This is a genomic window from Listeria cossartiae subsp. cayugensis (genome assembly GCF_014229095.1).
Lineage (GTDB): Bacteria > Bacillota > Bacilli > Lactobacillales > Listeriaceae > Listeria > Listeria cayugensis.
Genome location: NZ_JAARZC010000001.1, coordinates 1,038,089 through 1,153,431 on the forward strand (window position 1 = coordinate 1,038,089; position 115,343 = coordinate 1,153,431).

109 protein-coding genes, 2 pseudogenes and 1 riboswitch (2 of these 112 running past the window's edge) are annotated in these 115,343 nt (G+C 38.3%); of the genes and pseudogenes, 65 read left to right on the forward strand and 46 right to left on the reverse strand.

What is annotated here, in order from left to right:
• The 3 genes in view from gcvT to gcvPB are tightly spaced (at most 15 nt apart) and all read left to right on the forward strand, a layout consistent with a single transcriptional unit that may run on beyond the window.
• A protein-coding gene (gene gcvT, locus HCB49_RS05290; RefSeq protein ID WP_185604513.1) for a glycine cleavage system aminomethyltransferase GcvT crosses the window boundary here: on the forward strand, window positions 1-234 show its 3' end. 855 nt of this gene lie to the left of the window's left edge; 234 of the gene's 1,089 nt are visible here — the last part of the coding sequence; its start codon lies beyond the left edge, outside the window; the stop codon is at window positions 232-234.
• A 15-nt stretch (window positions 235-249) separates the two neighbouring features.
• On the forward strand, window positions 250-1,596 hold the full coding sequence (gcvPA, locus tag HCB49_RS05295) for an aminomethyl-transferring glycine dehydrogenase subunit GcvPA (RefSeq protein WP_185479958.1): 1,347 nt from the start codon (window positions 250-252) through the stop codon (window positions 1,594-1,596).
• Window positions 1,593-3,059: an aminomethyl-transferring glycine dehydrogenase subunit GcvPB gene (gene gcvPB, locus HCB49_RS05300; RefSeq protein WP_185502183.1), complete on the forward strand. Its 1,467-nt coding sequence runs from the start codon at window positions 1,593-1,595 to the stop codon at window positions 3,057-3,059. Before gcvPA ends, gcvPB begins: the two co-directional genes overlap by 4 nt.
• A gap of 40 nt (window positions 3,060-3,099) precedes the next feature.
• Here gcvPB and HCB49_RS05305 read toward each other — a convergent pair whose 3' ends face one another.
• From HCB49_RS05305 to HCB49_RS05315, 3 genes are all read right to left on the reverse strand, one after another.
• Window positions 3,100-3,480: a rhodanese-like domain-containing protein gene (locus tag HCB49_RS05305; protein WP_008947730.1), complete on the reverse strand. Its 381-nt coding sequence runs from the start codon at window positions 3,478-3,480 to the stop codon at window positions 3,100-3,102.
• A gap of 61 nt (window positions 3,481-3,541) precedes the next feature.
• A complete protein-coding gene (locus HCB49_RS05310; protein WP_185479956.1) occupies window positions 3,542-3,814 on the reverse strand; it encodes an AC76 family protein in 273 nt (90 codons plus the stop codon).
• A gap of 12 nt (window positions 3,815-3,826) precedes the next feature.
• A complete protein-coding gene (locus tag HCB49_RS05315) occupies window positions 3,827-4,792 on the reverse strand; it encodes a DUF1385 domain-containing protein (RefSeq protein ID WP_185604305.1) in 966 nt (321 codons plus the stop codon).
• A 179-nt stretch (window positions 4,793-4,971) separates the two neighbouring features.
• Here HCB49_RS05315 and HCB49_RS05320 point away from each other — a divergent pair, with 179 nt between their 5' ends.
• From HCB49_RS05320 to HCB49_RS05420, 21 genes are all read left to right on the forward strand, one after another.
• A complete protein-coding gene (locus HCB49_RS05320) occupies window positions 4,972-6,033 on the forward strand; it encodes a M24 family metallopeptidase (protein ID WP_185479954.1) in 1,062 nt (353 codons plus the stop codon).
• Window positions 6,034-6,136: 103 nt separating this feature from the next.
• Entirely contained in the window at window positions 6,137-6,694 is a 558-nt protein-coding gene (efp, locus tag HCB49_RS05325; RefSeq protein ID WP_185391300.1) for an elongation factor P, read from the forward strand.
• Between the two features lie 159 nt (window positions 6,695-6,853).
• Window positions 6,854-7,324, forward strand: coding sequence for an acetyl-CoA carboxylase biotin carboxyl carrier protein (accB, locus tag HCB49_RS05330; protein WP_185506806.1), 471 nt, complete (start codon window positions 6,854-6,856; stop codon window positions 7,322-7,324).
• Between the two features lie 13 nt (window positions 7,325-7,337).
• The gene (gene accC / locus HCB49_RS05335) at window positions 7,338-8,702 is read left to right on the forward strand and encodes an acetyl-CoA carboxylase biotin carboxylase subunit (protein WP_185391302.1); all 1,365 of its coding nucleotides are present in this window, start codon (window positions 7,338-7,340) and stop codon (window positions 8,700-8,702) included.
• Window positions 8,703-8,705: 3 nt separating this feature from the next.
• On the forward strand, window positions 8,706-9,113 hold the full coding sequence (locus tag HCB49_RS05340; protein WP_003722485.1) for an Asp23/Gls24 family envelope stress response protein: 408 nt from the start codon (window positions 8,706-8,708) through the stop codon (window positions 9,111-9,113).
• A gap of 30 nt (window positions 9,114-9,143) precedes the next feature.
• Window positions 9,144-9,530 (forward strand): transcription antitermination factor NusB, encoded by a 387-nt coding sequence (gene nusB, locus HCB49_RS05345; RefSeq protein ID WP_008947737.1) that lies wholly within the window; start codon window positions 9,144-9,146, stop codon window positions 9,528-9,530.
• 95 nt (window positions 9,531-9,625) lie between these two features.
• Window positions 9,626-10,480, forward strand: coding sequence for a bifunctional methylenetetrahydrofolate dehydrogenase/methenyltetrahydrofolate cyclohydrolase FolD (folD, locus tag HCB49_RS05350; RefSeq protein WP_185604306.1), 855 nt, complete (start codon window positions 9,626-9,628; stop codon window positions 10,478-10,480).
• 18 nt (window positions 10,481-10,498) lie between these two features.
• Window positions 10,499-11,851, forward strand: a complete 1,353-nt coding sequence (xseA, locus tag HCB49_RS05355; protein ID WP_185604514.1) for an exodeoxyribonuclease VII large subunit — start codon at window positions 10,499-10,501, stop codon at window positions 11,849-11,851.
• A complete protein-coding gene (locus HCB49_RS05360; protein ID WP_008947740.1) occupies window positions 11,841-12,068 on the forward strand; it encodes an exodeoxyribonuclease VII small subunit in 228 nt (75 codons plus the stop codon). Before xseA ends, HCB49_RS05360 begins: the two co-directional genes overlap by 11 nt.
• Before the next feature lie 2 nt (window positions 12,069-12,070).
• Window positions 12,071-12,952: a polyprenyl synthetase family protein gene (locus HCB49_RS05365; RefSeq protein WP_185604307.1), complete on the forward strand. Its 882-nt coding sequence runs from the start codon at window positions 12,071-12,073 to the stop codon at window positions 12,950-12,952.
• A 198-nt stretch (window positions 12,953-13,150) separates the two neighbouring features.
• Window positions 13,151-13,351 carry a cold-shock protein gene (locus HCB49_RS05370; RefSeq protein WP_003719639.1) on the forward strand — a complete coding sequence of 67 codons (201 nt, stop codon included), beginning with the start codon at window positions 13,151-13,153 and terminating at the stop codon, window positions 13,349-13,351.
• 166 nt (window positions 13,352-13,517) lie between these two features.
• The gene (gene dxs, locus HCB49_RS05375) at window positions 13,518-15,347 is read left to right on the forward strand and encodes a 1-deoxy-D-xylulose-5-phosphate synthase (RefSeq protein ID WP_185604515.1); all 1,830 of its coding nucleotides are present in this window, start codon (window positions 13,518-13,520) and stop codon (window positions 15,345-15,347) included.
• Window positions 15,344-16,168: a TlyA family RNA methyltransferase gene (locus HCB49_RS05380; protein WP_185604308.1), complete on the forward strand. Its 825-nt coding sequence runs from the start codon at window positions 15,344-15,346 to the stop codon at window positions 16,166-16,168. Before dxs ends, HCB49_RS05380 begins: the two co-directional genes overlap by 4 nt.
• Window positions 16,169-16,358: 190 nt before the next feature.
• The gene (gene ahrC / locus HCB49_RS05385; protein ID WP_003722493.1) at window positions 16,359-16,808 is read left to right on the forward strand and encodes a transcriptional regulator AhrC/ArgR; all 450 of its coding nucleotides are present in this window, start codon (window positions 16,359-16,361) and stop codon (window positions 16,806-16,808) included.
• A 22-nt stretch (window positions 16,809-16,830) separates the two neighbouring features.
• On the forward strand, window positions 16,831-18,522 hold the full coding sequence (recN, locus tag HCB49_RS05390) for a DNA repair protein RecN (protein WP_185479949.1): 1,692 nt from the start codon (window positions 16,831-16,833) through the stop codon (window positions 18,520-18,522).
• Window positions 18,523-18,649: 127 nt separating this feature from the next.
• On the forward strand, window positions 18,650-19,516 hold the full coding sequence (locus HCB49_RS05395; RefSeq protein ID WP_185604309.1) for a phosphate acyltransferase: 867 nt from the start codon (window positions 18,650-18,652) through the stop codon (window positions 19,514-19,516).
• Between the two features lie 136 nt (window positions 19,517-19,652).
• Window positions 19,653-20,720 carry a butyrate kinase gene (gene buk / locus HCB49_RS05400; protein ID WP_185604310.1) on the forward strand — a complete coding sequence of 356 codons (1,068 nt, stop codon included), beginning with the start codon at window positions 19,653-19,655 and terminating at the stop codon, window positions 20,718-20,720.
• Window positions 20,721-20,734: 14 nt separating this feature from the next.
• Window positions 20,735-22,162, forward strand: coding sequence for a dihydrolipoyl dehydrogenase (lpdA, locus tag HCB49_RS05405; RefSeq protein ID WP_185604311.1), 1,428 nt, complete (start codon window positions 20,735-20,737; stop codon window positions 22,160-22,162).
• A 24-nt stretch (window positions 22,163-22,186) separates the two neighbouring features.
• On the forward strand, window positions 22,187-23,182 hold the full coding sequence (locus HCB49_RS05410) for a thiamine pyrophosphate-dependent dehydrogenase E1 component subunit alpha (RefSeq protein WP_003722498.1): 996 nt from the start codon (window positions 22,187-22,189) through the stop codon (window positions 23,180-23,182).
• 16 nt (window positions 23,183-23,198) lie between these two features.
• Window positions 23,199-24,182 carry an alpha-ketoacid dehydrogenase subunit beta gene (locus HCB49_RS05415; RefSeq protein WP_003729885.1) on the forward strand — a complete coding sequence of 328 codons (984 nt, stop codon included), beginning with the start codon at window positions 23,199-23,201 and terminating at the stop codon, window positions 24,180-24,182.
• Window positions 24,183-24,212: 30 nt separating this feature from the next.
• Entirely contained in the window at window positions 24,213-25,460 is a 1,248-nt protein-coding gene (locus HCB49_RS05420) for a dihydrolipoamide acetyltransferase family protein (RefSeq protein WP_185604312.1), read from the forward strand.
• 156 nt (window positions 25,461-25,616) lie between these two features.
• On the opposite strand, the gene prli42 is transcribed toward HCB49_RS05420, so the two are convergent.
• The gene (prli42, locus tag HCB49_RS05425; RefSeq protein WP_003722501.1) at window positions 25,617-25,712 is read right to left on the reverse strand and encodes a stressosome-associated protein Prli42; all 96 of its coding nucleotides are present in this window, start codon (window positions 25,710-25,712) and stop codon (window positions 25,617-25,619) included.
• Between the two features lie 122 nt (window positions 25,713-25,834).
• Between prli42 and HCB49_RS05430 the strand changes: the two genes are divergently transcribed.
• The 4 genes from HCB49_RS05430 (at window position 25,835) to HCB49_RS05445 (ending at window position 30,812) form a co-directional block, all read left to right on the forward strand.
• Window positions 25,835-26,929: a M20/M25/M40 family metallo-hydrolase gene (locus HCB49_RS05430; protein ID WP_185604313.1), complete on the forward strand. Its 1,095-nt coding sequence runs from the start codon at window positions 25,835-25,837 to the stop codon at window positions 26,927-26,929.
• Window positions 26,930-27,073: 144 nt separating this feature from the next.
• Window positions 27,074-28,492 carry an NADP-dependent phosphogluconate dehydrogenase gene (gene gnd, locus HCB49_RS05435; protein ID WP_185391316.1) on the forward strand — a complete coding sequence of 473 codons (1,419 nt, stop codon included), beginning with the start codon at window positions 27,074-27,076 and terminating at the stop codon, window positions 28,490-28,492.
• A 191-nt stretch (window positions 28,493-28,683) separates the two neighbouring features.
• Entirely contained in the window at window positions 28,684-29,364 is a 681-nt protein-coding gene (locus HCB49_RS05440) for a response regulator transcription factor (RefSeq protein WP_003719652.1), read from the forward strand.
• Complete coding sequence (locus HCB49_RS05445) at window positions 29,361-30,812, forward strand: HAMP domain-containing sensor histidine kinase (RefSeq protein ID WP_185572388.1); 1,452 nt, start codon at window positions 29,361-29,363, stop codon at window positions 30,810-30,812. Before HCB49_RS05440 ends, HCB49_RS05445 begins: the two co-directional genes overlap by 4 nt.
• Window positions 30,813-30,848: 36 nt before the next feature.
• Here the strand turns inward: HCB49_RS05445 and HCB49_RS05450 are convergent, their stop codons facing one another.
• The 3 genes from HCB49_RS05450 to HCB49_RS05460 form a co-directional block, all read right to left on the reverse strand.
• Window positions 30,849-31,676 (reverse strand): membrane protein insertase YidC, encoded by an 828-nt coding sequence (locus HCB49_RS05450; RefSeq protein WP_185506813.1) that lies wholly within the window; start codon window positions 31,674-31,676, stop codon window positions 30,849-30,851.
• Window positions 31,677-31,712: 36 nt separating this feature from the next.
• Window positions 31,713-31,994, reverse strand: a complete 282-nt coding sequence (locus tag HCB49_RS05455; RefSeq protein WP_185391319.1) for a hypothetical protein — start codon at window positions 31,992-31,994, stop codon at window positions 31,713-31,715.
• Window positions 31,995-32,079: 85 nt separating this feature from the next.
• Window positions 32,080-32,361, reverse strand: coding sequence for an acylphosphatase (locus tag HCB49_RS05460; RefSeq protein ID WP_003722507.1), 282 nt, complete (start codon window positions 32,359-32,361; stop codon window positions 32,080-32,082).
• 139 nt (window positions 32,362-32,500) lie between these two features.
• Here HCB49_RS05460 and HCB49_RS05465 point away from each other — a divergent pair, with 139 nt between their 5' ends.
• Together HCB49_RS05465 and fni are read left to right on the forward strand one after the other, a co-directional pair.
• Window positions 32,501-32,848, forward strand: coding sequence for a DUF1033 family protein (locus HCB49_RS05465; RefSeq protein WP_185604314.1), 348 nt, complete (start codon window positions 32,501-32,503; stop codon window positions 32,846-32,848).
• 28 nt (window positions 32,849-32,876) lie between these two features.
• Window positions 32,877-33,953, forward strand: coding sequence for a type 2 isopentenyl-diphosphate Delta-isomerase (gene fni, locus HCB49_RS05470; RefSeq protein WP_185604315.1), 1,077 nt, complete (start codon window positions 32,877-32,879; stop codon window positions 33,951-33,953).
• Window positions 33,954-33,992: 39 nt separating this feature from the next.
• On the opposite strand, the gene trhO is transcribed toward fni, so the two are convergent.
• The gene (trhO, locus tag HCB49_RS05475; protein ID WP_185604316.1) at window positions 33,993-34,952 is read right to left on the reverse strand and encodes an oxygen-dependent tRNA uridine(34) hydroxylase TrhO; all 960 of its coding nucleotides are present in this window, start codon (window positions 34,950-34,952) and stop codon (window positions 33,993-33,995) included.
• Between the two features lie 251 nt (window positions 34,953-35,203).
• Here trhO and HCB49_RS05480 point away from each other — a divergent pair, with 251 nt between their 5' ends.
• Both HCB49_RS05480 and HCB49_RS05485 read left to right on the forward strand, forming a co-directional pair.
• Window positions 35,204-36,130, forward strand: a complete 927-nt coding sequence (locus HCB49_RS05480; protein ID WP_003727465.1) for a YitT family protein — start codon at window positions 35,204-35,206, stop codon at window positions 36,128-36,130.
• Between the two features lie 151 nt (window positions 36,131-36,281).
• Window positions 36,282-38,555 (forward strand): FtsK/SpoIIIE family DNA translocase, encoded by a 2,274-nt coding sequence (locus HCB49_RS05485; protein ID WP_185604317.1) that lies wholly within the window; start codon window positions 36,282-36,284, stop codon window positions 38,553-38,555.
• Window positions 38,556-38,586: 31 nt separating this feature from the next.
• On the opposite strand, the gene proG is transcribed toward HCB49_RS05485, so the two are convergent.
• Window positions 38,587-39,426: a pyrroline-5-carboxylate reductase ProG gene (gene proG, locus HCB49_RS05490; protein WP_185604318.1), complete on the reverse strand. Its 840-nt coding sequence runs from the start codon at window positions 39,424-39,426 to the stop codon at window positions 38,587-38,589.
• Window positions 39,427-39,779: 353 nt separating this feature from the next.
• Here proG and HCB49_RS05495 point away from each other — a divergent pair, with 353 nt between their 5' ends.
• The 20 genes from HCB49_RS05495 to pflA all read left to right on the forward strand — a co-directional run bounded on the left by HCB49_RS05495 (window position 39,780) and on the right by pflA (window position 64,823).
• A complete protein-coding gene (locus HCB49_RS05495) occupies window positions 39,780-40,853 on the forward strand; it encodes a BMP family lipoprotein (RefSeq protein WP_185391325.1) in 1,074 nt (357 codons plus the stop codon).
• A gap of 432 nt (window positions 40,854-41,285) precedes the next feature.
• Window positions 41,286-42,827 carry an ABC transporter ATP-binding protein gene (locus tag HCB49_RS05500; protein ID WP_008947766.1) on the forward strand — a complete coding sequence of 514 codons (1,542 nt, stop codon included), beginning with the start codon at window positions 41,286-41,288 and terminating at the stop codon, window positions 42,825-42,827.
• Window positions 42,820-43,872 carry an ABC transporter permease gene (locus HCB49_RS05505; protein ID WP_185479937.1) on the forward strand — a complete coding sequence of 351 codons (1,053 nt, stop codon included), beginning with the start codon at window positions 42,820-42,822 and terminating at the stop codon, window positions 43,870-43,872. Before HCB49_RS05500 ends, HCB49_RS05505 begins: the two co-directional genes overlap by 8 nt.
• Window positions 43,869-44,819 (forward strand): ABC transporter permease, encoded by a 951-nt coding sequence (locus tag HCB49_RS05510; protein WP_185479936.1) that lies wholly within the window; start codon window positions 43,869-43,871, stop codon window positions 44,817-44,819. The genes HCB49_RS05505 and HCB49_RS05510 overlap by 4 nt, the downstream gene beginning before the upstream one ends.
• 117 nt (window positions 44,820-44,936) lie before the next feature.
• Complete coding sequence (gene yfmF, locus HCB49_RS05515) at window positions 44,937-46,229, forward strand: EF-P 5-aminopentanol modification-associated protein YfmF (protein WP_185604319.1); 1,293 nt, start codon at window positions 44,937-44,939, stop codon at window positions 46,227-46,229.
• Entirely contained in the window at window positions 46,210-47,496 is a 1,287-nt protein-coding gene (yfmH, locus tag HCB49_RS05520) for an EF-P 5-aminopentanol modification-associated protein YfmH (protein WP_185604320.1), read from the forward strand. Before yfmF ends, yfmH begins: the two co-directional genes overlap by 20 nt.
• A gap of 92 nt (window positions 47,497-47,588) precedes the next feature.
• Complete coding sequence (gene ymfI / locus HCB49_RS05525; RefSeq protein WP_185604321.1) at window positions 47,589-48,320, forward strand: elongation factor P 5-aminopentanone reductase; 732 nt, start codon at window positions 47,589-47,591, stop codon at window positions 48,318-48,320.
• A 51-nt stretch (window positions 48,321-48,371) separates the two neighbouring features.
• A complete protein-coding gene (locus HCB49_RS05530) occupies window positions 48,372-49,292 on the forward strand; it encodes a helix-turn-helix domain-containing protein (protein ID WP_185604322.1) in 921 nt (306 codons plus the stop codon).
• Between the two features lie 90 nt (window positions 49,293-49,382).
• Window positions 49,383-49,961 carry a CDP-diacylglycerol--glycerol-3-phosphate 3-phosphatidyltransferase gene (gene pgsA / locus HCB49_RS05535; protein WP_008947772.1) on the forward strand — a complete coding sequence of 193 codons (579 nt, stop codon included), beginning with the start codon at window positions 49,383-49,385 and terminating at the stop codon, window positions 49,959-49,961.
• 67 nt (window positions 49,962-50,028) lie between these two features.
• On the forward strand, window positions 50,029-51,276 hold the full coding sequence (locus HCB49_RS05540; RefSeq protein WP_185604323.1) for a competence/damage-inducible protein A: 1,248 nt from the start codon (window positions 50,029-50,031) through the stop codon (window positions 51,274-51,276).
• A 269-nt stretch (window positions 51,277-51,545) separates the two neighbouring features.
• On the forward strand, window positions 51,546-52,589 hold the full coding sequence (recA, locus tag HCB49_RS05545; RefSeq protein WP_008947774.1) for a recombinase RecA: 1,044 nt from the start codon (window positions 51,546-51,548) through the stop codon (window positions 52,587-52,589).
• 300 nt (window positions 52,590-52,889) lie between these two features.
• Entirely contained in the window at window positions 52,890-54,452 is a 1,563-nt protein-coding gene (gene rny, locus HCB49_RS05550; protein ID WP_003721904.1) for a ribonuclease Y, read from the forward strand.
• Window positions 54,453-54,566: 114 nt separating this feature from the next.
• Complete coding sequence (locus tag HCB49_RS05555) at window positions 54,567-55,064, forward strand: GNAT family N-acetyltransferase (RefSeq protein WP_185506821.1); 498 nt, start codon at window positions 54,567-54,569, stop codon at window positions 55,062-55,064.
• Between the two features lie 4 nt (window positions 55,065-55,068).
• Window positions 55,069-55,872: a TIGR00282 family metallophosphoesterase gene (locus HCB49_RS05560; RefSeq protein WP_185398637.1), complete on the forward strand. Its 804-nt coding sequence runs from the start codon at window positions 55,069-55,071 to the stop codon at window positions 55,870-55,872.
• 16 nt (window positions 55,873-55,888) lie between these two features.
• Window positions 55,889-56,251, forward strand: coding sequence for a YlbF/YmcA family competence regulator (locus HCB49_RS05565; RefSeq protein ID WP_008947779.1), 363 nt, complete (start codon window positions 55,889-55,891; stop codon window positions 56,249-56,251).
• A gap of 109 nt (window positions 56,252-56,360) precedes the next feature.
• A complete protein-coding gene (mutS, locus tag HCB49_RS05570; protein ID WP_185604324.1) occupies window positions 56,361-58,943 on the forward strand; it encodes a DNA mismatch repair protein MutS in 2,583 nt (860 codons plus the stop codon).
• Window positions 58,944-58,964: 21 nt separating this feature from the next.
• Window positions 58,965-60,776, forward strand: coding sequence for a DNA mismatch repair endonuclease MutL (mutL, locus tag HCB49_RS05575; protein WP_185604325.1), 1,812 nt, complete (start codon window positions 58,965-58,967; stop codon window positions 60,774-60,776).
• 16 nt (window positions 60,777-60,792) lie between these two features.
• Window positions 60,793-61,341, forward strand: coding sequence for a glycerol-3-phosphate responsive antiterminator (locus HCB49_RS05580; RefSeq protein WP_185391336.1), 549 nt, complete (start codon window positions 60,793-60,795; stop codon window positions 61,339-61,341).
• A 427-nt stretch (window positions 61,342-61,768) separates the two neighbouring features.
• The gene (pflB, locus tag HCB49_RS05585) at window positions 61,769-64,000 is read left to right on the forward strand and encodes a formate C-acetyltransferase (RefSeq protein ID WP_185604516.1); all 2,232 of its coding nucleotides are present in this window, start codon (window positions 61,769-61,771) and stop codon (window positions 63,998-64,000) included.
• A 76-nt stretch (window positions 64,001-64,076) separates the two neighbouring features.
• Window positions 64,077-64,823 (forward strand): pyruvate formate-lyase-activating protein, encoded by a 747-nt coding sequence (gene pflA / locus HCB49_RS05590; protein WP_185604326.1) that lies wholly within the window; start codon window positions 64,077-64,079, stop codon window positions 64,821-64,823.
• 35 nt (window positions 64,824-64,858) lie between these two features.
• Here the strand turns inward: pflA and HCB49_RS05595 are convergent, their stop codons facing one another.
• Window positions 64,859-65,389: a PadR family transcriptional regulator gene (locus HCB49_RS05595; protein WP_185604327.1), complete on the reverse strand. Its 531-nt coding sequence runs from the start codon at window positions 65,387-65,389 to the stop codon at window positions 64,859-64,861.
• 166 nt (window positions 65,390-65,555) lie between these two features.
• Between HCB49_RS05595 and mdrL the strand changes: the two genes are divergently transcribed.
• From mdrL to HCB49_RS05615, 4 genes and pseudogenes are all read left to right on the forward strand, one after another.
• Complete coding sequence (mdrL, locus tag HCB49_RS05600) at window positions 65,556-66,749, forward strand: multidrug efflux MFS transporter MdrL (protein ID WP_185604328.1); 1,194 nt, start codon at window positions 65,556-65,558, stop codon at window positions 66,747-66,749.
• A 133-nt stretch (window positions 66,750-66,882) separates the two neighbouring features.
• Entirely contained in the window at window positions 66,883-67,431 is a 549-nt protein-coding gene (locus HCB49_RS05605) for a DUF2975 domain-containing protein (RefSeq protein WP_185569905.1), read from the forward strand.
• Window positions 67,432-67,446: 15 nt separating this feature from the next.
• A complete protein-coding gene (locus HCB49_RS05610) occupies window positions 67,447-67,677 on the forward strand; it encodes a helix-turn-helix domain-containing protein (protein ID WP_185604329.1) in 231 nt (76 codons plus the stop codon).
• A gap of 39 nt (window positions 67,678-67,716) precedes the next feature.
• Window positions 67,717-68,211 (forward strand): annotated as a pseudogene (locus HCB49_RS05615) (P-loop NTPase family protein).
• A gap of 211 nt (window positions 68,212-68,422) precedes the next feature.
• Here HCB49_RS05615 and HCB49_RS14330 read toward each other — a convergent pair.
• Window positions 68,423-68,533: pseudogene (locus HCB49_RS14330) on the reverse strand (hypothetical protein); the annotation flags it as partial.
• 186 nt (window positions 68,534-68,719) lie between these two features.
• Window positions 68,720-69,889 (reverse strand): thiolase family protein, encoded by a 1,170-nt coding sequence (locus HCB49_RS05620; protein ID WP_185604330.1) that lies wholly within the window; start codon window positions 69,887-69,889, stop codon window positions 68,720-68,722.
• Between the two features lie 149 nt (window positions 69,890-70,038).
• Between HCB49_RS05620 and HCB49_RS05625 the strand changes: the two genes are divergently transcribed.
• On the forward strand, window positions 70,039-71,205 hold the full coding sequence (locus HCB49_RS05625; RefSeq protein WP_185604331.1) for a hydroxymethylglutaryl-CoA synthase: 1,167 nt from the start codon (window positions 70,039-70,041) through the stop codon (window positions 71,203-71,205).
• Between the two features lie 22 nt (window positions 71,206-71,227).
• Here the strand turns inward: HCB49_RS05625 and HCB49_RS05630 are convergent, their stop codons facing one another.
• From HCB49_RS05630 to murB, 5 genes are all read right to left on the reverse strand, one after another.
• Window positions 71,228-71,827, reverse strand: coding sequence for a VanZ family protein (locus tag HCB49_RS05630; RefSeq protein ID WP_185403070.1), 600 nt, complete (start codon window positions 71,825-71,827; stop codon window positions 71,228-71,230).
• A 69-nt stretch (window positions 71,828-71,896) separates the two neighbouring features.
• Window positions 71,897-73,141 carry an MFS transporter gene (locus tag HCB49_RS05635; RefSeq protein ID WP_185604332.1) on the reverse strand — a complete coding sequence of 415 codons (1,245 nt, stop codon included), beginning with the start codon at window positions 73,139-73,141 and terminating at the stop codon, window positions 71,897-71,899.
• Between the two features lie 18 nt (window positions 73,142-73,159).
• Window positions 73,160-74,428 (reverse strand): alkaline phosphatase family protein, encoded by a 1,269-nt coding sequence (locus HCB49_RS05640; protein WP_185604333.1) that lies wholly within the window; start codon window positions 74,426-74,428, stop codon window positions 73,160-73,162.
• 63 nt (window positions 74,429-74,491) lie between these two features.
• Window positions 74,492-75,529 (reverse strand): AI-2E family transporter, encoded by a 1,038-nt coding sequence (locus tag HCB49_RS05645; protein ID WP_185398626.1) that lies wholly within the window; start codon window positions 75,527-75,529, stop codon window positions 74,492-74,494.
• A 29-nt stretch (window positions 75,530-75,558) separates the two neighbouring features.
• A complete protein-coding gene (gene murB, locus HCB49_RS05650; protein ID WP_185479916.1) occupies window positions 75,559-76,455 on the reverse strand; it encodes a UDP-N-acetylmuramate dehydrogenase in 897 nt (298 codons plus the stop codon).
• A gap of 216 nt (window positions 76,456-76,671) precedes the next feature.
• On the opposite strand from murB, the gene HCB49_RS05655 reads away from it, so the two are divergent.
• Complete coding sequence (locus tag HCB49_RS05655) at window positions 76,672-77,655, forward strand: ABC transporter ATP-binding protein (RefSeq protein WP_185479915.1); 984 nt, start codon at window positions 76,672-76,674, stop codon at window positions 77,653-77,655.
• Entirely contained in the window at window positions 77,652-79,166 is a 1,515-nt protein-coding gene (locus HCB49_RS05660) for an ABC transporter permease/substrate-binding protein (RefSeq protein ID WP_185604334.1), read from the forward strand. The genes HCB49_RS05655 and HCB49_RS05660 overlap by 4 nt, the downstream gene beginning before the upstream one ends.
• A 40-nt stretch (window positions 79,167-79,206) precedes the next feature.
• Here HCB49_RS05660 and HCB49_RS05665 read toward each other — a convergent pair whose 3' ends face one another.
• The 8 genes from HCB49_RS05665 to HCB49_RS05700 form a co-directional block, all read right to left on the reverse strand.
• Window positions 79,207-80,037 carry a hypothetical protein gene (locus HCB49_RS05665; protein WP_185479913.1) on the reverse strand — a complete coding sequence of 277 codons (831 nt, stop codon included), beginning with the start codon at window positions 80,035-80,037 and terminating at the stop codon, window positions 79,207-79,209.
• Window positions 80,038-80,174: 137 nt separating this feature from the next.
• Complete coding sequence (locus HCB49_RS05670) at window positions 80,175-81,521, reverse strand: Nramp family divalent metal transporter (RefSeq protein ID WP_149045776.1); 1,347 nt, start codon at window positions 81,519-81,521, stop codon at window positions 80,175-80,177.
• Between the two features lie 112 nt (window positions 81,522-81,633).
• Window positions 81,634-82,305: an ABC transporter permease gene (locus tag HCB49_RS05675; RefSeq protein ID WP_185479911.1), complete on the reverse strand. Its 672-nt coding sequence runs from the start codon at window positions 82,303-82,305 to the stop codon at window positions 81,634-81,636.
• Between the two features lie 14 nt (window positions 82,306-82,319).
• On the reverse strand, window positions 82,320-83,246 hold the full coding sequence (locus HCB49_RS05680) for an osmoprotectant ABC transporter substrate-binding protein (RefSeq protein ID WP_185479910.1): 927 nt from the start codon (window positions 83,244-83,246) through the stop codon (window positions 82,320-82,322).
• A gap of 1 nt (window position 83,247) precedes the next feature.
• Window positions 83,248-83,904 (reverse strand): ABC transporter permease, encoded by a 657-nt coding sequence (locus HCB49_RS05685; protein ID WP_185479909.1) that lies wholly within the window; start codon window positions 83,902-83,904, stop codon window positions 83,248-83,250.
• A 3-nt stretch (window positions 83,905-83,907) separates the two neighbouring features.
• On the reverse strand, window positions 83,908-85,092 hold the full coding sequence (locus HCB49_RS05690; protein WP_185604335.1) for a betaine/proline/choline family ABC transporter ATP-binding protein: 1,185 nt from the start codon (window positions 85,090-85,092) through the stop codon (window positions 83,908-83,910).
• A 289-nt stretch (window positions 85,093-85,381) separates the two neighbouring features.
• Window positions 85,382-85,942: an energy-coupled thiamine transporter ThiT gene (gene thiT / locus HCB49_RS05695; RefSeq protein ID WP_185604336.1), complete on the reverse strand. Its 561-nt coding sequence runs from the start codon at window positions 85,940-85,942 to the stop codon at window positions 85,382-85,384.
• A 67-nt stretch (window positions 85,943-86,009) separates the two neighbouring features.
• Window positions 86,010-86,120, reverse strand: a riboswitch (TPP riboswitch).
• 69 nt (window positions 86,121-86,189) lie between these two features.
• Window positions 86,190-86,573: an MmcQ/YjbR family DNA-binding protein gene (locus HCB49_RS05700; protein ID WP_185604337.1), complete on the reverse strand. Its 384-nt coding sequence runs from the start codon at window positions 86,571-86,573 to the stop codon at window positions 86,190-86,192.
• 139 nt (window positions 86,574-86,712) lie between these two features.
• Here HCB49_RS05700 and HCB49_RS05705 point away from each other — a divergent pair, with 139 nt between their 5' ends.
• Window positions 86,713-88,314: an ABC-F family ATP-binding cassette domain-containing protein gene (locus HCB49_RS05705; protein ID WP_185391363.1), complete on the forward strand. Its 1,602-nt coding sequence runs from the start codon at window positions 86,713-86,715 to the stop codon at window positions 88,312-88,314.
• A gap of 39 nt (window positions 88,315-88,353) precedes the next feature.
• Here HCB49_RS05705 and HCB49_RS05710 read toward each other — a convergent pair whose 3' ends face one another.
• From HCB49_RS05710 to HCB49_RS05745, 8 genes are all read right to left on the reverse strand, one after another.
• Window positions 88,354-89,004, reverse strand: a complete 651-nt coding sequence (locus tag HCB49_RS05710) for a DUF4352 domain-containing protein (RefSeq protein ID WP_185479905.1) — start codon at window positions 89,002-89,004, stop codon at window positions 88,354-88,356.
• Between the two features lie 53 nt (window positions 89,005-89,057).
• A complete protein-coding gene (locus tag HCB49_RS05715) occupies window positions 89,058-90,398 on the reverse strand; it encodes a dihydrolipoyl dehydrogenase family protein (RefSeq protein WP_185604338.1) in 1,341 nt (446 codons plus the stop codon).
• 88 nt (window positions 90,399-90,486) lie between these two features.
• On the reverse strand, window positions 90,487-92,154 hold the full coding sequence (locus tag HCB49_RS05720; RefSeq protein ID WP_185391366.1) for a ribonuclease J: 1,668 nt from the start codon (window positions 92,152-92,154) through the stop codon (window positions 90,487-90,489).
• A gap of 19 nt (window positions 92,155-92,173) precedes the next feature.
• Complete coding sequence (gene dapA, locus HCB49_RS05725) at window positions 92,174-93,055, reverse strand: 4-hydroxy-tetrahydrodipicolinate synthase (protein WP_185479903.1); 882 nt, start codon at window positions 93,053-93,055, stop codon at window positions 92,174-92,176.
• A 14-nt stretch (window positions 93,056-93,069) separates the two neighbouring features.
• Window positions 93,070-94,281, reverse strand: a complete 1,212-nt coding sequence (gene dapG, locus HCB49_RS05730) for an aspartate kinase (RefSeq protein WP_185604339.1) — start codon at window positions 94,279-94,281, stop codon at window positions 93,070-93,072.
• A gap of 11 nt (window positions 94,282-94,292) precedes the next feature.
• Complete coding sequence (locus tag HCB49_RS05735; protein WP_185391369.1) at window positions 94,293-95,336, reverse strand: aspartate-semialdehyde dehydrogenase; 1,044 nt, start codon at window positions 95,334-95,336, stop codon at window positions 94,293-94,295.
• A 197-nt stretch (window positions 95,337-95,533) separates the two neighbouring features.
• Window positions 95,534-97,699: a peptidoglycan D,D-transpeptidase FtsI family protein gene (locus HCB49_RS05740; protein ID WP_185479901.1), complete on the reverse strand. Its 2,166-nt coding sequence runs from the start codon at window positions 97,697-97,699 to the stop codon at window positions 95,534-95,536.
• A 129-nt stretch (window positions 97,700-97,828) separates the two neighbouring features.
• A complete protein-coding gene (locus tag HCB49_RS05745; RefSeq protein WP_185391371.1) occupies window positions 97,829-98,437 on the reverse strand; it encodes a superoxide dismutase in 609 nt (202 codons plus the stop codon).
• Window positions 98,438-98,739: 302 nt separating this feature from the next.
• On the opposite strand from HCB49_RS05745, the gene HCB49_RS05750 reads away from it, so the two are divergent.
• The 4 genes from HCB49_RS05750 (at window position 98,740) to HCB49_RS05765 (ending at window position 101,819) form a co-directional block, all read left to right on the forward strand.
• A complete protein-coding gene (locus HCB49_RS05750) occupies window positions 98,740-99,540 on the forward strand; it encodes a DUF1189 domain-containing protein (protein ID WP_185604340.1) in 801 nt (266 codons plus the stop codon).
• Window positions 99,541-99,652: 112 nt separating this feature from the next.
• Window positions 99,653-100,759: a flavodoxin-dependent (E)-4-hydroxy-3-methylbut-2-enyl-diphosphate synthase gene (ispG, locus tag HCB49_RS05755; protein WP_185604341.1), complete on the forward strand. Its 1,107-nt coding sequence runs from the start codon at window positions 99,653-99,655 to the stop codon at window positions 100,757-100,759.
• A gap of 35 nt (window positions 100,760-100,794) precedes the next feature.
• On the forward strand, window positions 100,795-101,502 hold the full coding sequence (locus HCB49_RS05760; protein ID WP_185479898.1) for an AzlC family ABC transporter permease: 708 nt from the start codon (window positions 100,795-100,797) through the stop codon (window positions 101,500-101,502).
• A complete protein-coding gene (locus HCB49_RS05765; protein WP_185604342.1) occupies window positions 101,493-101,819 on the forward strand; it encodes a branched-chain amino acid transport AzlD family protein in 327 nt (108 codons plus the stop codon). The genes HCB49_RS05760 and HCB49_RS05765 overlap by 10 nt, the downstream gene beginning before the upstream one ends.
• Before the next feature lie 82 nt (window positions 101,820-101,901).
• Here the strand turns inward: HCB49_RS05765 and prsA1 are convergent, their stop codons facing one another.
• The 7 genes from prsA1 to cshB form a co-directional block, all read right to left on the reverse strand.
• On the reverse strand, window positions 101,902-102,783 hold the full coding sequence (gene prsA1, locus HCB49_RS05770) for a post-translocation chaperone PrsA1 (protein ID WP_185479896.1): 882 nt from the start codon (window positions 102,781-102,783) through the stop codon (window positions 101,902-101,904).
• A gap of 138 nt (window positions 102,784-102,921) precedes the next feature.
• Window positions 102,922-103,347 (reverse strand): transcriptional regulator ZurR, encoded by a 426-nt coding sequence (gene zurR, locus HCB49_RS05775; RefSeq protein WP_003721950.1) that lies wholly within the window; start codon window positions 103,345-103,347, stop codon window positions 102,922-102,924.
• Entirely contained in the window at window positions 103,328-104,206 is an 879-nt protein-coding gene (zurM, locus tag HCB49_RS05780) for a zinc ABC transporter permease ZurM (protein WP_008947824.1), read from the reverse strand. The genes zurR and zurM overlap by 20 nt, the downstream gene beginning before the upstream one ends.
• The gene (gene zurA, locus HCB49_RS05785) at window positions 104,181-104,954 is read right to left on the reverse strand and encodes a zinc ABC transporter ATP-binding protein ZurA (RefSeq protein WP_185604343.1); all 774 of its coding nucleotides are present in this window, start codon (window positions 104,952-104,954) and stop codon (window positions 104,181-104,183) included. The genes zurM and zurA overlap by 26 nt, the downstream gene beginning before the upstream one ends.
• A gap of 145 nt (window positions 104,955-105,099) precedes the next feature.
• Window positions 105,100-106,026, reverse strand: a complete 927-nt coding sequence (locus HCB49_RS05790) for a manganese-dependent inorganic pyrophosphatase (RefSeq protein WP_185604344.1) — start codon at window positions 106,024-106,026, stop codon at window positions 105,100-105,102.
• Window positions 106,027-106,041: 15 nt separating this feature from the next.
• Window positions 106,042-106,935 (reverse strand): deoxyribonuclease IV, encoded by an 894-nt coding sequence (locus HCB49_RS05795; protein ID WP_185398616.1) that lies wholly within the window; start codon window positions 106,933-106,935, stop codon window positions 106,042-106,044.
• A 14-nt stretch (window positions 106,936-106,949) separates the two neighbouring features.
• Window positions 106,950-108,257, reverse strand: coding sequence for a DEAD-box ATP-dependent RNA helicase CshB (gene cshB / locus HCB49_RS05800; protein ID WP_003721956.1), 1,308 nt, complete (start codon window positions 108,255-108,257; stop codon window positions 106,950-106,952).
• A gap of 145 nt (window positions 108,258-108,402) precedes the next feature.
• Here cshB and HCB49_RS05805 point away from each other — a divergent pair, with 145 nt between their 5' ends.
• Window positions 108,403-109,398, forward strand: coding sequence for a 4-hydroxy-3-methylbut-2-enyl diphosphate reductase (locus HCB49_RS05805; protein WP_185604345.1), 996 nt, complete (start codon window positions 108,403-108,405; stop codon window positions 109,396-109,398).
• A 46-nt stretch (window positions 109,399-109,444) separates the two neighbouring features.
• Here the strand turns inward: HCB49_RS05805 and HCB49_RS05810 are convergent, their stop codons facing one another.
• From HCB49_RS05810 to HCB49_RS05835, 6 genes are all read right to left on the reverse strand, one after another.
• On the reverse strand, window positions 109,445-110,566 hold the full coding sequence (locus tag HCB49_RS05810; protein WP_185604346.1) for a Nif3-like dinuclear metal center hexameric protein: 1,122 nt from the start codon (window positions 110,564-110,566) through the stop codon (window positions 109,445-109,447).
• Entirely contained in the window at window positions 110,563-111,267 is a 705-nt protein-coding gene (locus HCB49_RS05815) for a tRNA (adenine(22)-N(1))-methyltransferase (RefSeq protein WP_185604347.1), read from the reverse strand. The genes HCB49_RS05810 and HCB49_RS05815 overlap by 4 nt, the downstream gene beginning before the upstream one ends.
• Window positions 111,268-111,334: 67 nt before the next feature.
• Window positions 111,335-112,459: an RNA polymerase sigma factor RpoD gene (rpoD, locus tag HCB49_RS05820; RefSeq protein ID WP_003721960.1), complete on the reverse strand. Its 1,125-nt coding sequence runs from the start codon at window positions 112,457-112,459 to the stop codon at window positions 111,335-111,337.
• Between the two features lie 94 nt (window positions 112,460-112,553).
• Entirely contained in the window at window positions 112,554-114,437 is a 1,884-nt protein-coding gene (gene dnaG / locus HCB49_RS05825) for a DNA primase (protein ID WP_185604348.1), read from the reverse strand.
• A 19-nt stretch (window positions 114,438-114,456) separates the two neighbouring features.
• The gene (locus HCB49_RS05830; protein WP_185479889.1) at window positions 114,457-114,897 is read right to left on the reverse strand and encodes a YaiI/YqxD family protein; all 441 of its coding nucleotides are present in this window, start codon (window positions 114,895-114,897) and stop codon (window positions 114,457-114,459) included.
• Window positions 114,898-115,086: 189 nt separating this feature from the next.
• Window positions 115,087-115,343, reverse strand: the end of a protein-coding gene (locus HCB49_RS05835) for a pyruvate, water dikinase regulatory protein (protein ID WP_003730433.1). Its footprint extends 568 nt past the window's final position; the window shows 257 of its 825 coding nt (coding positions 569-825); its start codon lies off the right edge, out of view; the stop codon is at window positions 115,087-115,089.

Genomic DNA, 115,343 nt, shown 5'->3' on the forward strand with positions numbered 1-115,343 from the left:
ATTGAATTAATCGAACGCGGCATACCACGTCACGATTATCCAGTATTTTTAAATGAGCAAGAAATCGGTGTCGTAACTTCGGGAACGCAATCACCGACACTTGGAACGAATATTGGTTTAGCTTTAATTGATACTGCTTATGCAGAAATAGGTCAAGAATTAGAAGTAGGGATACGAAACAAGAAAATAAAAGCAAAAGTTGTACCAACACCATTTTATAAACGCGCAAAGTAAAAAGGAGGAAATAATATGGCAAAACATCGTTATTTACCAATGACGGAACAAGATGAAAAGGAAATGCTTGATGTGATAGGGGTTAAGTCGATTGATGACTTATTTCAAGATATTCCAGAAAAAATTAGATTTAAACGGGATTATGATTTAAAACCAGCAAAATCAGAACCAGCTCTTTTACGCGAATTGTCTAAACTTGCTTCTAAAAATGCCAATACAACAGAATATGCATCCTTTTTAGGGGCGGGTGTATACAGTCACTACATTCCTACGGTGGTAGATCATGTTATTTCGCGCTCGGAGTTTTATACAGCTTACACGCCCTATCAACCAGAAATTTCGCAAGGGGAACTGCAAGCGATTTTTGAATTCCAAACGATGATTGCTGAATTAACGGGGATGGACTTAGCGAATTCTTCTATGTATGATGGTGGGACAGCACTTGCGGAAGCGGCAATGCTTGCAAGTGGACATACTAAACGTAAAAAAATTCTTATTTCTGGGGCCGTTCATCCAGAAAGCACGAATGTATTAAAAACCTATGCAACTGGCCAGCATATTGAAGTAGAAGTTATCCCAGAAGTGGATGGCAAAACCGATATAGAAGCCCTGAAAAAAGCTCTTTCAGATGATATCGCAGGTTTTGTAGTGCAATATCCGAATTTTTACGGTCAAGTAGAACCGTTAGCAGAACTAGAAAAGTTAGTTCATGAAAATAATTCTTTACTACTTGTTTCTAGTAATCCGCTATCCCTTGGTTTACTCACACCACCGGGAGAATTTGGCGCGGATATAGTTGTTGGCGATTCACAAGTATTTGGTATTCCAGAATCATTTGGCGGACCGCACTGTGGTTTCTTTGCCGTAACGACTAAATTAATGCGTAAAGTTCCGGGACGTTTAGTTGGGGAAACGGTAGATGAAAATGGGAAGCGTGGCTACGTTCTAACATTACAAGCACGTGAACAACATATTCGCCGCGATAAAGCGACTTCCAATATCTGTTCCAACCAAGCCTTAAATGCACTAGCTTCTTCTGTTGCCATGGCGACACTCGGTAAAACGGGTCTAGTAGAAATGGCGAAACAAAATCTAGATAAATCTCACTACGCAAAACAAAAATTCCGTGAGCGTGGTTTTGAAGTGTTATTTTCTGACGGCTTTTTCAATGAGTTTGTCGTGAAACTTTCGAAATCTATCAAAGAAGTGAATGAATCCCTTTTAGATGAGGGGATTATTGGTGGGTATGATTTAGGATTTTATGATGCCAAATATGAAAAACATATGCTTGTGGCAGTAACAGAAATGCGTACAAAAGAGGAAATTGATGCCTTTGTGGCGAGCTTGGAGGGTGTAAAATGAATTTAGAAGAAACAATGCCGTTAGTATTTGAACGCTCGATTCCAGGAAGAATTGGTTTTAGTTTGCCAGAAAGTGATGTTCCCGAAACAAATGCCTCTGATTACTTTGATCAAGCCTATATTCGTTCTACACCAGCAGATTTGCCTGAATTGAGCGAACTGGAAATTATGCGCCATTATACGAATTTATCCAACCATAATTTTGGCGTAGACTCTGGTTTTTATCCGCTTGGTTCTTGTACGATGAAGTATAATCCGAAAATCAATGAAAAAGTAGCGCGATTCCCCGGATTTGCCAATATTCATCCAAACCAACCAGAAAGCTCTGTTCAAGGAGCGCTGGAGTTGTTATATGATTTGCAAACAAGTTTAGTTGAAATTACAGGCATGGACGAGGTAACCTTGCAACCGGCCGCTGGAGCACACGGTGAATGGACTGGATTAATGCTCATTCGTGCTTTCCATGAAAAAAATGGTGATACAAAACGGACAAAAGTAATTATTCCAGACTCCGCGCACGGAACAAATCCAGCGTCCGCAGCAGTTGCCGGATTTGATGTTGTCACGGTTAAATCCAATGAAAAAGGACTTGTTGATGTGGCTGATTTGAAAAAAGTAGTAGGTGAGGATACTGCCGCACTAATGCTTACAAATCCAAATACACTAGGTCTTTTCGAAAAAGATATTGTTGAAATGGCGGAAATCGTCCATGCCGCAGGTGGTAAATTGTATTACGATGGTGCTAACTTAAACGCAATCATGGCCAAAGTTAGACCGGGCGATATGGGCTTTGATGTCGTACATTTAAATTTACACAAAACATTCACTGGCCCTCATGGCGGTGGTGGACCGGGTTCTGGCCCAATCGGCGTGAAAAAAGAATTAATTCCATTTTTACCAACACCAGTCCTTACAAAAAAAGAAGAAGTGTACACATTTGATTACAATTATCCGGATTCTATTGGTCGAGTGAAGCCATATTACGGGAACTTTGGTATTAATGTTCGCGCATATACGTACATCCGCACAATGGGGCCAGATGGCTTGAAATTAGTAACAGAGTATGCCGTTTTAAATGCCAACTATATGATGCGCAAACTGCAAGAAGCGTATGACTTACCATTTGACCAAGTTTGCAAACATGAATTTGTTTTAAGCGGTAATAGACAGAAGAAACTTGGCGTTCGCACCGTTGATATCGCGAAACGTTTGTTAGATCATAATTTCCACCCACCAACTGTTTACTTCCCATTAATTGTTGGCGAAGCAATCATGATTGAACCAACCGAAACGGAATCAAAAGAAACGCTTGATTCGTTTATTGATACGATGCTAAAAATTGCTAAAGAAGCAGAAGAAAACCCAGAAATCGTTCAAGAGGCACCTCATAGCACTTATGTGAAACGTCTAGACGAAACAAGAGCTGCAAGAAAACCAATTTTACGTTATCAAAAAGAAGTATAAAAAGAAGCCTTGCTGTGAAATATCACGGCAAGGCTTTTTCTTATTTAGATTTAGTTTTTCCTGTCCATCTGCGGTAACCGCCTTTAAGCTGATACACTTGTTTGTAGCCACGTTTATAAAGCATAATTGCTGCGCGGTTACTACGTTGTGCAGTTTGGCAGTACAAGTAAACTGGCAAATCTTGACGAATTTCTGTTGTACGGTTTTTCATTTGTGTAACTGGAATATTTCTAGCTCCAAGAATATGTCCAGCATCGAATTCATTTGGCTCGCGAACATCAATTAACTGAGCTTTACGATAACCTTTTTTAAATTCTTCTTCTGTTAAAACTTTTAGTGCTTTGCGTCGCATTACAAACTGGTAAATTTCGTATCCTAAAAGAATAACCAGAATGATAATTGCTATAATCCAACTAATCAATTGTGTAAACCCCTTTCATCCTGAAAACTGCTTTTTCTAAAGCATCCTTTTCTATTATAACTTATTTTTTGCCACCATCAATCACTTTGAAAGAAGATTTTCGTTTTTTCTTTGTTTTTTTCTTCGGATCGTGTAGATTTTTGGATTGTTTCACTGCTTTTTGATAATTGCTATCTGTTTTTCTATTAGCGAAAAGACGTAGCAGTAGGGTGAAAATCAGTGTTCCGATTAAAACGGAAATAATTAATACGAAAAATGATTTAAAACCACCCATCAAAAGCCCGATACCAACGAGCGCAAGTAAAACGATAACAATAAGAGGATATTTCTTCAATTCAATTCACTCCTATTCTAAAAGTTCCAGATTCTCCGGTTCAGTTGCGTCCACTGGTGCGCCTTCTTTTTCAACACGTAAAAGTTCATTAAATGATGCGATGGCAACTTCTACTTGATCATCAGATGGCTCTTTGGTTGTAAGAAGTTGTAGCCATAACCCTGGAACACCTAAATATTTAAGCACAGGAATATTACGACATTTATTCGTTAATTGTAACACTTCGAACGCAACGCCAAGCACGACAGGGATAAGCAAAATCCGGTCAACAACGCGAAGCCAAAGCGGATCAGTTGGTACAAGCAAGTAAATAAACATACCAACAATAACTGTAAATAAAATAAAACTACTACCACAACGATAATGCAGTCGTGATTGTTTCTGGACATTTTCAACCGTTAAAGGTAAATTTTCTTCATAACAATTGATTACTTTATGCTCAGAACCGTGATATTGGAAGACTCGTTTAATAATCGGAGTCTGAGAAACAGCAAAAATATACGTTAATAGAAGAATTAACTTGAATAAGCTTTCTAAAAATACTTGCGCCGTATCTCCTGGAACGATTGGGCGGAACAACTCCGCTAAGAACACAGGGATGAGCGTCATTACAAATTTAGCAAAAACGAAAGATAAAATACCAATGACCGCAACGCCTAACCACATCGCGACTTTTGATTCTTTCTTTTCAATTTTTTCTTCTTCTACGGGATTGTTTGGATCTTCGTCATATCGATCTGTCGCAAAAGCGAGGTGTTTGGAACCGATAGCACTAGATTCAATTAAGGCAACAATACCTCTTAAAAAAGGAATTTTCTTCATTCGCATAACCCAAACGGGACTATGTTTTTCTAAATAAAAATATTCTAATGAACCATCTATACGTCCAACTGCTGTTACTGTCTGTTTTCTGCCGCCAAACATGACGCCTTCCACTACAGCTTGCCCACCATAAGATGGTACGTTTTGTTTGCTCAAAGTTTTCACCAGCCTATTCATGTTTACTAATATGTTATTTTACGCTAAAAACAGTTTTTCGTATAGCGCAAAACGCCTAAAAAAAGTTATTTTTTCTAAATTGTGATAAAATAGTTTCGAACGCGTTTAATAATGCGATTTTTGCGCGCCGAAAATTTACTAAAAGTGGGGGAATAAAAATGTCTAATTTAACTAAAATCCAAGAAGCGCTAGGTAAGGAAAAGATAGAAGCGGCTCTTGTAACAAGTGAATTTAATAGAAGGTATGTATCAGGTTTCACTGGAACAAGCGGTGTAGCACTTATTTTGCCGGAAAAAGCGTATTTTGTAACTGATTTCAGATATACAGAACAAGCGGCGAAACAAGCAGAAGGATACGAAATCATTCAACATACTGGTCCGATTTTTGATGCAGTAGAAGATTTGCTAATAAAACATGATACAAAAACATTACACTTTGAAGCGGATTATGTAACCGTATCTGAATTTAAACAAATGGAGCGAGTATTTAACCGTCAACTGATTCCGCTAACTGGTTTCTTTGAAGAAATGCGTAAAGTGAAAACTGCAAGCGAACTAAAAGCTATTCGTACAGCTTGTGATATCGCTGACGCTGCTTTTGCGCACATCATCAAATTCATTAAACCAGGCATGGCAGAAATCGAAGTATCGAATGAGTTAGAATTCTTCATGAGACGTGCCGGAGCTACTTCCTCTTCTTTTGATACAATCGTTGCCTCAGGTGTTCGTTCTGCATTACCTCATGGCGTTGCATCAGATAAAAAAATTGAAGTTGGCGATTTTGTCACAATGGATTACGGTTGTTACTATGATGGGTACTGCTCAGATATGACTAGAACCATTGCAATTGGCGAACCTGCTGAAAAATTAAAAGAAATCTATCAAATTACATTAGATGCACAATTAAAAGTAATCGATAGCTTAAAACCGGGCATGACTGGAATTGAAGCGGATGCGATTGCGCGTGATTATATTGCTTCTTTCGGATACGGTGATGCATTTGGTCACTCCTTAGGTCATGGTATTGGACTAGAAATTCACGAAGGACCAAACTTGTCATTCAAAAGCCCGCAAAAATTAGAAGTTGGTCACGTCGTTACGGATGAACCAGGAATTTATTTACCGGGAATTGGCGGTGTTAGAATTGAAGATGATTTACTAATTACAGAAACAGGTAATGAGATTCTTACCCATTCATCAAAAGAATTAATTATTTTATAAAATTCCTTTGTAACTTTGCTTATTTTATGGTTAAATAAGGAAGAATGAGCGTATTTTTAAGCTCCCAAATAAAAGATATTTTTCAAATTACAGGAGGATAAACATGATTTCAGTAAATGATTTTCGGACAGGTTTAACGATAGAAGTAGACAACGGTATTTGGCGCGTGCTAGATTTCCAACATGTAAAACCAGGTAAAGGTGCAGCATTCGTGCGTTCCAAATTACGTAATCTTCGTACTGGGGCAATTCAAGAAAAAACATTCCGTGGCGGCGAAAAAGTTGCAAAAGCGCAAATCGATAACCGCAAAATGGCTTACTTATATGCTGATGGAACGAATCATGTTTTCATGGATAACGAATCTTATGAACAAATTGAACTTCCAGAAACACAAATTGCACACGAGCTTAAATTCTTAAAAGAAAACATGGAAATTAATATCGTAATGTACCAAGGCGAAACAATCGGAATCGACTTACCTAACACAGTAGAATTAGTTGTTGCGGCAACTGATCCTGGAATTAAAGGTGATACATCTTCAGGTGGTTCTAAACCAGCTACACTAGAAACAGGGCTTGTTGTACAAGTGCCATTTTTCGTTAATGAAGGTGACAAATTAGTTATCAATACAACCGAAGCAGCGTATGTTTCTCGGGCGTAAGAAAGAATCGCTTACTACAGCTGGAGTTAATTCTTCAGCTGTTTTTCTATTTATGAGCGCTTCCAGTACACCTTTTGAATAAAAAGTATGGTACAATAAGGACAATGCGTGATTAATGCAATTTTATATTTTTAGTATTATTAAGGAGTGTAATTGAAGATGTTATCAATAGATGAAATTAAACAGCTTATCGAGCTGATTGACGAATCAACCCTAGATGAATTTGAGTTAGAAACGAAAGATAGTAAGATTTTGCTTAAAAAGAATAAAACAGTTGTTACTCAAGCGGTACAAGAAGCGGCAGTTGTTGCGCCAGTTCAAGCAGCTCCAGTGGCTCCTGTTCAAGCGGCAGCACCTCAAGTAGAAGCAAGTGCAGCAGAAGATACGAACTTGGAAGTAATTACATCCCCAATGGTTGGGACTTTTTATGCGTCTGCTTCACCAGAAGATGCTAATTTTGTTAGCGTTGGATCTAAAGTATCCGCACAATCTGTTGTATGTATTGTAGAAGCAATGAAATTATTCAATGAAATTACTGCTGATATCGACGGAGAAATCGCAGAAGTGCTTGTTTCAAGTGGCGAATTAGTCGAATTTGGACAACCACTTTTCAAAGTTAGAAAAAAATAAGGGGTCGAAAAACATGATTAAAAAAGTACTGGTAGCGAACCGTGGAGAAATCGCTGTCCGTATCATTCGCGCTGCAAAAGAACTTGGAGTGGAGACAGTGGCGATTTATTCGGAAGCAGATAGAGAAGCGCTACATATTCAGCTAGCGGATGAAGCTTATTGTGTAGGTCCCGCGGCAACAAAAGATAGTTATTTAAATATGTCAAACATTATTAGCCTTGCTGTTTTAACGAACTGTGACGCTATTCATCCTGGCTATGGTTTCTTAGCCGAAAATGCAGATTTCGCAGAACTATGCGAAGACTGTAATATTACTTTTATCGGACCAAGTGCTGCCGCTATTTCGCAAATGGGAACAAAAGACGTTGCCCGCGAAACAATGCGTAAAGCAGGCGTTCCAATCGTTCCCGGTTCACAAGGAATCGTTGCGGACGTGGAAGACGGTAAAAAAATCGCCAAGAAAATCGGATATCCGGTTATCATCAAAGCAACAGCTGGCGGTGGCGGTAAAGGTATTCGTGTAGCAGAAAATGAAGAGAAATTAATCTCTGGTATTCATACGACGCAACAAGAAGCTGAAGCAGCGTTTGGTGATCCAGGTGTTTATCTGGAAAAATATATTCAAGATTTTCGCCATGTAGAAATTCAAGTGCTTGCCGATAACCATGGTAATGTCATTCATCTAGGGGAACGTGATTGTAGTATTCAACGTCGCTTACAAAAGCTAATTGAAGAATCACCATCACCAGCTATCGATGAAAAAACACGCCAAAAAATGGGTAAAGCAGCCGTTAAAGCTGCTAAAGCCGTGAATTATTCTGGCGCAGGAACAATCGAATTTATTTACGATCATCACGAAAACAATTTCTACTTTATGGAAATGAATACTCGTATCCAAGTAGAACATCCTGTAACAGAGCTTGTAACGGGCATTGATTTAGTGAAACAACAATTTTTAGTTGCTTCAGGTGAAGAACTGGAAATTAAGCAAGCTGATGTGAAATTAACAGGTTGGGCAATGGAATGTCGGATTAACGCTGAGAATCCGGAGAAAAACTTTATGCCAGCTCCAGGAGAAATTAAATTTTATCTTCCTCCAGGCGGCTTAGGTGTCCGAATTGATTCCGCAGCATATCCAAACTACAAAATCCCGCCATTTTATGATTCGATGATTGCCAAAGTAATTTGTTATGCGGAAACACGTGAAGAAGTTATTCAAAAAATGAAACGCGCGTTGTCGGAATTTGCAATTGATGGCATTCCTTCGACAATCCCATTCCATTTACGTGTGTTAGATAATGATGTATTTTTATCAGGCGATTTCAATACAAAATTCTTGGAGCAAAACGATGTAATGAACCTTTCTAAGGAGGGCTAAATAATGGCTTATACAAAAGATTTGCGAAAACAAAATGATGCGCCGCTTGGCAAAATTGAGATTGCACCAGAAGTAATCGGCGTAATTGCTGGTCTCGCTGCAAGTGAAATCGAAAATGTTGCTTATATGCAAGGTGGATTCGCGACAGAAATGCGCGAAAAATTCAGTGGTGCTGTAAACTACCGTAAAGGCGTAAAAGTAGAACTAACCGAAGAAGGAATTCTAATCGAACTTTATTGTTCAGTCTTATTTGGCGCAACAATTCCACTTGTTGCTCAAAATATTCAAGATGCTGTCAGAGATACCATTTTCAATATGACTGGTTTAAATGTACTCGAAATCAACGTTCATATCGTTGGCGTACAATTTGAAAAAACAGAAACACTTTCCTTCGATGATTTTGAACTATAAAATTCAAGGAACAAAAGGAGCAGCTTTAACATGAAAAGAAGAGAGGCGCGCGAGAAAGCACTTCAAGCACTATTCCAAATAGAGCTAAACGAAATGTCGCTAGATCAAGCAATTAAAAACATCATGGAAGACGAGCAAGACGACTATATGGAAAAATTAGTCGAAGGTGTTATGGCCAATAAAGCAGAAATTGATGCTATCATTGAGCCTAACTTAGACAATTGGCGTATGGATCGTTTGAGTAAAGTCGATTTATCTTTACTTCGCGTGAGTGTTTATGAAATTAAGTACTTGGATGATGTGCCAAATAGAGTTAGTTTGAATGAGTCCATCGAAATTGCAAAAATTTACAGTGATGAAAAATCAAGTAAATTTATTAATGGCGTACTTGCTAATATTGCACCTGAAGATAAATAAGCTTGACTGAGTGCAAGGGAATTCTCTTGCACTCCCTTATTTCGTGATTTTTTAAGGATAATTACGTGGAAAGTATTTTTAAGGGGGCAATATTCATGGGAGAAATTATTGACGGTAAAAAGTTAGCGAAAGAAATTCAAGAAAAAGTTACGAATGAAGTAGCTGAATTAGCAAAAACAGGTAAAAAGCCAGGTCTTGCAGTCGTGCTCGTAGGCGACAATCAAGCATCGCGTACATATGTAAGAAATAAACAAAAACGCACAGAAGAAGCAGGAATGAAATCCGTTTTAATTGAACTTCCAGAAAATGTAACCGAAGAGAAGTTACTATCTGTCGTAGAAGAATTAAATGAAGATACAACAATCCACGGCATTCTTGTGCAGTTACCATTACCAAAACATATCTCAGAAGAAAAAGTAATTGATACAATTAGCTATGACAAAGATGTTGACGGTTTCCATCCAGTGAATGTAGGAAATTTATTCATTGGCAAAGAGTCGTTTGTTCCTTGTACACCAGCGGGAATTATTGAACTCATAAAATCGACCGGCACTCAAATAGAAGGCAAACGCGCGGTAGTTATTGGTAGAAGTAACATTGTAGGCAAACCAGTAGCACAATTACTGTTAAATGAAAATGCAACAGTAACGATTGCGCACAGCCGTACAAAAGATTTACCACAAGTAGCGAAAGAAGCAGATATCCTTGTTGTAGCAACAGGTTTAGCTAAGTTCGTGAAAAAAGATTATATCAAACCAGGTGCAATTGTTATTGACGTTGGCATGGACCGCGATGAAAACAATAAGTTATGCGGTGATGTTGACTTTGATGATGTGGTAGAAAAAGCAGGATTTATTACGCCAGTACCAGGTGGCGTGGGTCCGATGACAATTACAATGTTACTTGCTAACACATTAAAAGCAGCGAAACGCATTTGGAAAACGAATTGATTAATTGGATGTGAAATGATGGAGCAAGATAAATATTTGACGGTAGCAGCCATAACCAAATATATTGAAAAAAAGTTTGAAGTAGATCCATACATGAAACAAGTTTTTGTGCGCGGAGAAATTTCTAACTTAAAACAACCAGCGAGTGGACATCTATATTTTACGGTAAAAGATGAATTTGCGATGCTTCGTTCTGTCATGTTTCACAAAGCAGTTCAAAAAATTGGTTTTGTCCCAGAAGATGGTATGAACGTACTAATTGCAGGGCGAATTGGTGTATTTAACAAAGCTGGACGTTATCAGTTTTACGCAGAACATATGGAACCAGATGGCGTTGGAGCGCTTTATATTCAATTAGAGCAATTAAAAGCACAATTAGAAAAGGAAGGGCTTTTTGCGGAAACGCATAAAAAAGTGCTTCCTTCTTTCCCGTCCAAAGTCGCTGTAGTTACATCAAAAACCGGTGCAGCTGTTCGCGATATATTGACGACGATTCACCGCAGAATGCCATCTGTAGAAGTGATTGTTTACCCAACGATTGTTCAAGGTGAGAAAGCAGCACAGAAAATCGTTGAAAATATTGGCAAAATTAATCAACGGAATGATATTGACGTCATGATTATCGGCCGTGGTGGGGGTTCGCTGGAGGAATTATGGGCTTTTAATGAAGAACCCGTTGTTCGAGCAGTATATGATTCTGATGTACCGGTTATCTCTGCGGTCGGGCATGAAACGGATTTTGCTTTAAGTGATTTTTCGGCAGATGTACGGGCTGCAACTCCAACTGCTGCAGCTGAACTCGCTGTCCCGGACTATCGTGATTTAGCAGAACGATTAGCAGAACGCCAATACCGATTACGAGCAGTAACAAGGCAATTATTAGAAAGAAAAGAACGTTCACTAGAGCAATTGAAACAACATTTATTACTAAATGGTCCGAAACATCAATTAGAACAACAAATGGAACGGACAGATTATTTTGCAGAACGTTTAAATAATGCCTTTTCTAAACAAGTATTTGTTAAACAAACTGCATTTCAGCGATTAAATGACCGATTACATTACTATCACCCGAAAAAAGAAATTGAACTTCAAAAAGAGCAGATCGCGTTACGACAACAAGCTTTAGATAAGGCGATGAAACAACTTTTGAAAGATAAACAACAATCTTTCTTTAGACAAGTAGACGCGCTAGAACATCTGAGTCCTCTTTCTTTATTGAAGCGAGGATTTGGTGTAACGTATAAAGAGAATACGTTGGTCAAATCAGTGCAGGAGCTTGAAGTCGGCGATAATATCCAAGTGAAAATGCAAGGCGGACACATAGATGCACTCATTACCGCGAAGGAGGAAGATACAAGTGGCAACTAAAAAGAAAACTTTTGAAGAAGCAATTGCAGAATTAGAAACAATCGTAGAAGCGCTCGAAAATGGTAGTGCCTCACTAGAAGATTCCCTCGACATGTATCAAAAAGGAATCGAATTAACGAAATTGTGCCAAGATAAATTACAAGCAGCAGAAAAACGAATGGCAAAAGTAGTCACAGATGCAGGAGAAGAAATTCCTTTTGAAGCGGATGGTGAATAAATTTGCAAGATTTAAGCCTTTTTCTAGAACAGTACAAAAAAGTAATCGATGAGTCGCTTTTTAAAGAAATAAACACACGAAATATTGAGCCTAAATTAAAAGAGTCGATGTTGTATTCTGTTCAAGCAGGTGGAAAACGAATACGGCCAATGCTTGTTTTTGCAACGTTACAAGCTTTGAAAGTAAATCCGCTTTTAGGCGTAAAAACAGCAACTGCTTTAGAAATGATTCATACGTATAGTTTAATTCATGATGATTTACCGGCAATGGATAATGATGATTATCGCCGCGGGAAATGGACAAATCACAAAATTTATGGCGATGCGACAGCTATTTTAGCAGGAGACGCTTTACTTACGCTGGCATTTTCAATTTTAGCGGAGGATGACAATTTATCATTTGAGACGCGTTTAGCTCTGATTAAGGAAATTAGTTTCAGTAGTGGCGCAGAAGGCATGGTCGGCGGACAACAAGCAGATATGGAAGCTGAAAACAAACAAGTCTCACTAGAAGAGTTATCATCTATTCATGCACGGAAAACAGGGGAATTATTAATTTTCGCAGTAACTTCTGCCGCGAAAATTGCCGAAGCTGCCCCGGAGCAAACAAAACGATTACGAATTTTTGCGGAAAATATTGGTATCGGTTTTCAAATTAGCGACGATATTTTAGATGTAATTGGCGATGAAACAAAAATGGGTAAAAAGACAGGGGTGGATGCTTTTCTGAATAAAAGTACCTATCCCGGATTACTCACGCTAGATGGTGCCAAAAGGGCTTTAAACGAGCATGTTTCAATTGCAAAGTCAGCGCTTTCAGGACATGATTTTGATGATGAAATTTTGTTGCAACTTGCTGATTTAATCGCACTTAGAGAAAATTAATCATAATTATCTAGTAATTTCAAAAAATTTTCACATATATAATTCAATTTGATTTGCTTTTCCTAAAATACCGTGTTATACTAATGTAAGATTATTTTTGTGGGTGAAAGATACGATTGTGAACAACTTTCCATCTCGTGCCGTTAAGCAAGAATAGTAAATAATTAGTGTGCATAACACACGAGGAGGAACATGAACATGGAACAAGGTACAGTAAAATGGTTTAACGCAGAAAAAGGATTTGGTTTTATCGAACGCGAAAACGGTGACGATGTATTCGTACATTTCAGCGCTATCCAAGGCGACGGATTCAAATCTTTAGACGAAGGTCAAGCAGTAACTTTCGACGTTGAAGAAGGCCAACGCGGACCTCAAGCAGCTAACGTTCAAAAAGCGTAATTCTATTTTTTGAATAAGAAAAAGCAAATCATTTCGGTGATTTGCTTTTTTATTTGCCTAAAACTACTTTACCTTGTTTGGTTTAACGGCAATTGTTTGCTATAATAAGAACAATTAATCGAGAAAAAAGACCTTGCACGCATTCATGCGAGCGACTCTTTGGAAAGTGAGTTGTTTTTATTTGGATCTTTTAAAGATAAAGGATCCCTCCTTTATTAAGCAGTTGGATATACAAGAATTAGAAGCGCTTGCGGCAGATATACGCACTTTTTTAATTACTTCTACTTCCAAATCAGGTGGGCACATTGGCCCGAATCTTGGTGTGGTAGAACTAACGATCGCGCTGCATTATACTTTTAATAGTCCGATAGATAAATTTATTTGGGATGTTGGTCACCAGTCTTATGTGCACAAAATCCTAACTGGAAGAGCGAATCAGTTTGATACATTGCGCCAGCACGGTGGTTTAGACGGATTTCCGAAGCGAAAAGAATCTGTACATGATGTATTTGAAACAGGCCACAGCTCGACTTCTTTGTCGGCAGCTGCTGGGATGGTTATTGCGAGAGATATAAAAAAAGAAGCCTTTTATGTAGTTCCTGTAATTGGTGATGGTGCGCTGACTGGCGGAATGGCCTTAGAAGCCTTGAATCATATAGGTGATATGGGCAAAGATATGATTGTGATTTTAAATGATAATGATATGTCGATTGCACCGAATGTGGGGGCGCTCCACAATGTGCTTGGCAAATTAAGAACGTCCGATAAACCCCAACGAACAGAAACGTATGTAGGTAGTACTTTTTTTGAAGAATTAGGATTTATGTACCTTGGACCAATTGATGGACATAATTTAGACGCTATCATTACTAACTTGGAACTTGCTAAACGCACGAAAGGGCCTGTACTCATCCATATCGTCACAAAAAAAGGAAAAGGGTACCAACCTGCCGAATTGGACTCTCGTGGCACCTGGCACGGTACAGGGCCGTATAAAGTTGAAACGGGTAGCTTTATTAAACCAGTTAAGCGCGCGCCGTCATGGAGTTCAATTATTAGTAATGAATTAATGCGTTTAGCCGAAATCGATGACCGCATTGTAGCGATAACTCCCGCAATGCCGGTTGGATCTAAACTAGAAAAATTTGCGCAAGCTTTCCCTGAACGATTTTTTGATGTTGGAATTGCTGAACAACATGCGACAACGATGGCGGCCGGTTTAGCAACACAAGGAATGAAACCGTTCCTCGCAATTTATTCGACCTTTTTACAGAGAGCTTATGACCAATTAGTTCATGATGTTAGCCGGCAAAAGTTGAATGTCGTTATTGGGATTGATCGAGCTGGACTAGTTGGTGCGGACGGCGAAACACATCAAGGTATTTTTGATATTTCGTTTTTGAATAGTATTCCGAATATGACGATTGCGATGCCGAAAGATGAAGCCGAAGCGAGGCAGTTAATGGATACAGCGTTTGCTTACAATGATGGTCCATTTGCCATTCGTTATCCGCGTGGAAATGGACCTGGCGCCGCATTTGCTGAATCAACCGAACTTATTCCAGTCGGGCAGTGGGAAACGCTCCTTCAGCCGGTTGATGCCGTTATTTTAACTTTTGGACCAACTATCCAATTAGCACTTAAAGCGGCGAAACAATTAGAGACAGAAGGGCGCCATGTTGGTGTGATTAATGCGCGCTATATCAAACCGCTAGACGAAGCACTTTTACACCAAATTTTAAAGGAAAAGATTCCCATTTTAACCGTTGAGGAATCATTATTAAAAGGCGGATTTGGCGCGAGTGTGTTAGAATTTATTGAAGCGAATAATTATACGGATGTTGCGATACACCGAATTGGATTGCCAGACGAATTTATTAGCCATGGTTCAGTACAGCTAATACTGGAATCGTTTGGTATATCAACAACTGGAATGGTATTAAAAATAAAAGAAATGCTCGCACAAAGCGAGAAGTTAAGGGCGAAGAGACTATGACAATAAAAAAAGAACGCGCAGACATTCTGCTAGTAGAACAAGGTTTATTTGAAACAAGAGAAAAAGCCAAACGCGCTATTATGGCGGGGATTGTTTATCGAAAAGAAGAGCGTGTAGATAAACCGGGAGAAAAAATCCCTGTTGATAGCGAACTTCAAGTAAAAGGAAAGCAAATGCCATATGTCAGTCGTGGCGGCTTAAAGTTAGAAAAAGCATTACAAGTATTTGATTTCGATGTGAAAGACAAACTGATGCTGGATATTGGCGCTTCGACAGGTGGTTTTACAGACTGTGCTTTGCAAAATGGAGCAAGACACTCGTATGCCTTAGATGTCGGCTACAATCAATTGGCGTGGAAACTGCGTAATGATGACCGAGTTACCGTGATGGAAAGAACTAATTTCCGCCATGTGACACCAGCTGACTTTACAGAGGGTTTAGCTGATTTTGCGACGATTGACGTTTCCTTTATTTCGCTTAAACTGATTTTACCAGTGCTTAGAACGGTGCTTGTGACAGGTGGCGATGTGATGACGCTTATCAAACCACAATTTGAAGCCGGACGAGAGCAAGTTGGCAAAAAAGGCATTATTCGCGATCCAGCAGTACATGCGTCTGTCGTGGAAAACATTGTTCAATTTGCGCTCGATAATGGTTATGACTTGATGGGCCTTGATTTCTCACCTATTACAGGTGGCGAAGGAAACATCGAATTTATCGCGCACCTTAAATGGACTGGCGAAGAAACGGGAACAAGCCATATAGAACCAGACGCGATTACAAAACTTATCGAAAAAGCACATACTAAATTAGATAAATAATGTATACCGGAAAGCAGCGATGTTTTCCGGTTTTTGCTTTTACCATGCTATTTTGGCTCATTTTACGATGTATTTTCTATGTATAATGTATTAAAGAAACTTTTCTTGCATAAATTTGCACTAAATCCGTGACTTTATGCGTTTTTTCGGATAAGATGTAAGTAGAAAATTATCGTGAGGTGAAGAAGGAATGAATAAAGGTCATCGTCATATTATTATTCGAGAATTGATTACATCTAATGAGATTGACACGCAAGAAGATTTAGTAGAACTTCTATTAGAACGCGATGTTAAAGTTACCCAAGCAACCGTTTCCCGTGATATTAAAGAACTTCATCTTGTCAAAGTTCCAACACAAACAGGCGGCTACAAATATAGTCTTCCTGCCGATAATAGCTTTAACCCACACCAAAAATTAAAACGCGCTTTGATTGATTGCTTTATTGGCATTGATAATGTGCAATTTATGATTATTTTAAAAGTAATGCCAGGTAACGGAAATTCCGTTGGTGCATTAATAGATAACTTGGACTGGCCAGAAAAAGCTGGAACTATTTGCGGAGATGACACTTGCTTGATTATTTGTCGCTCGGAAGAAAATGCCAAAACATTAACAGATCGTTTTATCGATATGCTTTAAAATTTGTTGGAGGTGAAAGATTTTGCTTCAAGAAATGACAATTAAAAACTTTGCTATCATCGAATCGCTTTCTTTAACTTTTCAAGAAGGGATGACGGTATTAACAGGGGAGACCGGCGCTGGTAAATCAATTATTATTGATGCGCTTGGTCTTCTTGTTGGCGGACGCGGATCAGCTGACTTTATCCGTCACGGCGAGGAACGCTTGGAACTTCAAGGGTTATTCGGATTAGCAGAGGATAATCACGCTTGCCGCAATGCACTTTTAGAAAATGGGATAGATGCTTCGGATGATATGGTCGTTTTGGAACGTAGCTTATTTCGGTCAGGGAAAAATAGTTGCCGAATTAACGGAAAACTCGTAACGACCGTTCTCTTGCGCCAAATTGGCTCGAAATTAATAGATATCCATAGTCAGCATGAACATCAAGAATTGATGAATGACGAGTTTCATTTATCGTTACTAGATCGTTTTGCTTCTGACAAAATCAAGCCGGCACTAACGAAATATCAAACTAATTTTAAAGAATACCAAGCGATTGAAAAAGAATGGAAAAATTGGACGAAAAATGAGCGGGAATTAGCACAGCGACTGGATATGCTTCGTTTTCAACAACAAGAAATCGAAAATGCCAATTTACAAGCTGGTGAAGAAGATCGCTTATTAGAGCAAAAAAATATTTTAGCTAATTTTGAAAAACTAAATGAAAATTTGCAAGGTGCATACGCGGCGATTCAAGGAGAGCCTGGTGGGCTAGAGTTTGTCGGGGAAGCGATGCGCCAAATGGAAACAGCGGCCAGCATTCATACCGACTATAAAGCAGTCAGTGAGGCGATTTCGTCTAGTTACTATATGTTAGAAGATAGCATGAGCCAAATTAGACAATCGCTCGACCAGTTAGAATTTCAACCAGAAGAACTGAATCAAATTGAATCTCGTTTGAATGACTTAAATCAATTGAAACGCAAATATGGTAAAACAATTGAAGATATCATTCAATACGAACAAGAAATCAGCAGCGAAATGGAAAAACTAACGGACAGTGAATCGCATGTCGGCCACTTAGAGACAAAATTAGCAACACTCAAAACGGAACTAACCAAACAGGCGAACACGCTAACAGATATCCGTAAAAAAGCGGCAGTTATCTTAGAAAAACAAATTAAACAAGAATTAAATCAACTCTATATGGAAAAAGCTATTTTTAGTGTGCGTTTTGAAGCAAATAAAATGGAACTGACAGAATCCGGCCAAGATAGCGTCGTTTTCTACATGTCAACTAACCCAGGAGAACCGCTAAAACCGTTAGCAAAAATTGCGTCTGGCGGTGAATTATCGCGAATGATGTTAGCTTTAAAAACTATTTTCTCCAGACACCAAGGTATTACTTCTATCATTTTCGATGAAGTAGATACGGGTGTAAGTGGCCGAGTTGGTCAAGCCATCGCAGAAAAAATTTATGCGGTATCTGTGGGGTCGCAAGTCTTATGTATTAGCCATCTACCACAAGTTGCTGCCATGGCGAACCACCATTACTACATCACGAAAAAAGTACAAAATAAGCGGACAACAACTTCTGTCACCGTACTTCAAGGTGAAGATAAAGTAGAGGAAATCAGTCGAATGATTGCTGGAATAGAAGTCACAGAATTAACAAAACAACATGCAAAAGAAATGATTGAACAAGCGGAAAAAGTAAAACAAACCTATTAAAAAACGAAATTGCTTGCATATCGAATAGTTTTTGCTTAAAATGAATAAGGTAGAAATTATTACCTGGTCATAAAAACAACTACTAATTCGAAATGCGGCTTTTTTGTGCGATAAAGGAGTAATTTTTATGACAAAAAGCAGATTTTTTACAGAAGTAGCAGACACAAGCTCATTTGTTTTTGCGGTAGCAGGCGCGGATGATGAAGTAGTACTTGAAACGATTCGCCTCGCATTAAACCAAAAACTAGGTAAATTTCTTTTATTCGGAAAAAAAGAAGACAAAACATTAACAGCAAACGAAAGTGTTACATGGATTCAAGCAGATACAGCAGAAGCGGCAGCACAAGGCGCAATTTCAGCTGTGAAAAATAAAGAAGCAGACATTTTAGTCAAAGGTTTTATCCCAACGGCTACATTGATGAGCCACGTATTAAAAAAAGAAAACGGACTTAGAACGAACCAATTACTAAGCCAAATTGCTATTTTTGATATTCCGACTTATCATAAACCACTGCTCCTAACAGACTGTGCCATGAACGTTGCACCAACAACTAAAGAAAAAATCGCGATTACAGAAAATGCAGTCGCGGCTGCGCATAAAATCGGCATAGCAAATCCCAAAATTGCTTTGCTAAGTGCCGTGGAAGAAGTGACAGAAAAAATGCCATCCACTGTGGAAGCGCGGGACGTTGTAGCTCATTTTGGCGATAGCATAAACATCGCAGGTCCATTAGCACTAGATGTAGCCATTTCAAAAGAAGCAGCCCTTCATAAAGGCATTACCGATAGTTCGGCTGGTGAAGCAGATATCTTAGTAGCACCGAATATCGAAACAGGAAATGCGCTGTATAAATCACTCGTATACTTTGCAGGCGCTAAGGTCGGCAGTGCAATCGTCGGCGCGAAAGTACCAATTGTTATTTCCTCGAGAAATGATACACCAGAGAATAAATTAGCTTCATTTATCTTAACCGTAAGAATGGTTGAGAAATGATGAAATAATGTGAATAGACGGACTTTAACAAACTGAATGCAAAGGCTTTTATTTGATTACGCCCTACGTGTTACAATAGTCCATGGGAAAATGATGACCTACTGCATTTTTCACAATTAAATTTGGAGGAAAGCAAATGTCTTTTGATGTTTTGACCATAAATCCTGGTTCCACGTCTACAAAACTCGCTGTTTACCAAGGCGATAAAGTACTTTTTGAAGAAACAGTCAGACACACAATGCAAGAACTAGCCGATTTTAATAATGTACAGGAACAATTTGATTTTAGATGGCAAGTTTTACGTCGAGTGATGGATGCATTTGGTTATGATGGAAAGAATTTACAAGCAGTAGTTGGAAGAGGTGGCTTACTTCGACCAGTTGCTGGCGGTACATATATGGTTACAGAAAAAATGATAGCGGATTTAAAAGAGAACAAATACGGAGAGCATGCCTCAAATTTAGGCGCAATGCTTGCGAAAAAACTAGCCGATGAGCTCGAAATCCCAAGTTTTATTGTCGACCCAGTGGTAGTGGATGAAATGCAAGCCATCGCACGAGTTTCTGGAAACGCCTTGGTTGCAAGAAAAAGTATTTTCCACGCGTTAAACCATAAAGCTGCGGGGCGGAAAATAGCCAAACAACTAGGATCCGATTATGAAAAAATGAATTTCGTTATTGCTCATCTTGGTGGAGGGATTTCGGTTGCAGCCCACAGACAAGGCGAAGCGGTTGACGTGAATAACGCCTTAGATGGAGACGGTCCTTTTAGTCCAGAAAGATCAGGTTCACTTCCGATGAATGATTTTTTAGAAGCGTGTTTTAGTGGGAAGTGGACGAAACGCGAACTGCATGATTTGATTGTTGGTCGTGGTGGGATGATTTCTTATCTAGGAACCAACAGCATGCTAGATGTAGAAGCGAAAGTTCAAGCAGGTGACGAAAAAGCAATTGAAGCTTTCGATGCAATGGCGTATCAAGTAAGTAAAGAAATTGGCGCTTGTTCTGTAGTCTTGCAAGGCAACATTGACGCGATTATTTTAACCGGCGGACTTGCTAGAAGTGAGCTTTTTACAAAGAAAATTACCGAGCAAATAAACTGGATAGCCAGTGTGATTATAGAGCCAGGCGAAGACGAATTAGAAGCATTAAATAGTGGCGTACAACGCGTGCTCGCTGGCCTTGAAAAAGAAAAAGTGTATTAAAAGGAGGAGATAATGTGGCAACAGAATATGATGTAGTTATTCTTGGCGGAGGAACTGGCGGTTACGTCGCAGCAATCCAAGCAGCAAAGAACGGACAAAAAGTAGCTGTCGTTGAAAAAGGAAAAGTTGGTGGGACGTGTCTTCATCGCGGCTGTATTCCAACAAAAGCCTTATTACGTTCAGCAGAAGTTCTACAAACAGTAAAAAAAGCAAGTGAATTTGGTATTTCGGTTGAAGGAACTGCCGGAATCAACTTTTTACAAGCACAAGAAAGAAAACAACAAATTGTAGACCAACTAGAAAAAGGTATCCACCAATTATTTAAACAAGGTAAAATAGACTTGTTTGTTGGAACGGGGACGATTTTAGGACCATCGATTTTTTCACCGACAGCTGGGACGGTTTCAGTTGAATTTGAAGATGGCTCTGAAAATGAAATGCTCATTCCTAAAAACTTGATTATCGCGACAGGCTCCAAACCGCGCACATTAAATGGTTTAACAATCGATGAAGAACATGTTTTATCATCTGATGGCGCGCTAAATCTTGAAACTTTACCAAAATCAATTATTATTGTTGGCGGCGGGGTTATCGGGATGGAATGGGCTTCAATGATGCATGATTTCGGCGTAGAAGTGACGGTGCTAGAATATGCGGACCGGATTTTGCCAACCGAAGATAAAGAAGTAGCGAAAGAATTAGCAAGACTGTATAAAAAGAAAAAATTAAACATGCATACATCTGCTGAAGTTCAAGCAGCGAGTTATAAAAAAACAGATGCTGGTGTAGAAATTAGCGCAATCATCAAAGGTGAAGAGCAAACTTTCACAGCGGACAAAATTCTTGTTTCTGTTGGTCGTTCGGCTAACACAGAAAATATCGGTTTACAAAACACGGATATCGCGACCGAAAATGGCTTTATCCAAGTAAATGATTTTTACCAAACAAAAGAAAGCCATATCTATGCGATTGGTGACTGCATTCCAACAATTCAACTTGCGCACGTTGCCATGGAAGAAGGAACAATTGCAGCTAACCATATTGCTGGAAAAGCGACGGAAAAACTTGACTATGACTTAGTTCCCCGTTGTATTTATACTTCTACAGAAATCGCAAGTGTCGGTATCACAGAAGAGCAAGCGAAAGAACGCGGTCATGAAGTTAAAAAAGGCAAATTTTTCTTCCGTGGTATCGGGAAAGCACTCGTTTACGGAGAATCAGATGGCTTCATTAAAATTATTGCAGATAAAAAGACAGACGATATCTTAGGCGTGAGCATGATTGGACCGCACGTTACGGACATGATTAGCGAAGCCGCTTTAGCGCAAGTTTTAAATGCAACGCCGTGGGAAGTGGGCAACACGATTCACCCACACCCAACTTTATCAGAAAGTTTTAGAGAAGCTGCCCTTGCTGTGGATGGCAATGCAATTCACGGTTAATACAGCTTTAAAGGAGGAACAAAAATGACTTTAAAAGAAGCAGGTTTAACAGAAGATAAATTAATTAAAATGTATGAAACAATGTTAATGGCAAGAAGACTAGATGAACGTATGTGGCTACTTAACCGTTCTGGGAAAATTCCTTTCACCATTTCTGGACAAGGGCAAGAAACGGCACAAATTGGCGCTGCGTTTGCCTTTGATTTAGATAAAGATTACGCATTACCATATTACCGCGATTTGGCGGTTGTGTTAGCATTCGGAATGACAGCGAAAGATATTATGTTATCCGCGTTTGCTAAAGCCGAAGACCCGAACTCTGGCGGACGTCAAATGCCAGCTCACTTTGGTCAAAAATCGAACCGCATCGTGACACAAAGCTCACCTGTAACAACCCAGTTCCCGCACGCAGCAGGTATTGGTCTTGCAGCAAAAATGGCCGGTGATGAGATTGCAATTTATGCTTCAACTGGTGAAGGCTCTTCTAACCAAGGCGATTTCCACGAAGGAATCAACTTCGCATCTGTACATAAGTTGCCAGTTGTTTTCGTCATTCACAATAACCAATATGCCATTTCTGTGCCAGCATCGAAACAGTATGCCGCAGAAAAACTATCTGACCGAGCAATTGGTTACGGCATCCCTGGTGAACGCGTTGATGGAACGAATATGGGAGAAGTTTATGCCGCATTTAAACGCGCAGCAGATCGCGCAAGAAACGGCGAAGGACCAACTTTAATCGAAACAGTTTCCTACCGCTTCACGCCACACTCCTCCGATGATGACGACAGCAGTTATCGTTCCAGAGAAGAAGTGAACGAAGCAAAAGGAAAAGATCCACTGACAATTTTCCAAACAGAATTACTTGAAGAAGGTTACTTAACAGAAGAAAAAATCGCTGAAATCGAAAAAAATATTGCAAAAGAAGTTAACGAAGCAACCGATTACGCGGAAAGTGCAGCCTACGCTGAACCAGAATCATCTTTACTTTACGTATATGATGAAGAAGCGAATAGCTGATTAGGAGGGAATTTGAATGCCAGTCATTTCATATATTGATGCAATAACAATGGCGCTTAAAGAAGAAATGGAGCGCGACGACAAAGTATTTATTTTAGGAGAAGACGTAGGGAAAAAAGGCGGCGTATTTAAAGCAACTGCCGGCCTATACGATGAATTTGGAGAAGACAGAGTGCTTGATACACCACTTGCTGAGTCCGCGATTGCCGGAGTTGGAATTGGTGCAGCGATGTACGGCTATCGTCCAGTTGCAGAAATGCAATTTGCAGACTTTATTATGCCTGCTGTTAACCAAATCATTTCAGAAGCATCTCGCATTCGCTACCGTTCGAATAATGATTGGTCTTGCCCGATGGTTATTCGCGCACCTTTTGGAGGCGGGGTACACGGAGCGCTTTACCATTCACAATCAGTTGAAAAAGTGTTTTTCGGGCAACCAGGTTTAAAAATTGTTGTTCCATCTTCTCCATATGATGCAAAAGGACTTTTAAAAGCAGCGATTCGCGATAACGATCCAGTGCTTTTCTTTGAACATAAACGTGCCTATCGCTTACTAAAAGGCGAAGTACCGGAAACAGATTATATCGTTCCAATCGGCGAAGCAAATGTTGTCCGTGAAGGCGATGATATTACTGTTATTACTTATGGCTTAGCAGTTCAATTTGCCCAACAAGCCGCAGAGCGTTTAGCAGCAGAAGGTGTAGAAGCACATATTCTTGATTTACGTACAATTTATCCGTTAGACCAAGAAGCGATTATCGAAGCAACGAAAAAAACAGGTAAAGTACTTCTTGTAACAGAGGATAACAAGCAAGGAAGTATCATTAGTGAAGTTGCAGCAATTATTTCGGAACATTGTCTATTCGATTTAGATGCGCCAATTGCTAGACTGGCAGGGCCAGATACCCCAGCAATGCCTTTTGCTCCAACAATGGAAAAACATTTTATGATTAATCCGGATAAAGTGGCGGATGCAATGAAAGAATTAGCGGAATTTTAGACCCGTTTTAAATTAAAGGAGTGAAGACCCGTGGCAGTTGAAAAAATCACCATGCCCAAATTAGGGGAAAGTGTAACAGAAGGAACGATTAGTTCATGGTTAGTGAAACCAGGCGATACAGTCGAAAAATATGATGCTATCGCAGAAGTATTAACCGACAAAGTAACAGCTGAAATCCCATCTTCTTTTAGCGGGACAATCAAAGAAATTTTAGCCGAAGAAGATGAAACATTAGAAGTAGGCGAAGTTATTTGCACAATCGAAACAGCTGATGCGGGCGATTCAGAGCCAGTTGCCGAAGTAGAGAAAGTGGAAGCCAAAGCCACTGAAAAACAAGAAACGAAACAAGTTAAACTAGCAGAAGCACCAGCTAGCGGAAGATTTTCCCCGGCCGTACTTCGAATTGCTGGCGAAAACAATATTGATTTATCCACTATAGCAGGTACTGGTAAAGGTGGCAGAATTACAAGAAAAGATTTGCTACAAGTTATTGAAAACGGGCCAGTAGCTACTAAACCAGAAGTACAAAGTGCGCCACAAGAAAAAGCCGCTGCACCAACACCTGTACGCTCAGCAGCGGGTGATAAAGAAATCCCAATCAATGGCGTAAGAAAAGCAATTGCGAAACATATGAGCGTCAGCAAACAAGAAATCCCACATGCTTGGATGATGGTGGAAGTTGATGCAACAGGACTAGTTCGCTATCGTAATGCAGTGAAAGATAGCTTCAAAAAAGAGGAAGGTTACTCGTTAACTTATTTCGCCTTTTTCATCAAAGCAGTTGCACAGGCATTGAAAGAATTCCCACAACTTAACAGTACATGGGCAGGCGATAAAATCATCGAGCATGGTAATATCAATATTTCGATTGCCATTGCAGCTGGCGATTTATTGTATGTTCCAGTAATTAAAAATGCAGATGAAAAATCCATTAAAGGTATTGCTCGCGAAATAAGCGAACTTGCTGGAAAAGCGCGTAATGGCAAACTTAGCCAAGCGGACATGGAAGGTGGTACATTCACAGTAAACAGCACCGGTTCATTTGGCTCTGTTCAATCAATGGGAATTATTAACCATCCGCAAGCAGCTATTCTTCAAGTGGAATCGATTGTAAAACGTCCAGTTATTATTGACGATATGATTGCCGTGCGCGATATGGTGAACCTATGTCTGTCCATCGATCACCGTATTTTAGACGGGTTATTAGCTGGGAAATTCTTACAAACAATTAAAGCGAATGTCGAAAAAATTTCCAAAGAAAATACAGCGTTATATTAAAGATGTTTTAATCTAGGTTTAGCGGGTATTGTTTAGTACATCTAGATCCATACCCCTAAACTCCCTAGATGTCTTGGGTAGTACTTTCGGGTGCTGCTCTTTTTTTGAGGAGAAAAATAAAAAAGTCTGAACCAGTTTGGCTCAGACGATGGATATTTATAAAAACATTAATACCCCGGTTAAAACACTTGATAATACAATCGCGATTAACATTAAAATAACAACAACGCGAACTACTTTTTTATTAGTCATTGCGGAAGAAAACTCCTCTCATAAAGCATTTCAGATATATCCATCTTACTGATAATTAAAGCAAATTTCAAGTTATTTCTTGATTTTTTTAGGCAAATAGGAAGAATGTAGGTGAAAATAAGATGATAGCCAATGTGAAAAAATATTTTACCGAATTAATCCAAATTTCGTCCGTTTCTGGAAAAGAAAAAGCCATTTTAACTTACATAAAAAAACATTTAACGACATTGAATGTTACTTATAGCTTAGACGAAAATTATGGCTTGATTGCCCGGATTTCAGCGACTAGGGAGAAATTTCCAACGATATTTTTCTGTAGTCATGTCGATACGCATCCAAGTGCAGCCACGCCTGTTTTTCAAATCGAACAAGATGTGTTTACCGCTACAAAAGGTACTTCTTTAGGTGCAGATGACAAAGCGGCCGTTGCAGCCATGTTAGCGGCGATTGATTATTTTTGTACCGAAAAAACGCCGCACGGGAACATTGAATTTATTTTTACGACAAAAGAAGAGCTCGGTATGATTGGAATGCGTCTTTTTCCGGAAGAAGAAATTACAGCAGCTTACGGCTATTGTTTGGATGCACCCGGGGAAGTAGGGAATTATCAGCTGCAAGCAAGTACGCTCGTTGCGATGGGATTTACAATTGCTAGTTCTGATGATGCGCAAATGTCACCAATTTCCATTGCTAGAATGGCGCTTCATGCAACACGTCCAGGCCGAATTGATCGAGAAAATAAATGGGAAATCCAGTCGTTTTCTGGTGGGATAAACGATGAAAATCGACAAGATGCCCAATTAGAAATTCTTTTTACGTCAGCAGCAAGTTTTCGTAAGGCACTCCTGCATATTCAAACGATTAGAGAGCGTTTTGCCCAAACGTGTGAGAAATACGGTGCAATGCTAACACACGATACGAAGCTAATTTACGAAGGCTACCATATCCGCGCTAAACATCCACTAATGAATATTTTTCAAAAAGCGGCAAAAAAACAAGCTTTAGAAATGCACGAAATCTTGTTAGAGGGCGGAACCGATGCCAATGTGTTAAACGAAAAAGGTATTCCAACCATGCTCTTGTCAGCAGGATATGAAAATGCGCACACAGACAAAGAAACGATTTCCATAAGTCAGTTGGAAAAACTCACACAACTCGTGATTGACCTTGCAGAATCCGCTAAAAACGAGAAAATTTTACTCAGAAAGCTAAATTAATGAAAAAAAGTCAAATAATTCGGATTGATTCATTGTCCAAGAAGCAATTCTTTGATATAGTAAATAATGTTGATACTTTTATGTGTCATGTTGAAGTAAGACAGATTTTTCTGCCTTAATAAACCGGAAAGGAAGAAGTGCAAAATGGCAAAACAAGAAATTGGCGTTATAGGAATGGGCGTTATGGGCCGTAACTTGGCTCTAAACATTGAAAGCCGCGGTCATACAGTATCTATCTTTAACCGTTCTACTGAAAAAACGAAAGCGGTTATGGAAGAAAATGCGGACAAAAAATTAGTACCAACTTATAGTTTAGAGGAATTTGTCGAATCTCTTGAAGTGCCTCGCCGTATCCTTATTATGGTAAAAGCTGGCGATGCTACAGATATGATGATTGAAGCAGTTAAACCTTTCTTAAACGAAGGCGATATTTTAATTGATGGCGGTAATGCTTTCTTCAAAGATACGATTCGTCGTAATAAAGAACTAAGTGAAGAAGGATTTAACTTCATCGGAACTGGTGTATCAGGCGGAGAAGAAGGCGCACTTAAAGGCCCTTCCATCATGCCAGGTGGTCAACGCAAGGCATATGACCTTGTAGCCCCTATTTTACGTGAAATTGCTGCAGTTGCAGACGGAGAGCCATGTGTGACTTATATTGGTCCAGACGGTGCCGGACATTACGTTAAAATGGTGCATAACGGTATCGAATACGGCGATATGCAATTAATCGCAGAAGCTTACACTATTTTGAAAGAAATTGGTGGATTAAGCCACGATGAACTTGCGGACGTATTTGAAGAATGGAATAACGGCGAACTTGATAGCTATTTAATCGAGATCACTAAAAATATCCTAAAAGTAAAAGACGAAGAAACCGGCAAACCAATTGTCGATGTTATCCTTGATAAAGCTGGTCAAAAAGGAACTGGTAAATGGACTAGCCAAAGTGCTCTTGACTTAGGTGTTCCACTTTCCTTAATTACAGAGTCTGTATTCGCTCGTTATATTTCTGCTCTTAAAGAAGAACGTGTGTATGCAAGCACTGTATTAAATGGTCCATCGAACTATCATTTTGAAGGCGACAAAAAAGCATTTGTTGAATCTGTTCGTCGCGCACTTTATTTCAGTAAAATCGCATCTTATGCACAAGGTTTTGCTCAAATGAGAGCTGCTAGCGAAGAGTACAACTGGGATTTACAATACGGCGAAATTGCGAAAATTTTCCGCGCTGGTTGTATTATCCGTGCTCGTTTCTTACAAAAAATTACAGATGCATATAACCAAGATAAAAATCTTAAAAACTTGCTATTAGATCCATATTTCAAAGATATCGCACATAACTACCAAGGCGACCTTCGTACAGTTGTTGCAGAAGCAGTAAAAGCTGGAATTCCAGTGCCAACATTCACTGCAGCAATCAGCTACTACGACAGCTATCGTTCGGAAGTATTATCTGCAAATCTGATCCAAGCACAACGCGACTACTTTGGCGCTCATACGTATGAAAGAGTCGACAAACCAGGCGTATTCCATACAGAATGGCCACAAGTAGAAGATTGATTAAAAAACAAGGCATCCACTTTCACGAGTGGATGCTTTTTTTATGAGATTTGAATTAGTAAATCATGGTAAACCGCTAAAAAATACAGGAAATATCTATTTATGCGCTGTTATTAGTTGTTTTTGAGCTAAAGTTCGTTACAATAGTAATAGGAATATAGTGTAATGACCGAAAGAGAGGGTTAGGCCAAATGAATAGAATATTAATCGTAGAAGATGAAAAAAACTTAGCACGCTTTATTGAACTAGAACTTCAGCATGAAAATTATGAAACAGCGGTTGCTAATGATGGACGCGCTGGACTTGAACTCGCATTGAATGAAGAATGGGATGCAATCTTACTTGATTTAATGTTGCCACATTTAAATGGTGTAGAAGTTTGTCGTCGTGTGCGCCAAGTGAAACAAACACCTATTATTATGATAACTGCACGTGACTCTGTTATTGACCGTGTATCAGGACTTGACCACGGAGCAGATGATTATATCGTCAAACCTTTTGCTATTGAAGAATTACTGGCTCGTCTGCGTTCGTTACTACGCCGGGTGGAAAATGCAGAACAATCGGCGAAACAAACGACGCTTCAATACCGTAACTTAATCGTTGAAAAAGAAAATCGGATTGTTAAACGCGACGAAGAAATTATTGACTTAACTAAACGAGAGTACGAGCTTTTGCTTACGTTAATGGAAAATGTCAATATCGTTCTAACGCGAGAAGTGTTGCTCAACAAAGTTTGGGGCTACGAAACAGAAGTAGAAACGAATGTAGTCGATGTGTACGTTCGTTACTTACGAAATAAAATTGATCATCCTGACGAAGAAAGTTACATCCAAACAGTTCGCGGGACAGGGTATGTGATGCGTACATGACAACTAGCCCATTCTCCTTAAAAAGTCGTTCGTTGAAATTTAAATGGACTTTTGGAGCTAGTGCAGCGATTTTTCTAACATTTTTCTTATTTTCCTATGCGATTTATCAAGGGATTGGGCAAATGTTGCTAAATGAAGAAGAACCGGAAGTAAAAGAACTGCTTCTAGCGACAACAAGTACATTAACAAATCAAGATTTAACCGACAATGAGGAAATCAAATATTTATTTAACAACGATAAAACCGTGAACCGCAAACTGCAAGACCAAGTGATTAATCTCTATGATAAAGATGGCCATTTTATTAATAAGTATTATTTTTCTAGAAATCAAGATATCACAAGTATTGATTTTTCGCAGTATTTTGTTAGCGGCACGGATAAATTTATTATGAACAAACCGACGATTGATGGGCAGAAGATGATGACGGCGCAAATGCCAATTGTGGCAGATGATAATACGACGGTGATTGGTTATGCGCAAGTCGTAAACCCGCTCACTTCTTACAATCGGATGATGGATCGCTTGCTTGTTACGATGATTTTACTCGGGGCAGTGGCACTCTTTATTAGTGGTATGCTTGGCTATTTGCTAGCTCAAAACTTCTTAAACCCGCTCACTCGACTAGCACGATCTATGAACGATATTCGTAAAAATGGTTTCCAAAAACGTATCGAAACACAAACAAATTCCCGAGATGAAATCGGTGAATTGACCGTCGTCTTTAATGATATGATGACGCGCATTGAAACTAGTTTTGAACAGCAAAAACAATTTGTCGAGGATGCTTCCCATGAATTACGGACGCCTGTTCAAATTATGGAAGGTCATTTAAAACTTCTGACACGTTGGGGGAAAGATGATCCAGCCGTATTAGACGAATCATTAAATGCTTCTTTAACAGAACTAGAACGGATGAAAAAATTAGTGCAAGAAATGCTTGATTTATCCAGAGCAGAACAAATTTCGCAAACAAAAGAATTACAAATTACAGATGTAAATGCGACTGTGGAACAAGTTAGACGTAATTTTGAAGTGATGTATGAGAATTTCACTTTTACCTTAAAAGAAGACGACAAGGATTTACGTGCGCTTATTCAGCATAATCATTTAGAACAGATTTTAATTATTATTATGGATAACGCGGTGAAGTATTCAGGCGATGGTACAGAAGTGGATATGCATGTTTACAAAGAACAAAAGCAAATCCATATTGATGTGCGCGATTACGGGGAAGGCATCTCACAAGAAGAAATTGATAAGATCTTTAATCGTTTCTATCGTGTAGATAAAGCTAGAAGCCGTGAAAAAGGCGGTAATGGCCTCGGACTTGCGATTGCTAAACAATTAGTCGAAGGATATTTAGGAACGATTAACGCGGTTAGTGAGCCAGATAAAGGCACGACCATCAAAATTACACTTCCTTATATTGAACCAAAATCTAAATAGAAAAACCGCAACCTTATGACGAGGTTGCGGTTTCTTTTATTTTTCTTTCTTTTGTTCTTCTACGATTTGTTCAAATTCTTTTTCTTCTTGTTCCATTACTTTAATTTCTGGATGTTTATTCATGTAGAGTTTTTTCGTTAGTAATGTTTGACCTGCTAAGAATAGTCCGCCGACAGCCCAGTATAATGCTAGAGCAGAAGGAGCTGTAAAGGAAACGAATAAAATCATAATAGGTGACATTAAGCCGATAATTTTCATTTGTTTCTTTTGTTCTGGTGAGTAACCAATCATTGAAACAAAGTATTGTGCTAAGTAGACAAGGCCGGCGATAATCGCAAGCACCATATCCGGTGAACCTAGGTTAAACCATAAGAATGTGTGACTAGCAATTTCAGATGAACCACGAATCGCATAATAGAACGCCATCAAAATCGGCATTTGAATAAGAAGTGGTAAACAACCCATTTGCATCGGATTGATATTATACTTGGAATAAACAGTCATCATTTCTTTTTGGATAGTTGCTTGTTCTTCTTTTGATGTAGCACGTTTTAAACGGGCTTGAATTTCGTCAATTTCTGGTTTAGCAATCGCCATTTTGGATTGCATACCCATTTGAGCTTTAGCAGTACGTAAGTTTAGCGGCATAATTAGCGCGCGGATAAGGAGCGTTGTAATAATAATCGCTACCCCGTAGTTACCCCCAACAAATTTTGCAACAAACATAATAAAGCTAGTGAATGGTTGAATCAGATAAGTACTGAAAAAACCATCTGTATTTTGTGACGGGTCCATACTACACCCTGTAAGTAATAGTAGAGCACCAAGTAAAACGCTAATTAAAATAATATTTTTCTTTTTCAATGTTTCATTTTCCTCCTAAATAGTAAAATAATCAATTCATACGTTGGAAAATGAAAAACTGTCTTCATCATCAGTAATGGCGCTACATTTCCTAGTTATCGCCAACCAATTAATGATAAAATTAGGCGAGGTTCTATAAAAATGTGCTCGAAGTGCAATCTTTACTGGCTTTAAGCAGATAGCGTCAGCGGGTAGCACCATTTTCGGTTTTAATAATGTAATGGCCGACCAATAACTAAAGATCGTTAACATTAATAAAAACGTCACTGTGAGTGAAATGAATTCTGGTTCAAGTAAGATTTGCAAAATGGAAATCATGCCACGCAGTCGCTCCTTTCAAGGTTTTAGTACTCATTAACTATAATGCAAAAAGAGCTATAGCACAACTACTATTTTTGGAATTTTAATAAACGATATCAAACGTTTTTCGTTCTTCTACAGGCGCCCCTTTGTAAATGTAAACATGCTCGATGCGGCAACCAGGGGAAGGGCCTTTTTTGATTGCATCAATAAATTTATTTAAGTTTTCCTCTTCTGCAATTGCATGAATTTCAACGGAACCATCGTCTAAATTTTTTACTGTTCCACTAATATCATATTTGTAAGCGACGTGTTTTGTGGTGTAACGAAATCCAACGCCTTGCACAAATCCAGTTACTCTCAAAATCGCTGTATCTCTAGCCATGGCGAAACCAACTCCTTTTATTTTTCCTTACTACTAGTGTATCTTTTTTTGCCATTACTTTCAAAAATTTGCATTCCGGTATTTCAAGAAAGCTTGTGCTATAATAAGTGTATTATATTTACTGTTGGGAGTTTTTGATATGACAAAATGGCATGTCTATCTGACTAAAGGAGAATATGAGCCTTGGTGGTTTTTCGAGGAGTGGGAAACATCCATTCAAGCAGAATATTCTTTTTCGGATAAAGAAGCAGCTTTTCTGAAGTACCAAGAATTAGCAGAGGACTTACTGCGGAATTATCCTAACCATCAAACGAAAAAAGATTGTTTGCTTGCTGCTTGGAACGAAGAAGAAGTGGAATATTGTGAGGACTGTGAAGATGATATCCAAACATTTCACGGACTTATTTTATTTTTAGATGGAGATGTATATCAACCAACTCCCGAAGAGAAAGAGACGATTTTTAAACCAGTTTTAACCTTTGCTTGAGGCGAAAAGAAATTTGGAGGATTAACACATGCAGAAGAACGATGACTTATTAAGAGAACGTCGAAAAGACGAACACGTTGCTCTTGGTGTAAAGCAAAATGAGCAATTAGCGCCGTCGAGTTTAGAAGATATTCAGCTGATCGGAACATCTATCCCGCGCTATAATGTGAAAGATATTGATTTAACTACGACTATTTTTGGGACGAATGTGCCGTTCCCGTTTTATATTAACGCAATGACAGGCGGGAGTCGCCATACGAAAAAAATCAATGCCGAACTTGCTGAAATAGCTCGTGAAGTAGCTATTCCGATGGCAGTTGGTTCGCAATCTGCAGCTCTAAAAAACAGTTCACTAATCGATACCTATAAAATTGTGCGCGAAGTGAATCCAGCAGGTGTGATTTTAGCGAATGTCAGTCCAGAAGTGGCAATTCAAGATGGTCTGCGCGCGGTGGAAATGTTAGAAGCAGATGCACTGCAAATTCATATTAACCCTGCGCAAGAATTAGTCATGGAAGAAGGCGACCGAGCTTTCAGTCACTGGCTGACAAGAATAGAAGAGTATGTCAAACTTTCCCCAGTACCAGTAGTCGTGAAAGAAGTTGGCTTTGGGATGACACGGGAAACTGTTAAGACATTAGCCGAAGTAGGCGTTAAAACAGTAGACTTGGCTGGAAAAGGCGGAACAAATTTTGTGCAAATCGAAAATGACCGCCGCCGCGACCATGCCTACGACTTTTTACTTGATTGGGGTATCTCAACTGGCCAAGCATTAATCGATATGCAACACGCCGATGCACCAAAGATTGCTTATTTGGCATCAGGTGGCATTAGAAACCCATTAGATATCGTGAAAGCTTTAGCGCTCGGAGCAGATAGCGTTGGCATGGCCGGACAAATCATCTATTCACTAAAAAAAGATGGCGTCACCAAAACCATCGAAAAATTAGAGTTATGGAAAGAACAGCTACGTGGCTTATTTGTGCTAGCGGATGCGAAAAATATCACGGAACTAAAGACAACCCCTTTAATCGTAAGTGGCGAACTTGCTAAATGGGGAACCTTACGAGAAATTGATTTAATCAAACTTGCTAATAGAAAATAAAAACCAGCTGCTATTTATTTAGCAAAGCTGGTTTTTTGTTTATTGAACCATTTCTGGCAAAGTTTCATCAATTGCTTGAAGACGTTCTGTAAATTCTTCTTTAGATAAATTTTTCGTATAAAGATTTGCTGGATGAACGCGGCAATCATGCGAACAACTACGCAAATATTTTTCTTCGTTGGAAACAGAAGCGAGAATTTGCTTGTTACAATACGGATTAGCACAATTAATGTAACGTTCGCAAGGCGTACCGTCAAAGTAATCTTTCCCAACAATGGTAGGATTTACTTGGTTAATCGGAACCGCAATTCTTTCATCGAAAACATACATTTGACCATCCCAAAGCTCACCTTTTGTTTCTTCATTTTTACCGTAAGTAGCAATCCCGCCGTGTAGTTGACTAACATCGTCAAAGCCAGCTGTTTTTAACCAACCAGAAAATTTCTCACAACGAATGCCACCAGTACAGTAAGTGACGATTTTTTTATCAGCCAGCTGCTCACGATTATCTTCAATCCAGCCTGGTAACTCACGGAAATTTTGAATATCTGGGCGAACAGCTCCGCGGAAATGACCGATATCAAATTCATAATCATTTCGAGCATCTAAAATCACTGTATCTTCATCCAAAAGCGCTTCACGAAACTCAGCAGGCTCTAGGTAAGTACCAGTAATTTCTAACGGATTTACATCTTCTTCTAAACTTAAACTAACGATTTCAGTACGAGGTCGAACATGCATTTTCTTAAACGCATGAGAATCAGCCGCGTCAATTTTAAATACCATATCAGCGAAGCGAGCATCATTTGCCATATAATTGATATACTTGTTTGTTGCCTCTACTGTTCCCGAAACGGTGCCATTAATCCCCTCAGACGCCACCAAAATTCGGCCTTTCAATTCCATTTCTTTGCAAGCTGCAAGATGCTCTTTTGCAAAAGTTTCTGGATCATCAATCGTTGTGTATTTGTAATATAACAACACTTGATAGTCACTCATAATCTTATCACCCTTCAAAATGTATTTCATGTGCAAGAATAATTCTCCACAAGTTTGCGCATTAATACTATACTATAGCAAATTCAGACTGGCAAGTAAGCGAACTGGGAAATAAATGCTTCTTATTATTAACTATATGTACAAGTACAAAACAGCTATGGTATACTTATTAAATATGAAGCGAAAATTTTGTTGATGGAAACAAATCTTGTTTTCATTGCCTAAAATAAAGAATGAAGTAAGGATTGGGCGTGAGCTATGTGCAAATAAATGAATCGTTTATGGAAGAACTAGCTTTAAAAAAAGTAAAACAAGAACGCAGAAAAAGGTTAAAGTGGTTTGTGTATAAGTTTTTAATGATTACCTTTGGTGCTATTTTAATGGGGGTTGGGCTGGAACTTTTCCTTGTAAACAACCGGATCTTAGATGGCGGGGTCGTTGGTATTTCGATTATTATTTCGCAATTAACACCACTGCCACTCGGAGTTTTAACTTTTGTACTTAATATTCCGTTTTTTATTATCGGTTACCGGAAAATCGGAAAGGTATTTGCCTTATTTACGTTATACGGGATTGCGGTCATGTCGATTGTAACGCTCGTTTTACATGATATGGATCCAGTGACGGATGACTTGTTGCTGGCGACTGTTTTTGGCGGTATGACGCTTGGTCTTGGCGTTGGACTTGTTATTCGTAATGGTGGGGCGCTTGATGGGACAGAAATTATTTCTATCATCATTAACGGCCGTACGCCATTTTCAACGGGACAAATTATTATGTTTATTAATATCGTCATTTTCATTGTTGCGGGGCTGGTGTTTAACTGGGACCGGGCGATGTATTCTCTCATTACCTATTTTCTAGCGTATAAAGTGATTGATATTGTTATTCAAGGTGTAGATGAATCAAAAAGTGCTTTTATTATTAGTCGCTATTACGAGGAAATTGGTGCAGAAATTATGGAACAACTTGGAAAAGGCGTGACATACTTAGATGCAACTGGTGGCTATTCCGGCGATGTAAGAAAAGTAGTTTTCGTTATCGTCTCAAGATTTGAAGAAGTAAAAGTAAAAGCAATTTTGGACGAAATTGACCCAGATGCCTTTTTAGCTGTCGGAGGAAGCATGTCAGAAGTCCGCGGCGGAAAATTGATGAACACGAAAACACCACATTTGTAACTATACTAAAACCATGTATCTTTTTGTTGAGATAGGTGGTTTTTTGACGAACGGAAACATTTGTTTGTATAATAGGGCTATAGTATGAGCGACAGAACGAATAGATGTGCTATAATAAAACAAGCAAAAAAAGGAATGGGTGGGACTTGGAATGGCGACACAAAAGAAAAAAACGAGCGGACGTAAAAAATCGTCAACACGTTCAAAGAAAAAACAATCAGCCTCTTTTCGTTTAGAAATAACAGGGGTTGTTTTGATAGCAATAGGAATAATCGGGCTTTTACAATTAGGCTTTATCGGCCGCGGTTTTTTTGCGTTGGCTGAAATGTTTGTTGGTCTTCTAAGTTATGTATTACTAGCTGGAAGTGTGATACTTGGCGGCTACATGGTCATTAGAAGAAAAATGCCACATCTCTTTAGCAAACGTTTAGTAGGGATTTACCTAATTGTTTTAGGCTTTTTAACTTATATACATATGTATTTTATTATTCACAATTTAGGGGCGAATGCGTCCGTTATTTCTAGCACATGGAAATTAGTACTAGAAAATTTATTTAGACCAAATCAAGTTGGTTTTGTTGGCGGAGGTATGATTGGAGCTGTGATTACTTCCATTACGTATTTCTTATTAGATCGTCTTGGCACAAATTTAATCGCGGCACTACTTATCATTTATGGATTTTCACTTATATCTGGCATTTCCATCCGCCAATTTTTCGCGAAAGTAGCAGAATTTGTCCGCTACTTGTTCACAAAAGGAAAAGCAGCAACGGAAAAAGGCAAAGAAGTAAAAGCAAAACGTGATAAAAAGAAAGCAGAAAAAGTTGTTGATGTGGAGCCGGAAGAGGAAATTGACCTAATAGAACCAATCCCAGAAGAAAAAATTCCACCAATAATTTCCAACTTTAGTTCAAAAGTGGAGCAAGAAAAAGCACCAGTGGAAGAAAAAACGGAACAAAAAGAACCAGATTTAGAAATGTTCCAACAAGAATCTTTCGAAAATGAGATTTATCAATTACCACCAGTGGATATTTTAGCACCAGCCAAAGTAACGGATCAAAGCAAAGAGTACGATCAAATCAAAATAAATGCTCAGAAACTTGAAGATACTTTTGAAAGCTTTGGCGTAAAAGCGAAAATCACCCAAGTGCATTTAGGACCAGCTGTTACCAAATATGAAGTACAGCCGTCTGTTGGTGTCAAAGTAAGTAAAATTGTTTCGTTGAGCGATGATATAGCACTTGCGCTAGCGGCAAAAGATATTCGGATTGAAGCACCAATTCCAGGGAAGTCTGCTATTGGGATTGAAGTAGCGAATCAGAATGTTGCCATGGTATCGTTGCGTGAAGTGTTAGAAAATAACCCTAAAAATAATCCGGAAGAGAAACTGCAAATCGCGCTCGGTCGTGATATTTCTGGTGAAGCGATGATGGCGAGTCTCGATAAAATGCCCCATTTACTTGTCGCAGGAGCAACAGGGAGCGGGAAATCCGTTTGTATTAACGGAATTATTACGAGCATTTTACTCCGCGCCAAACCGCATGAAGTGAAAATGATGATGATTGATCCAAAAATGGTCGAGTTAAATGTCTATAATGGGATTCCGCATTTACTTGCGCCAGTTGTAACGAATCCTAAAAAAGCAGCTCAAGCCTTACAAAAAGTCGTTGCTGAGATGGAACGCCGTTACGATTTATTCTCACATACCGGTACACGTAATATGCAAGGTTACAATGATTATGTGAAAAAACAAAATGAACTAAACAATGAAAAACAACCAGAGTTACCATTTATCGTTGTTATTGTAGATGAGTTGGCTGACTTAATGATGGTTGCTTCGAACGATGTAGAGGACGCTATTACGAGATTAGCACAAATGGCACGAGCGGCGGGCATACATTTAATTATTGCCACGCAGCGACCATCTGTAGACGTAATTACAGGTGTTATTAAAGCGAACATCCCATCACGAATTGCTTTTGCTGTATCAAGCTCAATTGATTCAAGAACAATTTTAGATATGGGTGGAGCAGAGAAATTGCTTGGCCGAGGAGATATGCTATTACTACCAGTTGGCTCAAGTAAACCAACGCGTATTCAAGGGGCCTTTTTATCTGATGCAGAAGTAGAGGATGTCGTGAATTACGTTATTTCGCAACAAAAAGCACAATATAGCGAAGAAATGATTCCTGATGATATCCCGGAAGTAGAAGGAGAAGTAACAGACGAGCTTTATCACGAAGCAGTAGAACTTGTTGTAGAGATGCAAACAGCTTCCGTCTCAATGTTACAACGGAAATTCCGAATCGGCTATAACCGTGCAGCGAGATTAATTGATGAAATGGAACAAAGAGGCGTCGTTGGCCCGCATGAAGGTAGCAAGCCAAGACGAGTAAATGTTGAAATTAGTCCTGAACATGAATAAAAAAGGTTGCGACGAAAAGTCGCAACCTTTTTTAGGAAAGTAAATCCTTTTTTTGAGCTTGAATTTGTTTTTCGCTAGCAGCATATTTTGATTGTGTTCGGTCAAGCAGTTCATCAAAAAAATTTGGCAACTCAGTTTGGCTCAGCTCCACGCCTTCCGCTGTGCTACCACCTTTTGTTGCAACGCGTTCAATCAAGCCGCTAAACGTGTAATCTTCCTCAACTAACAACTTGGAAGTTCCCGCCAAAGCAAAATTAATCATTTGGAAAACCTCAGCATCTGATAAAGAAGACCTTCTAAGAGCGGCTTCCACAAATTGTTCAAAAATCGCTGCGATAATACCAGGCGAGGAGCTAGTTAAATCACTTGCAACATCCATATTTTCTTCGCGAATCGTCATCACATGTCCAAAATGCTCAAAGGCCGTTTCCAACCAAGTACTATTCTTGGCATCAACCGTATCAGCATGCGCAATCAACGTTGTCCCGACGCCAACAGTCGACGTGATAGAAGGAATCAGTTTACTAATTTGTAATGTGGGCGAAAGTGCTAAAATATCAGAAGTACTGACGCCAGCCGCAATAGAAATGACATGACGTTGCGCTGTAAGTACCGCCGAACAATCTTTTATAAGTGGTAAAACAGCAAGTGGCAATGTACAAATAAAACTATGCGCCGCTTTTGTAAAAACTTCCGCTTCGTTACTAGCTAATTCCGCCGTCGGATATGTATCATAAAATTGTTTAAAATGCTCATTTTGGGAATTGGAATAAAGGATGATTTCTTCAGGAGTTGCAATCTCAGTTTCTATTACTTTAGTCGCAATTAACGATGCCATACTTCCAAAACCGATAAATCCTATTTTTGTCATTTTCATCCCGCCTTTCATTATTGATTTTTATTATGAAGGGAATAAAAGGGGATTGCAACTAAATTTGATTGTTTGCTTTTTCACGTTAACGCGCTTGTGTCTAGGGATTGGCGAAAAAGCGAATGATTCCGATAGAATTAAATTTTCTGAATTCATTTGCATTAAAAATTTATGAAGTTGGTTATTTATTTATTTTATTTTCCATGTTATATTAAGAACAGTTGGAGAAGACGTTAAATGTTTTTGTGCGTTTTCCGAAAAAGGGACCATACATAATTTTCTAATACGCGCCTGAATGTTTGTTTTGACAGATAGCTCTAACTAACATTATATCTCTCGGGAGGGGTTTTAAGGTGAAAAAGCGTACATTTGCTTTAGCACTATCAATGATTATTGCTTCTGGCGTTATCCTAGGTGCTTGTGGTTCGAGCAGCGACGATAAAAAAAGTAGCAGTGATAAGAGCAGTAAAGATTTTACAGTAGCAATGGTTACAGATACTGGTGGTGTTGATGACCGTTCGTTTAACCAATCTGCATGGGAAGGCTTACAAAAATTTGGTAAAGCTAACGACATGGAAAAAGGTACTGATGGTTACAACTACTTGCAATCAGCTTCTGAAGCAGACTACAAAACAAACTTAAACACTGCTGTTCGTAGCGACTATGATTTAATTTATGGAATTGGTTACAAACTGAAAGATGCAATTGAAGAAGTTTCTAAACAAAAACCTAAAAATCAATTCGCTATTGTTGATGACACAATTGATGACCGTGATAATGTAGTAAGTATTGGATTTAAAGATAACGATGGTTCTTACCTTGTTGGAGTTGTAGCCGGCTTAACAACAAAAACAAATAAAGTTGGATTTGTTGGTGGGGTAAAAGGAACTGTTATCGACCGTTTTGAAGCTGGTTTCACTGCTGGTGTAAAAGCTGTTAATCCGAACGCACAAATTGATGTGCAATATGCAAACGATTTCGCTAAAGCAGACAAAGGACAACAAATCGCTTCTTCCATGTATTCAAGTGGAGTTGACGTAATTTTCCATGCTGCTGGTGGTACTGGTAACGGTGTCTTTGCAGAAGCTAAAAACTTGAAGAAAAAAGATCCTAGCCGTGCTGTTTGGGTAATCGGTGTTGACCGTGACCAATGGGACGAAGGAAAAGTTACAGCAAACGATGGCAAAGATTACAATGTAACACTTACATCTGAAATCAAACGCGTTGATATCGCTGTTGATGACCTTGCAACTCGTGCTAAAGCTGGAGATTTCCCAGGCGGAACTAAAATTGAATATGGTCTTGATAAAGATGCTGTAGGGCTTTCTGAACATCAAGATAATATTTCAAAAGACGTTTTAGCTAAAGTAGAAGAATACAAACAAAAAATCGTTGATGGGGACATTAAAGTTCCAGAAAAACCTTGATTTTATAGTTATAAAAACTGAGTAATACGAACGAAGTAAAACCTTTTATGAAAGTCGGCATGCAACGTGTCGACTTTCATAAAAAATTAATTTGTAAGCGTTTTAATTTGATAGGTAAACCCTTTTACTAAAAGAAAATAATCGGTATATTGGAATTTATGATTGCAATGAATGCCATTTAGAAATAAAATAAGGAGATGGCTTTTTTAATCGCTTAAAAATGCAAGGCAAGCTTTCGTACATAGATGGTATAATAAAACGTGTTTTTACAACATACCAAAGCATTGAAGCGAGGAAGTCATTGAACAACAAACGGATAAAAAACTCGGAACCTTCTTCGGGAGGAAGTACGGGGAGAGGCGGCGTCCTTCGAGAGAATCGCGCGTGTGGCTGTTTTTCCAGTTTGAACCAGACGACAAGGGGAGTGAAGAAGTGGACTTTGTTATTGAAATGTTAGGAATCAGGAAGGAATTCTCTGGATTTGTAGCAAATGATAACATTACCTTACAGTTAAAGCAGGGAGAAATTCATGCTTTGTTAGGTGAGAATGGCGCAGGGAAATCTACGCTAATGAATGTCTTGTTTGGTCTATATGAACCAGATGGTGGAGAAATTCGTGTTCGTGGTACGAAAGAAAATATTAACAGCCCGAACAAAGCAAATGAGCTTGGAATCGGTATGGTCCATCAGCATTTCATGTTAGTGGATAAATTCACGGTTGCAGAAAACATCATCCTTGGTAAAGAGCCAAGCAAACTAGGTGTTATCGAAAAGAAAAAAGCGATTGAAGAAATTAAAGAAATTTCTGATCGTTACGGCTTGCGAGTGGATCCAAATGCGGTTGTGCGTGATATTTCTATCGGTATGCAACAACGTGTAGAAATTCTAAAAACACTTTATCGTGGCGCGGACATCCTCATTTTTGATGAGCCGACAGCTGTTTTAACACCCCAAGAAATCAAAGAACTAATCCAAATTATGCGTTCTCTAATCAAGGAAGGCAAATCGATTATTTTAATCACACATAAACTAAAAGAAATCATGGACGTTTGTGACCGCGTAACTGTTATCCGTCGTGGTAAAGGCATGGGTACAGTAAACGTTCCAGAAACTACACCACAAGATTTGGCTAATTTAATGGTTGGCCGTGAAGTTGTCTTTACAACCGAGAAAATAGATGCAACTCCTGGTAAAGACGTTTTAGAAGTAAAAGATTTAGTTGTGAAAGAAAGTCGCGGCGTTGAAAGTGTTCGTGGACTTAATTTGACTGTCAGAGCTGGCGAAATCGTCGGAATAGCTGGGGTCGATGGTAATGGTCAAAGTGAACTTATTTCTGCGATTGCTGGTCTTTCTAAAGTAACTAGTGGTAGCATTCTTCTAAATGGCGAACATATCGAAAACAAAAAACCACGTAAAATTACGGAAGCTGGTTTAGGACATATTCCAGAAGATCGTCACAAACATGGTTTAGTACTCGAAATGTCGCTTGGAGAGAACATTGCTCTGCAAACATACTATAAAAAACCTATTTCTAGTAAAGGGTTCTTAAATCATAAAGCAATGTACGACTTTGCGCGTGAACTAATTGAAGAATACGATGTTCGTGCAAGTAGCGAATATGTAGCAGCAAAATCACTTTCTGGTGGTAACCAACAAAAAGCGATTATTGCAAGGGAGATAAATCGTAATCCAGATTTCTTAATTGCGGCTCAACCGACACGGGGACTAGATGTTGGTGCAATTGAATTCATTCATAGACGCTTGATTGAACAACGAGATAAAGGGAAAGCAGTATTACTTATGTCGTTTGAATTAGATGAAATTATGAATGTAAGTGACCGTATTGCGGTTATTTACGAAGGGAAAATCGTTGCTATTGTTGATCCGAAAGAAACAACGGAGCAAGAACTTGGCCTAATGATGGCTGGTTCATCCAAACAGGAAGCGGAAATGGGGGAGAAAGAGCATGTCTAAACGACTACAAGCATTAGTTATCCCAGTTACAGCCGTTATCCTTGGACTTATCTGCGGTGCGATTATCATGCTTATTTTTGGATATGACCCAATTGCAGGTTATTCAGCACTTGTAGAAGGCGTTATCGGAGAACCTTTCTACATCGGTGAAACAATTCGCCAAGCTACACCATACATTTTAGTTGGTCTATCTGTCGCGGTTGCATTTAAAGCCGGTCTTTTCAATATCGGTGCAGAAGGTCAAATGCTTATGGGCTGGTTAGGTTCAATCATCATCGCAGTAAACTTTGATGGTTTAGCAAAATGGATTCATTTACCACTTGCGATTATCACTGGTATGGTTTTCGGTGCGATTTGGGCATTCATTCCAGGTATTTTAAAAGCAACTTTACGCGTAAATGAAGTTATCGTAACAATCATGCTTAACTATACAGCACTTTATATTTTCAACTATGTCGTACAAAATTTACTTACAGATGGTTTGGATAAAACGCAAGAAATTCATGCGTCTGCGTCTTTACAATCTGAATTATTACAATCACTTACAGATTATTCATCGCTACATTGGGGAATATTGATAGCCCTAGGTTTTGCACTTATTATTTGGTTAATGTTAAACAAAACTACTTTTGGTTACGAAATCGAAGCAGTTGGGTTTAACGAAAATGCATCGCAATATGCCGGAATGAGTGTTAAGAAAACAATTATCTTTTCCATGGTTATTGCCGGAGCGCTTGCTGGTCTTGGTGGCGTAATGGAAGGTCTTGGAACATACGGAACAGCTTATGTATTAACTTCTTCTCCAGGAATTGGTTTTGACGGTATTGCCGTTGCATTACTCGGAGGAAGTTCTCCAATTGGGATTGTTTTCTCTGCCATCTTGTTCGGCGCTCTAAAAGTCGGAGCACTAAACATGCCAGCAGTTGCGGGCGTTCCAAACGAATTAGTCAATGTAATTATCGCTCTGATTATCTTCTTTGTGGCATCCAGCTACATTATCCGCTGGGCGATGGCAAAATTTAAGAAGGGGGCGAAAGCAGAATGACAGCCATTTTAGCGACAATTGTTTCTAGTACACTGCTTATGGCAGGCCCACTAATTTTTACTGCTCTCGGGGGCGTTTATTCAGAACGAGGCGGTGTGGTTAATATTGGACTAGAGGGTATGATGGTAATGGGAGCATTCTCGGCTATCGTCTTCAACCTTACTTTCCAAGATACTTTTGGCAATTTAACTCCTTGGATATCACTTATCGCAGCGATGGTCGTTGGGGGATTATTCTCTCTTGTACACGCTGTTGCAACTATTAATTTCCGCGCTGACCACGTAATCAGTGGTGTAGCGATTAACTTTTTAGCAACTGGTCTATCTTTATTCCTTGTAAAAGTAATTTATGATAAAGGCCAAACAGATCAAATTAAGTACTATTTTGGTAAACCGGATATTCCTGTTTTGAGTGATATTCCAGTCATTGGTGATATTTTCTTCAAAAACATTCCGGTAATGAGTTATGTGGCGATTATTTTCGCTATCGCATCTTGGTTTATTATTTACAAAACACGCTTTGGCCTTCGTCTTCGTTCTGTAGGGGAACATCCTCTTGCAGCCGACACAATGGGAATCAAAGTTCGTTGGATGAGATACCAAGGTGTTATCATTTCTGGTATTCTTGGTGGCCTAGGTGGCGCGGTTTACGCCCAATCCTTTACACTTGATTTCGGACATGCAACTATTTCCGGTCAAGGTTATATGGCCCTTGCAGCGATGATTTTTGGTAAATGGAACCCGCTTGGAGCTATGGGAGCAGCAATCTTCTTCGGTTTTGCGCAATGTTTGGCAATTACCGGTGGATCACTACCATTCTTCAAAGACATTCCAGACGTTTACTTACAAATTGCGCCTTATGTATTAACAATCCTTGCGCTTGTTGGCTTTATCGGTAAATCCGAAGCGCCAAAAGCAGACGGTGTGAACTACATTAAAGGTAAATAATACGAGTGAACAGCCTAGATTAAATTCTAGGCTGTTTTTTTATGCTAGAAAATTGTGTGTCACAACAACTTACGATACAATAGGAAAGTGAGATCATTGCTTGAAAGGAGCATTATAATGACAGACAAAATATTTCAAGAAAAAGTTGGCCCAGTTGCCCTGACAATTGTTCCAACCCAAAAATATAAATCCAATAAAATTGTTTTTAAATTTCGCGCTCCATTAGAAAGAGAAACAGTAACTAAACGGGCTTTACTTTCGATATTATTAGAAACAAATAGTGAAAAATATCCAACTCAAACGGATTTTAGAAAACAGTTAGCGAATCTTTATGGTGCTAATTTTTATACGACTACTGCCAAAAAAGGCAATGAACATGTATTAACTGTAATTTTTGATATGATTGATGGACAATATGTATCCGATGGAAATCATATTTTAAAAGATGCGTTTTCATTTATAGAACAAGCATTATTCCACCCAAACGTTGCAAATGGTGCTTTCAATGAAGAAACACTTGCTCGTGAAAAAGAGAATTTAAAAAGTAGTTTAGAAGGCATTTACGATGATAAAATTCGTTTCGCTTCCAAACGATTAATAGAAGAAATGTTCCAAGACGATGCGTTTCGCTTTGGTTCAGCTGGTATCTTAGAAGATATTGACGCTATCACAGCGAAAGATTTGTACGATTACTATCTGCAATTTATCGCAGAAGATACAGTCGAAATATTTATTTGCGGAGATGTAACAACAGAAGAAGTCATGCCGCTTATCGGAAAAATGGCTTTTGCGCCGCGTGCGGAACGAAAAGGTGTTTTTTATACAAAAGAAGCGCCGAAAGAAGTGCGCGTGATTCACGAGCAACAAGCAATTAACCAAGGGAAACTTGTACTTGGTTATCAAACTGAAACATTATTTGGAGACGATGATTTCGTGGCACTTCAACTTGCGAACGGTTTGCTTGGCGGATTTGCGAACTCCAAAATCTTCATCAATGTGCGTGAAAAAGCAAGTCTAGCTTATTACGCTTCTAGCCGAATTGATTCTTTCAAAGGCTACATGATTATTTCAGCTGGAATCGATGAAGTGAACTATGAGCAAGCATTGTCAATTATTGAAGAACAAGTCGTTGCAATGAAACAAGGCGATTTTACAGAAGATGAATTAAACCAAACAAAAGAAATGCTTATTAACCAATTGCTTGAAACAAATGACCAAGCACAAGGCCTAATTGAACTCGTGTATAACAATGTTTTACGCGAAGCTAATTTAGACCTAGAAAATTGGATTGCAAAAATCAAACAAGCAACGAAAGAAGAAGTAGTTGCTGCCATCAATAAAATTAAACCAGATACTATTTATTTCTTGAGCAAGGGAGGAGAAGAACTTCATGGAAAAAATCACATTTGAGCAAGTAAAAGAAGCAGTCTTTCATAAAAAAATGGCAAATGGCTTACAAGTGTATCTTCTTCCAAAACAAGGATTTAGTAAGACTTATGCTGTATTCACAACAAACTACGGGGCAATCGATAATAATTTCGTCCCAATTGGCGAAACCGAATTTACGAAAGTTCCAGACGGCATTGCCCATTTCTTAGAGCATAAAATGTTTGAAAAAGAAGACGGCGATGTATTCTTCAAATTTGGCGAAAAAGGTGCATTCACGAATGCGTTCACCTCTTTTACCAAAACAGCGTATCTTTTCTCAAGTACTTCTCGCGTAGAAGAAAACTTAGAGACGCTAATTGATTTCGTACAAGATCCGTATTTCACTGAAGAAACAGTCGAAAAAGAAAAAGGCATTATCGGCCAAGAAATCAGAATGTATGATGATGATCCAGATTTTCGCGCATATTTTGGCGTAATTGAAAACATGTATCATAATCACCCAGTAAAAATCGACATCGCTGGAACAGTTGAATCCATCGCGGAAATTAACAAAGATTTACTTTACCTTTGTTATAACACGTTCTATCACCCGAGCAACATGGTACTTTTCGTTGTAGGTAACTTAGAACCTGAACAAATGATGGACCAAATTCGTTCTAACCAAGCGAAAAAAGAATTTGCTGAAGCTGCACCAATCAAACGTCATTTCCCGGAAGAACCGAAAACAGTTGCTGTAAAAGAACGCAAAATCCATTTCCCGGTTCAAATCGCTAAAAATTTAGTGGGGATTAAAGAAGATATCGGTTCCATGGAAGGACAAGCGGCATTAAAACAAGAAATTATCGGTGATGTTGCCTTGGAAATGCTATTTGGCACAACTTCTGACACCTACTTGAAGTTATATAACGAAGGAATCATTGATGACACATTTGGCTATGATTACACACTTCAAGATAGCTTTTCATTCGTGCTAGTTGGCGGCGACGCAAAAGACCCGGACAAACAAACAGCCAAAATTAAAGAAGCTATTCAAGCAGCAGCTAAAAATGGTTTAAGTGAAACTGATTTAGCGCTCGTTAAACGCAAACGTATCGGTCAATTTTTACGTTCATTGAATTCACCTGAGTTTATTGCGAACCAATTTAGCCAATACGTTATGAAATCAGCTTCGTTATTTGATATTTTACCTTTAATGGAAAAAGTGACTTTAGAAGAAGTAAATCATTTCGTTAAAAACTTGGACCAAGAAGAGCGGACAACGAGTTTCCAATTACTTCCAGAGCAATAAACAAATTTATGTCTTTTTTTAGTATAAAAAATGGCATAAATTCCTGAGTCATGCTATCATAAAAGAAATAGACTGGAAAGGGTTGCCTTTTTTTGGATAAAGAGATAAAATATGCTTTTGTAACTGGTGCTAGCGGAGAGATTGGACAAGCAATTTGTTTATCCCTTGCGAAAGCTGGCTGGAACTTGTATCTTCACTATTATCAAAATAAACAAGCAGTAGAAACATTATTGCCACAATTAGAAGCAGAAGAAGTAGATGTTATGCTTATTCAAGCTGATTTTGATGATTTAGCAAGTTTAGCAGAACTGGAAAAGCAAGTTTTTCAAGTAGATGCTTTTATTCATACAGCGGGGCAGGCTCACTATAGTTTATTCCAGGATACTACAGATACAATTATAGCTGAACTATGGAATGTTCATATGTTCATGCCGATGAGATTAATCCGTACTTTTATGCCAAAGCTAATGAAAAGTAGCCAAGGAAGAATTATTTTCATTAGTTCAATATGGGGAGAAGTTGGTGCGTCGATGGAAGTAGCGTACTCCACTGTAAAAGGTGCACAAATAGCCTTTTGCCGTGCGCTAAGCCAAGAAGTAGGACTGTCTGGAATAACCGTTAATGCGGTGACACCAGGAGTTGTAGAAACAAAAATGATGGATCAATTTGCAGACGATGAGAAGGAAATGTTGCGGCAAGAAATCCCTTTAAAACGTTTTGCAAAACCCGAAGAAATTGCAGAAACAGTAGAATTTTTAACAAGTAAAAAAGCAAGCTATATCACTGGAGAAGTTTTGCGCTTAAATGGCGGTTGGCTTATGTAATTTTTAGCAAAAAAATGGAAATTTGAAATTAGTAATGGTAGGTGTTTAATTTTGACAGAACTCGGTGATAAACTGAAACAAGCTAGACGTGAAAAAGGACTCAGTTTAGATGACTTGCAACAAATAACGAAAATTCAAAAACGTTATTTAGTAGCGATTGAAGAAGGAAATTATGCGGTAATGCCTGGAAAATTTTATGCGAGGGCATTTATTAAACAATATGCAGAGGCAGTTGGGCTAGATAGCACAACGCTTTTTGACGAGTTTGAAAGCGAAGTTCCTGAAACACCGCAACAAGAAGTAGTAAATAACGAGCCAACACGCGTTCAAAGTAAAAGAAATCCAATTCCTGCACAAGCTGTGGGTAATCAGAGTAACGCTCGTAATCGTTTCTTTGATATTTTACCAAAAATCCTCATCGCTTTATTTATCGTTTTTATTCTTTTCATCGTTTGGTTCTTCTTGCTTAATAAACAAGATAATTCCACAGAAAAAGTAAAAACAGACACAAGCAATCCTACAGTAAAAGTAGAAGATTCTACAAAAAATGAGGACACAAGTAAAGATACAGAGAAAAAAGATACGACATCTGACGAAGATAAATCAACTGAAAAAACAGAAGATACATCCAAAGAAGTGGAAGTGACTAAAGGAGAAACATCGGGTAATGCCACTACGTACACAGTGAAAAATACCGATAAAATGAATTTATCACTTAGCGCTACAGGTGATTCATGGATTGGCGTTTCCGATGCGAATGGCAGCACAATCCAAAATATAACATTATCCACACAAAATCCATCTACTGAAATTGATTTAGGCGACAACAAGACAGTTTCTATCGTTATCGGAAACTCTCCTGTTACTACCGTTAAAATCAATGACAAACAGCTGGAACTAGCACCGGATCTTGTTAAACAAGTCTTAACAATTAACTTAGAAGCGAGCGATACTAGCTCAGATGCTGAATAATTTGTTTTATATGGCGAAATCTGCTCATTAGATTTCGCCAACATTTTTTATAATTACATACTTTTTAAATGTAAAAAAGGAGAGAAAAAGATGAATTTACCAAATAAATTGACGGTTATTCGCATTTTTATGATACCCATTTTTGTCATTCTTTGTGTAGTACCATTTGACTGGGGAAGTGTTACTTGGCTTGATTCGACTATTCCAGTTACAAGTTTAGTGGCAACGATTATTTTCGTCGTAGCAGCCCTTACAGACTGGTTTGATGGACATTTAGCACGTAAGTATAACTTAATTACCAACTTCGGGAAGTTTGCGGATCCAATGGCAGATAAATTACTCGTAGCGGCAGCATTTATTATTCTTGTAGAAATGCATATCGCGCCGTCTTGGGTAGTTATTTTAATCATTAGCCGTGAGCTAGCTGTTACCGGTCTTCGTTTACTACTAGTTGAAGGCGGCGAAGTGCTTGCAGCTGGTCAACTTGGGAAAATTAAAACATTCACACAGATGATTGCTATCCCGCTAATGTTACTAAACAATTTCCCATTTGCTTGGACAGGTATTCGTGTAGATTTAGTTTTCTTATATGTATGTGCATTCTTTGCCGTATGGTCAGGAATCGACTATTTCTACAAAAACCGTGGCGTATTCAAAGGTTCTATGTAATAAATAAAAAAAGCATACCATTGTGTGCTTTTTTTCTATACAAAAAATGAAATGGGGATGAAACATAATGGCAAGTGCAGAGATTATTGCAGTAGGAACAGAGTTATTACTCGGACAAATTGTGAATTCTAATGCGGCATTTATTTCACAAGAATTAGCGGCTGACGGGATATATGTATACCATCACACGGTCGTTGGAGATAATCCAGCCCGTTTAAAAGAAGTAATTGAGATTGCTGAAAAACGCAGTGATATTTTAATTTTCACAGGTGGACTTGGACCAACAGAAGACGATATTACGAAACAAATTTTAGCAGCCCATTTACAAAAACAATTAGTAGAAGACGAATACCACATGCAGAAAATTACCGAGTACTTCGCTTCCAGAAACAAACCGATGACGGAAAATAATAAGTTGCAAGCTGTTATTATTGAAGATTCCATTGTTTTAAATAATGACTATGGTTTTGCGGCTGGGATGTACTTGAAAGACAACAAGCATACATATGTACTACTTCCAGGACCTCCATCTGAAATGAAGCCAATGTTTACGAGCTATGCGAATCCACTTCTTTTAAGCGAAAGTGGTGATCAAAATATTTTAGAATCCAAAATTTTGCGCTTTTTTGGTATTGGAGAATCACAATTAGCGGCTGATTTAAATGATTTAATTATTACACAAGTCAATCCAACGATCGCGACTTATGCTGGCGACAATGAAGTGGTTGTGCGAATTACGGCAACCGCTAAAACGCAAGAAGAAGCTAGCGCACTCGTTCGGGATACCGAACAAGAAATACTTCGTCGTGATGGCACTTTTTTATATGGTTACGGAGAAGTTTCTTTATCTGAATTAGTGACGGCGATGCTACTAGAGAAAGAACTCACAATTTCTGCAGCAGAAAGTTTTACTGCTGGCTTATTCCAAGCCGAAATTGCCCGTTTCCCCGGCATTTCTAAAATTTTCAAAGGTGGAATGGTAACTTACAGCGAGGAAGCGAAACAATCTATTTTAGAAGTTTCACACCAAGTAATAAAAGAAAAAGGCGTTGTAAGCGAGGAATGCGCAAAAGAAATGGCTGAAAATGTAAGTCGACTTTGTAATACGGATATCGGTGTTAGTTTCACAGGAGTTGCGGGGCCGGATAGTTTAGAAGGACATCCAGCAGGGACTATATGGATTGGATTAAGTGTGAAAGGTCGCGAAACAGAAGCTTATCAATTTGTGTATGGAAGAGATAGAAACCATAATCGTCGCCGTGCAGTGATGCAAGGATTTCAGCTGATTAAGCAATTTTTAGATGCAAAGAAGTAATTTTCTCTAGTAGAAAATGAAAAAACAGCCTAAAAAAATCAAAAATAAGCAATAAAAAAGTATTAGACGAACGCTGAAAATCCCGTTATAATGGGAAAGAAAGCAGCCGGTGCTTACACAAAATAAAAAATACGAATAAATGTTCGCTTTTTGCTTGCTTCTCACTCTAAAATGCGTTATAGTAATTCTAGGAAAAACATTCTGACTGTTTTTTGAGAGAGAAGAAGTAGAAAAACAGCTATTAGGATATTTATGAAGGAGGCAACATTGTGAATGATCGTCAAGCGGCATTAGACCAAGCTTTAAAACAAATTGAAAAACAATTCGGTAAAGGTTCCATTATGAAATTAGGGGAACATTCAGATCAAAATATATCTACTATTTCTAGTGGTTCATTAGCATTAGATATTGCATTAGGAGTTGGCGGATACCCTCGTGGACGTATTATTGAAGTATACGGACCAGAGAGTTCTGGTAAAACAACGGTTGCACTTCACGCTATTGCAGAAGTACAAGCGCAAGGCGGAACAGCAGCATTTATCGATGCAGAACACGCGTTAGATCCTGCTTATGCTAAAAACCTAGGCGTAAATATTGATGAATTACTATTATCTCAACCAGATACAGGGGAACAAGCTTTAGAGATTGCAGAAGCTTTAGTTAGAAGTGGCGCAGTTGATATGCTAGTAATTGACTCTGTTGCAGCACTTGTACCACGTGCTGAAATCGAAGGTGAGATGGGCGATGCGCACGTTGGTTTGCAAGCTCGTTTAATGTCTCAAGCATTACGTAAACTTTCTGGTGTTATTAATAAATCAAAAACCATTGCTATATTCATTAACCAAATTCGTGAAAAAGTTGGTGTTATGTTCGGTAACCCTGAAATCACACCAGGTGGACGTGCGCTTAAATTCTATTCGACTGTTCGTTTAGAAGTAAGACGTGCTGAACAACTGAAACAAGGTACAGATGTAATGGGTAACAAAACAAAAATCAAAGTCGTAAAAAATAAAGTAGCACCACCATTCCGTATTGCTGAAGTAGATATTATGTATGGTGAAGGTATTTCGCGTGAAGGTGAGCTTGTTGATATGGCCGCTGAAGTGGATGTAATCAATAAGAGTGGTTCATGGTATTCTTATAAAGAAGAACGCATCGGTCAAGGCCGTGAGAATGCAAAACAATATCTGAAAGAACACACTGATATTCGTGACGAGATTTCTAAACGCGTTCGTGAAGAGTATGAAATTGACGGCAACAAAGAACCTCTTGACGAAAATGAAGAAACTTTAAGCTTACTAGATGATGAATAAATAATTGCTAAATACGTGATGGGAATTTACTTCCTGTCGCGTATTTTTTGTTATTTTAAAAAAACTAAGGAAAATAGTGTGACATTTCATTCCTTTCCTTGACATTGTATGCTTTGACCTATAAAATTAAGTTGTATATTTTATATTGCTGGGAGACAAGGGGGAAGTTTTTCCTTTGAAAATCGGCTTCAACTGAATGGGGAGATTAGCACTCGGTTGTTGATGAAAAATACGCATGTGCCAGAATTCTGGCCACCGACATAACAATAACGAAAATTGAATAGCAAAGGAGGTGTAAGGATGACAATCGCAATCACGATCATCTCCAGTTTGCTTTTCTTAATCGTCGGTCTAGTTGTTGGTTCTCTAATTTTTAAATCTAGTACAGAGAAAAAACTGGCTGCTGCAAGGGGGACTGCTGAATTAATTGTAGAAGATGCAAAGAAAGAAGCAGAAACTACAAAAAAAGAAGCATTGCTTGAAGCGAAGGAAGAGAATCATAGGTTACGTACTGAAATCGAAAATGAACTTCGTGGGCGAAGAACAGAGACACAGAAAGCAGAAAATCGCTTATTGCAAAGGGAGGAAAACCTCGACCGTAAAGATACTTCTTTAAGTAAACGAGAAGCTACACTTGAAAGAAAAGAGGAGAGTATCAGTAAACGTCAACAACAAATTGAAGAGAAAGAAAGCAAACTAGCTGAGATGATTCAAGCGGAGCAGACAGAACTCGAAAGAATTTCTGCGCTCAGCAAAGAAGAAGCGAAATCTATCATCCTTAACCAGGTAGAAGAGGAATTAACACATGATACAGCTATCATGGTCAAAGAATCAGAAAACCGGGCCAAGGAAGAGTCGGATAAAAAAGCAAAGAATATTCTCTCACTAGCTATCCAGCGTTGTGCAGCTGATCATGTGGCAGAAACAACGGTATCTGTTGTTACCTTACCAAATGATGAGATGAAAGGACGGATTATCGGACGTGAAGGACGTAATATCCGTACGCTTGAGACACTAACAGGGATTGATTTGATAATTGATGATACGCCGGAAGCAGTTATACTTTCCGGATTTGATCCAATTCGACGTGAAATCGCTAGAATCGCCTTAGAAAAACTTGTTCAAGATGGAAGAATCCATCCAGCTCGAATTGAAGAAATGGTGGACAAAGCCCGTAAAGAGGTGGACGAACACATTCGCGAAGTCGGGGAACAAGCAACATTTGAAGTTGGAATTCATTCCATCCATCCTGATTTGATAAAAATTCTTGGCCGCTTGCGTTACCGTACTAGTTATGGACAAAACGTTCTTAACCACTCACTCGAAGTTTCGAAACTTGCAGGAATTCTTGCAGGAGAGCTTGGCGAAGACGTTACGCTTGCTAAACGGGCCGGACTACTTCATGATATTGGGAAAGCAATTGACCATGAAATTGAAGGAAGTCACGTTGAAATTGGCGTGGAACTTGCTACCAAATACAAAGAAAATGATGTGGTAATCAATAGTATTGCTTCCCATCACGGAGATACAGAAGCGACTTCTGTTATCGCAGTATTGGTTGCAGCGGCGGATGCACTTTCTGCTGCAAGACCAGGAGCTCGTAGTGAAACGCTTGAAAATTACATTCGTCGTTTAGAAAAATTAGAAGAAATTTCTGAGTCTTACGATGGTGTAGAAAAATCTTATGCAATCCAAGCAGGACGTGAAGTACGTATCATCGTTGAACCAGATACAATTGATGATCTTTCGTCTTACCGCCTAGCTCGTGACATAAGAAAACGAATTGAAGAGGAATTAGATTACCCGGGTCACATCAAAGTGACTGTAATTCGTGAAACAAGAGCAGTTGAATACGCTAAATAATAATTAAAAGATACATCGCAAATTTATTTTGCGGTGTATCTTTTTTTAATCGGTTGCCTAGCTTGAGTAAGAACGGTATAATCAAAAGATAAACGAAAAAGGGAGGCGGAGTTTTTGAGTGAGTGGAAAATTTTGCCGATGCTAGAAGAACACTATCCTGGAGTTGCTGCGGTTCATCAAGAAGGCATTGATACAGGGAACGCTACTTTTCAAGAAAAAACACTTACGTTAGAAGCATGGGATGAAAAGTACTTAAAAAGTTGTCGATTAGTTGTACTGATGAACGACCAAGTGATTGGCTGGGCAGCATTACTACCATTTTCAAGTATGTATGCTTATCGCGGAGTAGCCGAGTTAAGCATTTATATAGCAAAAAGCGCTCGTGGAAAAGGCGTTGGAAAAGCACTGATGCATGAAATTATCCAGACAAGTGAGCAAAATGGCTTCTGGACATTGCAATCCTTAATTTTTCCAGAGAATAAAGCTAGTATTGCGCTTCACCATACATATGGCTTCCGAACATTATGCATTCATGAAAAATTAGGTGAAATGAATGGCGTTTTTCGGGATGTCGCATTATTAGAACGTAGAAGTAATAGAAACGGAGAATAACAAAATGAAAATACTATTTATCGGTGATGTTGTCGGCTCCATCGGCCGCGATGCCATTACAGAATATTTACCACAATTAAAGAAAAAATATAAACCAACAATCACGGTGATTAACGGTGAAAACGCAGCAAGTGGCCGTGGAATCACAGAGAAGATTTATAAAGATTTCCTAGAACTTGGTGCTAATGCAGTAACGCTTGGGAATCACACATGGGACAATCGTGATATTTTTGAATTTATCGAGGATGCTAAATATTTAGTGCGTCCTGCCAATTTCCCAGATGATACGACACCTGGAACAGGGATGGTTTTTGTGAAAAGTAATCAACATGAGATTGCTGTCATTAATATGCAAGGTCGAACTTTCTTAGCAGATTTAGACGATCCGTTCCGTAAAATGGACGCGTTGATTGAAGAAGCAAAAAAACGTACTAACATTATTTTTGTGGACTTTCATGCCGAAACAACAAGTGAAAAAGAAGCAATGGGGTGGTATTTAGATGGTCGGGTGACTGCTGTGGTTGGTACGCATACCCACGTGCAAACGTCTGATAACCGCATCCTTCCAGAAGGAACAGCTTATTTGACGGATACTGGTATGACTGGACCGTACGATGCTATCCTTGGAATGGAAAAGGAAGCTGTTATTCGTCGTTTTAAAACAGCTCTACCAACAAGATTCGAAGTTCCTAAAACAGGTCGTGCAGTCTTGTCTGGTTGTTTGATCACGCTTGACGAAAATACTGGAAAAGCACAAAAAATTGACCGAATTCTCATCAACGAAGACCACCCATTTTCCTTTGATTAAGAATGGAGATGAAATTGTGACGGTTTCAAAAGAAGAAATTATGAAAAAAGCAACAGAACTTCGTGATGCACTGCAACAAACGGAAGAAGTATCTTTTTACCGGATTGCCGAGGAAAGAATAAATGCTAATTCCAAAGTATCAGCGAAAGTTTCTAAAATAAAGTTACTTCAAAAAGAAGCAGTCAACTTAGAACATTATCAAAAACTCGAAGCCATGAAACAAACCGAGAACCAAATTGATAACGTTCGTGCAGACATTGACTCACTCCCGATTGTAACAGAATTCAGACGCGCTCAAGAAGATGCCAATGATCTTTTGCAGTCAATTACAACGGAGATTACAACAAAAGTAACAACCGAGCTTGAAAAAGAAAATTGACCTTTTAAAACTGCCAAAACACTGGCAGTTTTTTTCTTTTGTGGTCGCGGGAGAATGAAAGTTTATGCTATAATGAGAGGATGAAAAAGAAGTAAGGGATGATGAGATAATGACAGAATATACACCAATGATTAAGCAATACTTGGAGATCAAAGACAAATATCAAGATGCTTTCTTATTTTTCCGTTTAGGAGATTTTTATGAAATGTTTTTTGAGGATGCGCTTAATGCTTCTCAAATTTTAGAAATTACGTTAACTGGTCGTGAAGGTGGAACAAAGGAGAAAATCCCGATGTGCGGAGTTCCATATCATTCGGCGAGCGGTTATATTGATACGTTAATCGAAAAAGGATACAAAGTAGCTATTTGTGAACAAGTCGAGGATCCTAAAACGACAAAAGGTATGGTTAAACGAGAAGTAGTGCAATTAATTTCGCCAGGTACGGTTATGGATGAGCGCGGCTTGAAAGCGAAAGAAAACAACTATATTGCGTCGCTTTATTGCTACGAAGGCAAAGAGTACGGTTTTGCTTATTCCGATTTATCGACAGGTGAACTAAAATCAACCGTTATTGAAGCTAGCGAAGATCGTCTGATTAATGAATTAACGACACTTTCAACGAGAGAATTAATCGTTTCATCCTCAGAAAAAGAAGTACTTTCAGCTGTTATGAAGGAGCAACTAGGCTTAACTCTTTCGGTGCACGAAGAAGATACGATTCCAGCCGAAAATGAAAAATTAGTAACGCGCCATATGTCATTATCAGAAAAACGAGCTATCGGCAAATTACTACATTACTTAAAAGAAACACAAAAGCGGGATTTAGGTCATTTGCAACAAGCGGTTCATTATGAAACGAGCAATTACATGAAAATGGACTATTATTCCAAACGCAACTTAGAATTAGCGGAATCTATTCGTGGCAAAGGACGACAAGGCACGCTGCTTTGGCTTTTAGATAATACGCAAACAGCTATGGGCGGGAGAATGCTCAAACAATGGATTGACCGTCCACTAATAGACCGCAAAAAAATTATCGAACGCCAAAATGATGTTAGTGAACTAATGGCTCACTTTTTCGAACGCTTAGAGCTAGTAGAAAACTTGAAAAACGTGTATGACTTAGAACGTCTTGCTGGACGAGTTGCATACGGAAATGTCAATGCGCGCGATTTAGTTCAACTGCGTAACTCGCTATACCAAATCCCACGTATTCGCGCAACGTTATTATCGATGAATAGTGAGAGTCTTACAGAACTGGCGAACCAATTAGACCCATGTGAAGAATTAACGGAAAAGCTGGAAGACGCAATTATGGATTCTGCACCCATTTCGATTCGTGAAGGCGGGATTATTAAAGACGGTTACAACAGCCAATTAGATACGTACCGCGATGCAAGTCGTAACGGAAAAACGTGGATTGCTGAATTAGAACGGAAAGAACGTGAACTAACAGGCATTAAAACGATGAAGGTAGGCTTTAACCGCGTATTTGGTTATTATATTGAAGTTACCCGAGCAAACACGCATTTGCTCCCAGAAGGCCGCTATGAGCGTAAGCAGACCCTAACAAATGCCGAACGTTACATTACACCAGAACTAAAAGAGAAAGAAAAACTCATTTTAGATGCGGAAGAAAAAAGCATGGAGTTAGAATACCAATTATTTACAGAAGTGCGCGAGATGGTAAAAGACTACATAGAACGTCTGCAAAAATTAGCGAAGTCTGTAAGTGAAATTGATTGTCTGCAAAGTTTCGCCGATATTAGCGAGAAAAACCATTTCATTCGCCCAACACTAAGCGAAGACGGTTCTTTGCACGTTAAACAAGGTCGCCATCCAGTTGTAGAAAAAGTAATGGGTGCGCAAAGTTATGTAGCAAATGATTGTGATCTAGATGAAAATCGTGAAATCTTACTTATAACTGGTCCCAATATGTCAGGTAAAAGTACGTATATGCGCCAAGTAGCTTTAACAGCAATTTGTGCGCAAGTTGGTTGCTTTGTTCCTGCTGAGGAAGCGATATTGCCAGTTTTTGACCAGATTTTCACTCGAATTGGTGCAGCGGATGATTTAATCGCCGGCCAAAGTACATTCATGGTCGAGATGTTGGAAGCGAGAAATGCCATCGTCCATGCGACAAAAGACAGTTTAATTTTATTTGATGAAATTGGTCGTGGTACAGCTACTTATGATGGGATGGCACTTGCTCAAGCGATTATCGAATACATCCATGAGAACGTCCATGCTAAAACACTTTTCTCCACACATTATCATGAATTAACAGATCTCGAGAAAGAGCTAAGAGGTCTGCAAAATATTCACGTTAGCGCCGTTGAAGAAAATGGTAAAGTAGTGTTCCTTCATAAAATTAAAGAAGGTCCCGCAGATAAAAGTTACGGTATTCATGTTGCTGAGTTAGCGGAACTACCAAAATCACTAATCGAACGAGCAAGCCGTATTTTAGAACAGCTTGAAAGTGCTGATAAGAAAATAATTATCACAAATGATAAACAACTAGAAGAAGTTCATGAGGAAGTGCAATTATCGATGTTCCCTGTGGAGCCAGAGAAAAAAGTATCGTCTAAAGAAACAAAACTTCTAAAAGAAATTGCTTCTATGAACATTATGCAAATGACACCAATGGATGCAATGAACAAACTATACGAACTTCAAAGTAAAGTCCATTAAAATAGAAAGGCGGGTTTTTAAATGGCTAAACATATTGTCGAATTAACGGATGCTTTATCCAATAAAATAGCTGCCGGAGAAGTAGTCGAACGTCCTGCTTCTGTCGTGAAAGAATTGGTAGAAAACGCCATTGATGCGGGAAGCACGGTCATCGATATTTTGGTGGAAGAAGCGGGATTAAATAAAATTACGATTATTGATAACGGCAGTGGCATTGAAGAAGAAGACGTTGCTACCGCATTTTTACGCCACGCCACAAGTAAAATTAAAAACGAAGCAGATCTATTTCGCGTGCATACTTTAGGATTCCGCGGTGAGGCACTTCCGAGTATCGCCTCTGTTTCCCATTTGTCGCTAGAAACTTCTACCGGAGAAACTAAAGGAACCATGATTTCTTTAGAGGGTGGGAAAATCATCGAACAAAAAAGTGGGCATGCTAGAAAAGGGACACAAATCGAAGTATCCCAGTTATTCTTTAATACCCCAGCCCGCCTCAAATATTTAAAAAGCTTACCAACGGAACTAGGTAACATTACCGATATTCTTAATCGTCTAGCTTTAGCGCATCCGGATATTAGTTTCCGCTTTTCACACAACGGAAAACCATTACTACAAACTAATGGCAATGGAGATTTGCGTCAAGTGATTGCGGCAATTTATGGCGTTTCGATTGCAAAAAAATCGATACCAGTCAAAGCGGAGTCACTCGATTTTAAAATTTCTGGGTATGCCGTGTTACCAGAAGTGAATCGTTCCAATCGTAATTATATTTCAACGATTATCAACGGCCGTTTTATTAAAAATTTTGCATTAGTAAAAGCTATTCAAGAAGGTTACCACACGCTTTTACCGATTGGTCGCTTTCCAATTATCGTTTTACAAATCGAAATGGACCCGATTATTGTAGATGTTAATGTTCACCCTGCAAAATTAGAAGTCCGTTTGAGTAAAGAAAAAGAGCTTGGCCAGCTTATTAGTCAAATGATTAAAGCTGCCTTTCATAAGTTACAACTAATTCCAGATGGTGAAATTTCTAAAAAGCAAAAAGAAGTTCAAAAGTCCGAGCAAATTCAAATGTCGTTTGAAGAGAATAAACAACCAAAAGAAATACCGACTCTTTTTTCCAAACCGACTATTCCTGAATATATTCCTTCCGATGAGGATGCTCCACGGGAAGACGACTTTATTTTAGAAACGATGCCGTCTTATGAACCAGTGCCTCAAACTGAGCACGCAGAACAACCGAAAGAGCGCATTCCAAAAATGTACCCAATCGGTCAAATGCACGCTACGTATATTTTTGCTCAGAATGAAAATGGTTTATATATCATTGATCAACATGCGGCACAAGAACGAATTAAGTACGAATTCTATCGTGAAAAAATCGGCGAAGTTAGCCGAGAATTGCAAGAACTACTAGTACCAATAGTGCTCGAGTTCCCGGCAGATGAATATGTTCGCTTAGAAGAACAAAAAGCTAAACTAGAAGAAGTAGGTGTATTCCTAGAAAACTTCGGACAAAATAGCTTTATCATTCGTGCGCACCCAACTTGGTTTCCGAAAGATCAAGAAGAAGAGATGCTCCGCGAAATTATCGACGAAGCATTATCCGCACCAAGTATTAGTATTCATAAACTAAGAGAAGATACGGCAATTATGATGAGCTGTAAAAAATCAATTAAAGCAAATCATTATTTAACAACGCAAGATATGGAAGCATTACTCGACACGCTTAGAGAAGCAAGTGATCCATTCACTTGTCCTCATGGCCGTCCAGTAATCATTCAATATTCGACCTATGAACTAGAAAAAATGTTTAAACGTGTCATGTAAAAGAGGAGGAGAAAGCTTGGAGTTACCATTTTCCGGTCAATCAATCATCCCAGCTGCACATAACCAAAAGGATATGGAGAAAATTTTAGAGCTTGATTTGACTTATATGGTGATGCTCGAAACGCATGTTGCTCAGCTAAAATCATTAGTCAAATACGCGCAAGCTAGCGGGAAAAAAGTTTTACTACACGCCGATTTAGTGAATGGCTTGAAAAACGATGATTACGCAATCGACTTTTTGTGCAAAGAAATTTGTCCTGATGGAATTATCTCTACTAGAGGAAATGCTATTATGAAAGCAAAACAACACAAAATGCTAGCAATTCAACGCCTTTTCATGATTGATTCAAGTGCTTACAACAAAGGAGTAGCCTTGATTCAAAAAGTACAACCTGATTGTATTGAACTTTTACCAGGGATTATTCCCGAACAAGTACAAAAAATGACGCAAAAACTGCATATCCCTGTTATTGCAGGTGGTTTAATTGAAACTAGCGAACAAGTTGATCAAGTAATTGCGAGCGGGGCTATCGCTGTTACTACATCCAATAAATATTTATGGTGAAACAGAAGCTAAGTCGTTAACGCTCCACGGCTTAGCTCTTTTTTTATGAAAAACAATGAAAACGCTATATATTAATGAAAAGCATTGAACTACAAGGGTTTAAGCGTTTTCTAACTGTTCTATAGAAATATAGGTTTTCTAAACTGTATCATAACAGATAGAGGTGGTTGAAGTGGTACAGTAAAAACGGAGGATTAAAATAAAAACAAAATTAGAATCATGATAAACTAGAAGAATGGCTTTATATAGCTGATAACGACCTTTATAAATTAAAAAGTCACAAAAAAGTCATAAAAAAGTTTGAAAAATATTGCACAAAACTGTAGCATTTTTTGGATAATATGTTATGATAACAGTGTAGATTATTTATAAATCAGTTTGCTCAAACAAGCACGCTCGAGAATGAACAATAAATGGAGGTTATATGATGACTGAACAATGGTATGAATTCGCAGGTGGTAACTGGCAACAAGAAGTAGATGTACGTGACTTTATCTTAAAAAACTATCGCTTATATGACGGTGACGACACTTTCTTAGCTGGCCCTACCGAAGCAACTACAAAACTTTGGGATCAAGTAATGGACTTAACTAAAAAAGAACGTGAAAACGGTGGCGTACTGGATATGGATACCAAAATCGTTTCAACCATCACTTCACATGACCCAGGTTACTTAAATAAAGATTTAGAAAAAGTTGTCGGCGTTCAAACTGACGTACCTTTCAAACGCGCTTTACAACCATTCGGCGGAATCCGTATGGCAGAAGTTGCAGCTGAATCTTATGGTTTTAAAGTAGACGAAGAAATTAGCCATATTTTCTCTGAATACCGTAAAACACATAACCAAGGTGTATTTGATGCTTATACTGCTGAAATGCGCGCAGCTCGTAAGTCAGGCGTAATCACTGGTCTTCCAGATGCTTATGGCCGTGGACGTATTATCGGTGACTACCGTCGTGTAGCACTTTACGGTGTAGACTTCTTAATCAAACAAAAGAAACAAGATTTAAACAATACAGGTTTACGTACAATGAGCGATGACGTTATCCGTCAACGTGAAGAACTAAACGAACAAATTCGTGCTCTAGGCGAATTAAAAGTTCTAGGTGAAAAACATGGTTTTGATCTTGGTCGTCCAGCTAAAACTGCACAAGAAGCTTTCCAATGGTTATACCTTGGTTACTTAGCGGCAATCAAAGAACAAAATGGTGCGGCAATGAGTTTAGGACGTACATCTACATTCCTTGATATTTATGTAGAACGTGATCTTCGCAATGGCCTAATTACAGAAGAAGAAGCTCAAGAAATTGTTGACCACTTCATCATGAAATTACGTCTTGTAAAATTTGCTCGTACACCAGATTACAACGAATTATTCTCTGGAGATCCAACTTGGGTTACTGAATCCATCGGTGGTATCACAGAAGAAGGTGTTCCACTTGTAACGAAAAACTCATTCCGTTTCTTACACACATTAGATAACTTAGGACCAGCTCCAGAGCCAAACTTAACTGTACTTTGGTCCACTCATTTACCATCAGGATTCAAGAAATTCTGTGCTAAAATGTCTATCAAAACATCAGCTATTCAATACGAAAATGATGATGTTATGCGCCCTAAATGGGGAGACGATTATGCAATCGCATGTTGTGTATCCGCAATGCGCGTTGGTAAACAAATGCAATTCTTTGGTGCTCGTGCCAACCTTGCTAAAACACTTCTTTATGCAATTAATGGTGGTGTGGATGAAAAATCTAAAGCACAAGTTGGACCAGCTTATCGTCCAGTTGAAGGCGACGTATTAGACTACAAAGAAGTAATGGAAAAATATGATGCAATGATGGAATGGATTGCTGAACTTTACCTTAATACATTAAACGTAATTCACTATATGCATGATAAATACGCTTACGAACGTATCGAAATGGCTTTACATGATACAGAAGTATTGCGTACAATGGCAACTGGTATTGCTGGACTTTCTGTTGCAGCTGACTCCTTATCTGCTATTAAATACGCAACTGTTCGTCCGATTCGTGACGAAGACGGAATCGTAGTTGATTATGCAATTGAAGGCGACTATCCTAAATACGGAAACAATGATGACCGTGTAGATGAAATCGCAGTAGAACTTCTAAAAACATTCATGACTAAAGTAAGAAAACATAAAACTTACCGTGATGCAGTTCACACAACTTCTGTTCTTACAATCACTTCTAACGTGGTTTATGGTAAGAAAACTGGTAATACACCAGACGGACGTCGTGCTGGCGAACCATTTGCACCAGGTGCGAACCCAATGCATGGCCGTGATACAAAAGGTGCTTTAGCTTCTCTATCTTCTGTTGCTAAACTTCCTTACGAATATGGTCAAGATGGTATTTCAAACACATTCTCTATCGTACCAAAAGCTTTAGGTCGCGAAGATGAATCTCAAATCAATAACTTAGTTGCAATGCTTGATGGTTATTCCACAAAAATGGGACATCACTTAAACATCAACGTATTCAATCGTGATACGTTATTAGATGCGATGGATCACCCAGAAGAATATCCACAATTAACTATCCGTGTTTCTGGATATGCAGTTAACTTCATTAAATTAACACGTGAACAACAATTAGATGTTATTCACCGTACAATGCACGAATCTATGTAATATCAGGCGAGAACGCTTTGACAAGGATTGCTCACCAGTAGCAATCCTTGTTATTTAGGAAAGGAAGAGGAGAATTATGGCAGAGGTTTTAGGAAGAGTTCATTCAGTAGAAACAATGGGAACAGTAGACGGTCCAGGTATCCGCTTTATTGTTTTTATGCAGGGGTGTTTACTTCGTTGCCAATTTTGTCATAATCCTGATACTTGGAAAATTGGTACCGGCACAGAACGTTCTGCTCAAGATGTATTTGACGAAGCGATTAAGTATAAAGAGTTTTGGGATGCATCAGGTGGTGGTGTTACAGTTAGTGGTGGTGAACCGTTACTTCAAGTAGATTTCCTAATTGAGTTTTTCACGCTTTGTAAAGCAGCAGGGATTCATACAACGATTGATTCTTGCGGTGGTTGTTTCACACGTGATCCAGAATTCATCGAGAAATTGGACCGTTTGATGGAAGTAACAGATTTAATTTTACTGGATATTAAACAAATCAATCCAGAAAAACATTTAAAACTGACTACCAAATCGAATGCACCAATAATTGATTTTGCTCATTATTTACGTGATAAAGAACAACCAATTTGGATTAGACACGTACTAATTCCAACGAAAACCGATGATCCAGAAGATTTAACTAAGCTACACGAATTCATTCAAACGCTTCCGAACGTAAAACAAGTGGATGTACTTCCATACCATACAATGGGTGTTTACAAATGGAAAGAGATGGGCATTCGTTATCCGTTAGAAGGTATCGAGGCTCCAGAAGAAGAAGTGGTAGCAATGGCTAATAAAATTTTGGAAACAAGTAGTTATAAATAGTAAAAAACCGGCGAACATTGAATTCGCCGGTTTTTTTATAGTATTTTATACATTTCTGCGCACCATTTTAGTTCTGTTTGAATTAAATCAAATTTTCTTGCATAGACTTGATAAGACATGTTCTTAAGTTTGTCTTGTTTGGTTTTTAAATCAAATAAGTGAGCAAAATGATCAAGCGTTTCTTCAATTAAGAGGAGTTGTTCTTTTAAATAGCTTTCTCTTTCTTGGATAAGCCCTTTAGTTCTAGTATTATTTAGCCAGTCTAGCTGTACTTTTGTGGTGAATTCATCTCTTGTTACAGGGATTTTAAGCGGAGTTTCTGACCATTCAAGCAAGGAGTCTAAGCCGGTTTGTGTTATCGTGTAGACTTTTTTATCCGGTTTTTTATCTTGGGAATGCTTATGTACAACTAAAAAACCTGCTTTTTCTAGCTTAGATAAAGAAGGATAGATTTGGCTGTGATGCGTATTTTGCATAATTCTAAGTCGGTTAGCAAGCTCATAACCACTAGATGCCTCACGAGCAATCATTTGTAATAACGTAAATTCTAAAACATTTGGTATCATACAATTGCACCTCTGAATTTCTATTTAACCCTATTGTAAGCGATAAACATCAATAAGTAAAATGGTTATATATGTAATAAATTATATATGTAAATATTGACATTAGTATTTAGCAAGCGTAGTATTATAGTTGAGTTTTATTTGGAAAGGGAAGTGTAGTTGGATTATGATGACGGACAAGGAAATGAATACGGGAAAGTGGATAACCGCAGCAGCAAGTTTGCTTGCGTTTATGGGGATAGGGGTTGTCGATCCACTTTTGCCATCAATTGCAGAAAGTATCGGAGCATCTCATTCGCAAGTTGAAATGTTGTTTACTGCGTATATTTTTACAATGGCGATTATGATGATTCCAATTGGGATTGTTGCAGGAAAATTAGGTGATAAAAAATTAATCGTTATCGGCCTATTTATTGTTACTATTTTTGCTTTATTATGTGGTTTATCAGACACAATTGGTGCCTTATCTATTTTTCGTGCTGGTTGGGGATTCGGGAATTCGATGTTTATGGCTACAGCGATGACGATGTTAATTGCTTTATCGGAGACACCTGGTCGCGCCATTGGGATTTATGAAGCTTCAATGGGCCTTGGGATGGCATTTGGGCCATTGCTTGGTGGGATTTTAGGTAATATTTCTTGGCGCTATCCATTTTTTGCCACCGCTTGCTTAATTTTTATCGCATTTTTACTGATTTTATTTAAAGTAAAAGAACCGAAGAAAGTCGTACCAGCACCAACAGAGAAAAATGAAGTAGCTATCAAACAGATGTTACATTTATTTAAATACCGCCCATTTTTACAAATTGCTTTTAGTGGGATGTTTTATTATTATTGCTTCTTTACGATTTTGGCTTATTCGCCACTTATTCTTGGTTTATCGGCCATTCAAATCGGTTTTGTATTTTTCGCTTGGGGCTTATGTTTGGCACTAGGATCAGCCAAAGTTTCGCATGCGTTAGAAGTTCGGTTTAATAGCAAGCAAATTTTAAAAGGTTCCTTACTCGCTTGTGCGGTTATTTTGGCGTTACTAGGATTTATTGATAATACGGCTGTAGACATTGGTTTAATCGTTGTATCTGGGTTGATTTTAGGCATAAATAATGCGCTATTTACAACAACAGTCATGGAGCATTCACCGTATGCAAGAAGTGTGACGAGTGGCGCCTATAACTTTGTTCGTTGGCTAGGAGCAGCGTTCGCACCACTTTGTTCAGGATTATTAAGTGAAGCATTCGGTATGAAAATGCCGTTTATCGTTGCTAGTATTATTTGTTTAGCTGGCATGGGTTTACTCTTCATTAAACTAAAACCAGCGCACTTTACCTTACAACAATCTACTTCAATTAAAAGTGAATAAAATAGAAAAGGCTGAGCGATTTAGTTCAGTCTTTTTTATGTTAAGAATTAATTATTTAACGTTTATCGTTAAAATTAGATTGACAGTCATGCTTCTTACTAGGTATAATTTAGAAAAAAGGGAGAGATTATACATGAAGCTAAAACGGTTACAAAAAATGAGTTATTTCCTCCATATTACGCTTAAAATTTTATCGGTAAGTTCTGTGGTAATGGCTATAATCGCTGTTTTAATGAAGCTTTTTAGTAGCAAAAATGTTATGATAAATAAATTGGAATCAGATACTATTTTTTATTTTCAAACAGAATTTTTCTCTGGCGTGGATAATCAGCAATATGTTCAAACCGAGGAATGGATTTTAGTAGGTACAGCTGTTTTTTCTATTATGTTAATCGCGTGGCTGTTATGGACTGCAAGTATGATTTTTAAAGATTTAGCAGCCGAATTTACGCCTTTTAGTGATGTTGAAGTGAATAGATTGCGGAGAATTTCCTATTTGTTGCTTATTTATGCGCTAGTACCACAAATAGTTTACTCGGTTTTGCATACAGTGCTCATACCAGGCTATAGCATTACTTTGGGGCTAAATATGTCATTTTTCTTTGCACTTATTTTTTATTGTTTAACGGAAATATTTCGTTATGGTGCCTCTTTGCAAAAAGAATCCGACGAAACTTTATGATTGGAGCGAAAAACGATGGCAATTGTATTAAGGTTGGACCGGATAATGGCCGACCGTAAAATATCTTTAAACCAGCTATCCCAAGAAGTTGGTGTAGCAAATGTGAATTTATCCAAAATAAAAACCGGCAAAGTAAGTGCCATTCGGTTTTCAACGCTAAATGAAATATGCAAAGTATTAAACTGCCAACCTGGCGATATTTTAGAGTATGTAGCCGATGATGATCCTGTTGATAACGATATTTAAATGAGTTAGATTGATCATGCTTAGATAAGGAGCGCTTAAATGGATAAACATAATGAACTGCAAGCTGTGTTAACAAACAAGAAAAAAGTGTTAATTATTGGTCCTAATGGCGCTGGTAAATCCACTTTTGCAGCAAAACTTGGGACATACTATGATTTTGAAGTTTGTCATTTAGATAAGCTTTTTTGGCAGGAAAATTGGAATGCTGTGACAACCGTATATTATCGATGGCGACTATTTCTTTAATTTAGAGAAAAGACTCGAGCACGCGGATTTAGTTATTTAGTTATTTGGATAAAAATTCCTTTATTAGTGTGTGTAGCAAATATAATTAAAAGAAGATTTAAATATGCAATGAATACTCGGCCAGATATAACTGAAGGCTGTGACGAAAAATTAAGTTTATCGTTTTTGATATATGCTTTAAGATATAACAAGCGTTCAGGAAAACAAACGAAGGAATTGTTGGATAATGTGTACGAAAAAGAACTATTTATAATAGATAGTTATAGGAAATTGAACAATTATTGCTGATAATAATCAATGAATGCTTATGAAATAAGGATTTTTGCTGGATTAAGTGTTTGTTGGTTGTTTGCGATAATTTGTATTACTTCCTATAATATATATTATGTAAACTAGAAAAAGAGATATAAATCAAGTGAGAAATATTGTTCTCTCTCTTGATTTATACCATCCGTAATGTTTTTTTGCATATGAAATATCCCTTTCTAAATCTAAATTCTGGTAAATTTAGCATTAACGGTTCTGCTTTTGCTGAAAAAGGATTAAAAGTAATACTTAGAATGATCATAAATATAATAAAGGTAAATAAAGTTTTTCTAATGTGCTTCATATGTGTCCTCCCGCTAGATTGAATATTTACATTCTAGTATCAAAAGCGGTAAAATATTTTTTTGTAAATAGTTTCACAAATATGTTTGTATCTAGGTCACAAAAAAGACAAATATAAAAAAGCAAACAAGCTAAAATCAATTACTAGATGATTTTAGCTTGTTATTGTTATTAAAATCTAGTGTTATCAAGCTCTTTCGACAATAATAGCAATCCCGATGCCGCCGCCAATACATAAGGAAGCAACTCCGGTTTTCTTGTTTTCTTGTTTTAACTCATTTAATAAGGACGCAATAATGCGTGCCCCAGATGCTCCGATTGGATGACCTAGTGCAATTGCGCCACCGTAAATATTAAGTTTCTCTTCCGGGATTTCTAAGTCACGAGCTACTGCAACAGATTGTGATGCAAAAGCTTCATTTAAATGGAATAAATCAATTTCGTCGATTGTGTATCCGCCTTTTGCTAATGCTTCATTAACTGCGTAGTACGGAGCATAGCCCATAATTGCAGGATCAACACCGATTTCGGATGTTACCTTAATTGTCGCGATATAAGGAATATTTTCGGCAATTGCTTTTTCCTTCGACATTAAAATAATTGCGGAAGCTCCGTCGTTTATACCAGAAGCATTGCCGGCTGTGACCGTTCCGTCTTCTTTAAATACGCTTTTCAAGGTAGCTAATTTTTCTAAAGTAGAGTTTGCACGGATTGTTTCGTCGGCTTCGAACAGTGAGCCATCCGTAAGTTCCACGGGGATAATTTCTTCGCTAAAAAGATTTTTTTCTTGCGCACTTGCGGCTTTCATTTGTGAGTTATGAGCGAATTTATCTTGTTCTTCGCGAGATACGGAGAATTTTTCAGCTACGTTTTCTGCTGTAATTCCCATATGATATTCGCCGTAAACATCTGTTAATCCATCAATTAACATGCTATTTCTTAAATTTTTTGGATTGATTTCTTCGCCAGCTAGTTCAGGGTTAAGTAACAGTGGAGCTTGGGACATGTTTTCGGTCCCTCCTACAGCTACGATATCCGCCTCGCCTAGTTGTATTGCTTGTCTGCCAAGCATGATTGATTTTAAACCAGAGCCACAAACTTCATTGATAGTGACACCGGGTACTTTATAAGGAATTCCTGCTTTAATAGCGACTTGTCTAGCTACGTTTTGACCAAGACCGGCTTGTAATACATTGCCGAAAATAACTTGATCTACGCGGTCTGGAGCGATGTTGGCTCTTTCTAAAACGCCTTTTAGAGCCGTAGCGCCAAGGTCTACTGCACTGATGTCTTTCAAACTGCCACCGAATTTTCCAATTGGTGTTCTAACTGCATCTATTATAACTACTTCGTTCATAGCAATCTCCTTTAAATGTAATCTATCCGTATTATATCATGAAACTAGCTAAAAACTCACTAGATTAAGCCCAATGTATTGTATTTTATGCATTTTTCTACTAAAATTAGAGTACTTACAAATAAAATATAAAGGACTTGAGTGTACATATGAAAATTGGAATTGATAAAATAGGTTTTTATACTCCTGCATTTTATGTTGATATGACAGAACTTGCTGAAGCTAGAAATATTGACCCGAATAAATTTACTATTGGAATTGGCCAAGATAAAATGGCTTTTGCCCCGATTACGCAAGATTCTGTAACAATGGGCGCAAACGCTGCTTTGCAAATTTTAGATGATGAAGATTTGAAAAAAATTGATTTAGTTATTTTAGCGACAGAATCGGGAATTGATGAGTCGAAAGCTGGTGCGGTTTATATTCACCGTTTACTAGGTATTCAACCCTTCTCTCGTGCTATCGAAATAAAAGAAGCTTGTTACGGAGCTACTGCTGGGATTAATTTAGCGAAAGATTATGTCGCGAAACATCCGGATAGCAAAGTACTTGTTATTGGATCGGATATTGCTCGATATGGTCTTGCAACTGGCGGTGAAGCAACTCAAGGAGCTGGAGCGGTTGCGATGGTTATTGCGGCTAATCCACGTTGTATCACACTTGAAGATGATAATGTTTTCTATACAGAAGATATTATGGACTTCTGGCGCCCAGTTTACTCCGAATATGCTTGTGTAGAAGGTAAATATTCGACCGAACAGTACATCCACTTCTTCCAAACTATTTGGGAAAAATATTCAGCGAAATTTGGCAAGAGTTTAGAAGATTTTGCGGCTATATGCTTCCATTTACCATATACAAAAATGGGTAAAAAAGCGTTAGATACTATTATTGAAACAGCTCCAAGTGAAGTTCAAGAAAGATTGTTGGAAAATTATCGTCTAAGTACGCTATATAGCCGTAATGTCGGTAATATTTACACAGGTTCGCTTTATTTAAGCTTTATTTCTTTGTTAGACAATCAAGCAGATTTACAACCAGATGATAAAATTGGCTTCTTTAGCTATGGTTCTGGGGCTGTTGGTGAATTTTTCCATGGTGTGCTTCAACCGGACTATAAAAATTATATCCGTAAAGACGAACACGCGGAATTATTAGCGAACCGTACGAAACTAGCTATTCCAGATTATGAAACGAAATTTAAACAACAATTGCCAAAAGATGGTTCTACTTTCGAAGTGGATCCAGCTAGCGATCCGGCAGTGATTGTATTAACTGGCATTCAAGACCATAAACGTCAATATATCAAAAAATAATCAAAAAACCGACTAGGCTAAATCAGCTAGTCGGTTTTACTTTGAGTTGTTTAAATTTTCTTGGGGACAAAAAACGAATCACGATGTATCCAAGCATAATTCCGCATACATTGAGGAAAACATCTCCAGTATCAAAGAACCCTACGTGCATGATGTACTGCGCCCCTTCCACTGCGAAAATCAACATTCCGGCTGATACTAGCGCCGTGAAAAAGCCTAATTTCTTTAATAAAAAGCCAATTGGTACAAAAGCTAATACATTTCCTACAATAATGACCCGTAAATTACCTGATAAAAATGTATCAACAAACCCAAAGGTGTCGCTTGAAAATCCTTGTGTGTCAGAAGCTTTTCCGAATAATAAACAAAGTAGAATACTGAAATAAATAATGTAACAAAATACGAGCAATGCTTTATTTATTTTCCAGTTTACTAATTGTACAGCAACAAAATAAAGTAAAATCGCCGTGATGCCAACCGTAATGTAGCCCATATGACTAACTGTGGCCATTACGTGCTTTAAGTAAAAATAAAGCCATCCCTGGAACCAGGAAAAATACATCGTTACTGCAGCAAATATCGAAATGATTGGTAAAACAAGAATTATAAAGTATCTTTTCATCCTGGTGTCCTCCTTTTCAAAGGCTAACTCAAGGATAACATTTGAAAATAAGGACTTTCTTAAAAGGATTTAAAGATTTTCTAAGTTTTTCTCTTTTACGAATAAGAATAAAATGCCGCCAACGAGGAAAAGTACAATCAAACTAGCAACCCCGTATTGCGTTTTTCCTGTGATTTGTGTGATTACGCCCATGAGTGCGGGTCCCATAATTGCTGAAAATTTCCCGAAAATGTTATAAAATCCGTAAAACTCATTGGAGCGTTTTTTAGGAATAATTTTTCCGAAGAAAGAACGACTCAATGCTTGAATACCACCTTGTGAAGTTCCAACCAACATTGCTAAAATCCAGAAATCGAGCGCAGATTTCATGAATACGGCATAAACGCAAATAATAATATAGACAAATATGGCTGTGAAAATAAGTGGTTTTGCACTGAATCGTTTAGCTAAATAGCCATACAATAATGTAAACGGGAAGGCGACGAGTTGGGTCATTAAAAGAATTAAAATGAGCGTTGTTTGTGAAATTCCAAGGTCAATCCCGTAAGATGTTGCCATGCGGAAAATCGTATCCACCCCGTCTATGTAGAAAAAATAGGCAATTAAGAAAATGACAATATTTTTATGCTCGCTAATATGACTTATCGTATGAAATAATCGTTTGAAACTTGTCCGTACAGGATTCTTCACTGCTGGAATATAGTGGATTTGATGGACGTTTTTCCACATCGGAATCGTGAAAAATAGCCACCAAAGCGCCGTCATCACGAAGCCGATATTGACAAGCGCCACATCACTAATCGGTAAAATTCCTGTCGCTTGAAAAATGATGAAAATAATAAAAGGTATGCAACTACCTAAATAACCATACGCGTAACCAGCCGAGGATATCTTATCCATCCGATCATTCGTTGTTACATCAATTAAAAACGCATCATAAAATATATTTGCGCCAGAAAAACCAATTAACGATAGCACATAAAAGCCAAGTAACAAAAACCAAGCATCCGTTGGTATAAAAATTAATAAAAAAGTAAAAGCAATCCCAATCGTCGTGAAAATTCCAAAAAAGCGTTTCTTAAAAAATTGATAATCAGCTATTGTTCCAAGTATTGGCGCAAGTAACGAAATCAGTAACGTCCCAATCGAGTTCGCATAGCCCCAATAAGCCGTCGAAGTAGTATCCGCAATCCCTGCATTCGCTGCAACTCCTTTGAAATAAATTGGTAAGATTGCTGTTGTAATCATAATCGAATAGGCGGAATTCGCCCAATCTTGAAAAATCCAACTTTTCTCCTCTTTTGTATATGCCAAGTGTGTTTCTCCCCTTTTCTATTCGAATAGCGTTTCTATTACTGTGCCAGCAGTATTAGGAAATTGTAACCCTAAAATCTTGGCAAATGTAGGAGCTTCATCAACTAAGTGCGCACTTGTGATTTTTTCTCCTTTTTTAATACCCGGTCCGTTGAAAATAATCGTTGTTTTGTAATCTGGTTTATGAGGAGAATAGCCATGGACAGCTTTATAGTAGCCCGGTTTACCAAGCATTTCCTCGGTCACTTCTTCGTATAGCGGCCCGTATAAATCATCCATAAAATAGTAACCAGCCTTCCCTTCCACCATCAAAGTAGCACTGCTATCTGCGCCACGACGAGCAATTTCAGCCGCTGTTAAAACTTCTTCTATTTCAGGCATGTTTTGAAGCACCTGTTGAATTTCTTTTATATGTTGCTCGTTTTTCGTATAAATATAACAGGATCCATCGCAGCTTTTGGCGTATACTTCCCAGTCGGTAATCTTATCATCCACCACTGTTACCCACCCTTTTTCAGCAAAAAGCACATTTAAACGAATCGCGTGCGTTACATTGATTTGATAATGATCTCCTAAAACTGCAAAAACGGTATTTTCATAGATACCAGCATCTTTTGTGGCTTGGATAATCTCAGCTAAGCGTCTGTCATGTCTTTTTAATGCGGCGGTTGCTTCGGGGGATGTAACGCCGTGCGCATGTCGCATGCTATCCATATCGACTAAATGTGTTAACAATAAAGTGGGCTTTTTCGTTTTGATCGTATCAACGACACTAGCTGTCAAAAATATATCTAAATCTGGTTGATTAATCCCTTTTCGCAAATGGCCAAATTTTCGGTCCATATCAATTAAAAATAATGGCGAGCTTGCGTGAAGTGATACCATCATTTGCGTTAACCAAAAGCGATTCGGGAAAATTTCGGCTATATTATAATCAATCCCACTTTTTGCTGCAACAGGCCATAAAAATGCGGCGGTTGTCATTCCGTGCTCTTTCGCTAAATCATAGAGCGTTGGAACTCGGATAGCTTTTTTATACCAATACCAGTCAGGAGAGTCTTTTTCGGGCTGAATTTTTGTATTATTAACGATGCCATGTGTTGCAGGATAATGCCCAGTGATAATACTCGTATGTGCTGGATAGGTCAATGATGGATAAATAGTTTCTACTTCCTGAATATGAGTTCCAGTTTCGATTAACTCTCGTAAAACTGGTAAGTCCGCGGTATCTTGCAAATCAAGCGCCCCAAGTGCATCTAATGAAATCACAAAAAGATGTTTTTTCATTATTTTCTCCCCTTTCAAAAAAACAGGGATTTTCCAGCTAATCTGGAAGAACCCCTGTGTAAATTACGTATGACTGATTGTATCTTTTGGTTGTTCGATTTCCTCTTGATTCGTGACACCGAGTACATCTAAAAAGAACATAACAACTGGAATACCAACGATTAATCCCCAAATCCCAAAGAAATGCTCTCCGAAAATAAGAATAATGAAAGTATAAAAAACGGGTAAATTCGTTTTTGCGGACATAAGTTTTGGATTAAGGACGTAAGATTCTAGTGCATGGATAATGATAACGACTATTAAAATGTAGAAAATGTATTCGACACCACCGATGGAATAACCGATAATCGTTAGCGGGATAAGCGAAATAATCACCCCAGCTACCGGAATTAATCCAAGTAAGAACACCATAATCGATAAAGTCATCAATTGTGGGAATCCTAAAATCCAAAGCGCAATCGTTGTTAAAATTGCATTGACAAGCGCGATAATAAATTGAGCTTCGATAACTTTACCGAAAGTCGCAACAAATTTTGATCCGAAGAATTTCACTTCCTCATAGATAAAAGCAATTTTACTGGTAGAGAATTGATTCGTAAAGGATACTAAATGCTCTTTTCCAAGGGAGAAAAACAGGCTTAACATCAGTGCGATAAACACATTCATCAAGACAGTTCCAACGTTTGTTAAGTATGTTAAAATCATCGAAACCCCTTGTTCTGTGTATTTCATAATATCAAATTGATTCGCTAAGCTCACAATATAATTAATGAAATCATTGTTGCTATCTGTTTTTAAGAACGTATTACCGAATTTCACCAATTGATTGATTTGATCCGCCAAAACAGGAATATACTTGACGAACACAAACACAATGACAGCTGCAATCAAAGCATAAAGTAGTAAGACAATGATTTGCCGATAAATCGAGATTCTTCGTAAAATAAAGTTTTCAAGGCGTGTTATAAGGTAAGAAAAAATAAATGTTAATAAAATAATATTCATTTGGCTTCTGAGTAAGTATAAGACGAAGGCGATTAATATAAAGACGCCAACCCTTCGTACGCTGCGATTTTGTAAAAATGAACTAAGCTCTTTCAAAAATAGATGACCTCCTACTTGTGTTGTGGCTACTTATCTTCGCCAATAATTTTAACTTCTGTTTCTAGTTCTACATCGAATTTCTCGCGGACGGTTTTTTGAACATAGGCAATTAAATCCATGTAGTCTGTGGCAGTCGCACCGCCGATATTTACAATAAATCCAGCATGTTTTAATGAAACTTGAGCCCCACCGATAATATGTCCTTGTAAGCCGCTATCTTGAATGAGTTTACCGGCAAAATGACCTGGTGGGCGTTTGAACACACTACCACATGAAGGATATTCTAGTGGCTGTTTTGATTCGCGTGCTGCGGTCAGTTCATCCATTTTTGCTTGGATAGTATTTTTATCATCTAAGGCTAAAGAGAAAGTCGCATCTAACACGATGTAATTTTTCTCCGCAATAGTACTAAAACGATATGCTGCTTTTAGCTCAGAACGCTTTAATTTCTTTAGTTCGCCCGTTTGGGTTAATACAGTAGCCGCTTCTAAAACATCGCTAATTTCGCCGCCGTATGCCCCTGCATTCATATGTAATGCTCCACCAATAGAGCCAGGAATGCCACAAGCAAATTCGAGCCCACTAAGGCTCTCATCAAGTGCAAATTTAGCTGTATCGATAAGTTTGGCGCCACTCATTGCAGTAATTTGCGTATTGTTTCTTTCAATCGTTTGGAGTAAATCGAGATGTAAGATAACGCCACGAATTCCGCCATCTTTAATTATAAGATTCGATCCGTTACCAAGAATCGTTAATGGAATTTCATTTTGGTGGCAATAAGATACTACTTCTTGCGTCTCTTCTATTGTTTTCGGCATAACGAAAATGTCTGCCATGCCACCTGTTTTTGTATACGTATAGTTAGATAAGGGTTCATTTAATTTTATCGTTATATGTGGGAACTGTGTTTGTAAGTTATTCATTATTTATTTCAAACCTTTCATGGTTGTAGTTTAAAAAATCACTTCCTTTATTTTATCATGGAACCTCACTTTTACAAAGAATTCCAGAGTTTTTTTAGTAAAATAGGAATATTTAAGTATATTTTAGGGTAATTGGTTGATATGTTCTTGAGTATTAAAATGAAAAATGTTAGAATGTAGAACATACATTCGATTAAAAAGGAAAGGGATGAAAAAATGATTCGTTTTGATAATGTATCAAAAAAATATAACGAAGATAAGACTGCTGTAAACAACGTGACTTTAGATATTAAAGACGGCGAGTTCTTTGTTTTCATCGGGCCGAGTGGTTGCGGGAAAACGACAACATTAAAAATGATTAATCGCTTGATTCCACTGACAACTGGAACCATTTATATTAATGAAAAGCGAATTAGTGATTACGATATTCATGAACTTCGCTGGGATATCGGCTATGTATTGCAGCAAATTGCACTCTTTCCTCATATGACAATTGAAGAAAATATTGCGATTGTTCCAGAATTAAAGAAATGGAGCAAAGAAAAAATTCACGACCGGATTACGGAATTACTAGATAGTGTTGGCTTAGATCCAGAAAGTTACCGTAATCGTAAACCAGCTGAACTTTCAGGTGGAGAACAGCAACGTGTTGGCGTCGTTCGGGCCCTTGCAGCTGATCCAGGAATTATTTTGATGGATGAACCTTTTAGTGCACTTGATCCGATTTCTCGCCAGCGTTTACAACAAGATATTTCTGCGCTTCAAAAGAAAATTAAAAAAACCATCGTATTTGTTACGCATGATATGCAAGAGGCTCTTGCACTTGGGGACCGAATTTGCGTAATGCAAGGCGGCGAAATTGTTCAAGTAGCTACTCCTGAAGAAATTATTAAAAATCCGGAAAATGATTTTGTGAAAGATTTCTTAGCATCCGGTCATGCTTTCAATACGCCAATTTTAGAAGGTAGTTTTACGGTCAATGATTTAATGGAAGCTGATTTGTTTTATGCGTATCAAGCTAGCGATGGCACACTTGGTATTTCTTCCAAAGAACCTGTCGAAAATCTCGTACGCCGCATTGCTGAAGAACAATCGATTCCGGTTACAGACGAAACGGGCAATTTTATTGGTACGATTGCAAATAAACACGTGATGCAATTTTTAGCGCGTCATCTGGAAAGTTCGGGTGAGCTAGTATGAATACACTTTTAGATACATTTGCTGTCCGTAAAGATGAACTGTTCACGGCTTTAGTGCAACACATTCAAATTTCTTTCGTATCCCTGTTTATCGCTGTGTTAATTGCGCTACCACTTGGCATTTACTTGACTAGACACAAACGACTTGCTGAGCCAATTATTCAAGTAGCTGCCATTTTCCAAACGATACCGTCTCTTGCCCTACTGGGATTATTAATTCCGCTAGTTGGTATTGGGATTGTACCGGCGATTATCGCGCTTGTTATTTATGCCCTTTTACCGATTTTAAGGAATACATATACTGGGATAAAAGAAGTCGATCCGGCGCTTGTCGAAGCTTCACGCGCCATGGGAATGAACAAATGGAAACGACTTTACAAAGTACAATTACCACTTGCAATGCCTGTAATTATGGCTGGTATTCGTACAGCAATGGTATTAATTATCGGTACCGCAACACTCGCTGCATTAATTGGCGCTGGTGGACTTGGGGACTTGATTTTACTTGGTATTGACCGCAATGATAATAGTTTAATCCTGCTTGGTGCTATTCCAGCAGCATTACTCGCTATCTTGTTTGATTTCCTATTACGTTTCCTTGAAAAAGCATCGTTTAGAAGTACCGTAATTACGATTTCGGCAGGAATTTTACTGACTGCAGCAATCATTGTCGTTCCTTATTTTGCGTCTGATAAAAAAGAAATTACGATTGCTGGTAAATTAGGTGCTGAGCCAGAAATTTTGATTAATATGTATAAGTTGGTTATTGAAGACGAAACCGATTTAAAAGTCAATGTAAAGCCTAATATGGGTAAAACGAGCTTCGTTTTCAATGCCTTAAAATCAGGCGATATTGATATTTATCCTGAATTTACGGGAACGGTGTTGGAAACTTTCTTGAAGGAAAATGCGAAAACACATGATCCCGAGCAAGTTTATACGCAAGCACGTGATGGTTTGGCAAAAGATTTCAACATGACTTACTTAAAACCAATGAAATATAACAATACTTACGCGCTGGCGGTTTCATCTGAATTCGCTAAAGAAAATAATTTGGAAAAAATATCTGACCTCGGTCCGGTATCTGACCAAGTGAAAGCAGGATTCACGCTCGAGTTCAAAGACCGTTCGGATGGTTATAAAGGTATTCAAGATAAATACGGCCTAACCTTCTCAAACTTGAAAACAATGGAGCCAAAACTCCGCTATAATGCGATTAAGTCTGGGGATATTAACTTGTTAGATGCGTATTCGACCGACAGCGAACTAGCGCAGTATAAATTAAAAGTGCTGGAAGATGATGAGCAACTCTTCCCTCCTTACCAAGGGGCACCACTTATGCTGACGAAAACTTTGGATAAATATCCAGAACTGAAAAAACCATTAAACAAACTCGCTGGGAAAATTACAGACGATGAAATGCGTAAAATGAACTACGAAGTCAATGTAAATGGTAAATCAGCTTATACTGTTGCCAAAGATTATTTACAAGATCAAGGTATCATTAAATAAAATAAAGCTAAGTGGCGTAAATACCACTTAGCTTTATTTTTTATTGCCTAATTAAGTTTTTAACTTTATTAACGTTCGGTTTATAGAAACGACAATGTGTTTCAAATTCTTTGTTAAATTCAGCTGCTCGTTGGGTTAAAGATTGCTCGTGATCAAGCATTAAGCCTTCTTCAAGGAGCGGTGTAAGGGAAATGATTTGGTCGAAAACTAGACCAGCATTCGTATCGCTTAAAACAGAAACCATTTTTCCAAGTGCTTTTTGTTTTTCTGTAGGAAGCTCTTTTTGATGAAGATGGAACCATTTTGCTAGTTGTTTACGATTTTTGCGCGTTGCTTCTAAATAAATGCTTTGTGCATAAGCGGCTTTAGCAAACGCAATCGATAAGTTTTCAGCAGATTCCCAGTCTTCTTCTAAAATTTCCCCTTGCATCTTGATTTTTTGATTGAGTAACGTAATATCTTCTTGATAAACATCCATTTTGTGTTGCTGCTGTTTGTAAACTTCCATTGCTAAATTAAGTTCATCAATGGTTGGCTGCATTTTTTCACCAAAAATAGTATTATCATTTAAAATTAATTGTGTTTGTTCTATTTTTTCAGCAATAATGCTATCGCGTTCTTTAATTACATGAGATCGTTTACCTAAGTACTCAAAATAGAAGTTATACTTTTGAATGCGATTAACAACTGCTTCTGCTTCTTTCACGGTCGCTGGTTCTTCTTTTGAATTTAAGACAGTTACACCGGCTACTTTACTTAATTTGGTATAAATAATAATCGTGAAAACTTCGCCGTCCAAATTGATTGTGTACGGTAGTTTATGTTGCTGTTCTAAAAGCCTTTTATGTTGTTTTAATAGTTTATCCGTCATTGTTATTCAACACCTTTACTACGCCATTAGTATTATATAATTCAATTATATAGTATAAAGATGAAAATTTCGAGGGAAAGAAATGAGAAAATTATTTTTAATTGTTTACATAATATAATTATTGTCCCCTTGCTTCTTTATAATGACGTTAAAGTGTAGAATAATAAGTAGATATTTAAGACGGCAATGAAAATCGCAACGGCCCAAGAAATGATTTTTAACCAGGTTGGGTTAACGAATTCGCCCATTTTTTGTTTATCGCTCGTAAACATAACTAGTGGAATGACGGCAAATGATAGTTGCATGGAGAGAATAACTTGGCTAAAAATAAGCAGTTCATTTATTCCATTTGCTCCGTATAAGGCTGTAATAATAACCGCTGGGACAATCGCTAGCACACGTGTTAGTAAACGACGAACTACAGGTTTTAAACGGATATTTAAGAAACCTTCCATGACGATTTGACCAGCGAGTGTGCCAGTTAAAGTAGAGTTTTGACCTGATGCAAGTAAAGCGACGGCAAAAACAGTACTGGCAATACTGCTACCAAGTGTTGGATTGAGTAATTTATAAGCATCCTCAATACCAGCTACATTATGTTGTCCGGTAGTATAAAAAGCCGCTGCTGCTAAAATTAAAATCGATGCATTAATTAATAAAGCAATCGTTAAGGAAAAAGTGGAATCGATAAATGAAAAACGAATTGCCTCTTTTTTCCCTTCCTTTGTTCGTGCGTATTGTCTCGTTTGCACGATAGATGAATGCAAATATAAATTATGTGGCATGACAGTCGCGCCAAGAATACCAAGTGCGATATAAAGCATTGCCGGATTAGTTACAATTTCTGATTGCGGGATAAAACCTTTGGCGATTGCTTGCATATCTGGATGTGACATCACCATTTCCGCTCCGAAACAGACTAAAATGGTAACCATCAACGTAATAACAATGACCTCGATATAGCGGAAACCTTTGTGTTGTAAAAATAGCACGAGAAAAATATCCAATGCGGTAATACAAACACCCCAAATTAGCGGGATTCCAAATAGTAAATTAAGCGCAATTGCACTACCGATAACTTCTGCAATATCAGTAGCAATGATTGCTAGTTCAGCTAAAATCCAAAGGACAAAGCCAAATGGTTTCGAAAAATGATCACTAGATGCCTGCGCTAAATCTCGGCCAGTAACGATACCTAATTTAGAGGCAAGTGATTGTAATAAAACAGCTAAAATATTAGAAATTAAAATAACAGATAATAAAGTGTAACCAAATTCTGATCCACCGGCAATAGATGTTGCCCAATTCCCTGGATCAACATAACCTACCGCAATAAGAGCTCCTGGCCCCATAAAGGCAAATAATTTGCGGAAAAATTTCGCGTTTTTTGGAATGGCTACGGAATTATTTACTTCACTCAAGCTAGGAGCATTTTGTGCTTTTCTCCAGCTTTGTTTTGTGCGTTCTGTTTTCTCCTTTTTCATGCTCCCTGACCTTCTTTCGTTTATGATAAAAAGTTTACTACGGGAAACATTCTTTGTCAAACGAAAAACACAACCTTTTGATGAAGATGATAGGTTGTGTTTTCGCGTATTCTCATAAGGCTTCGGTTAATGATTTTCTTTTGTTTTTCACTGGATTTAATGTGCGTTCGACCCAACCAAGCAATACATCGGCTAAAATTGCCATAACTGCGGTTGGGATTGCACCTGCTAAAATGATCGCAGTCCCGTTTGTGGCATTGGTTCCGCGCACGATAATGTCTCCGAGTCCTCCTGCTCCAACGAATGTTCCGATAGCTGCGACACCAATCGCAATAACGAGCGCATTTCTGATACCTGCCATAATAACGGATAAAGCAAGTGGCATTTCGATGAGACGTAGCACTTGCCATTTTGTCATCCCCATTGCTTTACCTGATTCTAAAAGCGCTCCGTCAACGTTTCTAATGCCTGTATAGGTGTTTTTTAGAATCGGTAGTAAAGAATATAGGAATAAGGATAAAACGACTGTATTCGTCCCTAAGCCCATGATTAGCATGAGGACAGCTAATAGCGCCAGTGCTGGGATAGTTTGGATGATATTGGCGATTTGAATGACCCAACTAGCTAAGCGTTTCTTCCTTGCAATATATACTCCGAGTGGTATTGCTATGATTGCTGCGAAGATAACTCCGTAAGCACTCATTAAGAAATGCCGCCAGAACTCTTCCATAACGTAGCTTCCGTTTGTTTGATAATAGTCAATTAATTGTTTTAATGTGTCCATCTTTTGGCACCTCCTTAGTTTTTACCATCAAAGTAATTATTTTTTTGTAGGAATTCTTGCGCTACAATAGATGGTTCTTTTAATTTGCCATCTGCTTCATAATTAAGTTTTTGCATTTGTTCTGTAGAGATTTTTCCTTTTAATTTATTGATTGTTGTTTTCAATTCTGGGTGTTTCTTTAAAATTTCGTCTGTTGCAAGTGCGGATGCGTCGTACGGTGGGAAGAATTTTTTATCATCTTCTAAAAGTTTTAAATTGTATGTTGGAATACGGCCGTCGGTGGAATAACCGAGCGCCACGTCCATTTGGTTGTTTTTCAGTGCGGTATAGATTAAGCCGATTTGCATTGGGAAGATTTTCTTAAACTCGATGTTATAAGCTTTGGAGAATGCTTTATAGCCGTCTCCTTCACGCTCCATCCAAGAATTATCTACACCAGCAGTGAGCTCATTTTCTACTTTGCGCATATCACTTACGGTGTTTAAATTGTATTTCTTCGCGGTATCTTGGCGTACCATAAACACATACGTATTTGCAAAACCGTATGAATCGAACCATGTTTGGTGGAAACGTTCTTCAAATCCTTTTTTTACAGCAGCTAAGGCTTTTTCAGGATCTTTAATGGCTTCTTCGCCGAGAGGTCCGACTAAATCGGTTCCTGTGTATCGGGTAGCGGTAATATCTACATCCCCATTTAACATCGCTTGGTGTTGCACGATCGTTGAACCAAGGTTATTGACGATTTCTACTTTCAAGCCGGTATCATGTTCGATTAATTCTTTTAAAATATTGGAAACAATTTGGGACTCAGTTGTGGCCATTGCACCAATACGGATAGTATCTTTGGAACTACCTCCAAGTCCTGGTAAAGAACAGCTAGACAAGAACAGAGAGCTAGTTAGAAGTAACACGCTGAATAACGCGATAAATTTTTTCTTCATGTCATTCTCCCCCTTCCCGAGCTTCGCGGATAGCTTTTGGAGTGAGGCGATATTCTAATTTTCCAAGCGCGAATTCTACTACAAGGGCTAAAATGGTCACAGGAATTGCTCCGCCGAGAATTAAATCTGGACGATATAAATTCAAGCCATTAAAAATAAAGTCTCCAAGTCCGCCTGCTCCAATATAAGAAGCAAGTGTTGCCCAAGCGATAACATATACTGCGGATAAACGAATACCAGCCATAATAATCGATATGGAGTTTGGAATTTCGACGTTAACAATTAGTTGCCAATTCGTCATCCCCATACCACGACCAGATTCGATTAAGTTTTTATCAACTCCACGAACACCGATAAATGTGTTGCGTAAGATTGGTAAAAGCGCATAAATAAATAGCGCGATAATTGCTGGTAGTGTACCAACACCAAGAAACGGAATAATAAACGCCAAAATGGCAAGCGACGGTACCGTTTGAAGCACACTAACTACACCAATAACAAAGTTCGCTACTTTAGGTGATCGTGTGAGTAAAATCCCGGTAGGTACTGCAACTGCAATGCCTAAAATAACCGCAGATAAGGAAATAAATAAATGTTGCCATGTTTGAACGAGTAAGTTATGGCCGTTTTCTTGAAAAAATGTAACAATTGCGTCCATAGCTTATCCCTCCTGCTTCATTTCTGGCTCTGTCGTTTCGGAAGCGGCATGTTCCTCCTGCGTTTCTGCTCCTTCGCCCCAGATGGAATCATAAACGATATCAACTAAGCTGGCACGAGTGACAATTCCGACAAGTCGTTTGTCTTTATCCACGACTGGAATATATTTATAGCCACGTTTTAGAATCCGTTGTACGGTATCGCGAAGTAACGTATCTTCATTAACATAAAAAACGTTTTTCTCGATTATATCCATGACGGAAGTTGCGGTACGGCGATTTAAATCGATTTGTTCTACATCGATAAAGCCTTTTAAGACATTACCTTCATCCACTACAAGTAACGTATCTACTCGTTTTTCTTTCATAATCGTAATCGCCGCTTGGAGAGATTTATCCGCTGTAATCGAAACGGGATTCGTATTCATAATTTGCGCTACTTGAGTAACATCTGGTTTCGCTTCTATTAAACGATCTTTCCCGATGAAATCACGTACAAAGGAATTCGCTGGATTACGTAAAATTTCATCTGGTGTATCAAATTGGACGATTTCGCCTGCTTTCATAATCACAATTCGGTCTGCAAGTTTAATCGCTTCATCCATATCATGGGTAACAAAAATAATCGTTTTCCCAAGTTCTTTTTGCAAATTCTTGAACTCTTCTTGGAGCGAATCACGGGTAATTGGGTCAAGCGCGCCAAAAGGTTCATCCATTAGAATTAAGTTTTGCTCTGCCGCAAGCGCTCTCAGAACACCGATACGTTGTTGCTGTCCACCACTTAATTCATACGGGTAGCGATCTAAAAATTCTTCTGGTAAATCGACTAATTTTATTAATTCTTTAGCCCGTTCTTGTTTTTTCTCTTCGGACCATTTAAGTAATTTTGGAACAAGGACGATATTTTCACGAATCGTCATATGTGGCATTAAGCCAATTTGCTGGATAACATAACCAATCGAACGTCTGAGTTTGACAGGATCTTCCGCCATGATGTCTTTGTCATTAATAAATATTTTGCCTTCTGTAGGTTCAATAAGCCGGTTAATCATCTTCATTGTTGTCGTTTTCCCACAACCACTTGGACCGATAAAACAAACAAATTCTCCTTTATCGATGTTAAGTGTTAGATCATTAACAGCTTTTTTGCCCCCTTTATAAGTCTTCGTTACGTGTTCAAATTTTAACACGCTTATACACCTCCATTTTTTCTTTACCACTACCAAAAAATTGGCAATCGATAAATATTTTCCCTAACTAATGCAGATTTAAACTTTTTAAATACAAAAAAACAGCTTAAAGACAGTGTTACATTCAAACGGAAGTTCCTAGACAAGATGATTCGTACTTGTGGCACGTGTGACATCGATGCTAAACTTTAATCGTGAAAATGAGCATTGTAATAAGCTGCAATATAGTATTTATTTAATTATAACACACTTAAAAAGGCCCAAAAGCAAATGCTCTCAGACCTTGTGGTTATTTCGGTAAGAATAATTTGGGTGAAGTTTTTAGTAATATCGAGATGACGATACCGGCAACAAGTACTGTAGCAAGGCAACTAGCCCCGTTCATGACTATCGAAAACAGTTGCGCACCCCAACCTTTGAAAGCATAGGCACCCCAGAACAAGACGCCAGCAACATAATGCCAAAAATATTTAGCGACCCCACCAATAATCATGGTCCCCCACGCCCATTGAATCGCTTTTTTTAGTTGATTAGTGGCTAAATTGCTTCGAACCTGCTTACTGAAAACACCACTGAAAGCAATAAAACTGAATGCTAAAATGTACTCAATAATCGCTTGAGACGGCATTAAAATATAAGCTTTCCCGGTGAGGAAATGTAGCAATCCCCATAACAGTCCGGCGAATCCAGCCGCCCAAAAGCCGCGACGAATTGCAATCACATACATTGGAATCATGCCTAGTGAAATCGAAAAACTAGAACCAATATCTAGCGGGATAAAACTTAGTACCATCGCTACTGCAGCAAAGATAGCACACTCAAGTAAAATAATTAATCGTTTGTTTTGCATAAAAAATAAACTCCCCTCTTCTTTTTGGTCAAAAACGTACCCCAGAAGAAAGCAGTTTCTATTGTTAGAAATGCAATCGCCACAATCCCTACGCTCGTACTAACGAACAGGTTCAAAGGGTCAGAATCCAAAAACACGTGGACTCAATCTCAGCTAAGAAGCCCCCCCTGTGGTAACGTCTATGAAATTATCGTACAACAATCATTATAGCATGCACTTCTTTTTTGTAAAGAATTTTTTCTTTTCTTTAGTCATTTGCAGAAAATTTCACAGTATTTTGCGCTTTTTTCGGCAATTTATCAAAAATAAGTTGATAACTGTTTTTAATTAAAGCAAATTCTGTTTCAGCTTCTACATCATATTGTTCGTTAACTACAAGCGTAATCCAATGTTTTTTATTTAAATGATAACCTGGTTTTATGCTCAAATATTCATCACGCAACAAATCAATTCTTTCCGGCTGGCATTTAACACTGATGTATAAATCCCCGTGGTAAAGATGTATCAGCGCAAATATTTTACCGCCAACTGTTAAGGCATGCGTTTTCTTATCAAATGGAAAAGTTTCTTTTGCAGCTTGTAAAGTAAGACAAAGCGCGACTTTTTCTTGTAAAGTTTGTTCGTAATTCATCCGGCTCTCCTCCTTATTTTCATATTATAACATTTATTTATGTGTGTATGCTTTCTTTGCTACACTAACCATGTTAAAATAGAAGTAATTGTGCTTTTTCTGATTTTGAGAAGAAGTAACTTAGTATTGGAGGAAGAAAATGTTAACTGTAAATAATGTTGGCTTACGCTACGGCGATAAAAAGCTATTTGAAGATGTTTCGATTAAATTTTTGCCAGGTAACTGTTATGGTCTTATTGGCGCAAACGGTGCTGGTAAATCAACGTTCCTAAAAGTGCTTTCTGGCGAGCTTGATTCACAAAGTGGTAATGTGCATATTGGTTCAGGTGAGCGTCTAGCTGTCCTTCGCCAAGATCATTTCCAGTATGATGATGAACTTGTTCTTAACACTGTTATTATGGGACATGAACGTCTATACAAAATTATGGACGAAAAAAATGCCATTTATATGAAAGAAGATTTCAGCGATGCAGATGGTATCCGTGCTGCGGAACTAGAAGGCGAATTTGCTGAATTAAATGGTTGGGAAGCGGAATCTGATGCTGCTGTTTTACTAAACGGCTTAGGTATCCCTACTGACTTACACGGAAAACTAATGAAAGATTTAACTGGTGGAGAAAAAGTGAAAGTGCTTCTTGCGCAAGCTTTATTCGGTAAACCAGATATCTTACTTCTGGATGAGCCTACCAATCACCTGGACATCCGTGCGATTCATTGGTTAGAAGAATTTTTAATTAACTTTGACAATACTGTTATCGTTGTATCCCATGACCGTCACTTCTTAAATAAAGTATGTACGCATATTGCGGATCTTGATTTCAGCAAAATTAAATTATATGTCGGAAACTACGATTTCTGGTATGAATCAAGCCAATTAGCTCAAACAATGATGGGCGATCGTAATAAGAAAAAAGAAGAAAAAATGAAAGAATTACAAGAGTTTATTGCCCGGTTTAGTGCCAATGCATCTAAATCCAAACAAGCAACAAGCCGTAAAAAAATGCTTGAAAAAATTACGCTGGAAGATATTCAACCTTCTAGCCGTCGTTACCCTTTCATTCAGTTCAAACCAGACCGTGAAGTTGGGAATGACTTGCTAACAGTCACAAACTTGTCTAAAACAATTGATGGCGTGAAGATTCTTGATAATCTTTCCTTCTCCATTAATCGTAATGACAAAGTTGCTTTAGTTGGCGATGATGAAGTTGCAAAAACAGTCCTTTTCCAAATCCTTGCTGGTGAAATGGAACCTGACGAAGGTAGCTATAAATGGGGTATCACAACTAGCCAAAGCTACTTCCCGAAAGATAACTCCGAATTCTTCGAGGAAAACGATATGAGCCTTGTAGAATGGTTACGTCAATTCTCTCCAGAAGATGACAGTGAAGCATTCTTACGCGGATTCCTTGGCCGTATGCTATTCAGTGGTGATGAAGTACTGAAGAAAGTACGCGTCTTATCTGGTGGAGAAAAAGTTCGTTGTATGTTGTCCAAAATGATGCTTTCAGGCTCTAATGTCCTGTTATTAGACGAACCTACTAACCACTTGGACTTAGAATCAATTACTGCATTAAATAATGGCTTGGAAGGTTTTAAAGGCGCAATGATCTTTGCTTCCCATGACCATCAGCTACTACAAACAATCGCAACTCGTATTGTTAACTTATCAAAAGATCAATTTTACAATAAAGAAATTTCTTATGATGAGTACTTAAAAGAAGTTATGAATGTAACGGAATAATAGCAAAAAAACAATATCCCATTCTCGGGATATTGTTTTTTATTTTAGTTCGATTTTGCCTGTTTCCGTTGTAATTGGTGTGGTGGAATCTTTTAAATAGCTTAGGAAACTATAAGAAACCCACGTAATATCAGAAACTTTGTCTAATTTGTCCACTGGGAAAACAATTTTTCCTTTGGCTGTTTCGCCGGGCTTGATTTCTGTCGTATCAAAATTAGATAACATAGCATCTCCGCCATTTAAATCGATATCGTTTGCTTCTAATTGTCCTTGATTTGGATACGTTTCAAGTATTTTAGATGCATTGTTGGTGATTTCTAAAGCGATTGTAATGCTACCTTCAACTGACTTACTTTCTAATGTTGAATAAGTTTCTTTCTTTTCGACCGTTATCGTGCTGATTTTTTTCTTAATATTATCTGCGGAATCTTCATAGTTTACTTGATATGTCTTTGTTTCTTCTGGGGTAGTTTGACTTGTTCCTTTAGAAGAATAGTTAAACACATCGTTTTGCACTTGTTGATAATGTGAAAAACTAACAATGATACCAATAATTGAGCCGATCATTAATAACGTCCCTGCGCTTGTTAAAATAGCACCGATTTTCCGTTTCGCTGGGAAAAATAAAATAACGATACCTGCGATAAAAATTAAGAAAGCACATATTCCGGCAATAATCCAAATTTCCATCTTATTTGCTCCTTTTTATGCGAATTTCTCCCTCACTATAACATATTTCTCCTTTAGTTCAAAGCAGTTAAGTCACTTGCTGGGGATGGATAAGCGAAAATAACAGATTGTAAATCCGCTAAAGTTAAATTTGCTTTCATTAAAAGCGCGATATAATTAATCATATAATCCGCCTCTTCACTAAGGAAATGTGCCCCTTTTATTTGGCCTGTTTTCCTGTCTTCAATTATTTTCGCAAGGGTAATTTGCTCATTGGTTCGTTTGTACGTGTACCAATTTGTAGTGTTGTGATTTTTAATTTGGTATTTGTCGGGGTTCGCTTTAGCTTCTTCCGCGCTGATACCGATACTTGAAAGTTTAGGGCTTGTAAACACCACACTTGGTATTGCTGGATAGTTCATTTTTTCGTCACTGCCTAGGACATTTTTTGCAACGAATGCGGCTTCCATGCTGACCACTGGTGTTAGTGGCGCGCCTTTTGTTGCAGCAACGTCTCCACATGCATAAATATGTGGATGATTAGGTGTTTGCAATTTTTCATTAACGACGATGCCTTTTTTCGTATAATCAATATGGGCTTTTTCTAATGCAAGGCGATTAATATTTGGCTTTCTGCCGGTCGCGCCTATAATTAAATCAGTATTCAACGAAAAATCATTTTTACCTTGGATTTGTAGTTTTTCGCCCTTCTTAGTGATTTTAGTAATGTCCGTATCAAAATGGAAATGAATACCCTCTTCCTTCATATTAGCGACTAAAGCGGCCACAAAATCAGGGTCGAATTTCTTTAAAGGTTCGCTATTGTGGTGAATGATATGGACCTCGCTTCCGGCGGCTTGTGCTATAGAAGCAAATTCAAAAGAAATATAGCCACCACCGATGAAAACAATAGAATCTGGAAGTTTTTGGAGGGATAAGAAATCATCACTGTTCTGGATAAATGATTGCCCTTCTACTTGGAGTGTACTTGGTGTTGCGCCGGTTGCGATAACTATTTTAGAAGCATGTAGTAAGTCATCGGCCACTTGTATGGTGTTAGGATCGTGAAAGCTAGCTGGTCCAAAGAATGTTTCAATACCAGCTTCCTTAAAACTTTCTAATCGGCTTTCAGGAACATCCTCAACGAACGTTTCTTTAAAGGCCATTAAATCTGTCCAACTAATCGTTGCGGCTTGTTTAATACCTTTGCCACGCAGTCTGGTAGAAAGTTTTCTTGCTTCTGCTGCCCCAACGAGTACTTTTTTAGGGTCACATCCTCTGAGTACGCAAGTTCCACCCCAACTCCGCTCTTCGATGATTGCCACTTTTAAGCCAGCCGCCTGCGCTTCAAAAGCAACCGTTGTTCCACTTGCGCCACTCCCGATGACTACTAAATCATATGTAAACTTTGTCATGTAAATCACTCCTTCCTAGCATGTTTTCCCGTCTATATTCACTTTTAAACGAAAAAAACTGCCACACACGAATGTGTAGCAGTTGATTCTAGACTTCCATAATAATCGGTAAAATCATTGGGCGACGTTTTGTTTGTTCGAACAAGTAGCGATTTAATTGATCGCGAATATCTTGTTTTAATTTTGCCCATTCAAAGCCAGTTTCTTGTAGATTTTTTTCGACAATTTTTGTAACCACTTTGGAGGATTCTTCAATTAAATGCTCGGATTCGCGCACATAGATAAAGCCGCGTGAAATGATTTCTGGTCCAGAAGTGATTGTTTTAGATTTACGATTAAGCGTTACTACAACGATGAAAATACCATCTTCAGAAAGCAGCTTACGGTCACGGAGTACGATGTTTCCAACGTCACCGACACCTAACCCATCAATCAATGTATTTCCTGAGTAGACGCGGTTGCCAGCAGTCATTTTATCATTTTTAAATTCTAAAATTTCGCCTTTACCAACGATGAATACTTCTGATTTAGCCATACCAACTTCATGTGCTAATTTAGCGTGGCTGATTAGCATACGATATTCGCCGTGAACAGGCACGAAATATCTTGGTTTTAATAAGTTAATCATTAGTTTTAAATCTTCTTGGCTCGCATGACCAGAGATGAAAAGATTATTACTCATCGTTAACACTTTGGCACCAGCTTTATAGAGCATGTCCATTGTTTTTGCCATCATTGTTTCCAGCGATGGGGATGGTGTTGTCGTAATGTAGACTGTATCACCTGGTTTGATGTTAAGTTGTGGGTGATTTCCTTTTGTCATTAATTGTAGTGACTGGATAGGTTCGCCCAGATTACCTGTTTCGATAATTGTAATTTCGTCATCGTTATATTTTTTTAGTTCTTTTAATGGCACGATTAAGTCTTCTTCAATAACAATTTTGCCTAAGCTGCCAGCAATTTCGAAAACGCGTTCTAGTTCTTTACCAACAATCGCGACTTTACGTTTTGTTGCGACAGATGCATCAAGCACTTGTTGCAAGCGGATTAAATTAGATGCGACACAAGCAACAATAATTCGACCGTCTGCCATTCGGAATGCATGTCTAATTTCTTCCTCAATTAAGCTATCGCTAGAAGTTGTTCCAGGGTGCTCTGCTTCTGAACTATCAGAAAGTAATGCTAGTACGCCTCTTTCGCCAAATTCTGCAATATGGCTTAAATCAGAAGCGTAGCCGTCTTTGGCTGATTGATCGAATTTGAAATCGCCTGTATAAACGATAGAGCCTTCGCTTGTTTCAAGCACAATACCAACAGAATCTGGAATCGTATGCGTTGTCCGGAAAAAAGAAACATCAATTTTAGCAAATGATAAAGTTGTTTCTTCGTTAACAATATGGAAATTTTTGAAGCGTAGTTTACGATGTTCTTTGAGTGCAGATTTTGCAAGCGCGATAGTTAATTCTGTCCCGTAAACTGGCGCTTTGATTTTTTGAAGTAAGTACGGCAGTGCACCGATTGCATCTTCATGACCATGCGTTAACAAAATTGCTTTCACGCGGTCTTTATTTTCTTCTAAATATTTAAAGTCAGGGATAACAATGTCAATTCCTAGTAATTCATTTTCTGGGAACATTAAGCCTGCATCTAAAATAAAAATATCTTCGTCTATTTCTACTACATATAAATTTTTGCCACTTTCATCGACGCCGCCGAGTGGAATGATTTTTATGTTTTTCGCTTTTTTGATTGTCAAAGCGTAGACCTCCTTTGAACTATTTAGAAAGTCCTTCTAATATAGCTTGTAATTTCGTTCCTTGTTCAGCATTCAAATCTACAAGTGGTAGTCTTACAGGTCCAACGCTAATACCTTGTTGATTAAGTAAGTATTTTGTTGGTGCTGGATTTGGTACAGCGAACAGACCATTCATAAGCGGTAGTAATTCGCGGTGGATGCTGGCTGCTTTTTGTACGTCGCCTCGTTCAAATGCTTGAATCATTTCTTGCATTTCGTTTCCTACCACATGGCTAGCAACGGAAATAACCCCGTCTCCACCAACAGCTAGAATTGGTAAAGTTAAACTGTCATCACCGCTGTATACTTGGAAATCGTCCGAAGTTTCAGCAATGATTTTACTAATATTATCCAAATTACCACTGGATTCTTTTACGCCAACAATATTAGGTAATTTTGCTAAACGAATAATAGTTTCTGGTTCGATATTAACGACACTACGACCAGGAATGTTGTAAATAACGACTGGCAAATCTGAAGCTTCCGCAACGGCTGCAAAATGTGCATATAAACCGTCTTGATTTGGTTTATTATAATATGGTGCAACGATTAAAACAGCATCAATACCACCAAGTTCAGCCACTTCTTTGGTAAAGGCAATGGTTTCGGCTGTATTATTAGAGCCAGTTCCAGCGATTAATTTTGCGCGGCCGTCGTTTGTTTCGATTACTTGGCGGAATAATTTTATTTTTTCATCATGGGATAACGTTGGTGATTCGCCTGTTGTACCAGCGATTACTAAACCGTCTGAGCCATTTTCGATTAAGTGGTTCACGAGATGATGAATTCTTTTTTTGCATACTTTATCTTTTTCTGGGTGAATTGGTGTCACCATTGCTGTAATTACTTTCCCTAAATCCATCTTTCATTTCCTCCTTACTTAATTTCCAAACAAAATACGTCATGAAGGGCATTGACTGCTGAAATTAAGTCCTCTTCTCTTACTAATACCCAAATAGTTGTGTGACTATCCGCTGATTGTAAAATGGGGATGTTTTTCTCAGATAATGCACCTACGATTCGCGCTGTAACACCAGGAACTCCAGTGATCCCAGCACCAACAATAGAAACTTTAGCACAAGCTTCGCGTACTGTTGTTTGCATATTTGCGTCTTCTAATAGTTGTGTAACGATAGAACATTTTTCTTCTGGTACGGTAAAAATAACAGATTGAGTAGAGATGTTTATGAAATCAAGACTGATTCCTGCATCTGCTAATATTTTAAAAGCAAGTTGTTGTGCTTTTACTGTTTCTGTTTGTACGGATATTTGAGTAAGGTTAGTAACGTGTGCTACACCTGTTACCATGCGTTCCTTCACATCAAAATGGCCTGAATCATCCGCTAGTGAAGTAACGAGTGTGCCTGTACTTTCCAAATAAGTAGAGCGAATGCGCATCGGAATTTTGGCAGTCATCGCAATTTCCACCGCACGTGGATGAATGACTTTAGCGCCTTGATACGCCATATTGCTTACTTCGTTATAGCTTACGCGCGGAAGTGAACGAGCGTGCTCCACGATACGAGGATCAGCTGTCATCATGCCATCAACATCTGTAAAAATATCAATGTAGTCCGCTTGTAACGATACGCCAAGTGCTGCGGCAGATGTATCACTTCCACCACGACCTAATGTAGAAATATCCCCGTTGTCCGTCATTCCTTGAAAACCAGCAACTACTGCGACATCAAGAGATAATAAGGCATTTTTTAAACGAGTTGTATCTACTTCTGTGATTTTTGCATTTAAATGGTCATCGGATGTAATGATTCCTGCTTGGCCACCAGAAAATGCTTCTGCTTTAATGTTGGCTTCTTTTAGCATGTTCGTGAAAACAGAGGCAGAAATAGTTTCGCCAACAGAAAGTAAAGTGTCTTGCTCTCTGGCAGTTAGCTTTGTATTTTTAGCGCCGATAAGTTCTAACAGCGTATCAGTCGCATACGGATCGCCGTACCTTCCAATTGCTGAAACAACAACGACGACTTTGTAACCTTCTTTTAAGGCATGTTTGATGTGGTTGAATGCCATCAAACGTGACTTTTCATTTTGGACGGATGTTCCGCCAAATTTTTGAACAATGATTTTCATTACTTACACCTCTAAATAATCGCTAGTTTGACTAAACTTTCAGCTATTTGAATCGAATTCCAAGCAGCCCCTTTGAGTAAATTGTCGGAAACAATCCACATGTGGAAACCTTTGGAATCATCAATGTCAGCGCGGATGCGACCAACGAATACTTCTTTTTTACCAGCAGCTTCAATTGCTTGCGGATAAACTTGATTTGCTGGATCGTCCTCAAGCACAACACCAGGGGCATTTTTTAGCACATTTTGGATATCTTTTGCGCTTACGCCGTCTTTATCTACTTCAATATAAACACTTTCAGAGTGACCGCTAACTACCGGGATTCGGACGCATGTAGCGGAAACTTTCATTGTGTTGTCTTCCATGATTTTTTTCGTTTCATTGATCATTTTCATTTCTTCGTATGTATAATCATTTTCTGTGAAAACATCAATTTGTGGTAATGCGTTAAAAGCGATTGGATAATGTTTTTTGTCCCCTTTAACGGGCATGATTTGTGGAGTGAATTCTTCGTTATCTAAAACTGCTCTGCTACCGTCTTTTAGTTCTTGAATGGCACTTACACCAGAACCAGAAACAGCTTGATAAGTAGAAACAATAATACGATTTAATCCAAAAGTTTCTCGAATCGGTTCGAGTGCTGCTACCATTTGAATGGTGGAACAGTTAGGATTGGCAATAATTCCATTATGTGAGAAAAGTGCTTTTTCATTTACTTCTGGAACGACTAATGGGACTGTTGGATCCATACGGTAAGCACTTGTGTTATCAATAACAATTGCGCCGCGTTTCACAGCTTCTTTTGCAAGTGCTTTAGAAACAGAACCGCCCGCACTAAATAGAGCGATATCAACGCCTTCAAAACTTTCAGGTGTTGCTTCTTGAATCGTTACTTCTTCCCCGCGAAAGCTTAGTTTTTTTCCAGCAGAACGAATAGAAGACAAGAATGAAACTTGCTTTATCTTAAAAGTCGCCGCCTCTTCTAGTAATTCAATCATTTGGGTACCAACTGCACCAGTAGCACCTACAACTGCGACATGATAGCTTTTTGTCATAGTTTACAATTCCTCCTTCAATTTAATCCTCGCATTTCTGCTTGAAAACAGAAATCTGGTTAATTTTACACTTACTTTATCATACCATAAACAAAGCCATTTCGCAGTTTTTTATACGTATTAACGACTATTTTTTTAAATTGTTTGTTAGTTTGAAATAAAAAAACCACTTTCACCTAAATGAAAGTGGTTTTGGATTAATTTTCGGTTTGTTCGGATTGTGCTTTGGCCGCTGCTTCTTTGTTGTTAATTGGTTGTTCTACTTTAGACTCATCTTTGTTAGATTCAGCACGTTCTTTTTTGAGTTCAAAGTATTTATCTAGTACTTCTTTGGAAATTTTCATATTCGTTTTTTGGTCAGTTCCGTATGGGCGATAAATCCAAGGAACTACAACAGAAATCGCGATTTCTGGTTTTTCAACGGGTGCATAACCGACGAAAGTAGTATTCCAAACACTAGCCATTTTGTTACCTTCTTTTGGTCCATCGTAGAACGCATCGGCTGTACCAGTTTTACCAGCAACATCGTAATCACTTGATGTGAAGACGGTTCTCGCAGTACCAGTAGAACCATGTGTTACTTCGTAGAAACCTTGTTGGACTGTTTTTATGTCACTTTCGGAAACGCCGATTTTATTTAATACTTTTGGTTCGTTTGCTGTTGCAAGCGTTCCGACAGTATCACCATCTGTGCTTGGGTTTCTAATTTCTTTCACCATGCTTGGCGCAATTCTTGAACCACCATTGGCGATGGTTGAAACGTATTGTGCCATTTGTAAAGGTGTGTATGAGTCATATTGCCCGATAGCGAAATCGAGAATTTTACCAATTGTTTGGTCGTCCCCTTTGTAACCAGTTTGTTCTCCTGGAAGGTCGATACCAGTTTTTACGCCTAGGCCAAATTGGTTATAGTAGTAACGCATGTCGTCAAAGGTGCTTAGTGGTGCTCTCAGTGGGCCGTTTGGTACATATTTTGCACCACCCATTTTCATAGCTACTTGATACATATAGGAGTTAGAAGAAATTTCTAAAGCGCCAACAGGATCAAGTGGTCTATTACCAGCTCCGGTTCTGTTAAACCAAGAACTCTTTGGTTTCGTTCCTTTTAAGGCAATTGGTTGGTCGGTGAAGACGGTTTTGTTTGTAATCGCACCGTCCATAATACCGCCAAGAATTGTGGAACCTTTCACGGCAGAACCCATCGCATAAGCTGTTGTAAATGTCCCTAAAGAGTAATCTTCAAATTCGCCTTTGTCATTGAGTTTTTGACCAGCAAGTGCAAGAACTTCTCCGGAATACGGATCCATGGCAACCACGAATGCGCGGTCAAAAAGGTCAGAACCAGCATATTGTTTTCCTTGTTTAATATTTTTTTGAAGGATTTCTTCTACTGCTTTTTGGAATTCGACATCCACAGAAAGGACTAAATCTTTTCCTTTAGAGCCTTCGTATTTGCTGACTGTTTCGATAATGTTTCCTTTAGAATCAAGAACGCTCTCAGACTGGGATTTTGATCCAGCAAGAACACTTTCGTATTGTGCTTCTAAATAACTTTTACCAACGCGGTCATTACGGCTATACCCTTGTGATAAATAATATTCTGCTTTGTCTTTTGGAAGACCTTCTTTCGCTGTAGAAACGGAACCTAAGATAGAACGTAACGTTTCATCATACGTATAGTAGCGATTCCAGTCTGTTGTAGTGTCAACACCAGGTAAACTGTCCATGTTTTCACTAACGCGAGCGATTTCTTCATCAGTTACATCTTTATTTTTAACAACCGATTCTGTCATTGCGTAACCAGTCGTCATTTTTTTGTAGATAGTTGCTACTTTTAAATCTTCGGTTGTTAAACTAGCAATATCTTCTTTTGTTACTTTTTCTACTTGGACTTTGTACGCTTTCGATGCATCAAGCGCTTGTTCTTTCGTGGATAAACGGTTTAGCGATTCCGTTTGATGCGTTAAAATCCAGTAATCTTTTAAATCACGGTCGGTTAGCTTCTCGGGTTCAACTGTAATTAATTTTTGGAGCGTTTGAGCTACGTGAAGCGTTTCCGCGGTTTCTGTTTGTTGGCTACGTGTGTAGGTAATTGATTTGACGGCAGAATTCCCAACTAATAAATTGTAATTCCGGTCATAAATGCTACCACGCGGCACATTTTTGGAAACTGTTACGTTATCGGTCTCTTCTAATTGACGTTTGTAAGTATCCCCTTGAACGATTTGAACAATCCCAAGTCGTAAAATTAACACGGAGAATAAAATAAATATAATAAAGAATAGAATATTTAAACGTAGTGGAATGATGGCGCGTTTCTTCTTAGTGGAATCTTTTTTCTTTTTTCTAAAATTTAGTTTCACGCATAGTTACCTCACTTTTCAATAATACCTTTCCCTATTGTAGCTGAAAAAGCATGATTTTTCCACTGTAAGTTGATTAGAAATTCATTAGAAATAAAAAAAGACCCACCGAAGTGAGTCTTTTGATTATTATTTAGCTGCGTCAAAGCGTTTGTTAGCTTCATCCCAGTTAATAACATTCCAAAATGTGTCGATATATTCAGGACGACGGTTTTGGAATTTAAGGTAATAAGCATGTTCCCAAACATCTAAGCCAAGAACCGGCGTTTTGCCATCGCTTAGTGGAGAATCTTGGTTAGCTGTAGAAACGATTTCTAATTTGCCACCATTTACTACTAGCCAAGCCCAGCCAGAACCAAAACGTGCTGCAGCTGCTGCATTGAATTTTTCTTTGAATTCGTCAAAAGTACCGAATTCGCTTTCGATTGCTGCTTTTAAGTCGCCAGTTGGAGCACCGCCACCATTTGGGCTAAGGATAGACCAGAATAATGTATGGTTAGCATGACCGCCACCGTGGTTACGGACAGCGCCACGAATGTCTTCAGGAACGCTATCTAAGTTAGCAACTAATTCTTCCGCAGATTTGCTTGCAAGCTCAGGATGTCCTGCAACCGCTTCGTTTAGTTTTGTAACATAAGTATTGTGGTGCTTTGTATAGTGAATTTCCATTGTTTCTTTATCAAAATTCGGCTCCAAAGCATCATAAGTATAAGGTAATTTAGGTAATTCGTAAGTCATTAAAAATTCCTCCTTGTATTGTTTTTACGTGAAAAGAAATGACATATAAGGCAAAAGTTTCATGTCCCATTTCGATAGAACTACTATTAACCTTAAAAACAGTTTCTTCTTACACCATTTAGCCTACCATGCTCCTGAAATGCTTGCAATTTTTCTGCTCAGTGATGTTTCCATATTGATTTTGCTATCATTTCAAGCTATGATTAAGTTTAGGTGGAAAAAGTACGCTCTTTTGCACATACATGTATCTTTTTCCCTTAAACTCAAAAAGTTAAACCATTAGGTGAGGTGTTGAAAAAAGAATGAATATTTTTAAACGCTTCTGGAAGAGTTTGTATTCCCCTGCGGATATTGCTTCGTTTCGCAATGATAAAATCAGAAAAAGTATCGTCTACATCATCGTGTTATCATTCGTTACATTCCTTCCATTAGCATACTTTACGAACGTTACGACAAAAAACGCGCTAAAAGTTGGCGAGGAAACAATTACAAATGAAATTCCAGATTTTAAAGTGACAGATAGTAAATTAGTTTTGACGGACGATACCGTTAAAAATGTGCCTATCTCAATTGATCAAGATGAATTACATATTTATTTTGATGCTTCCGGTACACTTGATAAAGATGATATTGATAATAAAATTGCTTCTTATGACAGTGCGGTTGCTTTTCTTTCAGATAGTATTTATATAACTGCAGCTGGTGTTTCTCAATCGGTTAGTTATGAAACAGCAGGAATTAGTGATAAAGCAGATTTAGTTGACTTATATACATCTATTGAGTCATTAGCTAAGTACTTTATCCCAATCGCATTAATGGTGCTCTTTATTTTCACGTTAGGATCGATATTCTTCCGTGTTGCACTTTATGCATTGTTCGGTTTTATTCTTTCTGGATTTGGTCGAACTGGTATCGCTTTCCGTCAAAACTGGATGATTGCTGCCTATTCTATTACATTAGCAGCCGTTTTCACGATGGTTATGGAAGCTTTACAAATTATTGTTCCTTTTGGAATGGAAATAAATATGGTTGTAAGCATGATTTTCGTGTTCCTTGCGATTCGTTCCATTCCGCCAAGCGAACCAACTGTTTTGGACAAATGATTTTTAGCCACTTGCTTGTGCAGGTGGCTTTTTTGTGGCGTTATTCACGTGATTTTGTTCTACAAAAATGGTATGATAAAAAAATCAAAGCTAGACTAAAGGAGCGATTTCTTTGAATGAAAGAACATCTCGCGAACATACTCGCCCAGTCCAAGTTGGTAATTTAACAATTGGTGGTAATAATGAATTAACGATCCAAAGTATGGCTACCACAAAAACACATGACGTCGAAGCAACAGTAGCGGAAATTCACCGATTAGAGGAAGCCGGTTGCCAAATTGTTCGGGTAGCTTGTCCAGACGATCGTGCGGCGAATGCGCTTGCTGCTATCAAAAAAAGAATTCATATTCCCCTCGTAGCAGATATCCATTTTGATTACCGGTTAGCACTGAAAGCCATTGATGCTGGCGTGGATAAAATTCGTATTAATCCCGGTAATATCGGTCGCCGCGATCGTGTCGAAAAAGTGGTTAACGCTGCTAAAGCGAAAAACATCCCCATTCGAATCGGTGTCAACGCAGGCAGTTTAGAAAAGAAAATCATTCAGAAGTATGGTTATCCTACTGCGGATGGTATGGTGGAAAGTGCTCTTGCCCATATTAAAATTCTCGAAGATTTAGATTTTCATGATATTATCGTTTCTTTAAAAGCATCTGACGTGAGTTTGGCTATTGAAGCATATGATAAAGCTAGTCGTGCCTTTAACTACCCTCTTCATCTTGGGATTACAGAATCTGGAACACAATTTGCAGGCGGAATAAAAAGTGCTGCCGGGCTTGGCGCCATGCTTAGCCTAGGCATCGGAAATACTTTACGAGTATCACTTAGTGCGGATCCTGTCGAAGAAATTAAAGTGGCTCGTGAATTATTAAAATCATTCGGTTTGTCATCTAACGCGGCCACGCTCATTTCATGTCCTACTTGTGGGCGGATAGAAATAGATTTGATTCGTATTGCTAATGAAGTGGAAGCATATATCGCTACTATCAAAGCACCGATTAAAGTTGCCGTGCTGGGCTGTGCGGTAAATGGTCCCGGAGAAGCGCGAGAAGCAGACATCGGCATTGCAGGTTCGAATGGAGAAGGACTTCTTTTTAGACATGGTAAAATCATTCGTAAAGTACCAGAAGCTATTATGGTAGACGAGTTGAAAAAAGAAATTGATCTTTTAGCAGAAGCACATTTTGCTAAGAAAATAGAACTTGAAAACCTGGGATAACAGCCTCCAGGTTTTTGTGTTAAGGTGGGATTTTTTTGGAGAAGGATAAAGAGTTAAGTTTTTATGATGGTGTTAAAGCGTGTCTCCCTACAGTGCTTGGCTATGCGGGGATTGGGATTGCCGCTGGTGTGGTAGGAAAAGCATCCCATTTAAGCCTTTTAGAAGTCACACTGCTTGCGGTTATTGTGTATGCGGGTGCGGCTCAATTTATTATTTCTGGTTTATTATTGTTACAGAGTCCGATTTCAGCTATTATTTTTACGACTTTTTTAATTAATTCTAGGCATTTTTTGATGAGTATGGCCGAGGCTCCTCATTTTAAAAAATATTCTCTGTGGAATAATATCGGGATTGGGGCCCTTCTTACGGATGAAACGTTTGGGGTTTCGATGAACCAAATTGGAAATAAAAAGCCTGTTAGTGCCAAATGGATGCACGGAATTAATGTGACGGCCTATCTGGCGTGGATTATTGCTTGTATTGTTGGTGCTTTTATTGGAAATTGGTTACCCAATCCAGAGCAATTTGGACTAGATTTCGCTTTATCGGCGATGTTTATTGGTTTGCTTTACTTGCAAGTGGTGAGTGATAAAAGTAAAAAAATCAGTACGAGTTTGCTAGTGATGATTCTCGTTGCGTTGTTTTTAGTCCTCTTTATGCGTTTCATGACACCTGAGTTAGCTATTTTAACGGCAACGCTGCTTGGCTGTTTGATGGGAGTGATATTAGAAAAATGGCGTTAAGTTCGTATACTTTATTTGTTATTGTTGGTTGTGGCCTTGTTACTTTTATTCCGCGTGTGTTACCTTTTATTTTTGTCCGCAAATTACAGCTTCCAGATGTGGTGATTCGGTATTTATCTTATGTTCCCCTCTGTATTTTGACGGCGCTATTCGTTCAAAGTTTATTAGTGACGCGAGAAAATGGTTTTCCGGGAATCAATCTCGAAAATTTACTTGCTTCATTGCCGACGATTGTGACAGCAATTTTAACTAAAAATTTAATGTGGATTGTTATCGTTGGGATTTTTTCGATGGCGATGCTTCGTTTGTTTGTATAGAAAAGCCCTTTACTGGAGTGTGTTTTTGACGGGAATCAAAACCAGTAAAGGGCTTTTATTTATGGGTGGATCCGAAGTAACTTTAGTTAGATGTTGTTGTACTTGTTGATGAAGTGTCTGTATAATCAGCAAAAGCATCTTTTAAATCGCTATCTTTAATATCAATGTTGGCCGCTTTTAATTCTTTTTTCAGTGCGGCTGTCATATTTTCAGAAGTTAGTTGCGATTCGATATAAGCGGCTTTTACGTTCGCTTTTTCTTTTTCATACGTACCTTTTTCGGTTTTCTTCACTAATTGAATCAAGTGATAACCGTAAGTCGATTTGACAATACCGCTAACATCGTCTGTGTTTTTCAGTGCATAAGCAGCTTTCTCAAACGTTTCGTCCATTTCACCCGGACCAAATGGATCTAACAGGCCGCCGTTCGTGCTAGTAGCTGTATCTGTAGAATATTCTTTTGCTAAATCGGCGAATTTTTCACCGTTTTTTAGTTTCGTTTGGATTTCTTTGGCTGTCGCTTCGTCATCTACTAAAATATGGCGTACCGTGATATCTGGTTCCCAAGTTTTATAGTAAGTTTTTAGTTTGCTTTCGCTGACATCCATATTAGCTTCTGTCGCTTTTTGAACTAGTAGATTATATTCCAAATTTTCTTTGAAAGAAGTTTTTGTTAAATTATTAGAAGATAGCGTTGATTCAAATGAGTCACCGTATTGTTCTTCGTATTTTTTATATTCTGCATCGACTTCTTTTTCAGTTACAGTGTATTTATCTGCCAAGATTTTTTTAAAAGTAAGTTGTTGCACGACCTCATTACCGTATGTCGTTTTCATTGCTTCATAAAGTTCATCTTGCGTGACACTTCCTGCATCTGTTTTTACAACAGCACTACTGCCACATCCAGCGAGCAATAGTAATGTAGCTGCTATTATGGAAATCATCACTTTTTTTAATTTTGTCAAACTGTTCCTCTCCTTCGTCTTTCGGCTACTTCTTACTTTAACGATAAAAAATGTCCAGAATAAGAAACAAATATGAAATAACTATGAACATTGTGCATAAAATAAAAAAAAGGCCCGGATTTACGGACCTTTTTGCTATTAAGAGGCTTGTAAACATTCTGGGCATTCGCCATAAACCTCGAATTTATGGCCATCAATTTGGTAACCAGGTAATGCTTCGGTTAAAAAATCCATTGGGCACATCATAATTTCTTTTGTTTTACCACATTTCATGCAGATAAAGTGATGGTGGTGATGTTCGTGTGTACAAGCTAAACGGAAATTGCGCTCACCAGAAAGATCGGTTTCTTCAAAAATACCTAACTCGACAAATAAAGAGAGATTACGGTAAATCGTATCAAAACTGATGCCTGGGAAATCATCTTTCATATTTTCTAACACATCTTTTGCCGTTAAATATTTATTTTTACGAGCTAGTAAGTTAATTAGAAATTCACGTTTATCTGTGTGTTTATAGCCTTTTTCCTTCATTTTCATGAGTGCTTCAGTTGCTGTAAGTCCCATTTTCCTCACCTCGTTTTGAAATTAAGATTTTTTGACGTATTTTTTGATATAAAATGGTGACGATTAAAAGTAGCACGGAAATAATAACGATTGCTCCACCGGGCGCTAAGTTTAAATAATAAGCGGTAAATAAGCCACCGATAACGGCAATTTCACCGAACAAAATTGAAAGTAAAATAGTTTGTTTAAATCCTTTGGCGATGCGAATAGCTGCTGCGACAGGTAATGTCATTAAAGACGATACGAGCAAAATACCGACAATTCGCATGGAAGACGCAATAACAAGCGCGACTAATACCATAAAAATAATATCAAATACTTTGGCTTTTAAACCGGAAACTTTCGCATATTCTTCATCAAATGATAACAGAAATAGTTCTTTATATAAAGATAAAATAACGATAAATACAATAATCGCGGTCACAACAATCGTAATCATATCTGTGCGACTTACGGCACTTACACTACCGAATAAATAACTAAATAAATCAGTATTGAAACCATTAGCCAAGGAAATAAAAATAACGGAAAAGCCCATGCCGGCCGACATAATAATCGGAATAGCTAGTTCTTCAAAATGTTTATAGACGGTGCGCAATTTTTCCATTAATAAGGATCCTACTACCGAAAATCCAAAGCCAAGGTAGAGCGGATTGAGTGCAGCTAGTGGCAAATACGTTTTGCTTAAAAATAAACTAACAGCAATCCCACCGAGCGTCACATGACTGAGCGCATCTGCCATTAAAGAAAGTTTTCTAACAACGATAAAACTTCCGAGTAATGGAGCAATAACACCAATTACAAGACCAACAATAAATGTATTACGGATAAAATCATACTGGAGAAGCGTCGCAATCACGGCAAGCATCCTCCCTTCTGCGTTGTTCGGCTAATATTTCAAGTTCGCGGTCGGCCAAATAATGTTGATATTCATGCGCAGAACCATCGAAAATAATGCGTTTATTAATGCTAATAACATGATTAACATACGTATTCACGGCCATTAAATCATGTGTTACAAGTAAAAGTGTCATTTCTTCTGTCCGATTTAATTCAGCTAAAAGCTCATAAAATGCTTTGACATTCTCGACATCGACCCCAACAGTTGGCTCGTCTAAAATTAACAGCTCCGGTCTACTTACTAACGCACGTGCGATAAAAACACGTTGCTGTTGTCCACCAGAAAGTTCCCCGATGTTGCGATTTAGATAATCTGTCATTTCTACTCTCTTCAAAGCGTAATCAATGTCTTCTTTATCTTTATTATTTAATGTTTTGAATAAACCTTTTTTCTTTGTTAATCCACTTGCGACCACTTCTTTTACTGTGGCTGGAAATGCGGAATTAAAAGCGTTTGATTTTTGGGAAACGAAGCCGATTTTAACCCAATCTTTGAAATCTGCTTGTTTTTCTCCAAATAACGAGATACTGCCTTGTTGGTTTTTGAGTACGCCAAGAATTAGTTTTAACATGGTTGATTTACCGGAACCATTAGGACCAATTAAACCAGTAAAACTGCCTTTTGTTACTTGAAAATGAATGTTTTCTAAGGCATGTTCTTTATCATAATGATAGCTTACATTATTTACTTCTATGATTTTGTTCATTCATGTTTCTCCTTTGACAGCATTTGCTAGCCGCTTTTACTAGTATATAAAATAATGGTTAAAATGTAAATCGTAATTACTTCGAATTAAAAATTTGGACAAAAAAACCTGGAAAAGATAATTGGCATTTTCCAGGCTAGCATTATTATTTAGCGAATGTATCTGTTAAAATTGGAACCACTTGTTTTTTACGAGATACGACACCTTTTAGCGGTGCTTGATTTTCGATGAATTTCACACCATAAGCTTCTTCAACAACGTCTGTTTTAGAACCGATAGCGATTCCAACAGAGTCATTAGTAAGAATGTTTGTGATAACGAACAGGTATAAATCAAGTCCTTTTTCCACAATCGTATTCGTAATAAGCGCTTCTACTTCTGCGCGACGGCTAAGTACATCGTTCACATCAACTACATTAATTTGAGCGATTTCTACTTTGTTATCGTTCATGTTGAATTCTTTCGCATCAAGTAATAGTTCAGCTACAGATTTTTTACTGACATCTGCTCCAGCTTTTAACATTTCCATACCGTATGTTTGAATATCAATTTCTGCGATAAGCGCTAATTTTTCAGCGGCAACTTTATCTTCTTCTGTGCATGTTGGTGATTGGAAAAGAAGTGTGTCAGAAATGATAGCAGAAAGCATAAGTCCTGCAACAGTTTTACTTACTTCTACTTCATTTTCACGGAACATTTTTAGAAGGATTGTTGTTGTACATCCAACTGGTTCAGCACGGTAATAAAGTGGGTCAGATGTTTCGAAGTTAGCGATACGGTGATGGTCAACAACAGCTGTAACTGTCACATCATCAATATCATCGACACTTTGTTGGCGTTCGTTATGGTCAACAAGCGCTACTTCAGAAACTTCATTCGCAACTGTTTGAACTAGACGTGGAGCTGTTACTTGGAAATAATCAAGAACAAAAGCTGTTTCACTATTAAGCTCGCCTAAACGAACCGCTTCAATATCTGCTCCTTGTGCTTTTTTTAATTCTGCGTAACTAATGGCAGAACAAATCGTATCTGTATCTGGATTTTTATGACCGAATACAAGTGTTTTTGTCATTATTTTCGTCTCCTTTTAGCTGTTTTGAATTTTATTTAATAAATCTGGGTCAAATTCGCCATTTCTTAGCATTGCGATTTCCCATTTGTATGGTGCTTTTTTAGATGCTTTATCTTCGCCAACATAAGGTGTTTCAAGGATTTTTGGCACATCTGCTAGTTGCGGATGATGCACAATATAATGAAGGGCATCAAAGCCAATATGGCCAAAACCGATATTGGCATGTCGGTCTTTATGCGCGCCTCGTTCATTCTTACTATCATTGATATGTAATACTTTTAAGCGATCAATGCCGACAATTTTATCGAATTGATTTAATACGCCGTCAAAGTCATTCACAATATCGTAACCTGCATCATGCGTATGACAAGTATCAAACGTAACGGATAATAATTCATTGTGCGTTACGCCATCGATAATTTGTGCGAGTTCTTCAAAAGTACGACCACATTCAGAGCCTTTTCCAGCCATTGTTTCTAAAGCAATTTGTACATCTTGGTCATGTAGTAATGCTTCATTCAGACCTTGGATAATTTGTTTAATTCCTTTGTCCGCCCCTTCGCCAACATGTGCACCAGGATGTAGAACGATTTGCTTGGCACCAAGCGCACGCGTACGTTCAATTTCAGATTGTAAGAAATTAACCCCTAGTTCAAATGTTTCTGGCTTAACGGAGTTGCCGATATTGATAATGTAAGGCGCGTGAACAACGATGTCAGCCATATCATGAGCTTTCATATGTTCTAGGCCAGCTTCAATATTCAACTCTTCAATTGGCTTTCTGCGCGTGTTTTGCGGAGCGCCAGTATAAATCATAAACGTATTTGAGCCGTAAGAAGCTGCTTCTTCACTTGCGCCAAGAAGCATTTTCTTTCCGCTCATTGATACATGAGAACCTAGTCTTAGCATAATTCATTCCTCACTTATCGTTTTTTCCGTCTTTCGCGACGTTTAATTTCGTTCATTTTGTAGTTGATTTTCTTTTTATAGTTTGGTTTACCTTTTTGTTTTGCTTTTTTACGCATACCAATTTCACGTGGATCGGCTGTTTCGCGTTTTGCTTCACGTTTTGCACGACGGTTGCGATCTTCTAGTGTAACGAACTCTTTATTTTTCCAGTCAACGTGTTTAAACTCAATACCCATTTTTTCGAGTTGGTTTAGACGATCTTCGTCAGCTGGTTCGAATAAAGTAAGTGCGATACCAGAATGTCCGGCGCGACCAGTACGGCCTGTGCGGTGAATGTAGAAATCTAAGTCATCTGGTAATTCATAGTTTACGACATGACTAATTCCTTGGATATCAATACCACGAGCAGCTAAATCTGTCGCAACGACATATTGATAATCTAAGTTTTCGATTTGTTTCATTGTCCGTTTACGTTCACGTGGATTGACGTCACCATGAATTTTGGCTACTTTAAGTCCACGTTCGATTAATCCGTTTGCTACTTCATCAGCCGTTGTTTTCGTATTAGTGAAAACAATCGCCAAATAAGGTTGCGAACCAACTAAAACATTTTTAAGTAAATCAAGTTTATTACGGCTACGAGTGGCCATAATACGATGTTCCACCGTTTTTGAGGCAGCAACTTTTGGCTGAATATGCTCATAACGCGGATTTTCCATATATTTGCTTAAAAATGGTTTTAATTTTTGCGGAATTGTTGCGGAAAAAACAAGCATTTGTAAATTAGCTGGCATTTTCCCAGCAATATGGTCGACATCATTTAAGAATCCCATATCAAGTGTCATGTCTGCTTCGTCAATAACGAGTGTTTTCGCTGTGTGAACAAATAGTGCTTGTTCGCGAATTAAGTCATTGATACGACCAGGAGTTCCGACAATAATTTGTGGTTGTTTTTTTAGTTTATCAATCGCACGCTGTTTATCCGTACCACCGATAACTAGTTGTACAGCGATTTCTTTTTCACTGTATTTGGTTACTTTGCGAATTTCATTATAAATTTGAGTAGCAAGCTCACGACTTGGCGCCGTAATAACCGCTTGTACTGCATCTTTTTCAGGATTCACATTGTTAATAATTGGCAAAATAAAAGTATGGGTTTTCCCTGTACCTGTTTGAGATTGTCCAATGATACTTTCCCCTTTTAAAATACCTGGGATTAGCTTCTGTTGTACTTCTGTTGGCTCATAGAATCCTAATTTATCTATTGCAAGTCCAATAAAAGGTTGAAAGCCGAATTGGTCAAACCTTGATTTCTTCGTCATAAAATATTTCCACTCCGTTCTATACCTAGTAGCCATTATAGCACATAATTGGACATTCGTGCGCGCGATAAGACAACTTTGTCAAAACAATCAAAGTCTATTATACTAAATAGTGAATCTAACACAGAAATGAGGATGTTTTCGAATGGAAATTATCAAAATATCCCCTCGTGGTTATTGTTATGGAGTCATTGATGCGATGGTGATTGCTAAAAACGCTTCGATGGATCCGAATTTACCTCGGCCCATTCATATTTTAGGTATGATTGTTCATAATAAACATGTCAGCGATGCCTTTGAATCCATTGGTATTTATACCGTGGATGGCGTGAACCGCGAAGAGATTTTAGATAAAATAACGACTGGGACGATTATCTTTACAGCGCACGGCGTCTCTCCTGCTGTGAAAGCAAAGGCGCTAGCAAAAGGATTAACAACCATTGACGCTACCTGTCCAGATGTGCTTCATACGTATGATTTGATTTTAGAAAAACAAATAGCAGGTTATCAAATCATCTACATTGGCAAAAAAGGACACCCGGAACCAGAAGGCGCATATGGAACTGCACCAGAGGTTGTCCATTTAGTAGAAACAAAAGCGGATATTGACGCCCTTTCATTAGCTTCTGATAAAATTTTTGTCACTAATCAAACGACGATGAGTAAATGGGATGTGGCGGATTTAATGGATTATATAAAAGTCAAATATCCGACGTCGATTCCCCATCAAGAGATTTGCATGGCAACTCAAGTGCGCCAAGAAGCCGTCGCTCGGCAAGCCAAAGATGCAGATGTCACGATTGTCGTTGGCGATCCTAGGAGCAATAACACGGCTCGTCTGGCACAAGTTTCGATGGTGAAAGCAGGAACTCCAGCTTATCGGATTGCTGATATTTCAGAATTAGACATTCAATGGATAAAAGATGCGAAAAAAGTGGCGGTAACAGCTGGCGCAAGTACACCAACACCACTTGTACGAGAAGTGCTCGTTTTCTTAGAGCAGTTTGATGCGGCAGATGAATCTACTTGGGAACGAACACATCGCCCTGATTTTGCTAGTATTATCCCGAAAATGAAAAATAAAAATATGGCAGAAAAAAGACGCCAACGTATAGCTCATCTGAAAAATGGTGGCAATTAAAAAAACCGACTAATTCTCTTTAAGCAAAGAGTTAGTCGGTTTTTTCTTAACAAAATTGGAATGGATCTGTATTTACTTCAGAAACAATAAATTCAGCTTCATAGTCCAAAATTTTCGCTTGTTCTTCCATTTTTGTTTTCAGATAGCCCTTCATTACTTTTTCGATATTATGGCCAGCATCAATCGTTGGAAGGTTGATCGCTAATAAATCATGCCCTGTGTGGTAATAGACATCTCCAGTGATAAAAACGTCTGCACCAGTAGCTTTTGCTTGATGAATAAATTTATTTCCATCGCCACCAATAATCGCTACTTTTTTGACTGTTGTTTTTAAATCACCAATAAAACGAACATTTTCAATGGCGAAAGCAGTTTTTAATTTATCAATAAAGGAAACCATGCCGAGTTTTTTCGGTAAAGTGCCGACACGACCGAGCCCTTCTTTGTAAGTTTGCGTTTCCAGCGTATAGACATCAATTGCAGGTTCTTCATATGGATGCGCAATTTTCACTGCCTTTGTAATCGTTTCTGTTAAATACTGCGGAAAAATTGCTTCTATTTTCACTTCGGGAATGGAAGTCAGCTGCTCTTTCTCACCAATCGCTGGGTTGGCGTCTGCTCCTGGTTTGAAGGAACCGATACCAGTTGTGTGGAACGTACACTCCGAATAGGCAGTTCCGATTTGGCCAGCGCCGTTATTGACTAGTGCTAAACGAACGCTTTCTAGTTCATTTTCTGGTACATAAACAGCGATTTTGCAGTATGGTTCTGTGTAGGTTTCTTCAATCATTGTTGTATCTTGTAGATTGAGTAATCCTGCCAGAATGTCGTTTACACCACCTTCTGCGATGTCGAGATTTGTGTGTGCTGCAAAAACGGTGATATCATGTTTGATTAATTTTTTAATCATTTTCCCTTGTTTTGTGCTTGTATCAATGTGTTGGGTTGGGCGATATAAGAATGGATGATGGGCGATAATTAAATCAACCTTTTTTTCGATGGCTTCATCCACCACTTCTTCTAACACATCTAAAGTAAACATGATTTTTCTTACTTTTTTGGATAAATCACCTACTTGTAAACCAATGGGATCGCCTTGCATTGCAAGCTTTTTAGGCGCGATTTTTTCCATTATCGCTGTATATTCATAGCCATTTGCGACTTTCATTTTAGCACATCCTCTACTAATGCGATTTTATGTTCTAATTCGCGAATTTTCGCTTGGTTTTCCGTTGAAATCGGCTGATTGTTAGAAATGGTTTGAATGATATTTTGCCATGTATTAGCTTCGTGACGCCATTTGCTTTTGAAAATAGCGCTTTGTTCTTGTAGTAAGCATGGCCCGAAAAATATTTCTTGCTTCGTCCAAGAAATCGGTTTTTCAGACGGCGTTAACACTATAATTTCATAAATTTTATTATCTTCCCGTAAAATGGCTTCGGATGTAATAAGCCAGTTGTTTTGTTCGGACCATTCTCGCAGTTGCCACGCTGCAATATTAGGTTGCAAAATTAGTTTGGTTACACCATTTAATTTTGCGGCGCCTTCTTCTAAAATAGTACGTATTAATGTGCCCCCCATACCAGCAATGACAATCGTATCAATCGCATCTTCTTTTTCAATAACAGCTAAACCATTGCCTTTTCTAACGTCAATTTGTTCCGTTAAGCCAGAAGAACGGACTTGTTTTTGGGCAGATTGAAAAGGTCCGTCAACGACTTCACCAGCAATAGCAAAAGAAGCAGTTTGGTTTTTGACTGCAAAACATGGTAAATAAGCATGATCGCTTCCAATATCTGCAATTCGTTCATTTTTTGTTATGTAAGAAGCCACTTTTTCGAGTCGCTTCGATAGTTGCTCTTCGTTCATTTGGTTCCCTACTTTCATTTTCATTAAAAAGGCAGGAGAACGGTTTGTCCTCCTGCCCGGTTGTGCATTATTCCAGGAAGTCTTTCAATTGTTTGCTGCGGCTTGGATGACGTAATTTACGTAAAGCTTTGGCTTCAATTTGACGAATCCGTTCACGAGTTACACCAAATACACGACCAACTTCTTCTAAAGTGCGTGTACGACCATCATCTAGACCAAAACGTAAGCGAAGTACATTTTCTTCACGGTCTGTTAATGTATCAAGCACGTCTTCTAATTGTTCTTTTAGTAATTCGTAAGCTGCATGATCGGATGGTGAAGTCGCATCTTGGTCTTCGATAAAATCGCCTAGATGTGAATCGTCTTCTTCACCAATAGGTGTTTCAAGGGAAACTGGTTCTTGTGCGATTTTTAGGATTTCCCGAACTTTTTCTGTTGGTAAGTCCATTTCTTCGCCGATTTCTTCTGGTGAAGGATCGCGGCCTAAATCTTGTAATAAGGAACGTTGTACACGGATTAATTTGTTGATTGTTTCAACCATATGCACAGGAATACGGATAGTTCTTGCTTGGTCCGCAATCGCACGGGTTATTGCTTGACGAATCCACCACGTTGCATAGGTACTGAATTTAAATCCTTTATTGAAGTCGAATTTCTCAACGGCTTTCATCAGTCCCATGTTACCTTCTTGAATTAAATCAAGGAATAACATCCCACGACCAACATAACGTTTTGCAATACTTACAACAAGGCGTAGGTTGGCTTCTGCAAGACGTCCTTTAGCTTCGATGTCGCCAGCTTCGATACGTTTTGCTAAGGCAATTTCTTCATCTGCTGTAAGTAAGTCTACTCGACCAATTTCTTTTAGATACATGCGAACAGGGTCGTTAATTTTTACGCCTGGTGGTACACTCATATCTGTTAAATCAAAGGATTCGGTTTCTTCTTTTACAAGTTCTGTTTCATCTGGATCTTCATCATCTGCATCGTCAGAAACTTCAATTCCTGCTTCACCAACATGTTCTAAATACTCATCCATTTGATCGGAATCTAAAGTGAATGGAGCTAATCTGGCAGCGATTTTTGCATAAGTTAAAATCCCCTTTTTCTTACCTTCTTCTATCAGGGCTTCTTTTACTTGCTCAACGCTTAGTTCAGCAACTGGTTTTGTGTTTTTTGTTTTATCACTCATAACTGCCTGTATTCCTCCTTCCAAAATGCCGCTAACCTCATTAAAAGGCTTCTCTTAGGTAATAATACCATCATTTAGCGGTTTTAAAACGTTATTAATCCAATTGGCCGCTGTTTAATTGACGGTTGAGTTGGACGATTTCGAGCATGACGCGAATTTCATTTTCGTTGTCGTTTTCACGATTGTACGTCGCTAATTCTTGCTCAAGTTCTTTTTTCTTTTGTTCTAATTTATACCGTTTTAGACTTCTAATATAGTCTTCAAACTGGGGTTTACCTTGTTCATCTGGACTAATAACCATTTCTAGGCTACTAATAAGTCCTTTCATCGCAGCATCTGGAACACTATCCATGAATTTCGTTGGATCCGCATCATTACCTTCCGCAAAATAACCAATGAGGTAGGTATAAAGTGCTTCGTAATTATCATGGTAAAACGTTGTGTCGCCGAGAAGTTGCTTAATTAAAAGGAAATTATCTCGGCTTTCCATCATTGCTTTCATTAGCTGTTGCTCTGAAATTGTATGGGCAGATAATTTTTGTTGTGTTGGTTGCTCAAAAGAAAATAGCATTTCTGTATCTTCTTGCGGCATCATCCCCATAAAAGAATCATCTATTGGTGGTTCATTATAACTAGCCATTTGTCGTGATTTTTGACTATTTTTTAGTGATTGCTGTAATTGTTGTTTTAATGTTTCGATAGTTAATTCGAATTCATCTGCTAGCTGCTTTAAGTATAGTTCTCGCTCTACCGCTTGATCCAGTTTCGCAATTTCACGCAGGCAATCGTCAATATAGGCGATTTGATCTGTTTCATTTTGCAAATTACGTTCTTTGCGCAAATAGTGGATTTTAAAAGCAGTCCAAGTCATTCGTTGTTGCTTGTAGATTTCCTTGAATTTTTCTGCACCACTTGCTCTAATGAAGTCATCGGGATCTTTTCCGGCTGGGAGTTGTAGAACAAAAACATCTAAGCGATTCCGTTCAACTAGAAGTGTCCCTGCTTTGTAGGCAGCTTCAATTCCAGCACGGTCACCGTCATAACAGATAATAGCTCGATTAGTGAGCCGTTTGATTAAATCTGCATGTTCTTCCGTTAAGCTAGTTCCCATCGAAGCAACGGCATTTTGAACACCAGCTTCTTCTGCGGAAATAACATCCATAAAACCTTCCATGAGCGTGATTTCTTCTTGTTTTCGAATAGCCTGTCTTGCCTCAGAAAAATGGAATAACGTCCGTCTTTTATTAAAAATAGGCGTTTCAGGACTATTTAAATACTTCGGTCCGTCATCACGATCAAATAAGCGACCAGAAAAAGCGATAATTTGACCACGATCATTCGTAATGGGAAACATAATTCGATTCCGAAAACGGTCAACCATTTGGCCATCATCACGTTCGGATAAAAGTCCGGCCATGCCAGCAATCTGCAAGTCCATGCCTCTTTTTTCTAGAAAAGAAGTAATCGTTGCATGGTGATTTGGTGCAAAGCCAATTTGGAAGGTGGTCATCATTTGTTCAGACATACCGCGTTCTTTCAAATAGGTTAATGCTGCTGCGCCTTCTTCTGTTTCCATCAAAATATAATGATAGAGTTTGGCAGTCAGTTGGTGCATTTCGACCATTTTTGCCGTTTCAGAAGTTTCTTTCGGTAAATGACTCGTGTCGCGCTCTTCTGGGAGCTCGATAGACACATCTAAATGGCTCATATCTGCTACTTTTTTAACCGATTCGACAAAAGTGAGTCCATCATGTTCCATCAGAAAAGAAAAAACATTGCCTCCCTTACCACAACCAAAACAATGGAAAATCTGTTTTTCTGGTGATACGGAAAATGATGGCGTTTTTTCGCCGTGGAAAGGACATAAGCCAGAGTAATTTCGTCCCTGCTTTTTTAATTGGACATAATTACCAATTATATCGACTATATCCGCTTGATTCCGGACTTGATCAATTACTTCTTCAGGAATCCGCGCCATGTTGACAGTCAACTCCTATTTACTTATTTTGCAAAAATGTCGTCAATCGGTCTTGGAAAAGTGAGCGATCTGCATCACTCATTGCTTTTGGACCTTTGCTATATTTGCCTTGTTGCCTTTCTTTAGCGTGTCTATAGCGAATATCTAACATTAATGACATTTCTTCTTCTCGGTAAAGTTCACCGCGATTAGAAAAGACAAATGTGCCTTTTGCAAGTAGAATGCTAGCTAAGCCAATATCTTGTGTTACGATAATATCGCCTTTCTTGGCTAAATTCATCATTCGCATGTCCGCTGATTCTTTTCCCGTGTCGACAAAAATCCACTTTTCTCCGTTCGTATTGACAGAGTAATGATTAAACGAAGCGACAAAAGTGACTTCTAATTGAAATTCTTTTGCTACTTGTTTTATTTCTGCTTTCACTGGACAAGCATCGGCATCAACCAAAATTTGTGGCACACATTCCATCCTCTCTTCAAAATCTATGAAGGCACGTTAAAAAACGAGTTTTCCCACCCGTTTTTAAAATAATATGCATAGATTTAGCTTTTTTATAAGCGAAATTAGATTATACGGGAAGATACTAACTTTTACAAGCAGATTTCCCCGTATAATATATATATTCGCCACAAAAAGCAAAAGTCCTTCTTATAATTCTAAATTTTCATCAACAATTTCACCAATGTGGATTAAAATCTCATTTGCGGTCTCTTCAATGGCTTTATTTGTCACATCTAAGACGAAACAATTAAGTTTACTTGCTAATTTATTAAAAATCGCAAGCTCTTCATCAATACGTTGATTACTTGCATAAGTTCCAGCTCCAGGCAAACCAATCGAAATTAAGCGTTCTTGTCTGATTTTCGTTAATTTTTGCTTACTGATTTTTAGACCGATAATTTTCT

Coding starts and splice junctions, on each gene's coding strand:
- gcvPA (WP_185479958.1), top strand. CDS start 250: ATGGCAAAACATCGTTATTTACCAATGACGGAACAAGATGAAAAGGAA.
- gcvPB (WP_185502183.1), top strand. CDS start 1,593: ATGAATTTAGAAGAAACAATGCCGTTAGTATTTGAACGCTCGATTCCA.
- HCB49_RS05320 (WP_185479954.1), top strand. CDS start 4,972: ATGTCTAATTTAACTAAAATCCAAGAAGCGCTAGGTAAGGAAAAGATA.
- efp (WP_185391300.1), top strand. CDS start 6,137: ATGATTTCAGTAAATGATTTTCGGACAGGTTTAACGATAGAAGTAGAC.
- accB (WP_185506806.1), top strand. CDS start 6,854: ATGTTATCAATAGATGAAATTAAACAGCTTATCGAGCTGATTGACGAA.
- accC (WP_185391302.1), top strand. CDS start 7,338: ATGATTAAAAAAGTACTGGTAGCGAACCGTGGAGAAATCGCTGTCCGT.
- HCB49_RS05340 (WP_003722485.1), top strand. CDS start 8,706: ATGGCTTATACAAAAGATTTGCGAAAACAAAATGATGCGCCGCTTGGC.
- nusB (WP_008947737.1), top strand. CDS start 9,144: ATGAAAAGAAGAGAGGCGCGCGAGAAAGCACTTCAAGCACTATTCCAA.
- folD (WP_185604306.1), top strand. CDS start 9,626: ATGGGAGAAATTATTGACGGTAAAAAGTTAGCGAAAGAAATTCAAGAA.
- xseA (WP_185604514.1), top strand. CDS start 10,499: ATGGAGCAAGATAAATATTTGACGGTAGCAGCCATAACCAAATATATT.
- HCB49_RS05370 (WP_003719639.1), top strand. CDS start 13,151: ATGGAACAAGGTACAGTAAAATGGTTTAACGCAGAAAAAGGATTTGGT.
- HCB49_RS05380 (WP_185604308.1), top strand. CDS start 15,344: ATGACAATAAAAAAAGAACGCGCAGACATTCTGCTAGTAGAACAAGGT.
- ahrC (WP_003722493.1), top strand. CDS start 16,359: ATGAATAAAGGTCATCGTCATATTATTATTCGAGAATTGATTACATCT.
- HCB49_RS05395 (WP_185604309.1), top strand. CDS start 18,650: ATGACAAAAAGCAGATTTTTTACAGAAGTAGCAGACACAAGCTCATTT.
- buk (WP_185604310.1), top strand. CDS start 19,653: ATGTCTTTTGATGTTTTGACCATAAATCCTGGTTCCACGTCTACAAAA.
- HCB49_RS05410 (WP_003722498.1), top strand. CDS start 22,187: ATGACTTTAAAAGAAGCAGGTTTAACAGAAGATAAATTAATTAAAATG.
- HCB49_RS05415 (WP_003729885.1), top strand. CDS start 23,199: ATGCCAGTCATTTCATATATTGATGCAATAACAATGGCGCTTAAAGAA.
- prli42 (WP_003722501.1), bottom strand. CDS start 25,712: ATGACTAATAAAAAAGTAGTTCGCGTTGTTGTTATTTTAATGTTAATC.
- HCB49_RS05430 (WP_185604313.1), top strand. CDS start 25,835: ATGATAGCCAATGTGAAAAAATATTTTACCGAATTAATCCAAATTTCG.
- gnd (WP_185391316.1), top strand. CDS start 27,074: ATGGCAAAACAAGAAATTGGCGTTATAGGAATGGGCGTTATGGGCCGT.
- HCB49_RS05440 (WP_003719652.1), top strand. CDS start 28,684: ATGAATAGAATATTAATCGTAGAAGATGAAAAAAACTTAGCACGCTTT.
- HCB49_RS05445 (WP_185572388.1), top strand. CDS start 29,361: ATGACAACTAGCCCATTCTCCTTAAAAAGTCGTTCGTTGAAATTTAAA.
- HCB49_RS05455 (WP_185391319.1), bottom strand. CDS start 31,994: ATGATTTCCATTTTGCAAATCTTACTTGAACCAGAATTCATTTCACTC.
- HCB49_RS05460 (WP_003722507.1), bottom strand. CDS start 32,361: ATGGCTAGAGATACAGCGATTTTGAGAGTAACTGGATTTGTGCAAGGC.
- HCB49_RS05465 (WP_185604314.1), top strand. CDS start 32,501: ATGACAAAATGGCATGTCTATCTGACTAAAGGAGAATATGAGCCTTGG.
- fni (WP_185604315.1), top strand. CDS start 32,877: ATGCAGAAGAACGATGACTTATTAAGAGAACGTCGAAAAGACGAACAC.
- trhO (WP_185604316.1), bottom strand. CDS start 34,952: ATGAGTGACTATCAAGTGTTGTTATATTACAAATACACAACGATTGAT.
- HCB49_RS05485 (WP_185604317.1), top strand. CDS start 36,282: ATGGCGACACAAAAGAAAAAAACGAGCGGACGTAAAAAATCGTCAACA.
- proG (WP_185604318.1), bottom strand. CDS start 39,426: ATGACAAAAATAGGATTTATCGGTTTTGGAAGTATGGCATCGTTAATT.
- HCB49_RS05505 (WP_185479937.1), top strand. CDS start 42,820: ATGTCTAAACGACTACAAGCATTAGTTATCCCAGTTACAGCCGTTATC.
- HCB49_RS05510 (WP_185479936.1), top strand. CDS start 43,869: ATGACAGCCATTTTAGCGACAATTGTTTCTAGTACACTGCTTATGGCA.
- yfmF (WP_185604319.1), top strand. CDS start 44,937: ATGACAGACAAAATATTTCAAGAAAAAGTTGGCCCAGTTGCCCTGACA.
- yfmH (WP_185604320.1), top strand. CDS start 46,210: ATGGAAAAAATCACATTTGAGCAAGTAAAAGAAGCAGTCTTTCATAAA.
- pgsA (WP_008947772.1), top strand. CDS start 49,383: ATGAATTTACCAAATAAATTGACGGTTATTCGCATTTTTATGATACCC.
- HCB49_RS05540 (WP_185604323.1), top strand. CDS start 50,029: ATGGCAAGTGCAGAGATTATTGCAGTAGGAACAGAGTTATTACTCGGA.
- rny (WP_003721904.1), top strand. CDS start 52,890: ATGACAATCGCAATCACGATCATCTCCAGTTTGCTTTTCTTAATCGTC.
- HCB49_RS05560 (WP_185398637.1), top strand. CDS start 55,069: ATGAAAATACTATTTATCGGTGATGTTGTCGGCTCCATCGGCCGCGAT.
- mutS (WP_185604324.1), top strand. CDS start 56,361: ATGACAGAATATACACCAATGATTAAGCAATACTTGGAGATCAAAGAC.
- mutL (WP_185604325.1), top strand. CDS start 58,965: ATGGCTAAACATATTGTCGAATTAACGGATGCTTTATCCAATAAAATA.
- pflB (WP_185604516.1), top strand. CDS start 61,769: ATGACTGAACAATGGTATGAATTCGCAGGTGGTAACTGGCAACAAGAA.
- pflA (WP_185604326.1), top strand. CDS start 64,077: ATGGCAGAGGTTTTAGGAAGAGTTCATTCAGTAGAAACAATGGGAACA.
- HCB49_RS05595 (WP_185604327.1), bottom strand. CDS start 65,389: ATGATACCAAATGTTTTAGAATTTACGTTATTACAAATGATTGCTCGT.
- mdrL (WP_185604328.1), top strand. CDS start 65,556: ATGATGACGGACAAGGAAATGAATACGGGAAAGTGGATAACCGCAGCA.
- HCB49_RS05605 (WP_185569905.1), top strand. CDS start 66,883: ATGAAGCTAAAACGGTTACAAAAAATGAGTTATTTCCTCCATATTACG.
- HCB49_RS05610 (WP_185604329.1), top strand. CDS start 67,447: ATGGCAATTGTATTAAGGTTGGACCGGATAATGGCCGACCGTAAAATA.
- HCB49_RS05620 (WP_185604330.1), bottom strand. CDS start 69,889: ATGAACGAAGTAGTTATAATAGATGCAGTTAGAACACCAATTGGAAAA.
- HCB49_RS05625 (WP_185604331.1), top strand. CDS start 70,039: ATGAAAATTGGAATTGATAAAATAGGTTTTTATACTCCTGCATTTTAT.
- HCB49_RS05630 (WP_185403070.1), bottom strand. CDS start 71,827: ATGAAAAGATACTTTATAATTCTTGTTTTACCAATCATTTCGATATTT.
- HCB49_RS05640 (WP_185604333.1), bottom strand. CDS start 74,428: ATGAAAAAACATCTTTTTGTGATTTCATTAGATGCACTTGGGGCGCTT.
- murB (WP_185479916.1), bottom strand. CDS start 76,455: ATGAATAACTTACAAACACAGTTCCCACATATAACGATAAAATTAAAT.
- HCB49_RS05655 (WP_185479915.1), top strand. CDS start 76,672: ATGATTCGTTTTGATAATGTATCAAAAAAATATAACGAAGATAAGACT.
- HCB49_RS05660 (WP_185604334.1), top strand. CDS start 77,652: ATGAATACACTTTTAGATACATTTGCTGTCCGTAAAGATGAACTGTTC.
- HCB49_RS05665 (WP_185479913.1), bottom strand. CDS start 80,037: ATGACGGATAAACTATTAAAACAACATAAAAGGCTTTTAGAACAGCAA.
- HCB49_RS05670 (WP_149045776.1), bottom strand. CDS start 81,521: ATGAAAAAGGAGAAAACAGAACGCACAAAACAAAGCTGGAGAAAAGCA.
- HCB49_RS05675 (WP_185479911.1), bottom strand. CDS start 82,305: ATGGACACATTAAAACAATTAATTGACTATTATCAAACAAACGGAAGC.
- HCB49_RS05680 (WP_185479910.1), bottom strand. CDS start 83,246: ATGAAGAAAAAATTTATCGCGTTATTCAGCGTGTTACTTCTAACTAGC.
- HCB49_RS05685 (WP_185479909.1), bottom strand. CDS start 83,904: ATGGACGCAATTGTTACATTTTTTCAAGAAAACGGCCATAACTTACTC.
- thiT (WP_185604336.1), bottom strand. CDS start 85,942: ATGCAAAACAAACGATTAATTATTTTACTTGAGTGTGCTATCTTTGCT.
- HCB49_RS05700 (WP_185604337.1), bottom strand. CDS start 86,573: ATGAATTACGAACAAACTTTACAAGAAAAAGTCGCGCTTTGTCTTACT.
- HCB49_RS05705 (WP_185391363.1), top strand. CDS start 86,713: ATGTTAACTGTAAATAATGTTGGCTTACGCTACGGCGATAAAAAGCTA.
- HCB49_RS05710 (WP_185479905.1), bottom strand. CDS start 89,004: ATGGAAATTTGGATTATTGCCGGAATATGTGCTTTCTTAATTTTTATC.
- HCB49_RS05715 (WP_185604338.1), bottom strand. CDS start 90,398: ATGACAAAGTTTACATATGATTTAGTAGTCATCGGGAGTGGCGCAAGT.
- dapA (WP_185479903.1), bottom strand. CDS start 93,055: ATGGATTTAGGGAAAGTAATTACAGCAATGGTGACACCAATTCACCCA.
- dapG (WP_185604339.1), bottom strand. CDS start 94,281: ATGAAAATCATTGTTCAAAAATTTGGCGGAACATCCGTCCAAAATGAA.
- HCB49_RS05735 (WP_185391369.1), bottom strand. CDS start 95,336: ATGACAAAAAGCTATCATGTCGCAGTTGTAGGTGCTACTGGTGCAGTT.
- HCB49_RS05745 (WP_185391371.1), bottom strand. CDS start 98,437: ATGACTTACGAATTACCTAAATTACCTTATACTTATGATGCTTTGGAG.
- HCB49_RS05750 (WP_185604340.1), top strand. CDS start 98,740: ATGAATATTTTTAAACGCTTCTGGAAGAGTTTGTATTCCCCTGCGGAT.
- HCB49_RS05765 (WP_185604342.1), top strand. CDS start 101,493: ATGGCGTTAAGTTCGTATACTTTATTTGTTATTGTTGGTTGTGGCCTT.
- zurR (WP_003721950.1), bottom strand. CDS start 103,347: ATGGGACTTACAGCAACTGAAGCACTCATGAAAATGAAGGAAAAAGGC.
- zurA (WP_185604343.1), bottom strand. CDS start 104,954: ATGAACAAAATCATAGAAGTAAATAATGTAAGCTATCATTATGATAAA.
- HCB49_RS05790 (WP_185604344.1), bottom strand. CDS start 106,026: ATGACAAAAACACTTGTATTCGGTCATAAAAATCCAGATACAGATACG.
- HCB49_RS05795 (WP_185398616.1), bottom strand. CDS start 106,935: ATGCTAAGACTAGGTTCTCATGTATCAATGAGCGGAAAGAAAATGCTT.
- cshB (WP_003721956.1), bottom strand. CDS start 108,257: ATGACGAAGAAATCAAGGTTTGACCAATTCGGCTTTCAACCTTTTATT.
- HCB49_RS05805 (WP_185604345.1), top strand. CDS start 108,403: ATGGAAATTATCAAAATATCCCCTCGTGGTTATTGTTATGGAGTCATT.
- HCB49_RS05810 (WP_185604346.1), bottom strand. CDS start 110,566: ATGAAAGTCGCAAATGGCTATGAATATACAGCGATAATGGAAAAAATC.
- HCB49_RS05815 (WP_185604347.1), bottom strand. CDS start 111,267: ATGAACGAAGAGCAACTATCGAAGCGACTCGAAAAAGTGGCTTCTTAC.
- rpoD (WP_003721960.1), bottom strand. CDS start 112,459: ATGAGTGATAAAACAAAAAACACAAAACCAGTTGCTGAACTAAGCGTT.
- dnaG (WP_185604348.1), bottom strand. CDS start 114,437: ATGGCGCGGATTCCTGAAGAAGTAATTGATCAAGTCCGGAATCAAGCG.